The 115343-nt window shown below is 36.9% G+C and carries 130 protein-coding genes, 1 pseudogene and 1 other annotated feature (1 of these 132 running past the window's edge); of the genes and pseudogenes, 107 read left to right on the top strand and 24 right to left on the bottom strand.

What is annotated here, in order from left to right:
* From recD2 to P9E47_RS07975, 31 genes are all read left to right on the top strand, one after another.
* On the top strand, positions 1–429 hold the end of the coding sequence (recD2, locus tag P9E47_RS08125; protein WP_003331751.1) for an SF1B family DNA helicase RecD2. Its footprint begins 1917 nt before the window's first position; only the last 429 of its 2346 coding nucleotides appear in the window; its start codon lies beyond the left edge, outside the window; it ends in the stop codon at positions 427–429.
* Between the two features lie 78 nt (positions 430–507).
* The gene (locus P9E47_RS08120) at positions 508–1002 is read left to right on the top strand and encodes a PRC-barrel domain-containing protein (protein ID WP_003331750.1); all 495 of its coding nucleotides are present in this window, start codon (positions 508–510) and stop codon (positions 1000–1002) included.
* A 47-nt stretch (positions 1003–1049) separates the two neighbouring features.
* Positions 1050–1241: a hypothetical protein gene (locus tag P9E47_RS08115; RefSeq protein ID WP_003331749.1), complete on the top strand. Its 192-nt coding sequence runs from the start codon at positions 1050–1052 to the stop codon at positions 1239–1241.
* Positions 1242–1267: 26 nt separating this feature from the next.
* Positions 1268–1405, top strand: coding sequence for a YrzQ family protein (locus P9E47_RS08110; RefSeq protein WP_003331748.1), 138 nt, complete (start codon positions 1268–1270; stop codon positions 1403–1405).
* 193 nt (positions 1406–1598) lie between these two features.
* Complete coding sequence (locus tag P9E47_RS08105; RefSeq protein WP_003331747.1) at positions 1599–2681, top strand: AI-2E family transporter; 1083 nt, start codon at positions 1599–1601, stop codon at positions 2679–2681.
* Positions 2682–2746: 65 nt separating this feature from the next.
* Positions 2747–2977, top strand: a binding site (T-box leader).
* A 71-nt stretch (positions 2978–3048) separates the two neighbouring features.
* A complete protein-coding gene (gene alaS, locus P9E47_RS08100) occupies positions 3049–5685 on the top strand; it encodes an alanine--tRNA ligase (RefSeq protein WP_326163087.1) in 2637 nt (878 codons plus the stop codon).
* An 89-nt stretch (positions 5686–5774) separates the two neighbouring features.
* Positions 5775–6047 carry an IreB family regulatory phosphoprotein gene (locus P9E47_RS08095; RefSeq protein ID WP_003331745.1) on the top strand — a complete coding sequence of 91 codons (273 nt, stop codon included), beginning with the start codon at positions 5775–5777 and terminating at the stop codon, positions 6045–6047.
* Complete coding sequence (ruvX, locus tag P9E47_RS08090) at positions 6047–6463, top strand: Holliday junction resolvase RuvX (RefSeq protein WP_003331744.1); 417 nt, start codon at positions 6047–6049, stop codon at positions 6461–6463. Before P9E47_RS08095 ends, ruvX begins: the two co-directional genes overlap by 1 nt.
* Before the next feature lie 13 nt (positions 6464–6476).
* Positions 6477–6767 (top strand): DUF1292 domain-containing protein, encoded by a 291-nt coding sequence (locus P9E47_RS08085; protein WP_003331743.1) that lies wholly within the window; start codon positions 6477–6479, stop codon positions 6765–6767.
* Between the two features lie 335 nt (positions 6768–7102).
* Positions 7103–8242 carry an endolytic transglycosylase MltG gene (mltG, locus tag P9E47_RS08080; RefSeq protein ID WP_003329804.1) on the top strand — a complete coding sequence of 380 codons (1140 nt, stop codon included), beginning with the start codon at positions 7103–7105 and terminating at the stop codon, positions 8240–8242.
* Positions 8243–8470: 228 nt separating this feature from the next.
* Positions 8471–9112: an O-methyltransferase gene (locus tag P9E47_RS08075; protein ID WP_003329805.1), complete on the top strand. Its 642-nt coding sequence runs from the start codon at positions 8471–8473 to the stop codon at positions 9110–9112.
* A gap of 6 nt (positions 9113–9118) precedes the next feature.
* The gene (locus P9E47_RS08070; protein WP_003329806.1) at positions 9119–10048 is read left to right on the top strand and encodes a peptidase U32 family protein; all 930 of its coding nucleotides are present in this window, start codon (positions 9119–9121) and stop codon (positions 10046–10048) included.
* 41 nt (positions 10049–10089) lie between these two features.
* Entirely contained in the window at positions 10090–11370 is a 1281-nt protein-coding gene (locus P9E47_RS08065) for a peptidase U32 family protein (protein WP_003329807.1), read from the top strand.
* Positions 11370–12002 (top strand): uridine kinase, encoded by a 633-nt coding sequence (gene udk, locus P9E47_RS08060; RefSeq protein ID WP_003329808.1) that lies wholly within the window; start codon positions 11370–11372, stop codon positions 12000–12002. The genes P9E47_RS08065 and udk overlap by 1 nt, the downstream gene beginning before the upstream one ends.
* A gap of 116 nt (positions 12003–12118) precedes the next feature.
* Positions 12119–12607 carry a transcription elongation factor GreA gene (gene greA / locus P9E47_RS08055; protein ID WP_003329809.1) on the top strand — a complete coding sequence of 163 codons (489 nt, stop codon included), beginning with the start codon at positions 12119–12121 and terminating at the stop codon, positions 12605–12607.
* 57 nt (positions 12608–12664) lie between these two features.
* A complete protein-coding gene (locus P9E47_RS08050; protein WP_326163085.1) occupies positions 12665–14419 on the top strand; it encodes a peptidoglycan D,D-transpeptidase FtsI family protein in 1755 nt (584 codons plus the stop codon).
* A gap of 76 nt (positions 14420–14495) precedes the next feature.
* The gene (locus tag P9E47_RS08045) at positions 14496–15239 is read left to right on the top strand and encodes a YrrS family protein (protein WP_003329811.1); all 744 of its coding nucleotides are present in this window, start codon (positions 14496–14498) and stop codon (positions 15237–15239) included.
* Positions 15240–15267: 28 nt separating this feature from the next.
* A complete protein-coding gene (mtnN, locus tag P9E47_RS08040) occupies positions 15268–15972 on the top strand; it encodes a 5'-methylthioadenosine/S-adenosylhomocysteine nucleosidase (RefSeq protein ID WP_003329813.1) in 705 nt (234 codons plus the stop codon).
* A gap of 308 nt (positions 15973–16280) precedes the next feature.
* Positions 16281–16796 carry a cytochrome c3 family protein gene (locus P9E47_RS08035; RefSeq protein WP_003329814.1) on the top strand — a complete coding sequence of 172 codons (516 nt, stop codon included), beginning with the start codon at positions 16281–16283 and terminating at the stop codon, positions 16794–16796.
* A gap of 1 nt (position 16797) precedes the next feature.
* Positions 16798–18255, top strand: a complete 1458-nt coding sequence (locus tag P9E47_RS08030) for an ammonia-forming cytochrome c nitrite reductase subunit c552 (protein ID WP_326163083.1) — start codon at positions 16798–16800, stop codon at positions 18253–18255.
* A gap of 309 nt (positions 18256–18564) precedes the next feature.
* Entirely contained in the window at positions 18565–19551 is a 987-nt protein-coding gene (locus P9E47_RS08025) for a hypothetical protein (protein WP_326163081.1), read from the top strand.
* A 13-nt stretch (positions 19552–19564) separates the two neighbouring features.
* On the top strand, positions 19565–20005 hold the full coding sequence (locus P9E47_RS08020; RefSeq protein WP_326163080.1) for a cytochrome c maturation protein CcmE: 441 nt from the start codon (positions 19565–19567) through the stop codon (positions 20003–20005).
* Between the two features lie 31 nt (positions 20006–20036).
* Positions 20037–22022, top strand: a complete 1986-nt coding sequence (locus P9E47_RS08015) for a heme lyase CcmF/NrfE family subunit (RefSeq protein WP_326163077.1) — start codon at positions 20037–20039, stop codon at positions 22020–22022.
* 22 nt (positions 22023–22044) lie between these two features.
* The gene (locus P9E47_RS08010; protein WP_326163075.1) at positions 22045–22524 is read left to right on the top strand and encodes a cytochrome c-type biogenesis protein CcmH; all 480 of its coding nucleotides are present in this window, start codon (positions 22045–22047) and stop codon (positions 22522–22524) included.
* A gap of 13 nt (positions 22525–22537) precedes the next feature.
* Complete coding sequence (locus P9E47_RS08005; protein WP_003329820.1) at positions 22538–22921, top strand: hypothetical protein; 384 nt, start codon at positions 22538–22540, stop codon at positions 22919–22921.
* The gene (locus tag P9E47_RS08000) at positions 22921–23316 is read left to right on the top strand and encodes a hypothetical protein (protein ID WP_003329822.1); all 396 of its coding nucleotides are present in this window, start codon (positions 22921–22923) and stop codon (positions 23314–23316) included. The genes P9E47_RS08005 and P9E47_RS08000 overlap by 1 nt, the downstream gene beginning before the upstream one ends.
* A 17-nt stretch (positions 23317–23333) precedes the next feature.
* On the top strand, positions 23334–24029 hold the full coding sequence (ccmA, locus tag P9E47_RS07995) for a heme ABC exporter ATP-binding protein CcmA (RefSeq protein WP_003329823.1): 696 nt from the start codon (positions 23334–23336) through the stop codon (positions 24027–24029).
* A gap of 2 nt (positions 24030–24031) precedes the next feature.
* On the top strand, positions 24032–24715 hold the full coding sequence (locus P9E47_RS07990) for a heme exporter protein CcmB (RefSeq protein WP_003329824.1): 684 nt from the start codon (positions 24032–24034) through the stop codon (positions 24713–24715).
* A gap of 3 nt (positions 24716–24718) precedes the next feature.
* Positions 24719–25462, top strand: coding sequence for a cytochrome c biogenesis protein (locus P9E47_RS07985; protein ID WP_003329825.1), 744 nt, complete (start codon positions 24719–24721; stop codon positions 25460–25462).
* 44 nt (positions 25463–25506) lie between these two features.
* Complete coding sequence (locus P9E47_RS07980) at positions 25507–25818, top strand: CcmD family protein (protein WP_326163073.1); 312 nt, start codon at positions 25507–25509, stop codon at positions 25816–25818.
* 9 nt (positions 25819–25827) lie between these two features.
* Positions 25828–26355 carry a TlpA family protein disulfide reductase gene (locus P9E47_RS07975; protein ID WP_235786690.1) on the top strand — a complete coding sequence of 176 codons (528 nt, stop codon included), beginning with the start codon at positions 25828–25830 and terminating at the stop codon, positions 26353–26355.
* Between the two features lie 37 nt (positions 26356–26392).
* Here the strand turns inward: P9E47_RS07975 and P9E47_RS07970 are convergent, their stop codons facing one another.
* Positions 26393–27112 (bottom strand): thermonuclease family protein, encoded by a 720-nt coding sequence (locus P9E47_RS07970; protein ID WP_326163071.1) that lies wholly within the window; start codon positions 27110–27112, stop codon positions 26393–26395.
* Positions 27113–27255: 143 nt separating this feature from the next.
* On the opposite strand from P9E47_RS07970, the gene P9E47_RS07965 reads away from it, so the two are divergent.
* Positions 27256–27702 (top strand): Dps family protein, encoded by a 447-nt coding sequence (locus P9E47_RS07965; RefSeq protein ID WP_003329828.1) that lies wholly within the window; start codon positions 27256–27258, stop codon positions 27700–27702.
* A 53-nt stretch (positions 27703–27755) separates the two neighbouring features.
* Here P9E47_RS07965 and ppsA read toward each other — a convergent pair whose 3' ends face one another.
* Positions 27756–30353, bottom strand: a complete 2598-nt coding sequence (gene ppsA, locus P9E47_RS07960) for a phosphoenolpyruvate synthase (RefSeq protein ID WP_326163069.1) — start codon at positions 30351–30353, stop codon at positions 27756–27758.
* Between the two features lie 318 nt (positions 30354–30671).
* Here ppsA and P9E47_RS07955 point away from each other — a divergent pair, with 318 nt between their 5' ends.
* From P9E47_RS07955 to P9E47_RS07940, 4 genes are all read left to right on the top strand, one after another.
* Positions 30672–31073, top strand: coding sequence for an SRPBCC family protein (locus tag P9E47_RS07955; RefSeq protein WP_326163068.1), 402 nt, complete (start codon positions 30672–30674; stop codon positions 31071–31073).
* A gap of 2 nt (positions 31074–31075) precedes the next feature.
* A complete protein-coding gene (locus tag P9E47_RS07950) occupies positions 31076–31399 on the top strand; it encodes an ArsR/SmtB family transcription factor (protein WP_003329831.1) in 324 nt (107 codons plus the stop codon).
* A 165-nt stretch (positions 31400–31564) separates the two neighbouring features.
* Complete coding sequence (gene nagZ, locus P9E47_RS07945) at positions 31565–33280, top strand: beta-N-acetylhexosaminidase (protein ID WP_326163066.1); 1716 nt, start codon at positions 31565–31567, stop codon at positions 33278–33280.
* A 127-nt stretch (positions 33281–33407) separates the two neighbouring features.
* Positions 33408–34046: a DUF2306 domain-containing protein gene (locus P9E47_RS07940; protein WP_326163065.1), complete on the top strand. Its 639-nt coding sequence runs from the start codon at positions 33408–33410 to the stop codon at positions 34044–34046.
* 255 nt (positions 34047–34301) lie between these two features.
* Here P9E47_RS07940 and P9E47_RS07935 read toward each other — a convergent pair whose 3' ends face one another.
* From P9E47_RS07935 to P9E47_RS07925, 3 genes are all read right to left on the bottom strand, one after another.
* The gene (locus P9E47_RS07935) at positions 34302–34994 is read right to left on the bottom strand and encodes a response regulator transcription factor (RefSeq protein ID WP_003329833.1); all 693 of its coding nucleotides are present in this window, start codon (positions 34992–34994) and stop codon (positions 34302–34304) included.
* Entirely contained in the window at positions 34972–36432 is a 1461-nt protein-coding gene (locus P9E47_RS07930; protein WP_326163064.1) for a sensor histidine kinase, read from the bottom strand. Before P9E47_RS07930 ends, P9E47_RS07935 begins: the two co-directional genes overlap by 23 nt.
* A gap of 124 nt (positions 36433–36556) precedes the next feature.
* Entirely contained in the window at positions 36557–37426 is an 870-nt protein-coding gene (locus P9E47_RS07925) for a hypothetical protein (RefSeq protein ID WP_326163063.1), read from the bottom strand.
* A gap of 226 nt (positions 37427–37652) precedes the next feature.
* Between P9E47_RS07925 and P9E47_RS07920 the strand changes: the two genes are divergently transcribed.
* On the top strand, positions 37653–38102 hold the full coding sequence (locus P9E47_RS07920; protein ID WP_326163062.1) for a YdeI/OmpD-associated family protein: 450 nt from the start codon (positions 37653–37655) through the stop codon (positions 38100–38102).
* A 220-nt stretch (positions 38103–38322) separates the two neighbouring features.
* Here P9E47_RS07920 and P9E47_RS07915 read toward each other — a convergent pair whose 3' ends face one another.
* Positions 38323–39555 (bottom strand): RNA-guided endonuclease TnpB family protein, encoded by a 1233-nt coding sequence (locus P9E47_RS07915; RefSeq protein WP_003329838.1) that lies wholly within the window; start codon positions 39553–39555, stop codon positions 38323–38325.
* Positions 39556–39807: 252 nt separating this feature from the next.
* Here P9E47_RS07915 and P9E47_RS07910 point away from each other — a divergent pair.
* Together P9E47_RS07910 and P9E47_RS07905 are read left to right on the top strand one after the other, a co-directional pair.
* A pseudogene (locus tag P9E47_RS07910) lies at positions 39808–40056 on the top strand (GyrI-like domain-containing protein); the annotation flags it as partial.
* A 170-nt stretch (positions 40057–40226) separates the two neighbouring features.
* A complete protein-coding gene (locus P9E47_RS07905; RefSeq protein ID WP_003329840.1) occupies positions 40227–40421 on the top strand; it encodes a hypothetical protein in 195 nt (64 codons plus the stop codon).
* Here the strand turns inward: P9E47_RS07905 and P9E47_RS07900 are convergent.
* Both P9E47_RS07900 and P9E47_RS07895 read right to left on the bottom strand, forming a co-directional pair.
* Entirely contained in the window at positions 40411–40950 is a 540-nt protein-coding gene (locus tag P9E47_RS07900; protein WP_003329841.1) for a PadR family transcriptional regulator, read from the bottom strand. The genes P9E47_RS07905 and P9E47_RS07900 overlap by 11 nt on opposite strands.
* Entirely contained in the window at positions 40947–41789 is an 843-nt protein-coding gene (locus P9E47_RS07895; protein WP_326163060.1) for a sialate O-acetylesterase, read from the bottom strand. Before P9E47_RS07895 ends, P9E47_RS07900 begins: the two co-directional genes overlap by 4 nt.
* Before the next feature lie 452 nt (positions 41790–42241).
* Here P9E47_RS07895 and P9E47_RS07890 point away from each other — a divergent pair, with 452 nt between their 5' ends.
* The 5 genes from P9E47_RS07890 (at position 42242) to P9E47_RS07875 (ending at position 46658) form a co-directional block, all read left to right on the top strand.
* Positions 42242–42817: a copper amine oxidase N-terminal domain-containing protein gene (locus P9E47_RS07890; RefSeq protein ID WP_326163059.1), complete on the top strand. Its 576-nt coding sequence runs from the start codon at positions 42242–42244 to the stop codon at positions 42815–42817.
* A 226-nt stretch (positions 42818–43043) separates the two neighbouring features.
* The gene (locus P9E47_RS07885) at positions 43044–43493 is read left to right on the top strand and encodes a hypothetical protein (RefSeq protein ID WP_326163058.1); all 450 of its coding nucleotides are present in this window, start codon (positions 43044–43046) and stop codon (positions 43491–43493) included.
* Between the two features lie 64 nt (positions 43494–43557).
* On the top strand, positions 43558–43602 hold the full coding sequence (locus tag P9E47_RS22925) for an erythromycin resistance leader peptide (RefSeq protein ID WP_152551248.1): 45 nt from the start codon (positions 43558–43560) through the stop codon (positions 43600–43602).
* Between the two features lie 281 nt (positions 43603–43883).
* Complete coding sequence (locus P9E47_RS07880) at positions 43884–45347, top strand: Msr family ABC-F type ribosomal protection protein (RefSeq protein ID WP_326163056.1); 1464 nt, start codon at positions 43884–43886, stop codon at positions 45345–45347.
* 66 nt (positions 45348–45413) lie between these two features.
* Positions 45414–46658 carry an MFS transporter gene (locus P9E47_RS07875; protein ID WP_326163054.1) on the top strand — a complete coding sequence of 415 codons (1245 nt, stop codon included), beginning with the start codon at positions 45414–45416 and terminating at the stop codon, positions 46656–46658.
* A 182-nt stretch (positions 46659–46840) separates the two neighbouring features.
* Here P9E47_RS07875 and P9E47_RS07870 read toward each other — a convergent pair whose 3' ends face one another.
* Entirely contained in the window at positions 46841–47791 is a 951-nt protein-coding gene (locus P9E47_RS07870) for a helix-turn-helix transcriptional regulator (RefSeq protein ID WP_003329848.1), read from the bottom strand.
* Positions 47792–47904: 113 nt separating this feature from the next.
* Here P9E47_RS07870 and P9E47_RS07865 point away from each other — a divergent pair, with 113 nt between their 5' ends.
* Positions 47905–48408 carry a DinB family protein gene (locus P9E47_RS07865; protein ID WP_003329849.1) on the top strand — a complete coding sequence of 168 codons (504 nt, stop codon included), beginning with the start codon at positions 47905–47907 and terminating at the stop codon, positions 48406–48408.
* A gap of 106 nt (positions 48409–48514) precedes the next feature.
* Positions 48515–48937 carry a VOC family protein gene (locus P9E47_RS07860; protein WP_003329850.1) on the top strand — a complete coding sequence of 141 codons (423 nt, stop codon included), beginning with the start codon at positions 48515–48517 and terminating at the stop codon, positions 48935–48937.
* Between the two features lie 61 nt (positions 48938–48998).
* Here P9E47_RS07860 and P9E47_RS07855 read toward each other — a convergent pair whose 3' ends face one another.
* Positions 48999–49259 (bottom strand): hypothetical protein, encoded by a 261-nt coding sequence (locus P9E47_RS07855; protein WP_039956963.1) that lies wholly within the window; start codon positions 49257–49259, stop codon positions 48999–49001.
* A 446-nt stretch (positions 49260–49705) separates the two neighbouring features.
* Between P9E47_RS07855 and P9E47_RS07850 the strand changes: the two genes are divergently transcribed.
* Together P9E47_RS07850 and P9E47_RS07845 are read left to right on the top strand one after the other, a co-directional pair.
* On the top strand, positions 49706–49918 hold the full coding sequence (locus tag P9E47_RS07850) for a ribosome small subunit-dependent GTPase A (RefSeq protein ID WP_003329852.1): 213 nt from the start codon (positions 49706–49708) through the stop codon (positions 49916–49918).
* Between the two features lie 195 nt (positions 49919–50113).
* The gene (locus tag P9E47_RS07845; RefSeq protein WP_035195852.1) at positions 50114–50671 is read left to right on the top strand and encodes a DJ-1/PfpI family protein; all 558 of its coding nucleotides are present in this window, start codon (positions 50114–50116) and stop codon (positions 50669–50671) included.
* A gap of 230 nt (positions 50672–50901) precedes the next feature.
* Here P9E47_RS07845 and P9E47_RS07840 read toward each other — a convergent pair whose 3' ends face one another.
* Genes P9E47_RS07840 through P9E47_RS07830 form a run of 3 tightly spaced genes read right to left on the bottom strand, consistent with a single transcriptional unit; the run spans position 50902 to position 53491 of the window.
* On the bottom strand, positions 50902–52302 hold the full coding sequence (locus P9E47_RS07840; RefSeq protein ID WP_407697175.1) for an MATE family efflux transporter: 1401 nt from the start codon (positions 52300–52302) through the stop codon (positions 50902–50904).
* A 42-nt stretch (positions 52303–52344) separates the two neighbouring features.
* Entirely contained in the window at positions 52345–52707 is a 363-nt protein-coding gene (locus tag P9E47_RS07835; RefSeq protein ID WP_035196008.1) for a GIY-YIG nuclease family protein, read from the bottom strand.
* Between the two features lie 28 nt (positions 52708–52735).
* The gene (locus P9E47_RS07830; RefSeq protein WP_326163053.1) at positions 52736–53491 is read right to left on the bottom strand and encodes a DUF2087 domain-containing protein; all 756 of its coding nucleotides are present in this window, start codon (positions 53489–53491) and stop codon (positions 52736–52738) included.
* Positions 53492–53700: 209 nt separating this feature from the next.
* Here P9E47_RS07830 and P9E47_RS07825 point away from each other — a divergent pair, with 209 nt between their 5' ends.
* The gene (locus tag P9E47_RS07825) at positions 53701–53898 is read left to right on the top strand and encodes a hypothetical protein (protein ID WP_003329858.1); all 198 of its coding nucleotides are present in this window, start codon (positions 53701–53703) and stop codon (positions 53896–53898) included.
* Positions 53899–54091: 193 nt separating this feature from the next.
* Here P9E47_RS07825 and P9E47_RS07820 read toward each other — a convergent pair whose 3' ends face one another.
* Positions 54092–54592 (bottom strand): hypothetical protein, encoded by a 501-nt coding sequence (locus P9E47_RS07820; protein ID WP_326163051.1) that lies wholly within the window; start codon positions 54590–54592, stop codon positions 54092–54094.
* A gap of 369 nt (positions 54593–54961) precedes the next feature.
* Here P9E47_RS07820 and P9E47_RS07815 point away from each other — a divergent pair, with 369 nt between their 5' ends.
* From P9E47_RS07815 to P9E47_RS07800, 4 genes are all read left to right on the top strand, one after another.
* Positions 54962–55372, top strand: a complete 411-nt coding sequence (locus P9E47_RS07815; protein ID WP_326163049.1) for a VOC family protein — start codon at positions 54962–54964, stop codon at positions 55370–55372.
* 507 nt (positions 55373–55879) lie between these two features.
* On the top strand, positions 55880–56752 hold the full coding sequence (locus tag P9E47_RS07810; protein WP_326163048.1) for an AraC family transcriptional regulator: 873 nt from the start codon (positions 55880–55882) through the stop codon (positions 56750–56752).
* 387 nt (positions 56753–57139) lie between these two features.
* On the top strand, positions 57140–57433 hold the full coding sequence (locus tag P9E47_RS07805; protein ID WP_326163047.1) for a hypothetical protein: 294 nt from the start codon (positions 57140–57142) through the stop codon (positions 57431–57433).
* Positions 57430–57639 carry a CBO0543 family protein gene (locus P9E47_RS07800; protein WP_326163046.1) on the top strand — a complete coding sequence of 70 codons (210 nt, stop codon included), beginning with the start codon at positions 57430–57432 and terminating at the stop codon, positions 57637–57639. The genes P9E47_RS07805 and P9E47_RS07800 overlap by 4 nt, the downstream gene beginning before the upstream one ends.
* Positions 57640–57706: 67 nt before the next feature.
* On the opposite strand, the gene P9E47_RS07795 is transcribed toward P9E47_RS07800, so the two are convergent.
* The gene (locus P9E47_RS07795; protein ID WP_003332267.1) at positions 57707–57862 is read right to left on the bottom strand and encodes a DUF1540 domain-containing protein; all 156 of its coding nucleotides are present in this window, start codon (positions 57860–57862) and stop codon (positions 57707–57709) included.
* A gap of 227 nt (positions 57863–58089) precedes the next feature.
* Here P9E47_RS07795 and P9E47_RS07790 point away from each other — a divergent pair, with 227 nt between their 5' ends.
* Entirely contained in the window at positions 58090–58554 is a 465-nt protein-coding gene (locus tag P9E47_RS07790; protein WP_326163044.1) for a hypothetical protein, read from the top strand.
* Positions 58555–58616: 62 nt separating this feature from the next.
* Here the strand turns inward: P9E47_RS07790 and P9E47_RS07785 are convergent, their stop codons facing one another.
* Both P9E47_RS07785 and P9E47_RS07780 read right to left on the bottom strand, forming a co-directional pair.
* Positions 58617–59465, bottom strand: coding sequence for a family 1 encapsulin nanocompartment shell protein (locus P9E47_RS07785; RefSeq protein ID WP_003332270.1), 849 nt, complete (start codon positions 59463–59465; stop codon positions 58617–58619).
* Between the two features lie 20 nt (positions 59466–59485).
* Positions 59486–60079 carry an IMEF encapsulin system ferritin-like cargo protein gene (locus tag P9E47_RS07780; RefSeq protein ID WP_326163043.1) on the bottom strand — a complete coding sequence of 198 codons (594 nt, stop codon included), beginning with the start codon at positions 60077–60079 and terminating at the stop codon, positions 59486–59488.
* 202 nt (positions 60080–60281) lie between these two features.
* Here P9E47_RS07780 and P9E47_RS07775 point away from each other — a divergent pair, with 202 nt between their 5' ends.
* The gene (locus tag P9E47_RS07775; RefSeq protein WP_003332272.1) at positions 60282–60578 is read left to right on the top strand and encodes a DUF2325 domain-containing protein; all 297 of its coding nucleotides are present in this window, start codon (positions 60282–60284) and stop codon (positions 60576–60578) included.
* A gap of 43 nt (positions 60579–60621) precedes the next feature.
* Here the strand turns inward: P9E47_RS07775 and P9E47_RS07770 are convergent, their stop codons facing one another.
* Positions 60622–61581, bottom strand: a complete 960-nt coding sequence (locus P9E47_RS07770) for a metal ABC transporter solute-binding protein, Zn/Mn family (RefSeq protein ID WP_326163042.1) — start codon at positions 61579–61581, stop codon at positions 60622–60624.
* 179 nt (positions 61582–61760) lie between these two features.
* On the opposite strand from P9E47_RS07770, the gene P9E47_RS07765 reads away from it, so the two are divergent.
* The 3 genes from P9E47_RS07765 to napH all read left to right on the top strand — a co-directional run bounded on the left by P9E47_RS07765 (position 61761) and on the right by napH (position 64503).
* On the top strand, positions 61761–62528 hold the full coding sequence (locus tag P9E47_RS07765; protein WP_326163041.1) for a FixH family protein: 768 nt from the start codon (positions 61761–61763) through the stop codon (positions 62526–62528).
* Between the two features lie 80 nt (positions 62529–62608).
* The gene (gene sigK, locus P9E47_RS07760; protein WP_003332275.1) at positions 62609–63319 is read left to right on the top strand and encodes an RNA polymerase sporulation sigma factor SigK; all 711 of its coding nucleotides are present in this window, start codon (positions 62609–62611) and stop codon (positions 63317–63319) included.
* A 284-nt stretch (positions 63320–63603) separates the two neighbouring features.
* Positions 63604–64503 carry a quinol dehydrogenase ferredoxin subunit NapH gene (gene napH, locus P9E47_RS07755; protein WP_326163040.1) on the top strand — a complete coding sequence of 300 codons (900 nt, stop codon included), beginning with the start codon at positions 63604–63606 and terminating at the stop codon, positions 64501–64503.
* A 46-nt stretch (positions 64504–64549) separates the two neighbouring features.
* Here the strand turns inward: napH and pssA are convergent, their stop codons facing one another.
* The gene (pssA, locus tag P9E47_RS07750; RefSeq protein ID WP_003332278.1) at positions 64550–65089 is read right to left on the bottom strand and encodes a CDP-diacylglycerol--serine O-phosphatidyltransferase; all 540 of its coding nucleotides are present in this window, start codon (positions 65087–65089) and stop codon (positions 64550–64552) included.
* A gap of 105 nt (positions 65090–65194) precedes the next feature.
* On the opposite strand from pssA, the gene P9E47_RS07745 reads away from it, so the two are divergent.
* Genes P9E47_RS07745 through P9E47_RS07735 form a run of 3 tightly spaced genes read left to right on the top strand, consistent with a single transcriptional unit; the run spans position 65195 to position 67854 of the window.
* On the top strand, positions 65195–65998 hold the full coding sequence (locus P9E47_RS07745) for a phosphatidylserine decarboxylase (protein ID WP_039957609.1): 804 nt from the start codon (positions 65195–65197) through the stop codon (positions 65996–65998).
* A gap of 40 nt (positions 65999–66038) precedes the next feature.
* Positions 66039–66497: a hypothetical protein gene (locus P9E47_RS07740; protein WP_003332280.1), complete on the top strand. Its 459-nt coding sequence runs from the start codon at positions 66039–66041 to the stop codon at positions 66495–66497.
* A 19-nt stretch (positions 66498–66516) separates the two neighbouring features.
* Positions 66517–67854 carry an ArsB/NhaD family transporter gene (locus P9E47_RS07735; protein ID WP_003332281.1) on the top strand — a complete coding sequence of 446 codons (1338 nt, stop codon included), beginning with the start codon at positions 66517–66519 and terminating at the stop codon, positions 67852–67854.
* A 252-nt stretch (positions 67855–68106) separates the two neighbouring features.
* On the opposite strand, the gene P9E47_RS07730 is transcribed toward P9E47_RS07735, so the two are convergent.
* Positions 68107–68247 (bottom strand): sporulation histidine kinase inhibitor Sda, encoded by a 141-nt coding sequence (locus tag P9E47_RS07730; protein WP_003332282.1) that lies wholly within the window; start codon positions 68245–68247, stop codon positions 68107–68109.
* Between the two features lie 389 nt (positions 68248–68636).
* Between P9E47_RS07730 and P9E47_RS07725 the strand changes: the two genes are divergently transcribed.
* The 8 genes from P9E47_RS07725 (at position 68637) to P9E47_RS07690 (ending at position 73942) form a co-directional block, all read left to right on the top strand.
* Positions 68637–69203: a YqeG family HAD IIIA-type phosphatase gene (locus P9E47_RS07725; RefSeq protein ID WP_326163156.1), complete on the top strand. Its 567-nt coding sequence runs from the start codon at positions 68637–68639 to the stop codon at positions 69201–69203.
* Positions 69204–69205: 2 nt separating this feature from the next.
* Positions 69206–70315: a ribosome biogenesis GTPase YqeH gene (gene yqeH / locus P9E47_RS07720; protein ID WP_326163039.1), complete on the top strand. Its 1110-nt coding sequence runs from the start codon at positions 69206–69208 to the stop codon at positions 70313–70315.
* Between the two features lie 229 nt (positions 70316–70544).
* Positions 70545–71384, top strand: coding sequence for a shikimate dehydrogenase (gene aroE / locus P9E47_RS07715; protein ID WP_326163038.1), 840 nt, complete (start codon positions 70545–70547; stop codon positions 71382–71384).
* Positions 71385–71675 carry a ribosome assembly RNA-binding protein YhbY gene (yhbY, locus tag P9E47_RS07710; RefSeq protein WP_003332286.1) on the top strand — a complete coding sequence of 97 codons (291 nt, stop codon included), beginning with the start codon at positions 71385–71387 and terminating at the stop codon, positions 71673–71675.
* A 20-nt stretch (positions 71676–71695) separates the two neighbouring features.
* Positions 71696–72301, top strand: coding sequence for a nicotinate-nucleotide adenylyltransferase (locus P9E47_RS07705; RefSeq protein ID WP_039957602.1), 606 nt, complete (start codon positions 71696–71698; stop codon positions 72299–72301).
* Entirely contained in the window at positions 72252–72812 is a 561-nt protein-coding gene (yqeK, locus tag P9E47_RS07700) for a bis(5'-nucleosyl)-tetraphosphatase (symmetrical) YqeK (RefSeq protein WP_003332288.1), read from the top strand. Before P9E47_RS07705 ends, yqeK begins: the two co-directional genes overlap by 50 nt.
* Positions 72813–72844: 32 nt before the next feature.
* On the top strand, positions 72845–73198 hold the full coding sequence (gene rsfS / locus P9E47_RS07695; RefSeq protein WP_003332289.1) for a ribosome silencing factor: 354 nt from the start codon (positions 72845–72847) through the stop codon (positions 73196–73198).
* A gap of 3 nt (positions 73199–73201) precedes the next feature.
* Positions 73202–73942: a class I SAM-dependent DNA methyltransferase gene (locus tag P9E47_RS07690; protein ID WP_326163037.1), complete on the top strand. Its 741-nt coding sequence runs from the start codon at positions 73202–73204 to the stop codon at positions 73940–73942.
* 76 nt (positions 73943–74018) lie between these two features.
* On the opposite strand, the gene comER is transcribed toward P9E47_RS07690, so the two are convergent.
* Entirely contained in the window at positions 74019–74846 is an 828-nt protein-coding gene (gene comER / locus P9E47_RS07685; RefSeq protein ID WP_003332292.1) for a late competence protein ComER, read from the bottom strand.
* Between the two features lie 96 nt (positions 74847–74942).
* Here comER and P9E47_RS07680 point away from each other — a divergent pair, with 96 nt between their 5' ends.
* The 3 genes from P9E47_RS07680 to P9E47_RS07670 all read left to right on the top strand — a co-directional run bounded on the left by P9E47_RS07680 (position 74943) and on the right by P9E47_RS07670 (position 78454).
* Positions 74943–75548, top strand: a complete 606-nt coding sequence (locus P9E47_RS07680; RefSeq protein WP_326163036.1) for a helix-hairpin-helix domain-containing protein — start codon at positions 74943–74945, stop codon at positions 75546–75548.
* Between the two features lie 89 nt (positions 75549–75637).
* Positions 75638–76105, top strand: a complete 468-nt coding sequence (locus P9E47_RS07675; RefSeq protein WP_003332294.1) for a ComE operon protein 2 — start codon at positions 75638–75640, stop codon at positions 76103–76105.
* A 24-nt stretch (positions 76106–76129) separates the two neighbouring features.
* Positions 76130–78454 carry a DNA internalization-related competence protein ComEC/Rec2 gene (locus tag P9E47_RS07670; RefSeq protein ID WP_326163034.1) on the top strand — a complete coding sequence of 775 codons (2325 nt, stop codon included), beginning with the start codon at positions 76130–76132 and terminating at the stop codon, positions 78452–78454.
* Positions 78455–78553: 99 nt separating this feature from the next.
* Here the strand turns inward: P9E47_RS07670 and P9E47_RS07665 are convergent, their stop codons facing one another.
* Complete coding sequence (locus P9E47_RS07665) at positions 78554–78685, bottom strand: YqzM family protein (protein ID WP_003332296.1); 132 nt, start codon at positions 78683–78685, stop codon at positions 78554–78556.
* A gap of 318 nt (positions 78686–79003) precedes the next feature.
* Between P9E47_RS07665 and holA the strand changes: the two genes are divergently transcribed.
* Complete coding sequence (gene holA / locus P9E47_RS07660; RefSeq protein WP_003332297.1) at positions 79004–80026, top strand: DNA polymerase III subunit delta; 1023 nt, start codon at positions 79004–79006, stop codon at positions 80024–80026.
* 130 nt (positions 80027–80156) lie between these two features.
* Here the strand turns inward: holA and rpsT are convergent, their stop codons facing one another.
* The gene (gene rpsT, locus P9E47_RS07655; protein ID WP_003332298.1) at positions 80157–80423 is read right to left on the bottom strand and encodes a 30S ribosomal protein S20; all 267 of its coding nucleotides are present in this window, start codon (positions 80421–80423) and stop codon (positions 80157–80159) included.
* A 174-nt stretch (positions 80424–80597) separates the two neighbouring features.
* Between rpsT and gpr the strand changes: the two genes are divergently transcribed.
* The 13 genes from gpr to deoC all read left to right on the top strand — a co-directional run bounded on the left by gpr (position 80598) and on the right by deoC (position 95573).
* A complete protein-coding gene (gene gpr, locus P9E47_RS07650; protein WP_003332299.1) occupies positions 80598–81716 on the top strand; it encodes a GPR endopeptidase in 1119 nt (372 codons plus the stop codon).
* Between the two features lie 105 nt (positions 81717–81821).
* Positions 81822–82967: a stage II sporulation protein P gene (gene spoIIP / locus P9E47_RS07645; protein WP_039957610.1), complete on the top strand. Its 1146-nt coding sequence runs from the start codon at positions 81822–81824 to the stop codon at positions 82965–82967.
* 26 nt (positions 82968–82993) lie between these two features.
* Complete coding sequence (locus P9E47_RS07640) at positions 82994–83344, top strand: YqxA family protein (RefSeq protein WP_003332301.1); 351 nt, start codon at positions 82994–82996, stop codon at positions 83342–83344.
* A 242-nt stretch (positions 83345–83586) separates the two neighbouring features.
* Positions 83587–85425 carry a translation elongation factor 4 gene (gene lepA, locus P9E47_RS07635; protein WP_039957603.1) on the top strand — a complete coding sequence of 613 codons (1839 nt, stop codon included), beginning with the start codon at positions 83587–83589 and terminating at the stop codon, positions 85423–85425.
* Between the two features lie 55 nt (positions 85426–85480).
* A complete protein-coding gene (gene hemW / locus P9E47_RS07630; RefSeq protein WP_326163033.1) occupies positions 85481–86620 on the top strand; it encodes a radical SAM family heme chaperone HemW in 1140 nt (379 codons plus the stop codon).
* 80 nt (positions 86621–86700) lie between these two features.
* A complete protein-coding gene (hrcA, locus tag P9E47_RS07625; protein WP_003332304.1) occupies positions 86701–87735 on the top strand; it encodes a heat-inducible transcriptional repressor HrcA in 1035 nt (344 codons plus the stop codon).
* Between the two features lie 91 nt (positions 87736–87826).
* Positions 87827–88432 carry a nucleotide exchange factor GrpE gene (grpE, locus tag P9E47_RS07620; RefSeq protein ID WP_326163032.1) on the top strand — a complete coding sequence of 202 codons (606 nt, stop codon included), beginning with the start codon at positions 87827–87829 and terminating at the stop codon, positions 88430–88432.
* A 55-nt stretch (positions 88433–88487) separates the two neighbouring features.
* A complete protein-coding gene (gene dnaK / locus P9E47_RS07615; RefSeq protein ID WP_326163030.1) occupies positions 88488–90326 on the top strand; it encodes a molecular chaperone DnaK in 1839 nt (612 codons plus the stop codon).
* A 172-nt stretch (positions 90327–90498) separates the two neighbouring features.
* The gene (dnaJ, locus tag P9E47_RS07610) at positions 90499–91620 is read left to right on the top strand and encodes a molecular chaperone DnaJ (RefSeq protein WP_003332308.1); all 1122 of its coding nucleotides are present in this window, start codon (positions 90499–90501) and stop codon (positions 91618–91620) included.
* Positions 91621–91744: 124 nt separating this feature from the next.
* Entirely contained in the window at positions 91745–92692 is a 948-nt protein-coding gene (gene prmA, locus P9E47_RS07605) for a 50S ribosomal protein L11 methyltransferase (RefSeq protein WP_326163028.1), read from the top strand.
* Between the two features lie 14 nt (positions 92693–92706).
* A complete protein-coding gene (locus P9E47_RS07600) occupies positions 92707–93459 on the top strand; it encodes a 16S rRNA (uracil(1498)-N(3))-methyltransferase (protein ID WP_326163027.1) in 753 nt (250 codons plus the stop codon).
* 4 nt (positions 93460–93463) lie between these two features.
* Positions 93464–94819 carry a tRNA (N(6)-L-threonylcarbamoyladenosine(37)-C(2))-methylthiotransferase MtaB gene (gene mtaB / locus P9E47_RS07595; protein WP_326163025.1) on the top strand — a complete coding sequence of 452 codons (1356 nt, stop codon included), beginning with the start codon at positions 93464–93466 and terminating at the stop codon, positions 94817–94819.
* A gap of 82 nt (positions 94820–94901) precedes the next feature.
* Entirely contained in the window at positions 94902–95573 is a 672-nt protein-coding gene (gene deoC, locus P9E47_RS07590) for a deoxyribose-phosphate aldolase (RefSeq protein WP_326163154.1), read from the top strand.
* A gap of 289 nt (positions 95574–95862) precedes the next feature.
* Here the strand turns inward: deoC and P9E47_RS07585 are convergent, their stop codons facing one another.
* Entirely contained in the window at positions 95863–96795 is a 933-nt protein-coding gene (locus tag P9E47_RS07585) for a Na/Pi symporter (RefSeq protein WP_003332313.1), read from the bottom strand.
* 240 nt (positions 96796–97035) lie between these two features.
* Between P9E47_RS07585 and rpsU the strand changes: the two genes are divergently transcribed.
* From rpsU to cccA, 21 genes are all read left to right on the top strand, one after another.
* Entirely contained in the window at positions 97036–97209 is a 174-nt protein-coding gene (gene rpsU, locus P9E47_RS07580) for a 30S ribosomal protein S21 (protein WP_003332314.1), read from the top strand.
* A gap of 15 nt (positions 97210–97224) precedes the next feature.
* Positions 97225–97668 (top strand): GatB/YqeY domain-containing protein, encoded by a 444-nt coding sequence (locus tag P9E47_RS07575; RefSeq protein ID WP_003332315.1) that lies wholly within the window; start codon positions 97225–97227, stop codon positions 97666–97668.
* 321 nt (positions 97669–97989) lie between these two features.
* Positions 97990–99336, top strand: coding sequence for an NfeD family protein (locus P9E47_RS07570; RefSeq protein WP_003332316.1), 1347 nt, complete (start codon positions 97990–97992; stop codon positions 99334–99336).
* A gap of 3 nt (positions 99337–99339) precedes the next feature.
* Complete coding sequence (gene floA / locus P9E47_RS07565) at positions 99340–100332, top strand: flotillin-like protein FloA (protein ID WP_003332318.1); 993 nt, start codon at positions 99340–99342, stop codon at positions 100330–100332.
* Positions 100332–100886 carry a hypothetical protein gene (locus P9E47_RS07560; protein WP_003332319.1) on the top strand — a complete coding sequence of 185 codons (555 nt, stop codon included), beginning with the start codon at positions 100332–100334 and terminating at the stop codon, positions 100884–100886. The genes floA and P9E47_RS07560 overlap by 1 nt, the downstream gene beginning before the upstream one ends.
* Positions 100887–100963: 77 nt before the next feature.
* Entirely contained in the window at positions 100964–101254 is a 291-nt protein-coding gene (yqfC, locus tag P9E47_RS07555; protein ID WP_003332320.1) for a sporulation protein YqfC, read from the top strand.
* Positions 101255–101271: 17 nt separating this feature from the next.
* Complete coding sequence (yqfD, locus tag P9E47_RS07550; RefSeq protein ID WP_326163024.1) at positions 101272–102459, top strand: sporulation protein YqfD; 1188 nt, start codon at positions 101272–101274, stop codon at positions 102457–102459.
* Positions 102460–102462: 3 nt separating this feature from the next.
* Entirely contained in the window at positions 102463–103422 is a 960-nt protein-coding gene (locus P9E47_RS07545; protein ID WP_003332322.1) for a PhoH family protein, read from the top strand.
* Positions 103423–103556: 134 nt separating this feature from the next.
* Positions 103557–105662 carry an HD family phosphohydrolase gene (locus P9E47_RS07540; RefSeq protein WP_003332323.1) on the top strand — a complete coding sequence of 702 codons (2106 nt, stop codon included), beginning with the start codon at positions 103557–103559 and terminating at the stop codon, positions 105660–105662.
* On the top strand, positions 105659–106123 hold the full coding sequence (gene ybeY / locus P9E47_RS07535; RefSeq protein WP_003332324.1) for an rRNA maturation RNase YbeY: 465 nt from the start codon (positions 105659–105661) through the stop codon (positions 106121–106123). Before P9E47_RS07540 ends, ybeY begins: the two co-directional genes overlap by 4 nt.
* Entirely contained in the window at positions 106101–106493 is a 393-nt protein-coding gene (locus tag P9E47_RS07530; RefSeq protein WP_003332326.1) for a diacylglycerol kinase family protein, read from the top strand. The genes ybeY and P9E47_RS07530 overlap by 23 nt, the downstream gene beginning before the upstream one ends.
* A gap of 72 nt (positions 106494–106565) precedes the next feature.
* On the top strand, positions 106566–106976 hold the full coding sequence (locus P9E47_RS07525; protein WP_407697174.1) for a cytidine deaminase: 411 nt from the start codon (positions 106566–106568) through the stop codon (positions 106974–106976).
* The gene (era, locus tag P9E47_RS07520; protein ID WP_003332328.1) at positions 106969–107877 is read left to right on the top strand and encodes a GTPase Era; all 909 of its coding nucleotides are present in this window, start codon (positions 106969–106971) and stop codon (positions 107875–107877) included. The genes P9E47_RS07525 and era overlap by 8 nt, the downstream gene beginning before the upstream one ends.
* Before the next feature lie 321 nt (positions 107878–108198).
* A complete protein-coding gene (locus P9E47_RS22920) occupies positions 108199–108282 on the top strand; it encodes a hypothetical protein (RefSeq protein ID WP_407697176.1) in 84 nt (27 codons plus the stop codon).
* A gap of 60 nt (positions 108283–108342) precedes the next feature.
* Complete coding sequence (recO, locus tag P9E47_RS07510) at positions 108343–109089, top strand: DNA repair protein RecO (protein WP_326163023.1); 747 nt, start codon at positions 108343–108345, stop codon at positions 109087–109089.
* Positions 109090–109239: 150 nt separating this feature from the next.
* Positions 109240–109881 (top strand): helix-turn-helix transcriptional regulator, encoded by a 642-nt coding sequence (locus tag P9E47_RS07505; protein ID WP_081585723.1) that lies wholly within the window; start codon positions 109240–109242, stop codon positions 109879–109881.
* Between the two features lie 41 nt (positions 109882–109922).
* Complete coding sequence (locus tag P9E47_RS07500; protein ID WP_003332332.1) at positions 109923–110732, top strand: pyruvate, water dikinase regulatory protein; 810 nt, start codon at positions 109923–109925, stop codon at positions 110730–110732.
* Between the two features lie 409 nt (positions 110733–111141).
* Positions 111142–112956 (top strand): DNA primase, encoded by a 1815-nt coding sequence (dnaG, locus tag P9E47_RS07495; protein ID WP_326163022.1) that lies wholly within the window; start codon positions 111142–111144, stop codon positions 112954–112956.
* Between the two features lie 28 nt (positions 112957–112984).
* Positions 112985–114127, top strand: coding sequence for an RNA polymerase sigma factor RpoD (rpoD, locus tag P9E47_RS07490; protein ID WP_003332334.1), 1143 nt, complete (start codon positions 112985–112987; stop codon positions 114125–114127).
* 66 nt (positions 114128–114193) lie between these two features.
* Entirely contained in the window at positions 114194–114745 is a 552-nt protein-coding gene (locus P9E47_RS07485) for a hypothetical protein (protein WP_003332335.1), read from the top strand.
* Between the two features lie 164 nt (positions 114746–114909).
* Complete coding sequence (cccA, locus tag P9E47_RS07480; RefSeq protein ID WP_003332337.1) at positions 114910–115278, top strand: cytochrome c550; 369 nt, start codon at positions 114910–114912, stop codon at positions 115276–115278.
* Positions 115279–115343 lie beyond the last annotated feature (65 nt).

The raw sequence follows: 115343 nt of genomic DNA, 5'->3' as shown, positions 1-115343 counted from the left end.
GACATTGGTGAAATTGTGAGCATCATTTATGCCAAAGAAAATATAGAGAAGCAAGATCAAATCATTATCAGCTATGAAGGAACCGAAGTGTTGTATACAAGACAGGATCTGAATAATATTACCCATGCCTATTGCTGCTCTATCCATAAATCACAAGGTAGTGAATTTCCAATTGTCATTTTGCCGATAGTGAAAGGGTATTATCGGATGCTAAGGAGAAATTTAATTTATACAGCTGTTACTCGTAGTAAAGATTATTTGATTCTGTGCGGGGAAGAGGATGCATTAAGAAATGGCGTGTTGCGCCAAGATGAAGGTTTAAGACAAACGACATTGGCGGAGAAAATTATAGAGCGGTTTGAGGGAACTGATGTCCAAGAACACGGAAATGAAAACATGGAAACATTATCTCCGTATGATTTTATGTAAATTCCGTAATATAAGTATGAGTTGACTAAGGTGGTGCGGTCGACTCAAGTGTATGAATGTTCGAGGGGTGGGGTCCTTATGCGAACGTTCTCGTCGATTAAAGACTTACCAGTTTATGATATAAGTTCTGGGAAGGAACTTGGAAAAGTATTGGATCTTTGTTTCGATAAAATGGGCACTGTAAACGGGTTAATGATGGATACAAAGGGGCTATTGAAAAAAAACAAACTCATACCTCTTTCCCAGATTTTCTCTTTTGGAGCGGATGGGATCATGTTAGCTAATGAACCGGAAGAAGAGCGTATGACTCAAAAGTTGATGGGAATGCATTTTCTTGAAAACGGCCAAGACCGAATCATTGGTAAACCTTTAGTGACAAGCGAAGGTGAAAAGCTTGGATTGGTAGAAGATGTATATTTTAAAGAAGAATTGGGAACCATTGTAGGGTATGAAGTTACAGATGGATTTTTTGCCGATATGACGGAAGGTCGAAAGATTTTTAAATCAAGAAACCCTTTAACTATCGGTGAAAATGTCGTAATCGTTGATCTAAAAGAAAACGAAAATAGATAAGAAATAAAATCATACATGTTGTAAGGAAAGAGGAGTGACAGTACCCTATGATGAAGTGCCCTAATTGTGCCAGTAAAGATATTGGAAAGATCGGTGTGAACCAATATTATTGCTGGAACTGCTTTATTGAATTATCAGTAAACAAAGATCGTTTCTTTACCCATCAAGTGGAAGAAGACGGTACACTCAGTTCATTAGATGATCTTTTTTCGGAAGAGGATTTGCGATTAGAAATGTAAACTTTCTTCTAGGGGTGACGGTTCTTATGAATAAAACAATGACATCGCTACTAGCTTTAGGAATTGGTGCAGCTGCTTATAGTATGAGTAAAGGGAACAATAATATAATAAATGCCCGGACAATGAAGAGAATGCGAAAACGCATCTCCAAGGCTATTTATTAAAAAATAAATGATTTGTAAGGGCTGAGGCTAAATCCTCAGCCTTTTTAACTATATTTAGTAGAAGCACTACTGAATATAGTTAAAGCCTCCGGCAAGCCTTGCGATTTTTAAAGGTAGATTTTCGAGCAAGCTCGAAGAAATCTGGGCACAAATACGCCAAGGCGCATTTGATTAGAAATGGAGTTGGGTGTTTATGGGATTTTCCCGGAGTTATAAATGGTTAATACGGGCCGCTACATTATTAATCGTTTTTTTGTGCATTTTCGTATTTCTTAAGCTGACTCCAATTTGGGAACCCATTTACCGGATCATTTTAACCGTTTTTATGCCAGTTCTTATTTCGGGTTTTATCACCTATTTATTGCTTCCAATAGTGGAAGGACTTTATAACCGGGGAATTCCTAGAACAGTTGCAATTTTAGGCATTTATTTGTTATTTTTCGGAGGAATCGGTTTTGGCCTTTATAAGCTGTTCCCACAAATAATTAAACAATTAAAGGATTTAAGTGAAAATCTTCCATATTTAATGAATACATACCGTACATGGATTGAAGAAATCGATTTTCAAACGAAAAATTTTCCGGAAGAAATTCATACACGTATTGAACAAGGAATTAGCGGTGTTGAAACTGCAGTGAATCAATTCATTTCATCTATTATGACATTTTTGAAAGGATTGCTCAATTCTCTTGTACTTATTGCCCTTATACCGTTAATTGTATTTTATCTGTTAAAAGATATAAGCTTATTTAAAAAAGCAGCATGGTATATGACACCAAGGAAATGGAGAAGAGCAGGAATGGAGTTGTTAAAAGACATTGATGAATCGCTTGGTAATTACATAAGGGGACAGCTGTTTGTTTGTATCATTATTGGTGTTGTAGCCTCAGCGGCACTTTGGATTGCAGATATGAGTTACCCGCTATTATTGGGAAGCATTATTGGGGTGACGAATATTATTCCTTATTTCGGACCGATTATTGGGGCTGTACCAACGATCATTGTAGCCTCGACAATATCTATAAAAATGGTCATTATTGTAGCTATTATTATTGGTATTCTGCAATTCCTAGAAGGAAATATTCTATCTCCATTAATAGTTGGAAAAAGTCTTCGTATGCACCCCGTTGTGATCATTTTAGCTTTACTCGCAGGCGAAGAGATAGGCGGAGTTATCGGTTTGATATTGGCTGTCCCAGTTCTCGCTATTTTGCGGGTGATGGTCACTCATTTAAAACTTAACTTCGAAAAACAAACACAAGAAACTATCGATTAACGTTTGACAAATATTGCAGTATTTGTCTAAAATGGGTTAGTAATGTTTAACTTTATTTTGATTATAACCGAATGATGACGGAACGAAGTAGATTATAGCCCATTTAAAAGAGAAGAGTTTCCCTAGGCTGAAAGGAACTCTAAATGAAGGGTAATCGAACGCTACTCCTGAGTGCTTGGATTTAAAGCTAAGCCGTTTACCGCGTTAAGGTAGTGAAAGGTGATGAAAATTCTCCGAATGGAAGGGATTTTCGTAATCAGGGTGGTACCGCGAGGATAATAGCTCTCGTCCCTGCAGTTTACTGTAGGGATGGGAGCTTTTTTAACTTTATAAAAAATTAATTTTACATAATTAGGAGGATTTAATAATGAAAAAATTAACAGCTGCCCAAATTCGGCAAATGTACTTAGATTTTTTTAAGGAAAAAGGACATGCTGTGGAACCAAGCCGTTCCCTCATTCCGCATGAAGATCCATCATTATTATGGATTAACAGTGGGGTTGCCACATTAAAAAAATACTTTGATGGACGTGTTATTCCTGAGAATCCGCGTATTTGTAATGCCCAAAAGTCCATTCGTACCAATGACATTGAAAATGTAGGGAAAACTGCACGACATCATACATTCTTTGAAATGCTTGGAAATTTCTCAATCGGCGATTATTTTAAAAAAGAAGCGATTGAATTTGCATGGGAATTTTTAACGAGTGAGAAGTGGCTTGGACTTGAGCCTGAAAAACTATCAGTAACCATCCATCCCGAGGATAATGAAGCGTATGATTATTGGTTAAACGATATTGGAATCCCTGCTGAAAGAATCATTCGCATTGAAGGAAACTTCTGGGATATCGGGGAAGGTCCAAGTGGTCCAAATACGGAGATTTTCTATGACCGTGGCGAAGCATTTGGAAATGACCCTAATGACCCTGAGTTATATCCAGGTGGAGAAAATGAAAGATACCTCGAAATCTGGAACTTAGTTTTCTCTGAATTTAACCATAACCCAGACCATACTTATACGCCGCTTCCAAAGAAAAATATTGATACGGGAATGGGCTTAGAGCGTGTAGCTTCTGTCATGCAAGAGGTTCCAACCAACTTTGATACAGACCTTTTTATGCCAATTATTCAGGCAACCGAAGAAATTTCAGGTCAAAAATATAATGAAAGCACTGAAAAAGATGAGGCATTTAAAGTTATTGCAGATCATATTCGTACAGTAACTTTTGCGGTTGGTGATGGTGCCCTTCCTTCAAACGAAGGCCGTGGCTACGTATTACGTCGATTACTGCGCCGTGCTGTTCGTTATGCAAAGAAAATAAATATTAATCGTCCATTTATGTTTGAACTTGTACCAGTAGTTGGAGAAATTATGGTTGATTTTTATCCGGAGGTAAAGGAAAAAACTGAATTTATTCAAAAGGTTATTAAAAACGAAGAAGAGCGATTCCATGAAACATTACATGAGGGTCTAGCTATTCTTTCCGAGGTTATTAAAAAAGCCAAAAGCCAAGGAAGTACTGTTATTCCTGGCGAAGATGCCTTCCGTTTATATGATACATATGGCTTCCCGTATGAGTTGACAGAGGAGTATGCCGAGGAAGAGGGCATGACGATCGACAAAGATGGCTTTAATGTACAAATGGAGAAACAACGCGAGAGAGCTCGTAGTGCACGCCATGATGAAGGCTCCATGCAAGTACAAGGTGGTGTACTTGGAGATATTAAGATTGAAAGTAAATTTATCGGTTATGACCAAGCTGATGCAGAGTCTCTGATTGAAGTTGTTTTACAAAACAATGATTATGTAGAGCATGTACAAACTGGTGATGAGGCCCAAATAATTTTAAATGTGACTCCATTCTATGCTGAATCAGGTGGTCAGATTGCAGACCAAGGATACTTAGTTAACGACGGGCTTACACTACGTGTAAAAGACGTTCAAAAAGCACCAAACGGTCAGCATCTTCATTCCGTTGTTGTTGAAAAAGGCATTTTAACTAAAGGCGTGAAAGTAACAGCAAAAATTGATGAAGTAAAGCGTAATGCGATCATTAAAAACCATACGGCAACACACTTGCTGCACCAAGCGTTAAAGGATGTTCTTGGCAACCATGTTGCACAGGCTGGTTCATTAGTCTCACCGGATCGCTTGCGTTTTGACTTCTCTCATTTCGGACAAGTAAAGCCTGAGGAACTGGATAAAGTAGAAGCGATTGTAAACGATAAAATTTGGAATAGCCTTGATGTGGAAATCTCTCAAAAAGCCTTAAAAGAAGCAAAAGAAATGGGTGCAATGGCTCTATTTGGCGAAAAATACGGGGATATTGTTCGTGTTGTTAAAGTGGGCGATTATAGTTTAGAGCTTTGCGGAGGTTGTCACGTATCGAATTCAGCGCAAATCGGTTTATTTAAAATCGTTTCTGAATCCGGTATCGGTGCAGGAACTCGTCGTATCGAAGCCGTTACAGGACAAGGTGCATATCTATTAATGAATGACCAAATCAATATCTTAAAAGAAGCTGCTAATAAATTAAAAACGAATTTAAAAGATGTGCCTGCTAGAGTCGAGGCATTGCATGGTGAACTTCGTCAGCTCGAGCGTGAAAATGAATCATTGTCTGCGAAATTAAGCAATATTGAATCATCTAACCTTGTGAATGAAGTAAAAGAAATCAACGGAGTAAAACTGCTTGCGAAGAAGGTAAATGTTAAAGACATGAATAGCCTTCGTACAATGGTAGACGACTTAAAAGGAAAATTAGGTTCAGCGGTGATTATCCTTGGAGCAGTAAGTGATGATAAAGTGAATCTTACAGCCGGAGTAACAAAGGATTTAATAGAAAAGGGCTATCATGCCGGAAAATTAATTAAAGAGGTTGCGACACGTTGTGGTGGTGGTGGTGGTGGCCGTCCGGATATGGCCCAAGCCGGTGGAAAAAATCCAGAACAACTAGTAGATGCCTTAAATTATGCAGAAGAGTGGATGAAATCTATTTCGTAAATGCTTCAATATAGTGTACAATGGATATATGAACATGAAAAAGAGCGAGAGTCTAATCTCTCACTCACTTCTAGAACGGAGGTGTCATGATGAGCTCACTGGATAATACGATGAGATTTAATTTTCAAGAAGAGCCAATTGATACAAATGTGAAGGATGTACTTTTTACAGTATATGAAGCCTTACAGGAAAAAGGTTATAATCCGATTAACCAAATAGTAGGCTATTTACTTTCAGGCGACCCTGCCTATATCCCACGCCACAAGGATGCACGTAATATTATTCGCAAACTTGAAAGAGACGAATTAATTGAAGAATTAGTGAAATCCTATTTAGAGACTCATCGGGAAGGCACAAACTAATGAGAGTGATTGGCTTAGATGTAGGTACAAAAACGATCGGTGTTGCTGTCAGCGATGAACTAGGATGGACTGCACAAGGTATTGAAACAATTAAAATAGATGCAGATCAAAATGATTATGGGCTTGACCGGATTAAAACATTTATTAATGAGTATAATCCTGAAAAAATAGTTGTTGGTTTTCCGAAAAATATGAACGGAACAGTTGGTCCACGCGGGGAAGCTTGCCTGGAATTTGCTGAACTTTTGAAAAAGAAATTTCATATTGAGGTAGTTCTTTGGGATGAAAGACTATCAACTATGGCTGCTGAACGGATCTTACTAAGTGGTGACGTCAGTCGTAAAAAGCGAAAAAAAGTAATAGATAAAATGGCAGCTGTCATGATTTTGCAAGGATACCTTGATAGTAAACAATAAGGAGTGGAAACTAATGGCTAAAGAAGAAAAAGAACGAATTATTATTCCAGATGAAAACGGTGAAGAGCATCTATTTGAAGTTTTATTTACGTTTGATGTAGAAGAATCTGGTAAATCCTATATGGTAGTAGAACCTGTCGGCGCTAGCGACGAAGACGAAGAAGTTGAAGTATTTGCCTTCCGTTTCGAAGATGGTGAAGATGAAGAAGACCTTGCTTTATTCCCTATTGAAACTGATGAAGAGTGGGATATAGTTGAAGAGATGTTAAACACCTTCTCAGAACAAGAAGAGGACGAAGAATAATAATATAGTTTAAAAGGCGGACCTGTACTGGTTCGTCTTTTTTAGATCACCAAAACGATTAATCCTCACCAAACAGAGTTCGCAGCCCGTTTGATAATAGATAACAAAGATTAATCCTCACCAAACAGAGCTCACAGCCCGTTTGATAATAGATAACAAAGATTAATCCTCACCAAACAGAGTCCCACCACGGTTTGATAGCAGATAATTCCCTGATATTCATCTTAATAGTCGAGACATTTCAAATTTCTGCACAAATATGCGTTTTCACAAAAAATTACTCGAAATTTGTTGTATATATAGTATAATAATACGGATAGGGAGGAGGGGCATTTTTGGGTAGAACAAAAGAAAAAGATTCCAAAGTAAAACTTTCAGAACGAGAGCAGGAAGCACGCTTAGTTCGCAAAATAGTAGCTACTATTTTTACAATTGTTGCACTAATAATAATTGGAACAGCAATTTTTGGATACTTTTATATAAAATCAGCGTTAGAGCCGGTTGATGCAACCGACAAGTCAGAAACAAAAGTGACAATACCAATTGGTTCGTCCGTAAGAGGTATCGCGAATACCCTTGAAGAAAACGGCATTATTAAAAATAGTACAGTCTTTCGCTATTATGTGAAATTTAAAAATGAATCGGGATTTCAAGCAGGCGATTATAATTTAAGTCCATCGATGGAATTTGGTGATATTATTGCTCATTTAAAGACAGGTAAGGTTATGAAAGAACCTGTTTTTACAATTACAATTCCAGAAGGAAAGCAGCTTGAAGAAATTGCAACAATCATCTCGAAGAAGACAAATTATTCAGAGGCTGAGATCATCAAAAAACTTGATGACAAACAATATATTAAAAGCTTAATTAAAAAGTATCCAGCGATTTTATCAGATGATATTTTAAATGCTAAGATACGTCACCCATTAGAGGGCTATCTATTTCCGGCAACGTTTGAATATTATGAGGACGATCCGAAATTAGAAAATATCATAGAAGATATGCTTTCAAAAACAGAAGATATTGTATCCTCTTATTTAGGTCAAATAGAAGAAAAAGATCTTTCCGTTCATGAGTTTATGACGATGGCTTCTTTAATTGAAGAGGAAGCAACCGAAAAAGGGGACCGTGAAAAGATTTCTGCTGTTTTCTATAATCGTATTAACAAGAATATGCCTCTACAAACAGACCCAACTGTCTTGTACTCTATGGGCAAGCACCAAGTTGGAATCACCTACGATGACTTAGAAGTAGACTCACCGTATAATACGTATAAAAATTCTGGTTTGCCACCAGGGCCAATTGCAAGCCCGGGTGAAATATCGATGGCAGCTGCAGTAAATCCTGCGGGTGGTAAATATTTGTATTTTTATTCACGTCCTAACGGTGAAACGATCTTCACAACAACATTAAATGAACATAATAATATTAAGAATAAGTATAAGCATGAGTGGGATGAATTTAAAAAATCATAAGATTGGGGAATGTGAATTGGGCGTGTAAGCTGTTCAATTAGCATTCCCCCCTCTTGTTGTGATAAAATATCCTGAGGCATTTAACTTTATTCAGCAGAATAAAGTTAAAGCCTCCGGCGGATGCCTCAGATTTTCAAAGGTAGTTTTTCGAGCATGCCAGCTCGAAAATATCCGCGGGGCGCAAATACGCCAAGGCGCATTTGATTTTGTAGTAGGAGGTCTTCATACTTGTTCGTCCCTAGTGATGTAACTGAATATATAGAGAGCCTGGTTCCTAATCGAGAACCTGCCATAGTAGAAATAGAAAAATATGCCGGGGAGCATGGTGTTCCAATTATGGAACTTGTTGGAATTGAAGCGATGCTTCAGTTTTTAAGACTTGTACAACCGAAGTCCATTCTCGAGGTTGGAACGGCCATTGGTTATTCGGCAATCCGGATGGCAAAAGTATTGCCTAATGTACGTATTGTAACGATTGAGCGCGATAAAAACCGTTATGATAAAGCGATCGAAAATATCGAAAAAATGCAATTACAAGAGCGAATAACCGTGATCTTCGGGGATGCACTTGAAACAGGTGAACAGATTGGCCAAAATGGTCCGTTTGATAGTATTTTTATAGATGCTGCAAAGGGGCAATATACTCGTTTCTTTGAATTATATAGCCCAATGCTTAGTCAAAATGGTGTTGTTTTTTCCGATAATATTTTATTCAGAGGTTTAGTTGCAAAAAATAATATTGAGGATCGACGACATAAAAGTTTAGTTGAAAAGATAAAAGGATATAACAAATGGTTAATGAATCATCCTGAATTCGATACAACAATATTGACTGTTGGTGATGGTATTGCCATTAGCCGTAAGAGGTGAAGAAAAATGAAAAAACCGGAAATTTTAGTAACACCGACAAGTGTAGAGGATATTGAACTACTAGCTGAAGCTGGAGCGGATGCTGTCATGATCGGCGAAGAGCGCTATGGTTTACGCTTAGCAGGGGAATTTAATAGAGAGGATTTGCAAGCTGCGATAGAGTTGGCTCATAAAAACAATTTAAAAGCTTATGTTGCAGTTAATGCTATTTTCCATAATGAGAAAATTGAAGAATTGAAGGATTACATTAAGTTTGTAAGTGATTCAAAGGCCGATGCAATTGTATTTGGCGATCCGGCTGTGTTGATGATAGTACGAGAAGTTGCACCGGAAATGAAACTGCATTGGAGTACAGAAACGCTCGCAACAAACTATTACACATGTAATTATTGGGGCCGTAAAGGAGCACAACGCTCTGTTTTAGCACGTGAACTTAACATGGATGCTATTGTTGAAATAAAAGAAAATGCAGAAGTTGAAATTGAAATCCAGGTGCATGGGATGACATCGATGTTTCAATCAAAACGGTCATTAATTGGCAACTATTATGAGTTCCAAGGAAAGAGTATGAAGATAGAAAACCGCTCCGGGCAGGATCAAATGTACCTTCACGATAAAGAACGTGATAATAAATATCCAATCTTTGAAGACGAGAATGGAACACATATCATGAGTCCGAATGATATCTGTATAATCGATGAACTTGAGGAATTGATAGACGCGGGCATTGATAGTTTTAAAATTGAAGGCTTACTAAAATCATCAGAGTATATTGTTGAAGTTACGAAAAAATATCGCAAGGCCATTGATTTATGTGTCGAGACCCGAGATCAATATGAGAAAATAAAAGATCAATTGGTAGCTGATATAGAAGCAATCCAGCCGCCCAATCGTCCATTAGATACAGGCTTCTTCTATAAGGAAACTGTTTACTAGGATGAACCGTGTTACGTTTTTAAAAGAAAGGAATGTTCAGAGTGGCAATTACAGCTGATAAAATATCAAAAATCATCGACGGCAAGCGTGTTATCGTTAAAAAGCCTGAGCTCCTTGCTCCAGCCGGCAACCTAGAAAAGTTAAAAATTGCCGTTCATTATGGTGCAGATGCTGTTTTTATTGGCGGACAAGAATATGGCTTACGCTCAAACGCTGATAATTTTTCCCATGAAGAAATGGCCGAAGGGGTTCAATTTGCAAATAAATACGGAGCAAAAATATATGTTACAACGAATATTATTGCCCACAACGAAAATATTCCCGGATTGGAAGAGTATTTAAAGGGGGTTGAGAGTGCTGGTGTTGCCGGTATCATCGTTGCTGACCCACTTATTATCGAAACAAGTAAGCGGGTAGCACCGAAGCTCGAGACCCATTTAAGTACACAGCAATCCTTATCTAACTGGAAAGCAGCCCAGTTTTGGAAAGAAGAAGGTCTTGAACGGGTTGTATTGGCTCGTGAAACTAGTGCTGAAGAAGTTAGAGAAATTAAGGAGAAAGTCGATATTGAGGTTGAAACATTTATTCACGGGGCTATGTGTATCGCTTATTCCGGCCGATGTACGTTAAGTAATCATATGACTGCCCGAGACTCCAATCGAGGCGGCTGCTGTCAATCATGCCGTTGGGACTATGATTTGTATAAACTGGAAACGAATGAGGGGAATTTAGTGGATGTGCCACAATTTGTGGACACAGATCCGGCTTTTGCAATGAGTGCAAAGGATTTAAATTTAGTCTCATCGATTCCTATGTTAATTGAACTTGGTGTTGATAGTCTGAAAATAGAAGGAAGAATGAAGTCGATTCACTATATTGCAACGGTTGTCAGTGTTTATCGTAAAGTAATTGATGCCTATTGTGCTGACCCGGATCATTTTACGATTAAACAAGAGTGGCTGGAAGAACTTGATAAATGTGCAAACCGTGAGACAGCACCTGCGTTTTTTGAAGGGGTGCCCGGGTATAAAGAGCAATTGTTTGGAAATCATAGCAAAAAGACAACCTATGATTTTGTTGGAATGGTATTAGACTATAATCCTGACACACAAATGGTGACTTTACAGCAACGGAATCACTTTAAACCAGGAAATGAAGTAGAATTTTTTGGTCCGGAACTTGAGAATTTTAAAATGGTTATTGATAAGATTTGGGATGAGGAAGGAAATGAGCTTGATGCCGCACGACATCCTTTACAAATCGTGACTTTTAAAGTGGACCAGCCGGTGTTCCGTTACAACATGATGCGAAAGGAGATCTAATGAAAAAGCCAATCGTCATTGGTATAGCTGGCGGCTCTGGTTCTGGAAAAACATCCGTAACGAGAGCTATTTATGAAAAATTTTCAAATGAAAACATATTAGTGCTTGAACAGGACTATTATTATAAAGACCAAAGGTATATCCCATTTGAAGAAAGATTGACAACGAATTATGATCATCCACTTGCATTTGATAATGATCTGTTCATTACACATGTTAAACAGCTTCTCAATTATGAACAAATTGAGAAGCCTGTTTACGATTACAGTCTTCATACTAGGTCAAGTGAGACGATTCTGGTCCTACCGAAAAACGTGATTATATTGGAAGGGATACTCATCCTAGAAGATAAACGATTACGTGATCTTATGGATATTAAGGTTTTTGTTGATACAGATGCTGATATTCGGATCATTCGCAGAATACTCCGCGATATAAAAGAACGTGGTCGGACGATTGATTCCGTTATTGAGCAGTATGTAAGCGTTGTCAGGCCGATGCATTTGCAATTCATTGAACCGACCAAAAGATATGCCAATTTAATCATACCAGAAGGTGGCCAGAATGATGTTGCCATCGATTTATTGGTAACAAAAATCCAAACAATTGTTGATGAAATGGAAAATTTGTAATAGGATATTAAAAGTATACCTTTACTGTTGTATAAAGTTATGGGGGCTTTATAGAATTACTATACTTTTATCGAAGTACATAATGATTAATAAAGGAATTAAAGGAGCGAAGGGATATGGCAGAAGAAAAAAGCTATTATATGACTGAAGAAGGAAAAGAGAAATTAATTAAGGAATTGGAATATTTAAAGTCAGAAAAAAGAAAAGAAGTTGTTGAGCGCATTAAAATTGCCAGAGGCTTTGGAGATTTATCAGAGAACTCCGAGTATGATGCTGCAAAGGATGAACAAGCATTTGTAGAATCACGAATTGCAACATTAGAAAAAATGATTCGTAATGCTGTCATCATTGAGTCAGATGGGGAAAATTCAACAACTGTAACATTAGGCAAAAAAGTAATTTTTGCAGAAATTATGTCTGATGGCAGTGAAGATGAAGCGGAGGAATATACCATTGTTGGTAGTGCAGAAGCAGATCCGTTTGAAGGAAAAATTTCAAACGATTCTCCAATGGCTGTGAGCCTTTTAGGACGCCATGTAGGTGATGAAGTCGTAGTTCAAACACCTGGCGGCGAAATAAAAGTTCGAATTAAAGATGTAAAATAATCTATTCAATGTTTAATAATTTACACCTCGTCAAAAATGATGATGAGGTGTTTTTTTATGAAAATAAAAAGAAGAGCAATATCTATCATTACCATAATAATGATTATTTTTATGGGCTTGATTGGAAGGCTGGCGCAAATACAGCTTATTCAAACTGAATCTTTTTCAAAACACCATGTTAACTTAATTGAAGCAAGTATTAAGCAAAGGACGCAATCGATTGTATTAGATGATGGAAGAGGCCGATTTACAGATCGAAATGGCGAGGCGATTACAAATGACTATTACCCAAGCCTCGTCCTATTTCCGTTTTTAAAAGATATGGACTGGCCATCCGCGAAAATAGCAAAAATAAGCGGAATTCCTGAACAGTATTTATTGGCTGAGGTTAATCAAGCCAAAGCTCCATTTGCCTATGGAGGAAAGCATCCAATTAAATTAACGGAAGAACAGCAGAAGCAGATTAATGACTTGAAAATTCCAGGGGTGTTTGCATTATACCAACAGGTTTATACGAATCAAATCGTAGCGCGGCACTTAATCGGCTTGGTCCGCCAAAATAAAGAACTGATCGAAAAAAGGTATAAAGAAAAATTAGAGATTGGCCTTGTTTCAGCAGATACAGAGATTGGTATAACTGGACTTGAGCGGGCTTTCGATGAATTCCTCCTTCCAGAAGGTGAATCGAAGCTGCTGTACCATGTCGATCAGTTAGGGGGCCCTTTATTCGGGCTTGAGGTTAAATATACAGCACCGGCTAACCCATATTACCCAACATCAATAAAAACGACTTTAAACAAACCACTTCAAGTTATTGCAGAACAAGCGATTGACAATATGGGAATGAAAAAGGGCGGGTTAGTATTATTAGATGTTGAAACAAGTGATGTTTTAGCTATTGTCAGCAGACCCCAGATGAACGAAGAAAATCCATTTGCAGATGCGGGTGGAGTGAACGAAATGATACAGCCGCAAATACCTGGTTCTGTATTTAAAATCGTAACAGCTGCTGCCGTCTTAGAAAATGATGCGAAGATTCGGGGAAGAAGGTTTAATTGTAATTTGAATTTGTACGGTGAAGCCCGTACCGATCGCGAACTAGGATCCTTGAATTTCGAGGAAAGCTTTGCCCAAAGCTGTAATTATACATTTGCCAAGTTAGCTGAAGAGATCACTGTTCAGAACCCTACGTATATGGAGGATTATGCTGAAAAACTTGGTCTTATTAGCCGGGTTGGTTGGCATGGGGATGTTTTCCATTTTAATCACTTCATGCAATTTCCAGAAGAGCGTGTAGGCCGAGTATGGGGGGATGAAAAAGACAAAAATGTAAAGAAGGCTATCAATCAAACAGCGATCGGGCAAAAGGAGGTTCGGGCAAGTCCTTTGGCAGTTGCCAATATGATGGCTACCATCGCCAGAGGAGGGCAAAAAAAACAAGTAAGAGCAGTATCTGAAGTTCAATATAAAAATGGAACTACATTATTTGCATTTCCGAAACAAACTCTTCAGGGGGAGGGGCTTTCCTCCTACACATCCGAGCAGCTCCAAAACCTGCTTAAAAGTGTTGTACAATCCGGCACAGGGGAGCGTTTTAAAACCTTGCCATACACTGTCGCTGGTAAATCCGGAACAGCTGAAACGGGACGGAATGGGTTAGTTAACAAATGGTTTGCAGCCTATTTTCCGGTTGAACAGCCCAAATATGCATTAGTAGTTGTCGATTTGGATGTAAAAGAATCAGAAGCGAAAACAAATGACATAGTCGAAATAGTCATTAAAAAACTATATGAATGGGATACAAAAAAGTGAAATTACTTTTAGGTGATACAAAATAATGGTAGAATACGAGGTGATATACATTTGACTTAAAAGTGGGGGACAGAGTATGAAATACGATTTCAAGGATTTATATGAAGGCCCGCGTTTTCAAAACAGGGCAAAAAAACGAAAGATTAAATTAATCATTACAAGTATTGCTGCTATTTTAGGTATTGTACTAATCATCGGTATCATTAATATTTTTTCAGGGGATTCTGAACAGGCGAATGTAGCCCTTGAAGAGCCAAATGAAACAGAACAAGCTGTAGATGACACGATCGACGAAGTTGCTGATGACGCCGAAACAGATGATGATACTCTAACTGCAGACAATAATGAGGCAGCCCATAATGAAAATATAACAGAAAAAGTTTCTCCTAATAAACAGGTAACTAGTAAAGATGAAAAACATGATGCTGCTTCAGACTCTACTAAATCAGAGGATCGGGAATCAACGGTAGTCGGTTCTATTAAGAAGGACTGGGAACCAGTTGGAACAGAGCAGGAAGGCGAACATGTTACGGATTTTACAAAAGGATCACAGGATTGGGAGGAAATGACCCAAGCTGTCAGCTCTGCAACAGGTCTATCAAATGATAATATGATCGTATGGTGGATGGGGAACGGTGGTGCTTCTAATAAAGCGATTTCTACAGTAAGTACAAAAGACAAAGGAACCTATTATCGTGTTCAGCTTGAATGGGTGAATGGCTCAGGCTGGAAACCTGTTAAGGTGGAAGAAGTAGAGGGGAACGATCATCAACCCGGAACAGAATCAGCAACGAGCACTGAAACAACTAAAAACAGATAATTAGACGTAGAAAAGAGGCAAAGCTTAGATGAAGATTGGTATTATTGGAGCAATGGATGAAGAAGTAGCTATTTTAAAAGAGAAGATACAAAATAGGGAAGACTTGACGATTGGGAAAAGTGAATTTTCAATCGGAAAAATTAATAATATCAATGTCGTTTTGTTAAAATCAGGAATTGGAAAAGTAAATGCGGCCGTTGGTACAACATTATTACTTGATCATTTCAAACCTGATTATGTATTAAATACAGGCTCGGCAGGAGGATATCATACTGAATTGAATGTTGGTGACATCGTAATTTCAACAGATGTTAGACATCATGATGTAGATGTAACCGTCTTTGGATATGAGTATGGGCAAGTTCCGCAAATGCCCCCTGGCTTCACTCCAGATGTACGTTTAATTGAAAAAGCGGAAAAAGCAGCAGCTGGGATTACTGATATCAAGGTAGCTAAAGGATTGATTGTAACTGGAGATTCTTTCATGGACGATCCCGTAAGAGTTGATTTTGTTCGCGGGAAGTTTACGGATGTATATGCGGTTGAAATGGAGGCCGCGGCCATAGCCCAAGTCTGTCATTTATTTAATGTGCCATTTGTGATCATCCGGGCACTATCTGACATTGCTGGGAAGGACTCCGATGTATCATTTGATAAATTTCTTGAAAAAGCAGCACTGCATTCTGCAACATTAATTTTAAATATTGTTAGTGAATTTGAACAGGAAAGGTAACAAATTGTAAAAGAGTGTGAGGACCTCCCTTTGAGGGATCAATCTTCGCACTCTTTTTAATTTGCAGAAAAGCTAATGTTCACATAAAATTCATTACTATACCATAAGAGATTATTACTCTCATAATAGTAGAAAATTATTATTATGGGATATTTTAAGATACATTTTGATTGTCAAAACTTTGCCTTATTTTATTCAAATTATTGATACAATTGGTTTCTTTTACTAATCAAAAGTAATGCTATTGTTATTTTGAAGTAATGTTTATTATTTCACAATTATTAATTGAGGAAAGGAGTGAAAAGCATATGCTAGAAAAAATCAAGGCAATTGATAAGAAATTATGGGTATTCATCGGGTTGTTTATCGGTATCGTTTTTGCTGCAGCAAGTGCACAGGCTCTGCATTATACCGATTCTGCTGATTTTTGTGCAACCTGTCACCCAATGGAGACGGCATATAGTAGTTTTAACGATTCTGTTCATGCGGACCTAACCTGCAATCAATGTCATGCACCAACAGACAGTATCGTAAGCAAGTATATGTTTAAAGCGAAAGCTGGTGCCCATGATTTTTACATGAATACATTTAATGTCGATGAAATTCCTGATGTTATTCATGCGAAACAGGCTACAACAGATGTCGTTCAAGAAAACTGTATTAGCTGTCACGAAAATACGATTAAGACAGTCAAACATGATGCAAAAGAAAATTGTATAGACTGTCACAGACAAGTGCCTCACGGTAAGAAAAACAAGTATAAAAATGATGAGTTTTTTAAACCGGGTGAATACGATATAAGCGGAAGAGAGGATGGAGTATAACATGAATAGCTTGAAGCGCGCTCTACTCTTAGCTGTGGTTGCAATTTTTGCACTGGCAATTATGGCTGCATGCGGAGCAAAAGATACCAAGAATGGTAGTGCTTCAGAGCCGATTGATACAGGTTTGCCGGCCGATACAATCAGCAATGAAGCATTTAAAGATTTATTCCCACTTCAATATGAAAGTTTTAATGCAACGAAGGATATGTCAGACACAAAATATGGCGGTTCAGTACCGACTTCTAAATTTGATCAAAGTAAAGAGCCTTTATTACCAATTTTATTTAATGGTTACGGATTTGCACTAGAGTATAATGAAGACCGCGGTCACGTTTATGCTAATGAAGATATCGAAAAAATTGCTCGTATTAACGACAAATCATTTGGTTCTTGTTTAACTTGTAAATCAACAGCGGTACCACAATTATTAAAAGAAGAAAACATGGGTGACAAGTATTGGGGAGCTAATTTCCGTGCTGAAGTGTTACCTGCAGCAAAAGAAATGGGTCACTCTCCAATTGGATGTTCTGACTGTCATGACCCTCAAACAATGGAATTAAGAGTAACGCGTCCAAGTTTTGCTAAAGCAATGGAATCACAAGGAATTGATATTTCAAATCCAACAAAAAATCAAATGCGTACATATGTATGTGCACAATGTCATGTAGAATATTACTTTGAGCCAGAAAAGAAAGAAGTAGTATTCCCATGGGCAAATGGTTTCAAGCCGGAAGAAATGTATGAATACTATGAAACAGTTGCCAAAGACCAAGGTTTTAAATCTGATTGGCAGCATAATATTTCAGGCGCACCAATGTTAAAAGCACAGCATCCTGAGTTTGAAACTGTGTCAACAGGTACACATGGTAAAAACGGTGTTTCTTGTGCAGATTGTCACATGCCTTATGAGCGTTCAGACGGTAAGAAGAAAGTTTCTTCTCATAACTGGACTTCACCACTTAAAAATATAGAAGCATCATGCCGTACTTGTCATGCTGACAAGACAGCCGAAGAACTAAAGAACAATGTAGAGTCAATCCAAGATACACATAAAGACGCACTAGATAAAGCAGAAGAAATTTCTGTTTCATCACATTATTATGTAAATAAGATGATTACTGCAAAAGCACCTGCAGCAAAAATTGCAGAAGCTCAAGAATTAGTACGTAAAGCTCAATGGTTCTGGGATATTATCGCTGCAGAAAATTCAACTGGTTTCCATAACCCGCAAGGTGCAATGGATTCACTAAAAATGTCATCTGAATATTCAAGTGAAGCTATTATTCTAGCAACTGAAGAGCTAGTTAAGCTTGGTGTTAATGTTGACGAGCTTAAAGCTGAAATCGAAAAAGCAACAAAAGCAGTATTAGCTGAAACTGATAACTTTAAGAAGAAAGATCATGCAACAAATACTTTCTTCCCAGCTCAACAGCCACCTGCTACACCAGCTAAAAAATAAGTAATATTTGTTCAGAGGCATCGTGCATCATTCATGGATGTACGATGCTTTCTTATTGAGAACTATTTTTTGTTAATAGAACTTTTTGATAATTTTAGTATATAAAAAAACAACCTAAAATACAACGTAAAAGAATGTTTGTCCATGAAATTTATCACGGACTGATGTAACGATTTTATGAATTATTATATGTATGAATTTTGACAATAGTTCTGTGCTTATGTTATTAACCTAAGTTTTCTAATACAATCATTGTAGATTTATTAGAATAATAACTTCATTTATTTTCGAAAAGAAGGGGTGCCTTTTATGAAGCACTTTTTACATAAAGGATTATTAATTGTTATAGCTTTTACTTTTAGTTTCATCTGGTTCATGAGCCCAGATGAACCGAAAGCGGAAATGAATCAATTCAAATTTGAAGAACTGACAATCGTGCTTATGCCAGAATACAATCTGCATCCGGATGAGGACATAACCGATCCCAATCTATTAATCGGTTTTCATGGAAAAATAATGAATCAATCTAAAGATGAAATAAAAAGTGTAACAGTGCGGGTTCCGGCAAAAGAAAAGAATTTTGTCGTAAGTCTAGCGGCTGTTCAAACTTCAGATACAGAGGAAACGGTTAAAGAAATAAAGTACAAGCTAAATGAGGATGAAGAATCTATCACTCTCCAATTCCCGGAAGCTGTTCAGCCTGGAGCCACTTTGAAATTTATGCTTGAGTACTTCTATACACCAATAAAGGTTACAAATGAACAAAAAGAGTTTTCCTACTCTTACTCGGCAATTGCGGATGCGGACTTAATGAATCTTATGCTGTTCGAACCACTTGGAACAGAAAGCTTAACGGCAACGCCAGCCAGTCAAAAACAAGCTACCGATACGATGGGCGTTAAGATGCATTTATATGAATATAAAAATGTCAAAACAGGGGATGAGAAGCAATACAGTTTTTCATATGTGAAAGTCGATGATGTGACAACTGTTGAAAAGGTTGAACAAATCACATCAGAGCATAGTGAATTAACAGAAGCACTCAATGAGGAACAAATCCAAGCTAAAAGCGAAACGACTGCTAAAGGAGTATTCAATGCAGAATTAATAGTTGGAATAGCATTAATCCTCATTATCGCCATTTTATTTGTAGTCATGTTTATGAAAAAAAGAAAGCAAAGGAATACGAAAGTAAATAATCCTTCCATTGCCGATAAAAAAGAACTAAGGAAACTGCTTGCTGAAGGGAAAATCGGTGAAAAAGAATATATGGAAAAGCTATCTAAGACTAAATAAGGAGTGAAAAGTATTGAAAAAGAATACGAAAATGTTAATGGGTTTTAGTGCAATTTTTATCGGTATAGTAATCCTGCTTATCGCCGCTACACCTGGTTCGAGCGGGACGGAGCTGACCCTTGAAGAGTTTATTAAGGAGCCGCTGAAATATGAAGACCGCTATGTGATGACCCAAGGGAATTTAATCGAAGATACGATTACATGGGATGCAGACAAAATTGATTTGCGTTTTGATATTAAAGACGATAAAGGAAATGTATTACACGTTCAGCATACCGGTGTGAAACCGGACAATTTCACAGAGGGGGTTATTGTCATCATCGAAGGCTTTGTAAATAAAGATGGCTCATTCACTGCTGAAAAAGTACAAACAAAATGTCCTTCAAAATATGAAGGAGAAGATGCAGGTAACTATGACCCAGAAACACATCAAAAGCTGACTGAAACAAAGTAAGAATATAGTCAGACAGAAGGAGCAGTAATAAATGTACATCATAGGAACGGTAACGATCTATTTAGGACTTGTTATTTCGATCTACGCCTTAATCGCTTTTATTATTGGTATTCGTAAGCAAAATCAATCCTGGATCAACAGCGGGAAAAATAGTGTATTGATGATGTTCTTTATCTCTAGCATTTTAATGACACTATTATTCTTAGCACTAGGAACAGACCAGTACCAGTTTAAATATGTTTCAACCTATACGAGCTCAGACCTTGCCCTAATCTATAAGCTTTGTGCCTTATGGGCGGGAAATGCCGGATCGCTTTTACTATGGACGTTCTTCTTAACGATGTATAACGCGATGGTCATTTTCTCTAAGAAGATGAAAGCAAATCCGATGGTTCCCTATATTTCATCCATTCTACTAGGAAATACAATATTCTTTTACTTTTTACTGGCAACGACAGCAAAACCTTTTGAATTAAATGAAGTCATTCCCAGAGAGGGTAACGGATTAAATCCAATGCTTCAGGACCCAGGGATGATTCTTCATCCGGTAACCCTGTATTTAGGGTATGTTGGTATGGCTGTTCCATTTGCGTTTGCGATTGCGGCCCTTATGTTAAAGAATGTTGATTCATTTTGGATTCGGATGACTAGACGTTGGACGCTTTTAGCTTGGCTATTTTTAACGCTAGGCAACGTCATTGGCGGCTGGTGGGCTTACTTGGAATTAGGCTGGGGCGGCTATTGGGCTTGGGACCCGGTTGAAAATGCTTCTTTTATGCCATGGTTAACAGTAACGGCGTTTTTACATTCAGTGATGATCCAAGAACGTAAGCAAATGCTAAAGGTATGGAATTTAAGCTTAATTATTTTATCCTACTCATTAACATTATTTGGAACATTCCTCGTAAGAAGTGGAGTGTTAACGTCAGTCCATGCATTTGGGGATTCCAATCTTGGAACGTATTTCTTAATCTTTATGGCATTTGCCGTTATATTTGCTATGTATGTGATGATGAGCCGCTATCAGCTATTAAAAAAGGACAGCGGACAATTTGAATCCTTCTTATCGAAGGAAAGCAGCTTCTTAATTAATAACTTAATCTTGGTTGGTGCTACCTTTGCCGTCTTTTGGGGAACGATATTCCCACTTGTGTCCGAAGCAGTAAAAGGAACGAAAGTAACCGTAGGAATCCCCTTTTTTAATACGGTTATGTCACCGATATTGTTAGGGTTAATGTTTGTAATGGCTGTTTGTCCATTGATTGCATGGCAAAAGTCAACCGTGAAAAACTTACAAAAGAATTTCGTGGTTCCTGCCTTATTAAGTATAATCGCTGCCGTTATCTTATTCGTCTTCGGTATTCGTGGAGCCTATCCGTTGGTTTCATTTGGTATCGTGTCCTTTATGTTACTGACACATCTTCTAGAAATCTATCGTGGTGTCAGGGCAAGAAGATCTGTTACGAAGGAAGCCTACCCGGTTGCATTGGTTCGCTTAATGACGAAGAATAGACGTCGATATGGCGGATATACCGTTCATTTCGGAATCGCTTTAATGGCGATTGGGATTATCGGTTCACAAAACTTTGATGTTGAAACAATGAAAACAGTGGCAATCGGTGAAACGATTCAGCTTGAAAACTTTAAAGTCACTTATGAAGAATTGGGACAAAAGCGGGAAGGTATGAATGATGTTGTGTATGCAGTCCTTTCAGTTGAAAAGGATGGTAAAAAGCTTGGGAAAGTGATCCCGGAGAAGATTTTCTTCGGAAATAACAATCAGCCCCCTTCAACTCGGGTTGGACTATTGTCAAGTTGGGAAGAAGACCTTTACACAGTTCTAAGCACCTGGGAGGCTGACAAGCGTGCCACCTTTGTAGTTCGTATCAATCCATTAGTGAAATGGATTTGGACTGGTGGAATTGTTGTTATTATTGGTACTCTGTTTGCAATTTGGGGCGGAAAATATAATCAAATTACACCAAGATACACTGGGGCAGAGCGCAAGGTCTCATAGATTGTTGGAAGGGGGCATCCTTATGAGGAAATTAATACTTGTACTATTACTACCTATCCTTTTCATTTCAAATCATTCCCTAGCTGCAGACGACTTTGATTACAGCCGCAAAGACTTTCAGGCGGTGGTTCAAATGCTCGACATGGAAGGCCACGGGAATGATGATTTAGCAACGTGTAATGTAAAACAGCTTTATTACAAAGAAGTTGCCGAAATGATGCAAAAGGGTAAGAACAAAGATGAAATATTAGCTTATTACGTAGACCAGATGGGTGAAGAAGCGTTGAAGGCTCCTTTAAAAAGCGGTTTTAGCTTAACCGCTTGGATTACACCTTTTCTCATATTAATAGCAGCAGCCTTGTTAGTTTATGTTCTAATCCAAAAATGGGTTAAAAAACGAAATTCATTGCCAACTGAAAAAATAAAACCATCGACGTTAGATGAGACAGAAAATGAGATTTTACTATCAGTGATTGAAGAAGAACGGAAAAAGTACTTTTAGGAAGTGAACGAAGATGGATCTAATTTCAATTATCGCCAGTATCATGCTGGTAATTGGGTGTTTATATTTTATATGGATGCCTTTTACGGCTAAGAAGGCATCGTCCGTATATAAAGCAACAGTATTTGTAGATGACAAAATAAAAAAAGAAGAGTTATATGCAACACTTAATGAAATTGAAATGGATTATAAGATGAACAAGCTTTCTTTTGATGACTATCAAAATATGAAGAAGGCTTATGAGCTTGAGGTAGCGACGATTATCAAAAATGAAAATGAACTTGGAAGAAAGAGTATTAAGCATAAGGAAAGCACAGCTGATACTATCAAAAAAATTGAAGCTGAAATTGATGCAGAATTAGCTTCGCTTCGTCAAGAAAGGAGGATGAAATCGTAATGTTCTTACTACTCGCTCAATCAACCATTACGAATACAGCTCCTTCCTTCCATAATCCAGGACTTATAAGAATGTGGTATGAATCCCCGTTAAGAGACTTCAACCCGCATGTTTTGATGGTTATTTTTGCAGTGTTATTAATAGCTTGGATTTATTATTATTTCGCTTTCGTAGTAAAAAAAGCGAGATTAGAAGAACAAATGTTAATAGATAGTGAAGAGGGCAGATTCCAGCAGTTACTAACAAAAAGAACGGCTCTCTTAAACAAAATGGTAGAGTTAGAAGAAACGTTTGAGGCAGGAAAAATTGATGAATTAGAATTTGAAAAGAAAATTAATGCTTGTAAACAGCATTTAATAGAAGTAAAGCTTGATCTGAAACAATTTACGGACTAACTGGGGAGGGCTGAACATTGATTGTAATTAAAGAATTAAATAAAACTATCGGCGAAAAGACAATTCTGCGTAATGTCAGCCTCCAGGTTGACAAAGGGGATACCGTCGGCATCTTGGGCCCTAATGGCGCTGGGAAGAGCACGATTCTGAAAATTATCGGCGGGTTAATGAAACCCTCTTCAGGTACTGTTAAAATTGAAGGTCAAAAAATCAAGGATAACCCGCTTGAAACAAAAAAAAGAATAGGGTTTTTAGCACATAATAGTTACTTATATGACCATTTTTCACCGCTTGAGAATTTAAAATTCTTTGGGAAATTATATAATGTTGAAAACTGTGAAGTAAAGGCAAAAGATTTGATTCGTGAAGTTGGGCTGACTTATTTCATGCATGAACCTATCCGTTCCTTTTCTCGTGGTATGATTCAACGTCTGGCAATAGCGAGGGCGATCATTCATGATCCGGAAATATTAATATTAGATGAACCCCATACCGGTCTCGATCAGCATGCTGTTACACTATTAAATAATGTAATTTTAAAAATGAAAGAAAAGGGTTCGACGATACTAATGGTTACCCATGATTTTGCGCAAACCGTAGAAACATGTGATCGGATTGTTATTATGAAGCATGGAGTTATTCTCGATGATTTTAAAGTAACAAATCCTGATGTTGATATGATTTATGAAAAATATGTAGAGCAGGTGGGCTAAAGATGGGCAAAATTTTAAAAACAGCATTAGTCATCACCTCAAAAGATTTATATTCTGAGTGGAAAACAAAACAAATCATCAGTACGATGTTAATTTTTTCAGCACTTGTCATTGTTACGTTTAGTTTTGCCTTTGATCCGGCTAATAATACGGTCAAAGTGGTCATACCGGGAATGATTTGGGTAATTACGATTTTTTCCGGGATTCTCGGACTTAATCGCTCCTTTTTAGGAGAACAGGCCAATGATAGTCTAAATGGTTTAATCGTCGCACCTGTTGATCCTTCAAGTGTTTATCTTGGTAAGTTCTTATCTAATTTTCTTTTAGTAATTTTAGTTCAAATCGTAGCGGTTCCACTTTTATTTATTTTATTTGATTTTAAAATTTTAGGGCATATTGGCTTGTTAATCATTGTTTTATTACTAGGAACGTTTGGGTTCATTAGTGTGGGTACTTTTTTAGCTGCGTTATCAGCGAACTCGAAGAGCAGTGAAATGCTGTTGCCAATCATCCTGTTCCCGGTCGTAAGCCCTGTATTAATTGGAGCTGTACAAGCTACAAAAATTATTCTTATTAACTTTGAAAATATCGCTAGTGCTTTTTCGTGGATGAAATTGATGGCAGCCTATGACCTCGTGTTCTTTGTCATTTGCTTTATCCTGTTTGAATATGTGTTGGAGGTGTAAGGAATGAATGCTCAAGAGTTAAAAATAGAGTTACCGAAGCAATCAAAATTGCATCAAATTTTAGTCTATGCGTTGATCCCATTAATGGCAATTGCCCTTTATCTAGTATTTGTGTGGTCACCTGTTGAAAAAACAATGGGTGTTGTTCAAAAAATCTTTTACTTCCATGTCGGATCAGCATGGACGGCGTTTTTAGCCTTTGGCGTTGTATTTGTTTGCAGTATTTTATTTTTAATAAAACGGAAAAGAATTTATGATATCGTTGCCGGTATTTCCGCGGAAATTGGCGTTGTGTTCACAGCGATAGTCCTGACATCGGGACCAATTTGGGGCCGCAGCGCTTGGAATACATGGTGGACTTGGGAACCGCGTTTAACAACAACGTTAATTCTTTTCTTTATCTATATTGCGTATATTCTTATTCGTCATATGGATGGAGCCTGGGAGAAAAAGGCCAGACTTGCTTCCGTATTTGGAATTATTGGTTTTATCGATGTACCCATTGTATTTATGGCGATTCGTTGGTGGAATTCTAAACTTCATCCAATCGTTTTCGGAGACGGACCAACACAGCAAGGTGGTGGAATTGAACCTCCAATGTTATTTACTCTTGTTTTCACATTAGGGGTCATTACGTTGCTGTATGTCGTATTGCTGCAAAAAGGTGTATATATTGAGAAAACAAAGCTGGCAGTTGAGAAATATAAAAAACATGTTCAAGAAAAACTGATGGACAAAGTCTCTTAACTTTATTCAGCAGAAGTCTCCCACTTCCATAAGTGGCGAGATGAATGCAAATTAGTATTTTAATTCAGCGTGGGTACAAACCCCAGCTGAATAAAGTTAAAGCCTCCGGCGGATGCCACAGATTTTCAGAGGTAGATTTTCGAGCAAGCTCGAAAAAATCTGGGCGGCAAATACGCCAAGGCGCATTTGATTATTATAGTGGAGGTAATGAAAAAATGAACTATTTATTCATGGCATACACAATTATTTGGGCACTGATTGCGATTTATATCGTAGTTTTAGGAAAACGGCAAAGCAAGATTGTGAAAGAACTAGAGTTTATTGAAGAGTTAAAAAAAGTCAATGAAGCTAAGTAGAGAACAGGGGTGCTTACTTTGAATAAAAAAAGAGTCATCCAAATATCTGTACTAGTCTTTGTTGCAGCTGTCTTTTTCTTTTTGGCAAAAGGAATGAATGCAGTAGATATTGTTGAAGTTGGGGATCAAGCTTATAATTTTGAACTGGAAGATCTTGATGGTACTATTCATAAACTTTCAGACTACGAAGGGAAGTTTGTCGTTGTGAACTTCTTTGCAACCTGGTGTGATCCGTGTATTGAAGAGGCTCCAGAACTAGAGAAATACCAACAGAGCTATGCAAGTGAAGCCCCCCTTCTTATTATTGACAGGGGTGAACCTAAAAAACGTGTCCAGGATTTTAAGGTAAAAGCGAATTCCACTTCAACTTTTTTATTAGATCGAGATGACAAAATTTCAAAAACGTTCAATGTTGTAGGGCAGCCTGAAACATTAATAATCGACCCTAATGGAATAATTCGTGAAAAAATTATCGGCCCAACGACAGCTGAGGATCTAAAAGCAATCATAGCAACGCTTAAAATGAATGGCTTTTAGGAGTAAATAGAAAGGTAGATGAGGATTCTCATCTACCTTATCTTACTGGTGCCCGAAATCCCGCAGCTATTGCTTCTTCTTCCGTACAGAACCATATTTCAGGTTTTGTTTGATTATATGAACGGGAGCTAGGTGTATGGTAGATTTTCTCACCCTTTGAATTAATATTTCCTTTGATTACGCAATCTCCATTCTTAGTAGGGGTACTTGACTCTTTTTTAATAGAAGCCTTCTCTTCTATAAACCCTTCCTCAGTTGCGTAATTCTCAATACTCCAGATTCCTATCCCTTGTTTTTGCGCTTTTTTCTGAATTTCATAGAATTGATCAACATATTTCGTATTAGGAGCATACACATAGGCTACACGTGCCAGACCTTTTTCCAACAGCATCTCATTAAACATTTTCCCGTCAATCCAAATATAGGCCAATAAACGTCCGTATTTGTCCCGCCCAGAAACATCCAATTCAACCGTGACTTCTTTTCCTTCTAATGTATCTTTAGTAAATTTGGAGGCCTCCGGACCAAAAGGCTGCACAGGCTTACTAGGGTGCTTCGTCTCGGGTGTATCCACTAAAAGCAGCCGTATTCGTTCTTCCTTATTATTTATCATCACATCCAGGGTATCGCCATCTACGACATTGGTTACGATCGTCTTTTCTCCGACACCACTAGTTGCTGAGCAACCAACAAGTAATGAAGTTAGTAAAATACATAGATTAATTACAAAGAATTTCTTACATCTAAAAACTTTCATATGAATCCCCCAATTTTATAACTATTATCATTTTAGTAAAGTTTGCTAGAAATGTCACATAAATAATGATTCCAATATGGTAATGTGTAATTGTAGCATCATTGGGAAAACATAACAGTGAAAATGGAAAAGGAGAGATTTTGATGGGACAACTTACAGAAGTTTTAAACAAGCAAATTGCAAACTGGACTGTACTTTATGTAAAGCTTCATAATTATCATTGGTATGTAAAAGGGGGACACTTCTTCACATTACATACTAAATTTGAAGAGTTTTATAATGAAGCGAGCCTACATATTGACGAACTAGCAGAACGCTTATTAACAATTGGCGGACAGCCTGTAGCAACGATGAAAGGCTGCTTAGAAATGTCATCAATCGAAGAGGCTACTGGGAATGAGTCAGCTGAACAAATGGTCCAAGTATTGGTGGATGACTTTACAAAGGTTGTTGGTGAGTTAAAAGAAGGTATGGCACTAGCTGAAGAACAAAATGATGAGATTACGGGTGATATGCTGCTCGCTATTCACGGCACTCTTGAAAAGCATGTCTGGATGCTTAAAGCATTCTTAGGTAAAAGTGTAGAATAAGGTAGATGAAGCTATTTGTAAACAGATACAAATAGCTTCATTAATTTTGAAAGTTACAATATTTCGATATACCCCTCTGTTCCATTGACAAGGATTCGTTGCCCATCTTTTATCAGTTTGGTGGCATTTTCAACCCCGACAACTGCTGGTAAACCATATTCACGTGCGATAACTGCTCCATGGGTCATTAGGCCGCCAACTTCGGTGACAAGGCTTTTTATTGATACAAACAATGGTGTCCAGCTAGGGTCGGTAAAGGTGGTGATCAATATATCTCCATCTTCTAGATTAGCATCTTCCATATTTAAGATGACACGTGCCCTCCCCTCGATAACCCCGGAAGAAACAGGAAGACCTACTATCGCTTCGGCAGGAAGATTTTCACGTTTGTACTCACCTGAAATGATTTCACCATCAGATGTAATTACACGTGGTGGGGTTAGTTTTTCATAAAATTTGTACTCGTCTTTTCGATTGCCGATGATTTGGTAATCCAGTTTATTTGTGCATACGACTTCGCGAAATTCTTCAAAAGTGAGATAGTATATATCTTCTTTTTCATGAATGACTCCCGCTTGAACTAGTAGTTCGGCTTCTTTCAATAAAGCCCGCTTATAAATGAAGTAGCGATTAACCATGCCGTATTTTGGATATTCCCGATAACCGCTGAAATTCCGGATTAGATCAATCATTCGTTTTGTTTCTTTGGCTTTTTGTTCACCATCGGGTAATGGTTTCAATCGATCTAATAACTCTTGTTCCTTTTTCAAAGCAACACGCTGCCCTTGCTCAAATTTCCGATTACTTTCATTAGGCTTAAAGTTATTGATGTTACTGAGAATCATGGGGATAATCGTAGTTGGTTTTTCACTCCATCTAGTTCTAGTAATATCGATTTCTCCAGCACATCGCATTCCGTATTTGTTAAGATAAGCTGATATTGCGTCTTTCGTTACCTGACCGCCATCATACTTAAGAAGTTCGTCGAAAAAGTTTTCATCTTTTGCGTGCTGTAAATAATCAATGACTCCCGGATAAGGACGAATCACATCTGCAACATCCAACAGGTCTAGACCCATTTCAGATGTTATATTGTTTGATACGGATTGAGAAAGTGTATCTGCTACGTTTTTTTCACCTAACCACTCATACATTTTTTTATTGATCCATGTTGAAGCATCCATAGCATCCATAATCACGCCCATACTTGGATCAAATAAAAACTTCTTTAATTCCTTAAGATCTTCTAGAATAAAATCAAATAAATCCGGTCCTGATTGCGTTTGGATGTTTTGTTTTAACTCTTCTATCGATGTTTGACTACTCTTAATATGATTAGAAACAATTTTTAGATTGGTTTCAATTTGAGCTTGTGAACGCGGGAATGGCGTACCTTTATTGTTATTACTGGGACTTAGTTCAACTGTTTTTATAAAATCTCCCCGCTTTATTATGGTCTGAAGTGCGTCTTTTATGAGCGGATCGGATTGTCCCAAAGCATTTAATATCATCTCTCTACTTTCGGGTGAAGACAATTGATTGGTTACATCAACAAACAATCGACCTCCAGCTTTACGCATCGGTGCAAAAGTTGTTAATAAGAAAAATGACAATCCAAGTGGCTTTATCGGGTCAGTCATCATTTGTTGGTGACCGACAGATACATAGACGTGATTTTCTTCATCATGCACTTCAGGGATAGGAAATAAAGTAGTGATTGGCCGACTCTGGACAATATAAAATGTTTCATCAACTAAACACCATTCGATATCTTGTGGGCAGCCAAAATAAGCTTCGATTTGCCTTCCGATGCGTGCAAGTTGTAAAATTTGTTGGTCGGTAAGTGTTTGAACTTCTTGCTGATTAGGATTAACCTCCTGTGCCTCTGTTCCACCTTCTTTTCGTCCGTAAATAGCCAATTTTTTAGTTGCTATCATCTTATCGACGATTTTATCTTCCTGTACTGTAAAACAATCGGGAGATACCAGACCAGAGACCAGTGCTTCTCCAAGACCAAAACTGGCATCAATTGATAGTAACTTTCGGTTAGAGGTAATCGGATCAACTGTAAATAAAATCCCAGAAGCCTGTGGGAACACCATCTTTTGAATGATAACAGATAAATACACTTGACTGTGGTCAAATCCATTTTGCATACGGTAAATCACGGCACGGTCCGTAAATAAGGAAGCCCAACATTTTTTGATATGATGCAGGATTGGTTCTTTGCCGATGACATTTAAATAGGTGTCTTGTTGACCGGCAAAAGAGGCATGTGGTAAATCTTCAGCAGTCGCACTGGAACGGACTGCATAAGCATGTTCATCGCCAAATAGGGATAAATAGTGGGTCACTGTTTCCACAACATCGGGAGGAATTTCAACTTCCATAATAATTTGTCGAATCTTCTTGCTGATTTCTCCAATTTGATCTCGATTCTCCACTTTTAGCAGTGTTAGTTGATCCACCAATGCTTGAAACGAATCGTTATGTTCAATGACCTTTTGATAACCTACTGTCGTAACACAAAATCCTTCCGGTACTTGTATTCCTTCAATTTTTGATAACTCTCCTAAATTTAATCCTTTTCCACCAACGAGCAAAAGCTGTGTTTTTTCTATTTCCTGAAAACTGAGAACCAACGTGCTCATTCAATATCCCTCCAAGAAATCTTATTAAAGTTCTATTGCATTTTAGCAGTAGTAAATGGGAATATATAGTCTATAATGCCCATTTCATATATGTTATAATTAAACTAGAGGTAGTGATTGAACGATTGAAGAGACAGTAAGGAAGCATACAGCCCTTGCTGTCTTTTTATTTTGATATGAATTAATTCATTCACCCTGGATTATAAACACAACTTAACGGAATAACTAAATTAGAAAATACATTTTATATAACACCTTTAAGTGTTGTAATTACTCATGACACTTAAAGGTGTTAAAAGGTATAGGAGGTATAAATTTATGCATAAACAAGAAAAACTACCTGAAATTCGTAAAACGATTGTAGTGGATGCACCAATTGAAAAAGTGTGGAAAGCTGTTTCAACATCGGAAGGTATTGCAGCATGGTGGATGGCAAATACTTTTGAGCCTGTTTTGGGAAAGGACTTTATCCTTCATGCAGGTCCATACGGTGACTCCCCTTGTAAGGTTACTGAACTGGATCCTCCAAACTGTGTCGGCTTCGATTGGGATAAAGGATGGCACCTTACTTTTGAATTAAAGTCATTAGAGGATGGAAAAACAGAGTTTACCCTAATTCATTCCGGCTGGAGTGTAGAAAATTCAAAAACTCGTGAAATTATGAATGAAGGTTGGGAAAAGATTGTAAAAGAGCAGCTTCCAAAGTATATTGGAGCATAGGTATGGTCGACCAATCTAAGCAAGATATTTTTCAGGCAATTTCCGACCCAACACGTCGTAGTCTGTTAAAATTACTTGCTGAAAAGGAAATGTCGATAACTGAAATTGTAGGATTCTATACGATAAGCCGTACGGCTGTGAATAAGCATCTGCATATTCTTTTAAATGCTGGTCTTGTCAGAAGTCAAAAGGTAGGGCGTGAAACCCGATATACGCTTAATCCAGAACCATTGGTTGAACTAAAAAATTGGCTCACCTTCTTTGAACAATATTGGGATAAAAAGCTGTTGGCTCTTAAAGAATATATAGAGGAAAATAATCATTAGTAATAGAAGGACCGAGTCTGTGTGATTTAACGCTTTCGGTTCTTTTATTTTATATTCAAATTTTATGTTTCAGACAAGATTAATAGTAATGGGACCTCGAATGTTAAAAGGTTCTGCTTCTTTTTGTAGTTATACAAATATATCAAAGGAATGGAGAAGAGGGAATTGCCAAAAAAAAGGTCTTCTCGGGTGAAACCGTTAGTTTTAATAATCCTATTTCTATTTTTAGCAACTTTTGCTGCGATATATGCTGTCGGATTATATAACAGGGGCAAGGAGCCTATTGTAGAAGAGACAGATTCAAATAATAATAATCAGTTTTCCAGTGTTGATGCATTAGTAAGGGAGACCTTTTCCTTATCAAAAGAAGGAAAAGTTGCCCGTATTTCCTTTATTTCTGGTAGGACTGATTGGAATGAAGTGAATAAAGAATGGGGAAAATCAAATCACATATCGGAAGCGACTAAAGGCAGATATGAAGAATATGAGAATCACCGAGCAGTCATAGGTTATGCGGGTAATATAGTGAATGATATCAGGTCTTATGATTACGAACTGCAAACAATCTCCTTAAATGAGATTAAAAAGGCTGGTGGTGAACCTGATGAAGTACGGTTTTATAAAGATGCGACCCATGACCAAATAATACTTGTCTATCATATAACAAATGCAATCGAATTATCATGGATTTTACCAAAATCAACCGAAAGGGAGCCGAACCCTAAGGTGGACCATATTTCTGTCTATACTAAAGTTAAAAATAAGCTAGACCAACAACAAAAGGCCAAATCCATTTCAGAAATAATTTCTGGAATGACCCTGGATGAGAAAATAGGACAGATGATCCTTGCAGGAATTTCTGGAACCACAGTGGATGCAAATACACAAAATTTAATAACTCAGTATAAGGTTGGGGGAATTATTTTTTACAAAAATAATTTAGTAAACTCTGAGCAGGCCATTCAACTTGTAAATCAAATTAAATCTGTGAATGCTCCCAATCTTCCGCTTCTATTAAGTGTTGACGAAGAGGGTGGTCGGATCACTAGGTTGCCGAGCGGACTTGTTAACCTACCGCCAAATCAACAGATTGGAGTAGTAAATAGCCGGCAGTTTTCATATAAAGTTGGAGCGATATTGGGGGAGGAGTTAAAATCATTTGGTTTGAATATGGATTTTGCTCCAGTTCTCGATATCAACAGTAACCCGAATAACCCTGTTATTGGAGATAGGTCATTTGGAGACAACGCTAAATTGGTAAGCAAACTTGGTATTCAAACGATGAAAGGCATTCAGTCCGAGAATATTATTGCAACGATTAAACATTTTCCCGGTCATGGCGACACATCGGTCGATTCCCATCTGGAGCTCCCTATTGTTAATAAAAGTCTTAAGGAACTAAAAGAATTCGAATTAATTCCGTTTAAGCATGCGATTGATGATGGGGCAGATGTTGTCATGGTCGCTCATATCTTGTTACCCCAACTGGATCCAAAAAATCCTGCGTCCATGTCAAAAACGGTCATCACAGACGTTCTTAGAAACCAGTTGGGTTTCAAAGGTGTGATCATTACAGATGATATGACTATGAGGGCCGTTACAGATCATTTTGATATTGGGCGTGCTGTAGTAGAATCCATTAAGTCCGGCAGTGATATTATTTTAGTGGGTCATCATTATAACAATGTAGTTGAAACAATTTCTTCTTTGAGATCCGCTGTTCAGAAAGGGGAAATTCCTGAACAAAGAATAAATGAAAGTGTTGCCCGAATTATTGCATTAAAAAGGAAATATGAGATTAATAATTCCAAAGTTGGAAGTGCTAACATAGAAGGTATTAACCAATCCATTACAACACTCCTAAATGAGTATGTAAAATAATCATTTAGGAGTGTTTTTTCCATTTTTCTTCAAACGTTTATTAGATTTCGTTTAGAGTCAATTTAGATACACCTTTTAAAATTACTTTAGAAGAGATTAACAAATAAAAAATTGGAGAGTGAAATTATTGAATCCTAAAAATAGCTGGTGGATTTTAGTCATTGTTTCTTTGGGAGTCATTATCCCGTTTGTAGTACCCTATTTTACATTGGACCCCGCAAATAGCCGTGTTTCTTTTTCATCAGCGGCCATACAATTTCCCTTATTAGTTGCTCATATTGTAACGGCATGTGTTGCCCTAATAGTAGGCTTCATTCAATTTCTACATCCGATTCGAATGAAGTCACCTAGAGTCCATCGATATCTTGGTAGAGTGTATGTAAGCAGTGTTATTATAAGCGGGATTCTTGCTTTAGTTTATACTTTTTACGTTGAAAACTTTTCAAAGGCAACTTCCTTCCTCGTGTTATCACTTTTATGGCTTTTTACATGCTGGATGGGGTATCGGACTGCTACAAGAAAAAAAATTGACGAGCATCGCAAGTGGATGATTCGTAGTTTTGGGATCACATTAGTAGCAGTAAGTGGGCGTCTTTTGGTACCGGTATTGCTTCTGATTTATTCTATTTTAAACGGATTCACGCTCCCAGAAGGCAGGGAGGCAATGGTGGAAAATGTGTTAAATGTAAATATATGGGTTGGTTTAATTGCAAATTTCATCATAATTGAGTGGAAGATACTTAAGCAAGATAGTAAAGATAGTTGAAATATAAGATACTTTTGGGTTATTGACAATTGTTTGTTGTTAAGAAATTGTGAATTCTTTATTTCGACTTTATGATCTGTAAAATATAGCTTTTCAGATTTGTAATTTCATAAAGAAAGAGGTTGTAACGATCCTATAGCAGAGACTATTGGGGCAAAAAAATCAGCAGATAAAACTTGAGGGAATATAGGATTGACACGTGATTTTGTGTGAAATAAGGGAGTAAAGGCAGTTCAGTCTTTACTCTCTTTAATCTTAAACATTGAACCGGTACCCGACACCCCAAATGGTTTCAATGTATTGCGGTTTCGACGGGTCTGGTTCTATTTTTTCACGCAGTTTACCAATAAATACGGTTACTGTCGCATTGTCACCCATGGAATCCAAACCCCAGATTTTTTCGAATAACTCGTCTTTGGAGAACACTCTATTTGGATGTATCACCAAAAACAAGAGCAAGTCGTACTCTTTAGAAGTAAATGTAATTTCCTTTTCATTCACGAACACCTTTCTAGATAACTTATCGATATGAATGCCCCGGATGCGGATTTCGTCTTTCTGGCTCATTTCGTTATGGGACATCAATCGGTCGTAACGGGAAAGATGGGCTTTGACTCGGGCAACCAACTCACCTACACTGAAAGGTTTAGTCATATAATCATCTGCACCAAGTCCAAGACCACGGATTTTATCGATTTCTTCCTTTTTGGCTGATATCATTAAGATTGGTATGTTTTTTGCCTGTCTAACCTGTTTACAGATTTCAAATCCGTCCGTATTCGGGAGCATGAGGTCGAGAATAAGTAAATCAAAATCCTCTCCAAGTGCCTTTCTAAGACCAATATCACCGCTTGTGGCAATTTCCACAATAAAGCCGCTCGCTTCTAAATAATCCTTTTCCACTTCTGCAATGACCTGGTCATCCTCAATGATTAGAATTCGTTTCAATCGTGTTCACCCTCATTAATGTAAAATAAATACTGGTCCCTTCTCCTAATTGACTTTCCGCCCAAACTGTTCCACCTTGTCCTTCAATAATTTGTTTGACAATTGCGAGTCCGAGGCCAGATCCTCCTGTTTCTGTGTTTCTTGATGGGTCGGCACGGTAAAAGCGGTCAAAAATATGAATTAGAGACTCGTTATCAATGCCTGGACCGTTATCCTTAATGTGTACCATCGCTTTTTCGTTGTTTTGTAACAATTCCAACCGAATGTCTTTATATGGTTTATCATTATATTTTAGGCTGTTGCCGATAATATTCAACAGCACCCTGCTTAGCTTTTCACGGTCAGCCATTACAAGAATCGGACTATGATTGGCGGCAGAAAATGTAAGACGTGTATTTCCCATCCGTGGGTCAATGCGCAGTTCATCAACATAATTTCGTAAGTATGCATGAATGTCCAACGGTTCCAAATGGAACGGCAGGCGCTTTAAATCCAGCTTAGAATACAGCATCAATTCATCAATCAAAACGTCCATATCTTCTGTTTTTTTTGCAATCATATTCATATATTTTTCCTGTTTTTCCTTAGAATCCGCAATGCCTTCTTGAATACCCTGAACACACGCCTTTATTCCAGTAATTGGCGTCTTCAGGTCATGTGAAATGTTGGAGATGAGTTCTTTGCGATTTTCTTCATATTGTAGCTGCAGATGAATGGACTTCTTCAGCCGAATTCGCATTTCCTCAAACGCTGCTCCCAACTCACCAATTTCGTCTTTTCGTTTCAACTTTACCTCATGATCCAAGTTTCCTCCTTTAAATTGGTTCGCGGCATTTTTTAACATGTACAAAGGTTTGATAAAGCTCCGGGAAACTAAAAAGGTAAGGATTCCATTTGTCAGCCCAATCACCAATAACAGCGATAAAAAGAGCAATGGAAAAAACTTTCTTGCCTCGTTGAAAAAGGGTGTTAGATCGGAAACCAAATAAACCGTTCCAACGGTACCATCACTGAATTGGGTATGATATTTTTCCACTGAAAAACGGTCCCGTCCCCAGCGATTTTGGGTTTGGTTCGTTTGTATCTTCGAAATGGGCTGGTTAAGTTTTAGGCTCTCCACAAAAGGTGAAGAAAAAGTAACCTGATTATTATTTTTCATGACAACTAGGCCCGTCTGCAAACGATTCAATTGTTCGTCGGTTTTTTTCAAAAAATCATGATCAGTAAATCGGTCGGGGGCTGTTTGTGCCATGAATTTCACGCCGGCAATCAGATCACGGCGTTGGTTGGACGCCTCCCAAAAGAATGGCATTCCTTTTCCAGCCCCGACATCTTTATAAAGGGATGAAACCAGTGTTGTGGCAATTAAGGCAAACAAGACGATGGGTATAAAGGTCATTGCGATATAGGAAAGCAGTAGTCTTGTTTTGATGGACATAATCAAATCCCCTTAGAACCGTTTTTTTCTCAAACAACATTGATTCTGCTGAATAAGTCATTATACAATTTTGTGTGCATATGACAAAACGACCAAGTTAGTCGTTGCTTGGCCGCCTTTTATCTTAGTGACGCCAGCGGCGTGTTATGTCATCTTTTTTGATTTCTTCGATTTTCTTGTCTGTTAAGTCAACCGTTTCCGGAACTGTTTTATTAAAGTCGGTGTAATCTATATCAATGTTAATTGTGAGATCGTGTTTTTTACCGGAGTCATCTGTTCCGATAATCTTTATTTTAGCCGACTGCTCTTCCAGAACATTATTTGGGCTGATTTCAGCCTTCAAATCAATTTTATCAACCTTAATTTTATCTGTTAGTTTGGGCATGTTTGCCATCCAGTCTAGTGTATTTTCGCTCTCGGGGTGATTGCCCAACTTGGATACAGCCAATGTTCCGACGGCATTTACCACTGCAGGAACCTGGTCTCCGGCAAGATACAGTTCAACGTGCTTGCCGCCATTTGCTTTATTTTCAACGGTCGCAAGCTCTTTAATATTTCCGAACAATGTTCCGAATATTTGCCCAACCGCTTTTGGCGGACCTTGCTGATCTCCGTTATGTTGCCATTTAGAGGTGTTTAACTCTTTGACCTTATAAACATCCTCTTCACTGTTTTTAAATACAACCTTTCCTTCTTGACGAAACACATTGATTGATCGTGTTTCAGTATTGTCACCAATAAACGCAGCTACACTCCCGGCTTTTTGATCTTTATTTACTTTTAAGTCAGCAGTTCCTATGATAATCTTCTTTCCATTATCTGTGATCGTCAAATCAACATTTGCTGTCATGCTTGATTCAGCCTTCGTATTTTTTAACGCAGTTTTATAAGTGTCGTATCCAGATGTATTCTCCATTGCGGAAATACCGCCGGCCAAAAACAGAACCGCTCCGATTCCTAACCCTGCTCCTGCAGTCAACCATTTCTTTTTCATAGCTACCTCCAACATTTATTTTTTTGAAAAGCTAGTTTTGCCTAAGCTTTCTGTTATCCATCATATCTTCCATGTCTAAAGCGCCTCTAAACCAATTCTAAAAAAAAGTATAAAAACTCATAAAAGTGTGGGACGAAGGGTCGGGAACTCTGACCCAATTTTAAAAGAGTGTTTTAAAGATAAAATGGTAACAATAAAAACTCATAATAAGAGGGAGGATTTTTTTATGAGGTTTCGAGCAATTATTCAACTAAGCAAAAAAAACGCAACAGGTATTCCAGTACCGGAGGATGTAGTAGCTGGCCTCGGAGCAAGCAAGAAACCGGCAGTACGCGTTACTATAGGAGAATACACCTACCATAGCACTGTAGGGTCAATGGGTGGGAAGTTCATGATCCCGCTCAGTGCAGAGCATCGTAAAGGAGTCGGTGTCACAGCAGGTGACGAAGTGGATGTGGACATTGAACTAGACACCGAGCCTCGTGAGCTTACCGTGCCTTCCGATTTCTTAGAAGCACTTGAGCACGAAAGTGAAGCAAAACACTTTTTTGAAGGGTTATCCTATAGCAATAAACGAAGATTTGTCCTTTCAATTGAGGGAGCCAAGACATCCGAGACTCGCCAGCGTCGGATTGACAAAGCAGTAGTTACATTAAAAGAAGGTCGAACTCAGTAATGAACCTCTCACGACTAAAGTCGCGAGTTTCTAACAACCCTACGGGTTGAAAGGACCCGACATTCTAAAACTAGCCTTAAGATTCCTGCTTCACAGAGAACTGCATCCCATAACGAACGTCTTACACTCTCTCCAACAATAAACTGCTTAATTTATTGCCCAATGCTTTTAACACTGGCAGGCACACCCCGCAGTTCCTACGGGAAGAAAAAAGGAATATCTATGAAGCAACAGGTGTTCGTAATATACGAATACCTTCTTCTTTTATGTTATTGGCCGCATTACGGTCGCGATCATGTTCTGCCCCGCAACTTGGACAAACCCATATACGGTCAGAAAGAGATAATAGCGTGTGTTTCTCTTTACACCCATTACATTGTTTCGAAGAAGCAAAAAAGCGGTTAATTAACACGACTTTTTTATTGTCCCAAATTGCTTTGTAAGAAACGAATGTTACAAAAGTAGACCAACTTACATCAGCGATACTACGAGCTAATTTTTTGTTTTTAATAAGACCTTTTACATTTAAATCTTCTAACACGATAACTTGGTTTTCGTTTACGAGTTTTCGAGATTGTTTATGCAAAAAGTCTTTACGTAAATTGCTGATTTTTAAGTGTAACTTGGCTACGTTATGTTGCAGTTTTTTATAATTAGAAGAACCTTTCTTTTTATTTTTTAATTGACGTTGCAAGGTAGCCAACTTTTTTAAGTATTGTTTCAAATAGCGTGGATTTTCAATTTTATTACCATTTGAATCGATTAAAAAATGGGTTAAACCTAAATCGCAACCCATGATATTTTCTGCTGAAACCAAAGACCAATCGATATCGTTTTCTATAGGGACGACTTCTTCAATTTTTAAAGAAATATGCGTTTGACCACTACTATGCACGGTAACTGTTGCCCCTTTGATTTTACCGTTAAACCCTTGTTCCTTAAATAATCGACGTTGTTTCTTTGACAATTTAACGTTTACCCAACCTAATTTAGGTAGTTTAATCTGCTCTTTTTCAAAGTCTAACGCAATATTACCATTCGTTTCTTTTGTTGAATAACTTTGTTTAGATTTGTGTTTTGATCTGAATTTTGGATACCTATTTTGACCTTTGAAAAATCGGTCAAAAGCATCGTCTACTTGTTCTAATGCACATTCCAATGCGAATTTATCCACTTTTTTCAACCAATTAAACATAGGGTGGTCTTTTAAAGCATTGAACGATTGTTTAAATTCACCACTTCTCAAAGTTTCTTTGGTTTCATGATACACTTCCTGTCGTTCACCTAAGAAAAAGTTAAACGTAAAACGTGCACAACCAATCGTTTGAATAATTTGTTCATGTTGTTTCGGTGTGGAAAAGGCACGGAACTTTAATCCATAATTACGGATTTTCTTGTTTTCTTTTGCCAATTCTTCATTTCGTTGTTTTATTGTTTTTCGTTTTCCAGCCATTCCACTCACCACCGATCTCAATTTGATATCTTAATTTTACCAAATATTTACCATAAACACAAACGTTCGTTCTTTATTTTAATATAAAAAACTGAAAAAAAAAGCGCCCTAACTCACGACTGAATTCACAAGTGTGCGGGCGCTAGTTATCAAATAATGTAAATAACTTTAATCGAATGGTCGACTAATACAGGGATACTATAAACATTTACACCTGAACTACCAGACCTTTATTATGATCCGAAACTTTGGGGACAAGTCGGTCAGGATGGAACGATTGATAAATTGCTGGCATTGAATTCCGGTGAAATCACCGGTTTAATTGGTATGGCGGTGGATTATAGTAACGAAAGAAATGAACTGAAATACTGGATTGCCGTAGAAGGTAAAGGGAATTTACCGGATAATTTCTCCACATTCGATGTACCGGCGGCAAAATGGGTCGTATTTGAAGTTGTGGGTCCGTATGCCCAATCTGAAATCTGGGTTCCTGTTAAATAAACATGGTATATTATTAGTATAAAGACCCCATAAAATGTTAATTTATCAGATGCCAATTGAAGTAATGGGGCATTAATTTAACAACTGATCATCATCCGCAATCGGGCGCCATCCTTTAACAGGAAAGCGCTCATTTTTCATTATAGGGCCAGATTGCGGAAGACTATATTGTGAAAATGCTATTAAGTATAGTGCTAGTTTTAAATGTTACCCTACCACTTTCATTTTCTGATGTTATTGCAGGAGTAGTTAGCCAAAACATAACTACAATAAGTGGGTGTACTACAAAAGATTCCATTAAAAATCCCGAAGCAATTTTACTAATCAATATTGATACGGGATTTTTATTTTTATTTACACAGTAGTTTCTTTTATGTCTGCTTTCAATTCTTTAAACCATTTTAAGTTCACTAAATGGTGAGAACGAGAATTTTCGTTCATGCGATGAAAATAATCAACTTTACCAGGTAATTCTTTAGTGTTAGCTAGGTATTCATCGAGATGAGCAATTCTAGCTTTAGTTTGATCGATTTGTGATTGGATTAATTCCAATAACTTATTTTTATCGAATTCGTCTGCAAAGAGTAATGTGCCATAGAATTGTAAGTTTACATACTCGGATTTAGTCCCATATTTGGCCATTAATTTATCGAATTCTTCCATTCCCAAAGACGTGATTTTAAAAGTGTGAATTTCACGATCATTGTTTGGACGGGTTTGATACGTTTGTTCAATCAAGCCTTTTTCTTCAAGTTGTTGCAAATTGTAATAAAACGATCCTTTAGTGAAATTCACGATATATTTATAATGTCGTTTTTCCATTAAACTTAATAGTTCGTATCCATGAGCGCCAGGGTTTTGAATAAGTAAGCCAAGGATAAGTAAAGGAATCAAGGCTGCATCACCTTTGCCATTTGTACTTCAAATTCAGCGTATGTGATTTTACCAAGAGCCAAATTCATACTGTGAATATAAATTAGTTCAGTTTTCGAATAGTTATTGTTTATTTTTAGTGATTGAACTTCATCCGCAAGAGACCCTAAGATATGACCCTTTTTTGAAAATGCTTCGAAGTAGCGATAACCGAATTTTCGTTGGGAAATGGCGTTAAAATGAATACCATCCGGATTGGCAGTTAAACCTTCTGCTGATACAAAATAACAATTTTGCTGCTCATGAGCGAATTGACGTAATTGTTCATTGATTTCTTGGAATTCTGTTGAGTACTTTCCGAAACCGGATTTTCCAAGAAAATCCCCAAGCTCACCAATGATTAATGGGACATTTTGAAGGTTTAATTCTTTTCGTAAAGTCTCAATGATAAAAGATAATTTTTCATAATACGTTTCATGTAGAGAATTATTGCTATCACTTTCACCTTGATGCCAAAGTATGCCACAAATTTCACTAGTTTCAAGAGCAAACCTTGCTTCAGACAAAGCATGTTGAAAAAGAGTACCCTGCGGATGCCAATCGTTCAAGGAACTGCCACCTTCCGCACAAGGAATCAAACCAATTTCTTCATCTGGCTGGGCTTTCGACCATGCCTCTGCAAAAGATGCTGCTAGACTTACACCAGCAACTGGGCGGTCATAATTAATTGGCTCTGTCATCATTTGCCACTGACCGTTGCGAAGCATTTTTATTTTTTCATTATAGATAGGTTCTACCTCATGCAGGAATCCACGACCTGCCATATTTGATTGCCCTAGCATTAAAAAAGATTTTATCATTTAATTTTCATTCCTTTACACAATAGTCTAATTAGACTTCAATATTATAGAGTCTAATTAGACTATCGTCAACTCGATGTATCTGGTAAATTTTTAATAACGAACTAATATAGAACTGTCATCGTTCTAATAACTACTGAAAGAAAATATTGAGTAGGAATAACAAGGTTGAACTTCTCTTATAAAATAAAGATAATTACTTTATTGATTATAATAAGTATGAGGAAGAAGGCTATTAAAAATAGGGATTTATGAATTAAAATACATCAAAGTACAGGTGCAATAATTCAATTATCATATTCCACAATCGGGCGATTCTTGAAAAAGAATTGTGCCTTCTTTAGCTATAGGGCCATTTAATTGAGTAACCTAATAGGAAAATACCTATTGATATATATTATGAAATAAAGGAAAATTATCCATATTAAATTTATAACAAGGAGGAATTTTACTTGAAGCTTATAAGCATAATTATTATGACAGTAGCGTTATTAATAACTTGCTTATTCCCCCATCAAAACGTTTATGCAGCAACATCAATTAACGTCAAAATCAATGGACAAACTCTCTACTTTGATCAACCACCAATAAATGAGAATGGAAGAGTACTAGTTCCAATGCGAACAATCTTTGAGGTGATGGGTGCAGATGTTCAGTGGGTAACACAAACAGCAACTGTTAAAGCTACAAAAGGAGACTTAATGATCAATTTACCACTAAACCACAAACAAGCAACCATAAACGGAGTAAAGAAGGGTTTAGATGTACCAGCAAAATCAGTAAATGGACGTACTCTCGTTCCTTTACGGTTTGTTAGTGAAGCTCTTGGTTGTCAAGTTGTATGGAAATCAGCAAAGTCTTTGGTATCCATAAGTTATGATGGCGAGATAGTCATTCCATCTCCTGCCGCTACTCCAATAAATGGGGATGAGGAGGAAAGATTATCAGTACCTATTGGTAATGCTTTTGATGGAATAGAGGTACCACTTTTAAAATCAGAAGTATTTGATGATTTCCTTGATAAATAGTCAAGTATAAGAACTAACGGAGTACTTTCGTAAAAAATTTAGGGGTTATTTGCAGTTCTATTACATATTCTACTATTCAACAATCGGCGCAATTCTTGAATTAGAATTGTGCCTTTTCAGTTAAAGGGCAGATTATTGAAGAACAATTAAAATTGGTGCAATATATCATCATTCTTTCAAGTAAAATATACCTAATATAATTGGTTCTTTCAGGAGGTTGAATTAAGTGAACAGTTCCCCAAATAAAATGAAGCTTATCATTCCAAAAGGATGTGACAATGCTCCAAGGAAACAAATAGTTATTGATTTTACAGTAGCTATATTAAAACAGCAAAATGAAATCATTAAGGAATATGCTGATGAATCTATTATATGGTATCAATTAAAAGATAATAAAAAAATAGAAGGTCAATGTTCATTAATTACTATTTTGCAGGATGAAAATAAAAACATCATTGACTGCCTTGAAATTTACCAAGTGATAACTCACGGGAAATTCGCTTCAATAAATGGTGTGATTTCATTAGCAAATGGTACAAAAATTGATTTCTGCGATGTATATATGTTTAGCAATACTGCAAGGTCTGGAAAGGTAAAGGAAATAAAATCATATAGACTGGGACGGAGGGTCGGGAACTCTGACCCATTGTCCGGCAATCGGGAGGGCAACCTTTGACTTTTACCAAAAGACAGTATAAAATTAAAATTGAATTTTATAGGTTAAGGAGGATTATTAAAAAATGACACACTCAATGAGACTACGTTTCCCAACTTTGAACAAGTAATTGAATACGTTCAAAGGCTCTGTTTTGTGTTTACAGAGTAAACGGGATAAGTCTGTCCTTTTTTAATAATCTTCATTTCATATATGGAAAGATTAGAAAGGTGGATTGTTCTGCCTTTCTTTATTTTTGTCTAATAAATCTTTCTTTGCTTACCCCAAAGGTAGGTTTATTCGCTGACGGTTTCTAGATGTCCATAAAATAAGGACGGGTCTCTTTCCCTTTACTCTCAAATCACAGGCAGATGCTTGTGATTTTTTATTTTGAAAGGGGACGGAAGAGCAATGGAAAATGTATGCATTGAATTGGAAAATATTGAACTTTCATTTTTAGATAGAGTGGTATTAAACATTCCACGACTCGCTGTACACCAGTTCGACCGAATCGGTATTGTCGGGAAAAATGGTGCTGGTAAGAGTACCTTATTAAAACTGATGGATGGTCAAATTAAGCCAGAAAAAGGGCGAGTGAAACGTTTTATAGATTTTGCCTATTTTGATCAACAAGCTATTCCTGAGATAAAGGAAGTAAATTACGAGCTAAAAGGGAAACTGTCTATTCCAGAAACGGAGATTGAAAAGTTTAGCGGTGGGGAACAGACAAGGCTAAAGTTAGCTCAAATATTCTCAAACTATCATGAAGGATTATTAATTGATGAGCCAACCACCCATCTTGATGCGGAGGGTATACAATTTTTTATCGAGGAATTGAACTACTATTATGGTGCCTTAGTCATAGTAAGTCACAACCGGTATGTATTGGATAAACTTGTAACAAAGATATGGGAAGTGGATGATGGAACTGTAACGGAATATACAGGGAACTATTCTGATTATGTAGCACAAAAAGAGCTTCAGAAAAGACAGCAACAGGAGCAGCATGATCAGTATGTTAAAGAGAAATCAAGACTTATGAAGGCCGCAGAAGAAAAAATGAAGAAAGCCGAAAAAATTACGCAGGCAAATGGACGTATGTCCAAAAAAGAAACAAAAGCAAAAGCCAATAGAATGTTTATGACGAAATCAAAGGATACAAGTCAAAAGTCAGTCCAACGAGCAGCAAAAGCGATGGAACAGAGAGTAGAAAAGCTTGAAGAGGTGGAAGCCCCAAAAGAGGAGCAAATCATTCATTTTCACCAGCCGTCTGCTCTTCAATTACACAATAAATTTCCGATTATGGCGGATTGTGTAACGATAAAAGCTGGGAATAAGGTACTTCTCAAAGAAGCAAGATTCCAGTTTCCATTGGGTAAGACAATCGCCATTACTGGAAAGAATGGTTCAGGTAAAACGACGTTACTTCATCATATACTACAGCGGGGTGAAGGGATAACGATTTCTCCAAAAGTAGTGATCGGGGCGTATGAACAGATGGCTTATCAATTTACTAAAGATGAAACGGTACTAGACTTTATGAAGGATAGAAGCGACTTTAGCGAAAGTAAGATTCGATCAGTTCTTCATTCGATGGGTTTTACAGGAAATGACTTAAACAAGAACGTTCGGAATTTAAGTGGCGGAGAGGCCATTCGTCTTGTATTGTGTCAGCTGTTTTTAGGGAGATATAATGTGTTGATCTTGGATGAACCGACAAACTTTTTAGATGTTTTCTGTATAGAAGCATTGGAACGATTTTTAAAAGGGTATGATGGAACCATTCTCCTTGTCTCACATGATAAAACTTTTATTAATAGAGTAGCTGATTGTATATACGTAATAGAAGAGCAAAAAATAGTGCATGAAGCATAACGTGGGACGCGGGGGCGGGAACTCTGGCCCTGTGTTAAAAAAATTATAGAAATGAGTTGTTAGTCAATGAACACAGTAATTAACAATCAAAAGAAGAATTGGTTAAAGAATATTATTCTCTTTTTAAGCAGCCAGACGATTTCCCTTTTCGGATCTTCCTTGGTTCAATATGCGATGATGTGGTATATAACACTTACAACGGAATCTGGAGTGATGATGACGTTGTATATTATTTGCGGTTTCATTCCGACTTTTCTTTTATCTCCAGTTGCAGGGGTTTGGGCAGATCGCTACAATCGGAAAACGCTGATTATTTTAGCGGATGGACTTATCGCAATGGCAACTTTAATCCTTGCTATTCTCTTTTTATTGGGATTTGATGCAATTTGGTTACTTTTTGTAATGGCGGCCGTTCGTGCTTTTGGTACAGGCATCCAAATGCCGGCTGTTGGGGCTATTTTACCGCAAATTGTACCAAAGGATAAATTGACAAAGGTGAATGGAGCGAACGGAAGTATTCAAGCTGTTATCATGTTTGTAGCTCCAATGGTTAGTGCAGCCCTACTTACAATGACTTCGATTGAAATCATATTTTTTATTGATGTCATTACGGCAGCGATGGCAATCGTCACCCTACTTACCTTTGTAAAAATCTCTATACATGAGAAAGCCGCGGAAAAACAAACAACAAGTTACCTTAATGATTTTAAACAAGGATTACAATATATAAATAACCATGGTTTTCTAAAGCAATTTTTCCTGTTTTTTGCAGTCTTCTTTGTTTTGATGGCTCCTGCGGCATTTTTGACACCACTGCAGGTTACACGTAGTTTTGGTGGTGATGTGTGGCGACTAACAGCTATCGAAATTGCCTTTTCAATTGGTATGATGGCTGGTGGAGGTATCATCGCTTCTTGGGGTGGCTTCCAAAATAAAATTAAAACATTGGGATTCGCAAGTGTTATTATGGGAGTCTGTACAATTGCACTGGGGATTGTTCCGGTTTTTTGGATTTATTTAGTCTTCATGGCTTTGTTCGGTGTTGCTATGCCAATTTTCAATACTCCAGCCAACGTCCTATTACAGGAAAAGGTAGAGGAAGATTATTTGGGTAGGGTTTTTGGGGTGATGGGAATGATCTCAACCTCGATGATGCCGCTTGGAATGCTTATATTTGGTCCAATTGCAGATTATATCAAAATCGAATGGCTACTATTGGGAACGGGCGTATTCATTATCATACTAGCAATTTTTCTAGGCCGGAATAAGGTTTTACTTGAAGCGGGAAAACACGTATTGGAAGAATCCTAAATTGTTGAAAACGAGGGGCAGATGTCCCTCGTTCTTTACGTGGCTCCCAAAAATAAAATCAACGTTTATTCTTTTGTTGTATCCCCTATCTTTACAGGGTTGAAGTTGTTCCTTCCAATAGTTCCGACAAGGATTCTTTTAATTTGATGGCCACTCACTTTTATTCATAATTTGAATTTTAATCAGCTGTACTGGTTTAGGATTTTATTTAACTTTTCTTTCATGCAATCAATTAATTCAGTTGGACCTTTAATGATAGCCTCTTCACCATAGCTAATAAAATGATTAGAAAAAAAGTTAATATCATCTTTTGAGATATCGCCTTTCAAAAATCCAAATCCATCATCTCTTTTAGTCAATTCAACATTTAGCCATTTTGTTGGTTTATACATTTCTACACCCTTTTTAGTTAGTTCGACATTTAATTGGTATGTATCTTTATTTTTATTAATTAGGCTAAAACGGTTTTTCAAATGAAACTTTGACAAATCAAAATCAATAGGACGATTATTCTCATCAAGCTCTACGGATGTTATACGATCACATCTGAAGACACGATAATCCTTCCTATAAAAACAATAAGATGGACAATACCACTTTCCTTCAGTTGCATAGATCCCAATTGGTTGAATACTTCTCTTGGTGATTTTACCGTTTTTTTCATAGTTTATTATGATTACCTCTTGTTCTATTGATGCTTCTAATAATTGTTTTAAAAAAGGGATTTCTTCCTGTTGGAGAGCTGATACAAAATCAACTCGGTCTTTCATTCTGTCAATTGCATCTCTTGTATCACCTGAAAGATTTAGATAGAATTTCTTTTTTATGGATTCAAACTCTATATCAAATGGTAGGGAAATGTAGTGTCTTAAGGCATGCATTGCAAAAAATATAGCGATGGCTTCATCTTCACTAAATGCAATTGGAGGGAGAATTCTTTCATTTAGGACTTGATAACCACCATGAGGCCCTGCCTCAGAATACAATGGTACACCCATCTCACTTAATTCTTGTAAATCTCTCAAAATGGTTCTTTTTGAAACCTCAAATTCTTGTGCTAATTCCCTAACAGTAAATCTTTTTCTTCGATTAACCATCATTATCATTTCGTTTAATCTTTTTGCTTTAGACATTTCTACCTCCAAAAAATAACAGTGACATCTGTTGTCACCATCATAATATATAATAGCAATTAGATAAAGAATAAGAAAATGTGATTCAGACTAGATTATGGGAGGAATTCGATATGTATGCAACAATTTCAGACTTTATTAATGAATGGAATAAGGAAGCTTTATTAACTCAAAACGTACTAGATGGATTGACAGATGATTCATTAAATCAAAAGGTTTATCCGGAAGGACGTACTTTGGGAAGGATTGCGTGGCATTTAACAACATGTATTCCTGAATATTTAGCTAATTTCGGATTGAAAATTGATATGGTTGAAAATGCCGAAAGTGTTCCGGCTACCGCAAAAGAGATTGCAGAAACATATAGAAATGTAAGTGCCAAAGCAGCTAAAGTTATCGAGGAACAATGGACAGATGAAACACTTTCACAAATCCAAGATGCCTTTGGCAGACAAGAAACAAATGCTTCTATTATAATGGGGTTAATCAAGCACACCGTTCACCATCGCGGGCAGGTTACAGTCCTTATGCGTCAAGCAGGAATTAAACCATTTGGGGTTTACGGGCCGCCAAAAGAGGATTGGATTTATTTAGGTGTGGAAAATCCGCCGCTTTAATAATTTTGTACTAAACATCCTTGAACAGTTCATATGTTCAAGGGAATTCTTGTCATTTACGTAATAACAATTTCATTTAAGGAAAATTAGGGGGGCATCAATATTTATGCGACCAAGCATCACAGTAATCACATTAGGTGTAGATGATTTGGAAAAAGCATTGGAATTCTATCGTGATGGTTTGGGATTTCCAACAGAAGGTATTGTAGGTAAAGAATTTGAGCATGGAGCAGTTGCCTTTTTTGACCTACAAGCAGGTTTGAAACTAGCTATTTGGAAACGAGAAGATATTGCCTATGAGGCAAAGGTTACACAGACTTCAGCAAGCCCTACTGAATTTACAATTGGTCACAATGTAAACAATAAAGAAGAAGTGGACAAGGTAATGGAACAGGCCAAAAAAGCAGGCGCAACAATAACGGATCCAGCACATGACACTTTTTGGGGAGGATATTCCGGTCACTTCCAGGATCCGGATGGCCATTTGTGGGAAATAGCCTGGAACCCCGCTTGGGAGATAAAGGACTAGATATTACGTAGTCAAAAAGTATAAAAAATCCATCAATTCAAAAATCTAAGCTAAATCACGTTCATTCTACTTCCTTCAAAATTCGTTCAATCGATATGAGTCGTTCCTTTATTTCTGTCATTTCGGTTGCTAGCTTCTCATTTAGCAGTGTGGTTGCTTTCTGGGCTTCAATTGCATCAGCAGCTTGTTTTCGAAAGACTTCCTCATTTTGGCTTTTTGTCGCTGTTTTTGCAATTGGTACTATAAACAGTACGGCAAGTGCAAGAATTAAAATAATAAATCCCATTCCCGCTAATCCAAAAATAGTTTCACCATTCATCATTTTTTACCTTCTTTCTTTTTAATTGTTAATGCCTTTACAGCTTTATGAACGATTTCTTGTGTAATATGGGTATCAAATGGATTATGATATAGTGAAACTTATAAGGAATGGAAAGGAGATGTTATTTTTATGTTTAGCAACCAAAGTATTGAGATTGTAACAAATGGGGAGGTATGTGCAAAATAATTCCATGCATAAAACCTCCCAAAGATTATGATCTAAACTTTAGGAGGAAATGAAGTTGAATAATATTGATATGATCGATTTGGGACTTACTGAAGAATTTATACAGGAGTCTAAAATATATAACAATCTCTTTATTGGTTGAGTTTCATCACAATCTAAAAATCTATGTAAGGTTATTACGGAAAATGGTGAGATTGCGGCTGAGATATCAGGGAAATTTCACCATAGTGTAAAAGAACTCTACAAGACATGAACTGATCATGCTGCCGAATTTAGGTGTTGTTATAGACACTCCGGGCATGAGGGAGCTTGGGATTATTAGTGCGGATTTAACGAAATCCTTTGCAGATATTGAAGAACTTGCTTATAGTTGTAAATTTAACGACTGTACTCACAAAGATGAGCCAAGCTGTTCGGTGCAAAAAGCAATTAAAGATGGTACTTTATCAGTTGAAAGGCTGGAAAGCTATTGAAAACTAAATAGGGAAACTAAGTATAACGGCCTAAATTCTAAAATGATTGAAAAAGAAAAGATAAATGACATGTTTAGTAGTATGGGTGGCATGAAAAATGCTAGGAAATTCATCAAAGAACAAAACAGAAAAAAAAGAAGATGAAATCCTAGAAATATTTGAAAGGATGATTAGGGAAACGGAAGGAGACTAAAATTGAAAGTAGCATTCATTATTTTTGAGGATTTAACTGCATTAGATTTTATAGGAGTATATGACGCTGTTACAAGATTAAAAACAATGAATTTTATTCCAGAGTTGGAATGGGAAATTTGTTCGTTTACTGAACGGGTTGTTGATGGTACTGGACTAATTTTTACTCCAACTAAAGTAAATGAATCTCTTGAAACATACGACATGGTTATAGTTCCAGGTGGATTTGGTACAAGAAGATTAGTTGATGATAGTGCATTTATTGAATGGTTAAAAACTTCAAAACCTTGTAAAATAAAGGCTTCTGTATGCACAGGTTCTTTGTTATATGGTTCAGCTGGTTTCTTACAAGGGAAATCAGCTACAACCCACCCAAGTGCCTTTGAAAATCTAAAAAAATATTGTACAGTGGTGAATGATCGAATTGTAGATGAAGGGGATGTCATCACAGCAAGAGGTGTAAGTTCATCCATTGATTTAGGTCTTTATCTTTGTGAAAAACTAGCAGGTCATGATGCAAAAGAAAAAATTCGTATCCAAATGGATTATCAAATCAACTAAAATTTAAACGGCTTTGGAGACGAATCTGTTTTAGAGGTTTTGGTAGGCTTTTATGAAGAATTCAATCAAAAGCATATAGAACCGACTATCAATATTCCAAAGGATAATCTAAAAGCTATAAAAAATGGCGTATCTGTGGTTATTTTATATCCACGGATACGCCATTTATTTAATGACTAAAACACATTCGGCTATGTGGTTTGATCCCTTGTATGAAAGGGTACTTCCCTTTAGATTAGCCGCTCAATCTGTTTTCTTTTCCATGACCAGCGATAATACGCATATTGTAAACCAAGACTGACGAAAAAAGCGGCAGGATAGCCGACCCAGATTCCTTTTATCCCAAGGCTGCTGAAATTGGAAAGGAAGTAAGCCACAGGTACTTCTACACACCAAATTGAAAGGATGCTAAACACGGTTGGCCACAAGACCGTTCCACTTGCCCGCATGACCGCACCAATGATCATTCCATGCCCAAAAATCAAATAGCTCCATAGTGTAATCATAAGCAAGCTGTGGGCTATATTCAGGGTATGCTTGCTTGTAAGGAACCAAGATAAAATATCCTGCGAGAATACATAAACGAGGATAATTAATACACCACCAACTAAATAGTTGAGTAATAAGCCGACCCTGATTACTTGACCAAGCCGTTCTTGTTGGTTACGGCCAATAGCCTGGGCTGCAAAAATAGAAACGGCAATTCCAATGCTCATTGCAGGCATGGATACGTAACTTACTACTTGGTTTACAGCACCGTAAGCAGCGGTTGCATCGGATCCAAAACGATTCACAAGGCTTAAGACTGCAATTTCCGCAAGGGATACAAGTATCATATTGACGCTGGACGGAATCCCCAACCGCAACAATAATATCAACAGTTCCAAGTTAATGCGAAGATGCCTCCAAACCGATGCATCGAATTGTAAGGGATGGTTTATTTTTTTTAGGTAAAAGAGCATGATGACGAAAGTCAGGATTGTCGATATCACGGAAGCATATGCTGACCCGTAAACCCCTAATTCCGGCAGACCCAACCATCCAAAGATGAGAAAAGGTAGCAAGACTACATTTAGCGTTGTACTAATAAGGAGCAAATAAAAGGGAGTTTTGGAGTCTCCCGTTCCGCGCATAAATGTAGTATAGGCAATATATAGGAAAAGGACCGGCATCGACCAAAATAAGATCCGTGCATAATGAACGGTCATGCCAATAATATTTTCCGGTGTTCCGATCAGGCGAAGGATATCAAACGTGAAAATTCCACCTATCACCGCCATGACCACACTCAGGATAAAGGTCGTCGTTAAAGTGGTTCCCACGATTTGCTTTAATCGCTCCTCATTATGTGAACCATAGGCTTGCCCAATCAGAATGGAACTCCCCGAGCCGATTCCAATGGTGAATGAAATAAGTAGAAAAAACAATGGAAAAAAGGCAGAAATGGCTGCTAAGGCTTCGACGCCTAGCCACCGACCGACAATGATGCTGCCTGCCAATTGGCCAATCGATTGCAGGGCATTACTAAGAATCAAGGGGATAAGAAACAAAAACATGGAACGCCACAGTGGTTGGTTCCCCATTCCTTGAAAGTTACCATTCCCTTTTTGTATCTCTTGGGTTGATGTCATATTTTGTTCACCTGTATCTTAAGATTTTTTGCATACCCATTTTCAGACTTTTTTCTTCTTGTTGTATCCACTTTCTTCATACGGTTGAAGTTGTTCCAACCATTTATCCTCAAGTTCCACCAAGGCTTCTTTTTCATTAAAATAAGGATCGTCTTTCTTTTTAAGTGTTTCTAATATGTCGATGCTGAATATATCCGCACCATAATAACTCCAGTCTTCTTGCAGCTCTTTGTTCGTAGGTGAGGCAGTGCCTGCCTCTAAACTGAATTTTAGCCCGTTTAATGTTTTAAAATTTCTAGTACTTCCGATAAAAACTTTTCCATTTTGATTATTTTTAATTTGATAAACACCGCCTTCGATCGGCATTTCCTTATAAATCTGTTTTAATTCTTTTTTTCGATCCATTCCCATTGTTAACACTCACTTTCATGCATTATTTTTTTAACCAGTATTGACTTCCATCTGACTTTCTTTCTATAAAGCCATATTCGATTAAATATCTTCGAATCAATGCATAATCTTCATGTATATCTTCTAAAATCTGATTAATTTCTTTTTCTGTATAGATTCTATCTTTTTCGAATTTTCCTTTGATTTCTCGAATGATAATTAATCTTTGTTTTTCTTTCGGAGGGAATTGCGTTAATCGCCCATTAATTCCTTCAGGTAAAAACTTTTTAATGATTTCTCTTTGTTCCGCTTCCGTAACAGCATAGCGATCATCGATCATTTTCGCTGTTTTATGTGGTGGGACAAATGCCGGTGCATACTGATCTTTTTCTTTTAATAGCTCCATTAATGTTAAAAAGATCTTTGCTTGGCGTTCCCTCTCTTTTAACGCAAAACGATGATGCCTGATCGTAGAGGTACTGCCAATGCCCATCTCAGCCTGAACCTCCTTATCGCCTTTACCTTGATAAAAGAGACGAAGCAGTTGATTCTGATGATCGGTAAGCCCTGTTAGTTTCTTATCAAGATTGATTAAATAATCAAATACGGATTGATGGGTACTTTCGATATGAATACGCATATACCTTTCCGCTTCATAGAAAATTCCGTCATAGGGATAAATAATCCCATTTTCTATTTTCTCACCACATAAAAGGCAAATATATGAATCTGACTCTTGAATATACCCCTGTTTAAGTTCCTCTAACGAGGTGTTCCAAAACCGCTCCGAAATATCCACTTTTCAAACACATCCAATCAAAGTTTATTGTAATTCAAACAAAAGTTAAATTTGTTTGTTTAACAAAAAATATAATAATATAAAGTTTACTTACTGTCAAATAAAAAAACAAACGGTTTTTGATATTGTTTGTTTTTTTATAAACGATATATAAAATTGTTTAATCTAATGGCGGTGATATATAATTATGGGACACGGGGTCGAGAACTATGTCCCATTGTGGTACAGGCGAAACTGTAAGGTATAATCAAGTTAAGGGGGTTGGCTGGAATACAACCCATAGATTATCAACATATATGATGGAAATTTTTTCAGAACCTGCTAACCGTCCATGGAGAAATGATTTCGTTAGGGAAGACCCCGACGGATATGTAGGAGGTAGTTATTCAGGAAAAATAAAAGGGTAAAATGGATTGAAAAAGTATTGGAAAGTAAGTGTTCACACGAAAGGAGAAAAAATAGTATGATGACCGTACTGAATTGAATTAAGAGATAATCAAAAGATAATCAGGCGCAATTCTATAGCGAGAATTGCGCCTTCTTTGTGTAAAGTTCCGTTATCGCTAAAGTATGCAATCTTAAACTTTTCCAAGGCCTTTTTTATTCGACAGGTGTCATGCACTTTGACATAGTTGCTTTTATTTTCTCTACAAGGTATTGAAATCCGTATAATAGCAAAGAATCAATAAATAATAGAAGAGACAATTGAAGCTTTTTCATACGAACCAATGATGCTATTCCCCATTTTGTCAGCCACTTATCCACTAATACAAATACGAAAATTGTGTCAACAATTAAATTTAGTGTTAAATACCGATAAAATTTTCCATAAGTAAATTTAAGAATCCACATGGAACCAATCATAAACGGCCCCCATACAAAAGGGAATGAGCCTGATAATTTAGGATGGAATTTTTCATACCACCACCACCAAGTTCTTTTTTTTGCAACAGAATTTTCCCATCTTGTGAGTAAAGCAATAAATATACCTGTTGGGAAAAATCGTTTGACTGCATTTTTCCCCATTAAGGGAAGTGTGAGCCATAAAAATACCATCATCAAAAGTAATATTAGTTTGTTGTATTTCATTAATTTCACCATTTTCACCCCTCCAATATATCCCATAAAGATAATATCCCCTAGAAAGAAAAATCTATGATAGGCAAAAATACAAATGTCCGAAGTTATTGATATATCTAACCTGGATGTTAGAATCATAATGTTGTCAGGGTTTGTATTGGAGAGAAAATTATTTCTACTAAAACCTTTAATCCATTCGAAGATTATTTGTTTAAATAATCAGAGTAATTAGCGATATTTAATGAAAAACTTAATGATAGGCTTTCTTGCCACTCAGGAGGTAAGAAAAAGTGGCATTCACTTCCAAAAATATCTTTATCAATTGGATAAACTTAATAGCTTGAACCATGAAAATATACGCAAAACCCAATGGAAAGGGGCCGGTGAATAATGGAATTAAAATTAACTCCATACTTTATGATGGATGGAAATGCAAAGGATGCTATTCAATTTTATGAAAAAGCATTAGATGCCAAGGTTGTTACCATCCAAACTTATGGGGAGGTGCTTCCAACTTGCCCTTCAGCTATAAAGGGGCATGTAGCGCATGCAATGTTAAAAGTTGGTGAATCTGTACTATTGTTTTCCGATACTCCGGGTCCGGTGATTGAAAAGGGGAATCAATTAATGATTAGCATTTCTACCAAAACAAAAGAAAGATCAAAACAAATATTTGAGACCTTGCAGCAAGGTGGAAAAGTCAATCAACCACTAGAGGAAACTCCATTCAGCCCGGTTTTCGGAAATGTAACAGATAAATTTGGAATCACTTTTCAAGTTGTAACTGAAAGAGAATATTAATTGACTAATACTAGGGTAGGCTGCATTTATGGATACGGATGCAGATATTTAACTGTTGAACGATCAATCAGTTTTTTTGATCAAAAATCAATATGAATTAGGGCTGAATCCAATAATGGTCCAGCCCTTTCTCCAATATCTTCTTGATGTAACTTCTAAAACCAGTAGTCTAAGCTATTTATTTACAGCTTAATACTATGGAAGATGAACTAAGCAATAACTAATCTTTACATAACTATGTTATTACCTACGATATTTTTGCAAAATTTAGGAGGATAAATCCACTACTTTCACCATAAACCTCACCACATAATCATTTAAATTGTAAAACCAAATCAACGAACTCACCATATTTCTTTAGCAGGATTAAATTACTTGTGAATTATTTTTCTTAAATGAAACGGTGGTAGTTTAGTAAAATAAGTAATAACCCGACAAAATGGTGCATGGAATGTCGGACTGACACATTCAGCTTCAGTTATTCTGTTGATGAAAGGAGGTCATTTAATGGATTTGCTAAAGAGCATGAATGATGCAATGGGGCATATTGAGGATAACCTCACTAACGAAATAGACTTCAAAGTGGTGGCAAGAATCGCTCATTGTTCCGAATATCATTTTACAAGAATGTTTTCTTTTCTTGCAGGAATAACATTATCAGAATACATTCGCCGTAGACGATTAAGCTTGGCGGCATTCGAGCTTACAAATAGTAATTTAAAGATAATTGATATTGCGGTTAAATATGGATATAATTCACCAGACTCTTTTACTAAAGCTTTTCATAATTTTCATGGTGTAACACCATCAGAAGCAAGGAATAACGGCCAGCAATTAAAAGCCTTTCCACCAATGACCTTCCAATTATCAATTAAGGGAGGAAATGAAATGAATTACCGAATTGAACAAAAAGAGGGATTTAATATAGTTGGCATTATGAAAAGAGTTCCAATTATTTTTGAAGGGGAAAACCCGGAAATTACAGCGATGTGGAAATCCTTGACGATGGAAAAAATAGAACAATTAAAAAAGCTTTCCAATGTTGAACCAGTAGGGATTATTCAAGCATCAACAAACTTTTCTGAAGGACGTATGGAAGAAAAAGGAGAGCTTGATCAGTATATAGGAGTGGCAACAACACAAGGATGCCATGAAAACTTTTCAAAACTTGAAGTTCCTGCCTTAACTTGGGCGATATTTGAATCAAACGGACCTTTTCCTACTACACTACAGGAAACTTGGGGAAGGATTTATTCTGAGTGGTTTCCATCTTCCAATTATCAAGTAGCAAAAGGACCAGAAATCTTGTCGATTAAAACCCAAGATTTAACTTCATCATCTGTGACAAGTGAAATTTGGATTCCGGTTTTTAAAAGGTAGTAAAATAAAACGAGACGCAGGGTCTGTGTCCCGTTTTCATTGCTATCCTCGCAATTTTGCTGGGATGAAATAAGGTTGTACTGGAAGTGGGAAAACCCGTGATGGAAGAATCATAAATTGATGATGAGAAAAGTTTGTACAACAGCACTGGTGAATATTATTCATCAGTGCTGTTGTAATTTTTGGATGAATTTTTTCTCTCCTTCTGTCTTGTTTTAGATTCCACAATTTAAAAAGATTTATACAAAATGATTTGTGTGAAGTAAGTAACAATTGAAGCAAGATTATGATTATCTACCCAGCGTTTCAAGTCGCTATTGAATATGATTTAAGAAAATAGAAAATGCTAATAAGTAGTAATAGTCACCTAATCTGGAGGGGATATTCTTGAAAATGCGGATGGAGCAACGGCTCCTAGTGGCTATGTGGCTATTCGGCTTGATTGGCCTGATTTTTTTTATTCCACGTAAAGATCGGCGTAAGGGATTCTTGGCATTCATGGTGTTTCAAGCAATCATCTGGCTTTGCGATATATCTTCCTTTACATATGGTTTGTTAAGTGCTCCTATACGAGTGCTCCTAAAAGCGACAGATCTCTCCATTACAATCAATTATGTTTTTAAATTAGTATACGTAGTGGCAACAGTAATTCTTTTTTTCATACCCAAAAATAAAATTTGACTTGCTGTAGTGGCCTTTTTGTTCAATCAGGTTATTTTATTGGATTTAGTACAGTATTGACTACTATTGAGGTCATGCTCGAAAAATATACAGATCTAATTAAGTACATACACTGGGCTTGGTATATTTCTTGGATTACAATCTGTATTTCATTATTTATAGTGTGTTTATTTTGTGTCTGGTTTTTAGCAAAGGGGAATTCTTAAGCATAAATGTGCAAATCATGTCCGAAAAAATGTGGAAACCCCGGGTTGTGATTCCCGGGGTTCTACGTTAACCTTGTGGTTCAAATGTTTGACAATCAGTTTCTTTTTGAGAAGATGCTTCTTTCCCATGGTGGCTTACTACATAAATGGATTCGGCTGCACACTTGTTTCCATTTGCCCAGTACGTACAGTTACTTACTTCACATAACACGTCTTGTGCCATTCAAAAACATCTCCTTTAGAAATAAATTTGGTCGTACAAAAATATCATAACCAAATAAAAAAGTAGATATTCGAAAGGGCACACCTTACCATTATTTTATAGTATGAATGATTTTCATTCTCAATATACATATAATCGAAAAAAAATTCTATTTGACCTGATAATGATTCTCATATACAATCAAGTTAAGTGATATTGAGACTTATTCTCAACAAGGAGGATACTTCATGACATACAAAATAAATGGTTTTATTGATATCCATTCCATTCTTACAAACGAAAGAAAACTTGGTGGTGTCATCGAAGCTAGCGTGATTAGATTACGTACTGGTGAAGAATATAATAATCCTGTTATCACAAACATAGACTTTTTTGGTGGGATCTTCTATTCATTAGGTTTTATTGCTGATAATGGAGATCATATGATTGTAAATGTTAGTGATATAAGCAAAATTACGGAGCCGACTCATAAAAAAATTCACGAGATGAATAATAAAGTGTATAAAGCGGAAAAGTTAAGTGAAAAAAACAGCTACCTTAAGAAATTATGTGATTTAAATAAAGGTGTCTATATCAAAACGTTTATAAATGAAGTGAAACTCCTTGCTGAGGATATTGGGGTAGAAAACATTAATAAGGAAATTGATATTGATTTTTTACAAAAGAATAAGAAGATCGTTAAAATTGCTTAAAATAGCAAAGAATAGAGGTAAATAGACCGTGATTTAATCTAATTACCTCTTTTTTAATTCTTTTATGATTTTGGATCCTCAAGGGTACAAATAGCACTGGGGCGTTTTATTCTTGGAACGATGGTTTCATAAATTCGGAAAATATGGTTCATTTGTTCTTCATCCATATAGGCAACATCAAAATCTTCGGAAATGGCTAAATCAACATTCTGTTTTCCGGTTGCAATCAGGATACCGGCGTCACCTTTTATAACAGGAGATTGGAATACCCCGTCGGTAACGATCTCACGAATATGTTCAATCTCCAGCACGTTAGTCCCTTGGTGAACACGATGCATTAAAGCATATAATTGCGGCGCAACGATTAACGCATAAGGACCGGTATGCCCCATTTGCAGAAGCTTATTTCTCGCATCTACAATATCTTGAAAGGCATGGCCTGACTTCATCCAATCGCCACGGATGTGAGTAATTCTGCCTTTTACATTCATTAACCCGCTAATGTTAAATTCCTTTGAACCGTTAATAATTAAGTCATCCTCTAATAACGCAAGCTGTGTTGCCGCATTGGCTGCTGTGGAAAAATCAACGTTAATGTTAAGCGTTTTAGCATGGGCGATATCTCTCCAAAACAACTTAAAATCTTTATATAAAAGTGGAATCGTTAAATTTTCGCGTTTTACAGGGTCTGAAACCTCTAATGAATCACCATGTAGACTAATGGAGCCAAGGTCATTTTCTTCATATACATCATTCATAATGGACTGTATTCCGCTTCCAAGCGGGCCATAAATATCCAAAATACGTCTTCCGATTAATGTTCTTCTAGCATGATTTATTACTGTTTCCTGTAGGTCATTCCATTCACCATCTGAAAGTGGTGCATCTGGATAACGTGAACTATAACTCATTTTTTCTTTATCTCCTTTTATTAATTATATTTTAAGCTTCCAACTGTAAGCTTTTTTTTCCCAGGAATGATTGGTTTTTCGTTCATGATTGTATGTTCGTTGGAGAATTTCCCTAGCTTCAAATGATCTCCAACATGTTCTTTTTCATCGGTCGGAACGGATCCGGCACGATTGGCAGCCCCACCATATGCTTCGTTTAAAGTATTTAATAGTACTTTAATTCTTTTATAATCTGCTTCTGTCATTTTCCGCATTGACCTTAATGTTTCACCATGCTCTCCTGTCGAGTCGTCATAGAGAGCTAAATCTAAATGCTCCTCAAAATTATGTAATCCAAATTTTTCAAGACTAATATCCTGCAATAAATGAATAAATTCCAGATTATCAATCGATTGATCTTCCTTGTTATTAACGTAGTGGTTAACCCTTGGAAGTAAATCTTTTAGACGGTCTAGACGTTGTTCCTCCTCCTCATAAATATGGTGCCAGTATAAATGCTGGTATTCATCGTTTGCTCCTTCTATTTTTGGCTGTAGCATATTCATAAATGTTGTGACAGCCTCTTCTGTTCGAATAAATAGTTCTTCTAGTTCTTTAATAGCTTCATTGGTCATTCTTTCAACCCCTTAAAGTAGTACTATTATAAGGTTGACAGCAAAAGTCATAAATATACTCAATTGGAGTGAATTCCTAGATAAAATTAGGATTAATTAAGAAAATAAATCTAATTGAAAATTATTCTCAATATTATTGACAAAGAGAATCATTCTCAATTAATATATAGTTAATAATAACGGCAAAATGGAGGTAGAAGATATGGCAAATTTAATGATTGTTGGTGCGGATCACTTAGGCAATATTACAGAGAAATTATTGAATTGCGGGGTAACAAATATAATACATATGGACGGTCGAAAAGATAATATGACAAAACGTAATATTCCAAGTTACGTAGATGTCATTTTTGTGATGACAGATTATATTAACCATAATCTCGCAAAAGTGATCAAGCAAAAAGCAAAAAGTCAGGAGGTTCCAACATACTTTGTTAAACGTTCGTGGTGTTCCATTTTTCAAGCGATACAGCAATGTGAAGTGTTGACAAAGAAATAGTGTCCATTCAGAAAGTATTTCTGCGTGGACACTATCATTAATATTATTCTAATGTTTTTTTCAGAGTTTCAATATTTTTTTCCATAAGGGAAAAGTAGTCTTCATTGTTTTTAATATCTTCTTCGGTTAAGACTGAAAGGTTATGAATACGTAAAACATCTGCATCGATTTCATTTTTAATAATCTCCGCAACCTTTGGAGTAACGTTTTGTTCAAAAATAATATATTTTATTTTACTTGCTTTCGCGTTATCAATAATCTCTTGTAACTGGTGCTGGGAAGGTTCATTTGTAGAAGAAAGTCCAGTAATAGAAATTTGTTTAATACCATACCTTTTCTCCCAATAACCATATCCGGCATGAGAAACTAAAATTTTCGGTGATTCTTTTCCTTTTATTAGTTTTTCAAAGCTTCCGTTTAATTGTTCTAATTGCATTTTTAAAGTATTGAAATTAGCATTAAAATCTTCTGTTGCTTCTGGTTTTAATTCTATTAAGCTATCTTTAATGTTTTCCGCTAATTTTATCGCTAATATTGGGTCAATCCAGACATGTGGATCGACGTCCCCATGGTTATGAATATCCGCATGTCCAGCAGTATGTTCTTCTTCATCGGCGGCAATCATTGTAATACCATTTGATGCTTCGACCATTTTTACATTTTCATCTTTGAGCGCTTCAGCAATTTTTTTTGCATAAGGTTCCATAATCTCGCTAGAAAAAATAAACTCGTCACCGTCTGCAATCTCAATCATTGTTTTTGTTGTTGGTTCGTACGTATGGGCATTTATTCCTGGAGGAATAATAGTTGTTACGTCCACATGCGAGCCTCCAATTTTCTTTGTGAAATCTTCTAATGGAAACAACGTTGTATAAACTTTAAGAGTATCATCAGTAGTTGGATCATTTTCAGCCTGGTCTATTTCATTTGGCTTTTGACTGCATCCTGTTATAAATACGCTAACTAATATAAACAAAATAAAAAGTCCGATTGTTTTTTTCACATTTTTACCCCCTTTTATACCCTTTGTAATTATATCGTAATTATTACGATTTGCAAGTCATAATCATTACGATTTAAAATTTTATTAGATTTCATACTTTTATCACAAAATGTTCATATAATATAAGTTGTGAATTTACACATAGTAAATACAGTGGCAAACTAGGAGGAACATAGAGAATGAGATATTTTGCGATAATTTTTGCAATAATGTTAATTATTTCTGGATGTGGAACTAATGAAGAAAAACAGGAATCAAATTCAGGTATTGAAGAGTTTGTACCTATTGCAGTCGATATTGTGATTCATCCAAGTCCAATTGAGGTCAATAAAGAAGTAACCTTTGAAGCTACCGTAACCCAAGGTAATGAAAAAGTTGATGATGCTTCAGATGTAGAATTTGAAGTATGGAAAGATGACGAAGAAAACCATGAAAAAATAAAAGGTGAGAACCAAGGGGATGGAATTTATTCAATAAAAAAATCATTTGCTAATATAGGGACGTATCATGTGATTGCACATGTCCAAGCAAGAGATCTGCATACAATGCCACAAAGGGATTTTGATGTTGTTGATTTAACTGCTACGCAAATTGAAACGGATACAGAAATAGAGCATCAGCATGCGGCAGAAGGCGATCATCATCATGGGTCAGATCTGTTAATACATTTTATGAGTGATGAGAAAATGAAGGTTGATGAAGAGAGTAAATTGCAGACCCATCTAACTTATAAAGGTGCACCATTACAAGGGGCTAAAGTAAGATTTGAAGTTTGGCCGGATGGTCAAGAAAAACATGAATTCATTGATGCGGTTGAAGCCAAGAATGGAGAGTATTCAGCTGTAAAAACATTTACGGAAAAGGGATTGTATAATGTAAAGGTTCATGTTGAAAAGAAAGATACTGATATACATGACCATAAGGAGGAAAAAGTAACAATTCAATAAATGGACAGACACAGATATTACTTTCATGGCATAGGATTGGTAATAGGCAAATACCTACTATGTTAAATGGAGGTGATTTTGTGTCTTTATTAATTACAGCTATGGGTTATCTTCTAAAAGAGCTATTTTTTCTTGTCTCTTATGTAAAAAACAACGCTTTTCCACAGCCGTTATCTGAACAGGACGAAAAAAAATATCTTCTTCTAATGGAGCAAGGAGATCCTGATGCCAGAAATCGACTGATTGAGCATAACTTAAGACTTGTAGCCCATATTGTAAAAAAGTTTGAAAATACTGGGGAGGACTCTGAAGATTTAATTTCTATAGGTACCATTGGTTTAATTAAAGCAATTGAAAGCTATTCCTTCGGAAAGGGAACAAAGCTTGCGACCTATGCTGCCAGGTGTATAGAAAATGAAATCCTTATGCATCTCCGGGCCTTAAAAAAGACGAAAAGAGATGTTTCCTTACATGATCCTATCGGTCAGGATAAAGAAGGGAATGAAATAAGTTTAATCGATATTTTAAAATCCGAAAATGAGGATGTTGTAGATACAATTCAACTTTTAATGGAGTTGGAAAAAATAAATGAGTATATTCACATATTAGATGAAAGAGAAAAGGAAGTCATCGTAGGTCGATTCGGTTTAGATTTGCAAAAGGAAAAAACGCAGCGGGAAATCGCAAAGGAGCTTGGGATCTCAAGGAGTTATGTCTCCAGGATAGAGAAACGGGCTTTGATGAAGCTATTTCATGAATTTTATCGGAATGAACGGAAAAAACGAGGATAATGAACTAAAGGGGGCTGCAGCCCCCTTTTCTTGTCTAGCTTCAGCACCCAGCGACTAGTAAACTTCGCCCGCCTCCCTACGATAAGTCAACATCGATTCGCTCTGCTCATCGTGTTTCCTATATCTCAGTCACCGTGCTCTAGTTTATACGTCGCTAAACGGGTGCTTCCGCTTTTCGGATTTTGACAAAATTTCGAACAGTTGGATCTCGTGATTAATTTCACAAGTACTCCAATACCCCTAGATGTAAGATATTAGTAAATCATTGTTTGGGGGATTAAGACATGGATTTTGAACTAGAGGATTTGGAACCGATAAAACAAAAAAAGCGGAAACGGATACGAAAATGGTCGATTGCAAGACATTGTGTTCAGATTTTTATATTACTGTTCTTTTTATCTCCATTAGTATTAGTGGAAGTTGAAGGAGAAAACTTTTTTTATGGATCCTTATCATCTTCCCAAATTTTTGGGATACCCCTGTCGGATCCTTTTAGTGCCCTTCAGGTTACTTTAGCATCAAGGCAAATCATCTGGAGCTATCTTGGAGGGGCACTGATCATCTTTTTAGGGTATTTGTTAATCAGGGGACGAGTATTTTGCAGTTGGGTTTGCCCGGTTAACACCTTGTTGGAGGTTACCGATAAAATCAGAAAATATGTCGATTTACCTGACAAGCCCTTAGATAGAAAAACAAAAATGTATATCGCCATCGTGACGCTTGTTCTATCTTTTGTAATGGGAGTGCCGATATTTGAAATTATTTCACCCATTGGGAATACAATGAGAAGTCTTATTTTTTCAATGGGAATGGGTTTATGGTTTTTACTAGCTATCGTTTTATTTGATTTAGTTGTTTCAAGACGGGGCTGGTGCCGTTATTTATGTCCGCTCGGCGGGTTATACCAATCAATTGGGAAATTCGGATTATTCAGGGTAAAGTTCGATCATAATCGTTGCATGGGGTGTGATATGTGTAGGTCGGTTTGTTTATCTGATCCTGATATTTTAGAGCCATCTATTAACCGCTTGGAAATGTATGTATCGGATGCCGATTGTACACTATGTGGAAAATGCGTGGACAACTGTCCTGTAGAAGCACTGTCAATCACAATTAAAAAACAAGATCTCGTTAAATTAGATGCGCATCGTGAAGAAAAGAAAAAATGGTATAAAGGTGCATGAAATTGTAATGGCAGTCTCAAAAATTGTTGAGACTGCCTAATGTATTTTAGATCTTTTTTAATTTAAAAGTTCCAATCATCATCAAAGCCAGACCAATTATGACGTACATAAATAGATAGGAAGGCAAAACCGATACTAAAAGGGTGGAAAATGTTAATATAATTCCGGCTACTGTAATTGGCAAGCCTGTAAAATATCCGTTATTTTCAGTAATGTTGAATTTGGATAAACGGATCGCTCCACAAATGATATAGATAATGGCAAATAATATACCCGGTGCACCATATTCAAAAAGAACCAATTGGTAGGTCAGTAAAGCCGGCGCAACTCCAAATGAGACAATGTCACACATTGAATCAAGCTGTTTGCCGAACTCTGATTCAATACTTAGTTTCCGGGCAACCAATCCATCAAAGCGGTCGGAAAGTGCTGCAATAAAAATGAGTAATAAGCTGAGTTGATATTCACCCCGTAAAACCGCCAGCAATGCGCAAACTCCAAAGCTTAAGTTCATGATCGTCAAAATATTTGCTACTTGTGACTTGATTTTTTTAATTGTATGATCAATATATTGTGATAAAAACATAGAAATGTCCCCCCACTTTTAACGATTTTAACTATTTTATGATTCAAAAATTACATATAGTAGGGAAATCGAAAAATGGGTTCTGAAAAGGAGGAAATTTTAATTATGCTTAAGTATTTTTACCGTTTTCTTATTGATTTGACTAATAATTTATACATTTCAAGTATAGTTCGCGCCTATACGACTTCAAAAATAAGTAAAAGATTAATCCCATCTTTTATTAAGGTTTTTAAAATAAATGAGAGTGAGATCGAGAAAAATATTAACGATTATAAAAGTTTACATGATTTTTTTATTCGTACTCTGAAAAAGGATGCCCGTCAAATTGATGAAGATTCTACAACTGTGATCAGCCCTGTCGATGGCTTTGTAGAGGATTTGGGTACGATCACGGAAGAAAAGAATATTCTCGTTAAAGGTCAGCTCTTTTCTATTAGAAAAATGTTGGGGAATGATCAAGCATTTGAAAAGTACATCGACGGTGTTTTCATGATCATTTATTTAAGCCCTAAGGATTACCATAGAATACATAGTCCGGTGTCTGGGCAAGTTATTTCGCAATGGGACCTTGGTGGAAAATCATATCCGGTAAATAAATGGGGATTAAAGTATGGAAAGTCACCTTTATCAGAAAATTATCGAAAAATTTCAGAGATTGAATGTAATGGAGTTCATGTCGTTCTTGCGAAGGTCGGAGCACTGTTTATTAATAGTGTTACACTAACACATGAAAATGAGTTTTTGGAAAAAGGTGAAGAAATTGGCTATTTTTCATTTGGGTCAACTGTAATCCTACTATTTGAAAAAGATAGTTTTAAAGCGAATGGTAATATAAAAAATAAATCAATAAAAATGGGTCAAAAAATTGGTGTTTTAGTTCAAAATTTGTTGAATAATATGATAGAATAATTTTTGACTGAATTTTTTTACAAATAGAGGAGGCACTGGGATGAAAAATGTGCTAATAAATAAAATAGTCGAAATAGTCGTTACTGAAAATCAGTTACGAAGCTTTTGGAAGAAGCTTGGGAATGACCTTGAATTTGAAACATTAAGCAACGAACAGCTTATGAAACTAGCTATGAGGGAGATTCAAGAGGCATCTTTAACCGAACTAGATTCACATTTAATTGATAGGGGCTGGAGAACAAGGGATGAAATTGAGGGGAAAATGATTGCCGAGGATAATTCAAATCCACGCTTTCATGTGGAATTAATTGACACAGACCAAGAGGGAACTCCTTCCAAAATATTAATTGATCGTATGCTAGAGCTTCAATGTAACGAGTGTGGATTTAACTTTTTTATTCAGGATACCGATATGGATGCTAATACTCTAAACTGTCCAAAAGATGGAGGGAAATTAACGATAACAGGAAATAATGCTAAAAAGATAAATAAAAATTAACTCGAAGGGGAATGGAGAAGTGGAACATTCAGTAGCACAAGAGATTTCAAACTTTCAAATTTACTTAGCAGTTATCATTTTCTTAGCTACATATGCATTCATTATTACAGAAAAAATAAATAGAGCAGTTGTTGCATTACTTGGTGCCATTTTAATGATTGGATTTGGTATTGTTGATTTAGAATCAGCCTTTACGCACCATGTTGACTGGGGAACAATTACTTTATTAATAGGGATGATGATTTTAGTTGGAATTACGAGCACCACTGGTGTCTTTCAATATGCTGCCTTAAAATCAGCAAAATTTGCAAAAGGTGATCCAATTAAAATATTAGTAGTATTGTCACTTTTAACCGCATTTGCATCTGCATTTTTAGATAATGTTACAACCGTTCTATTAATTGTACCTGTTACGTTTTCAATTACAAGACTATTAGGAGTAAATCCTGTTCCATATTTAATTTCTGAAGTTTTATTTTCTAATATTGGAGGAACAGCAACATTAATAGGTGATCCGCCCAATATTATGATTGGTAATGCTGTTAAGCATTTAACGTTTAATCAGTTTCTATTTAATTTAACACCAGTTGTTGTTGTCATTACTCTAGTAACAATGGTTTTGATTTATTTTATGTTCCGCAAGCAATTAACAGTCGATGAATCGCAAAAACAGAAGCTTATGGCATTGGATGAAAACGAATATATTAAAGATATGGTATTAATGAAAAAATCATTAATCGTTCTCGGTCTTACCATCTTAGGTTTTGTTCTGCATTCTGTTATACATCTTGAGGCGCCAGTAGTAGCGTTAGCAGGGGCAACTCTATTAATGTTAATCGGTGTTAAAGAGCATGATCTTGAGCAAGTATTCCATAGCGTAGAATGGGTTACAATCTTTTTCTTTGCCGGTTTATTTACACTAGTTGGCGGGCTCGTTGATGTAGGGATCATTAAAAGTTTAGCAGAAAAAGCATTGGATCTTACGGGTGGCCATATTCCGACTGCCGCGATATTAATTTTATGGGTATCAGGTATTGCTTCTGCGTTTATTGATAATATTCCATTTGTTGCAACGATGATACCGTTAATTCAAGATATGGCGCTTGGTATGAACTTACCTGTAGATGCACCAGAAATAGATGCATTATGGTGGTCCTTATCACTCGGTGCATGTTTAGGAGGAAATGGTACACTTATAGGTGCTTCTGCAAACGTTATCGTTGCCGGAATTGCTGCTCGTGAAGGAAATGGCTTTACCTATATGCAATTCTTAAAAATTGGTGGTCCATTAACTTTAATTGCATTAGCTATTTCACATGTTTATATTTATTTCAGATATTTAACCGCTTTCTTGTAAGAAAAGCGTAAGCACCCGTTTAGCGACGAAAAAACTGGAGCACGTCGACTGAGATAAAGGAAACACGACGAGTCTTTGACGAGTCGATGTTGACTTATCGTAGGGAGGCGTGTGAAGTTTTACGAGTCGCTGGGTGCTGGAGCTAGACAATAGAAAAGCGTAAGCACCCGTTTAACTGGAGCACGCAAAAAAACATCCTGTTCCATTTTGGGACAGGATGTTTCATTTCTATTCAAGGTGCATCTGCAACTTTTATGATGTTTTTTTTATCTTAGTGTGCAATGAACGGCGTTCAATTTCTTTTTTAATTAGTTGAATAAAATCTGGACTTAAGTTAAGTTCGATGGCCTTGTAGAATGACTCTAATAATAATTCATCAGATAATGTTCTCATTTTTGTTAGCCAGGAGTGCTGGCCATTCACCTCCTACAAGTTTTAAAAATATTTTCTCTTTTTTTATTTCTCTTTGTCATTTTTTCTTTTTTTTTACATATATTTAATATTTTCTCCCTATGTCTATACATTAACATGTTTTATATTTTAGAACAATCGTTCTTATATCCACAGATAAAAGTGGATAACTTGTGGGTATTATGTTTATAATGTAAATAATTCCAGTTAATTCAACCTTTAATAATGTGCATAAAGTTATCCACAATCGAGGATTTTATTGAAATTTGTCGAAAAGTTTTTTTGAATAACAATATTCGACAAAAAAACAATGTATTTCTGTAAATAATGTTTTGAAACGTTGTCGGACTTTGGCTATTATTAGTAAGGGTATAGGGAAGTTAAAGTTAAAGTTAAAGTTTAATTGTTTAGAGGTGTTTGTCTTGCTAGATTTGTTTTTACCAAATGAGCATGTAAAAAGTATTTTTGAGATTGACCCGGCAAAATTGAAGGAAAGAGGTATTAAAGGAATTATTACTGATTTGGATAATACCCTTGTTGAATGGGATCGTCCGGAAGCAACGCCAAAGTTAGTAGAATGGTTCCAAAAGATGAAAGACCATGGCATTATCATTACGGTTGTTTCCAATAATAATAAAGAACGAGTGAAGCAGTTTTCAGGACCATTAGGTATTCAGTATATATATGAAGCAAGAAAACCGATGGGAAGAGCTTTTCGAAAAGCTGTTCATGATATGAATCTAAAAAAAGATGAGGTCGTTGTAATTGGAGACCAACTGTTAACAGACGTATTAGGAGGTAACCGTTCCGGGCTCCATACGATATTAGTTGTACCAGTAGCCCAATCCGATGGTTTCTTTACTAAATTTAACCGTCGAATTGAACGATCTATTTTAAACAGGATGAGAAGAAAAGGTATGGTATATTGGGAGGAATAATTTTGGAAAATCAAATTTTACATTGTCAAGGCTGCGGTGTAAAGATTCAAACAGAAAATAAAACAGAAATAGGTTATGCACCCCCCTCTGCTTTAGATCGCGAGGTTTTAATCTGTCAACGATGCTTCCGGCTGAAGCATTATAATGAAATCCAAGATGTATCTTTGACGGATGATGACTTCTTAAAAATTTTAAATGGCATTGGCGATTCTGATGCGTTAGTTGTTAAAATTGTAGATATCTTTGATTTTAACGGAAGCTGGTTGCCAGGATTACATCGTTTTGTTGGTAAGAATAAAGTATTATTAGTAGGAAATAAAGTTGATTTATTACCTAAGTCAGTTAAAAATTCTAAGCTTATTCATTGGATGAAGTATTCTGCTAGCCAACTCGGCTTAAAACCGAAAGATGTTTACTTAATAAGTGCAGCAAAAGGTGAAGGTGTACAAGAACTAGCTGCAGCCATTGATTTCCACCGTGAAGGAAAAAATGTCTATGTTGTTGGCTGTACAAATGTTGGTAAGTCAACCTTTATTAATAAAATCATTAAAGAATTCAGCGGAGTAACCGATGATGTAATTACGACATCACAGTTCCCTGGAACAACACTCGATTTAATAGATATCCCACTTGATGATGGAACGTCGTTATTTGATACGCCTGGCATAATTAATCATCACCAGATGGCACATTTTGTGAATGAAAAAGGATTAAAGATGATTTCCCCTAGAAAGGAAATTAAACCAAGAGTATTTCAATTAAATGAAGGTCAAACTTTATATTTTGGTGGATTAGCAAGGTTTGATTATATTTCAGGGGGAAGAAAATCGTTTACTTGTTATGTATCAAATGAATTAAATATTCACCGAACGAAGCTTGAGAAAGCCGATAAACTATACGAAGACCATGTAGGTGAGCTATTATTCCCGCCTTTTGAAGAGGAAGTAAAAGAATTTCCTCCATTAGTGAAACAGGAATTCATGATCCGTGAAGCTAAAACTGATATCGTTTTTCACGGCTTGGGCTGGGTTACGTGCAACGAGCCAGGGGCAAAAATAGTGGCACATGTTCCAAAAGGTGTGGGGGTAACGATTAGACAATCGTTGATTTAAGTTTATTCAGAAGAAGTGACTACTCCCTAAAGTGGTGGGATTAATGAAATGTAGTACTCCATTCAGTGGGTGTGCAAACCCTTTCCGAATAAAGTTAAAGCCTCCGGCGGATGCCACGGATTTTCAGAGGTAGTTTTTCGAGCAAGCTCGAAAAAATCCGGGCGCAAATACGCCAAGGCGTATTTGATCTTTATAATTCAGCATTTGATAGTAGAAACGGGGGAGAGAAATGGGGAAGTTATTTGGATTATTAGGGCATCCGGTAGGGCATTCGATGTCACCGATTATGCATAATGACCAATTTTCTTTTTTAGGATTGGACTGTTATTACCATGCATTTGATGTTCATCCTAATGAATTAGAAAATGCCGTGAACGGAATTAAGGCATTAGGGTTATCTGGATTTAATGTGACGATTCCACATAAGGTTGAAATAATGAAATATTTAGATGAAATCGACGAAGAAGCGTTGCAAATTGGAGCTGTCAATACAGTTGTGAATCGGGATGGTAAACTATACGGCTATAATACGGATGGTAAAGGGTTTGCTGTTTCACTTCAAACTATTGCAGGTGCAGATTTTCTTAACAAAAAAATGTTGATCGTTGGCGCTGGGGGTGCAGCTAGAGGCGTTTTTGTGACATTGGCCCGGATGGGGGCTAATGCAATTGATATAGCCAATAGAACGGTCGAAAAAGCAGAAGAGCTAATCTCCAATAACCCTTATCGGGTTCAGTCTAATGCAAGGTCTATAAAGGAAGCTGAAAAAAATTTAGCGGAATATCAAATTATTATAAATACCACTTCTGTTGGAATGAGTCCCCAAATAGAAGAGCTTCCACTGCAACTGACAAATATGCAGCCTGGAACAATTCTAAGTGATATTATTTATAATCCTTTAGAAACAAAATGGTTAAAAGAAGGAAAAATAGCAGGAGCCGTTACACAAAATGGTATAGGGATGTTCGTAGGACAGGGTGCATTGGCTTTTGAAATGTGGACAAAGGAAAAACCGGATTATAACCGAATGGAACAAATTGTAATGAAGCAATTGGGAGGAAACGAATAAATGTTAACAGGAAAACAAAAACGTTTTTTACGATCTAAAGCACATCACTTAAATCCAATTTTCCAGGTTGGAAAGGGTGGCGTGAATGAAAACATGATTAAACAAATTGGGGAAGCACTTGAGGCCCGTGAATTAATTAAAGTAAGTGTTTTACAAAACTGTGAATTTGACCGTGATGAGGTTGCCGAAAGTTTAGCAAAAGGCGCAAAGGCAGAGCTCGTCCAAATTATTGGAAATACAATTGTTCTTTACAAGGAATCGATTGAACATAAGCAAATAAGTCTTCCTTAAAACAATGAAGGGATTGGTTTGTGATGAAGGTTGGGATATTAGGTGGTACTTTTGACCCCCCGCACAATGGACATTTAATTATTGCCCAGGAAGTATTATCTTCATTGCAGTTAAATGAGGTTTGGTTTATGCCAACTAATACTCCACCCCATAAAGCAGATGCTAAATCAAGAGGTGAGGATCGCCTCGAGATGGTAAAATTGGCTATTGCCGATAATGAATGCTTTAAACTGCAGCCAATCGAATTTGAACGTTCAGGTCCATCCTATACATATGATACAATTGCCATTCTAAAGGAAAAGTACCCAAATGCGGAATTCTATTTCATCATTGGAGCTGATATGGTGGAATATTTACCAAAATGGTATCGGATTGATGAGCTCGTTCATGATGTTCATTTTGTAGGTGTGAAACGTCCGAAATTTAAAATTGTTTCAAGATACAATGTAATTGAAGTGGAAGTACCCCAGTTTGATATGTCTTCTTCTGAACTTCGGCGTCGTTTTAAAAATAATCAAAATACAAAATACTTTTTACCAGATGCTGTTAGAGAATATATAGAGGAGAAAAATCTTTATGGATCGAGCGAAAGCATTAGCCCTTGTAAAAGAACAGCTGACAGATAAACGGTATGAGCATACGGTAGGTGTGATGGAGACAGCCGTTCAGTTAGCCGAAAAATATGGAGTGGACAGTAGGAAGGCTGAGCTTGCTGCCATCTTTCACGATTATGCAAAGTTTCGTTCGAAAGAGGAAATGAGAAAAATCATAATCGATGAAAATATGCCTAAACAACTATTAGAATACCATTCAGAGCTGTGGCATGCACCGGTTGGCGCTTATCTTGTACGTACAGAAGCTGGAATTCTCGATGAGGATATATTGCAGGCAATTCGGTTTCATACAACCGGAAACAAGGATATGAATATGTTGGATAAAATAGTTTTCTTGGCAGATTATATTGAACCGGGAAGAAAGTTTCCTGGTGTAGACGACGTTCGCAAAGTTGCTTTTGAAAATTTAAATGAGGCCGTTGTTATGGCGCTAAGAAATACAATCAAGTTTTTGTTGGATAAAAAGCAACCCATTTATCCGGATACATTAGAAACTTATAATACACTTATAAGATGTCAATAATCATAAACATCTTAAGGAGGAATTGGAATTAAATGAGTGAAAAGGATATTGTGTTAATTACAGCCAAGGCTGCAGATGATAAAAGGGCAGAGGAAATAACCGTATTGGATATGCGGGGCGTTTCTCTTGTTGCGGATTATTTTATTATTTGTCATGGAAATTCTGAGAAGCAGGTTCAGGCAATTGCACGGGAAGTTAAAGATAAAGCATTGGAAAATGATATTAGCATTAAAAGATTAGAAGGCTTTGATGAAGCACGTTGGGTGCTTTGTGACCTAGGTGACGTTATTGTACATATTTTCCATCGAGATGAAAGAATTTATTATAATCTAGAACGCCTGTGGGGAGATGCTCCAAGAGTCAATATTCAGGAAAGATTGGTTTAAAATATGTCGTACCAGCATTTTGCGCTTCTTTACGATGAACTAATGATGGATGCCCCCTATGAAGATTGGCTGCAATTCATAATGAAAAATATTACGAAGTATGGGAATGGGGGCAAACGTCTATTAGACCTTGGCTGTGGCACTGGTACGTTGTCGATACCGCTCGCAATTCAAGGGTATAATGTCACCGGAATTGATTTATCTGAAGAAATGTTAGCAATAGCCCATGCAAAATCAATGGAAGCGAGTGTTCAAATAGCCTTTTTTCAGCAGGATATGAAGGAGTTGGAAGGGTTTGAACCTTTTGATGTAATTGGTGTATTTTGCGATTCTCTAAATTATTTAAAAACAGAACAAGATGTTGAACTAACTTTTAGAAAAATTTATGACCAACTGCTTCCAGGTGGACTTTTCTTATTTGATGTTCATTCAATCTATAAAATGGACAATATTTTTATAGGCGAAACCTATAGCAGTAATGAAGAAGAGATATCGTACATTTGGAATTGCTTTGCCGGGGAACAACCGCATTCAGTGGAGCATGAATTGACCTTTTTCGTAAAGGATAATGATATTTATCATAGATATGATGAAGTCCATTATCAGCGAACATTTCCGATTAATTATTATCAACAATGGCTGGAAAAAGCAGGTTTTGAATTATTGGAGATTTCAGCGGATTTTTCTGAGGAGAAACCAGCAGAAAATTCGCAGAGAATCTTTTTCACTTTAAAAAAGAAATAAAAACCGAGGGATGCTTCCTTCGGTTTTTTTCTAATTTATTTCTTTATTTAGCAGGATTTTGTAGATTTATAGCGAATTAGTCCTTTATGCAAAATTGTTCATTAACCTTTTCTTTTTCATGCTTAAATTTGGCATGTGTTTGTTGGAATAAATGATTAAACATGGCTCCAATTTCATCTTCGAGGACTTTAATCCCTTCGCCGGTAATCCCACCTTTTACACATACTTTTTCTTGCAATGTTTCCAGTGTGTATACTTCCTGCTCAATTAATTGACCTAATCCGATAATCATTTTACTGGCTAATAATGTGGCTTGTTCCCTTGTGATCTCAGTCTCCACTACAGCTGCATTGATGAAATTACGGAGTAAATAGGTAAAAAAGGCAGGTCCACAGCTCGTAATATCCGAAGCAACTCTTGTTATATTTTCCTCGATGGTGACCGGTGTCGAAATTTTCGTCATGATTTGTTCAATGAATGCTTGATGGTGTGCTGGACAATGTTTTCCAGAGGAAAGTAAAGAAGTTCCGCACAAAACTCGGTTATTAATACTCGGTATTACCCTGATAGCCGCACATGGTACAATCGACTCTAATTGTTCAACGCTTATTGGACTTGTTATCGATACAATACATTGCTCTTTCTTTAATAACGGTGCCAATCCTTTAAGCAATGGATAAATATCCAATGGTTTAATACATAAAAAGATATATTCAGAGCTTTTAACAATATCCTCGGGAGAATCAACAACATGAATATTTGGAAATTCGCTTTTTAATTGTTCAGCTTTTGTTTTTGTTCGATTCATAATATATAAATTCTCTTCGTTTACGGCGGAGGATTTAAGAAATGCTTCAATAAGGATTTTGCCCATGTTTCCAGTCCCGATAACTCCTATGTTCACAATTTTCCCCCCTCTTTGCAAACAATACTCTACTAATGCTTATGATTCAGGAAGATTAAATATGATTGATTTCTAAATTACGAATGGGGCGATAAAATGGCTCAAATTATTATTGATAAAAAAAGAATTACTATTATTGCGGTTATCATATTTGTGTTTATTCTATTTCTTTTCATTAAGCTTTATGATCGTAATGACAAAACAGAGGAAATCACAACAATGGCTGAATTGGAAAAAGAAGAGGTCGCACCCATTCCGGAAAAGTTGAAGCCTTCGATTGTGTATATTGACATTAAAGGAGCTGTGGTGAAACCGGGGGTGTATAAGCTTGAAGATGGGAAAAGGGTACTGGATGCAATCCAAATGGCAGGAGGGTTTCAGACTGACGCTGATCAAATAAAAATTAACTTGGCAGCCCGTGTAACGGACGAAATGGTACTCTATATCCCTGTGATCGGTGAGGTTATAGATAATAATATTGGATTACCTGCAAATGAAGTTGATGACGGTAAGATTAATATTAATACAGCCACCCCAAGTGAATTGGAAAGCTTACCTGGAATTGGGGCAGCTAAGGCAGCGAGTATTATCACCTTTCGGGAACAGAATGGTCCATTTAAGGAAATTGAAGATATTGTTAATGTATCGGGAATCGGTGCTAAATCGTTTGAGAAACTAAAGGATCAGATTAAGGTTCGTTAAAATATTAATACAGAAATACATTGACGAGCCACTTTTTTCGTGGCTACAATAAAATAGCACATTGTTTTATTTGGAAGGGAGATTTACTAGTGAATCGTATTTCTTGGAATCAGTATTTTATGGCGCAAAGCCATTTATTAGCATTACGAAGTACATGCACACGGTTACGTGTTGGAGCAACGATTGTTAGAGACAAGCGAATTATTGCTGGAGGATATAATGGCTCTGTTACGGGACAAACTCATTGTATTGATGATGGCTGTTATGTGATTGATAACCATTGCATTCGGACTATTCACGCAGAGGTAAACGCAATCTTGCAATGTGCTAAGTTTGGTGTTCAGACTGATGGTGCGGAAATTTATGTAACTCATTTTCCGTGTGTTCACTGTACGAAAGCGATTATTCAAAGCGGAATTAAAGCTCTATACTATGCTGAAGATTATAAAAATCACCCGTATGCAATTGAAATACTTGAAAAGGCCAATGTTAAAGTCCAAAAGGTCGAACTGGAAGATATAACAACGTATTTTCAAGATTTTGGAGGAAAGAAATAAAGTGAAAGAGCGAGGTGGTCTTACTTGAGAGGGAAATGGATATTCGTAGCTTTTGCTGCAGCCCTTGGGATTATGGCTGCCTACTTTCGCTTTCATTTATTCACAATCATAAGCAGTCTCGTTTATTTGATTTGGCTGATCTATAAACATAACTGGCAGTTAAAATTATTTTTGATTTGCGCCTTTACCACTTGTTTATTTGCCGTTTGGTTTCAATGGGTTGACGAACATAATGGATCAACATTAAGAGGAACTGAAAAAAAACTTTCAGGTACGATTAAGTCCATTCCAAAAGTGGACGGAGACAGGTTAACACTAATCCTTCAGCTTCCCTCAAAAGAAAAGCTCCAATTATCTTATCGAATTAAAACAGAGCAAGAAAAAAATCAACTTCAACAACAATTACAAGTTGGCATGGATTGCAAGCTGTGGGGTACATTGTCAACACCGGAAGAGGCTAGGAATTTTATGGCCTTTGATTATCGAAAGTATTTATACAATAAACAGATCCATTGGATATTTACACCCGATTCATTAAAGTCCGCGCAATGCCAGCCATCCTCCTCATTGAAATATTCCCTGCAAAAATGGAGGTCCGCCGAGCTTTTATACATAAAGAATCATTTTCCAGGAAATACAGTTGGTTTTGTACAAGCTTTAATTTTTGGAGAAAGAAATGAAATACATCAAGCTGTAGAGGATAACTTTCAACAATTTGGACTTATCCATCTGTTGGCAATTTCCGGTTCCCATGTCGTTCTGATTGTAGCAGTTGCTTTTTATACTTTAGTTCGAATTGGAGTTACGAGGGAGCGGACATTTTTACTGCTTTTTATTGCGTTGCCTTTTTATATGGTTATCGCCGGTGGTACTCCGTCAGTTGCTAGGGCTTGTTTAGCAGCAATGGTTGTGATGATCGCCATTCAATTTAGGACGAAATTTTTGCCATTGGATGTACTTAGTATTGTTTTTCTCATCATGGTTAGTATTGACCCCTACTATATAACTGATATCGGCTTCCAACTTTCATTTTTAGTTAGTTTGTTTTTAATTTTATCCTCTGCTACGATCATTTCTGCTTATAATAGCTACTGGAAACAGCTTGTTGCCGTAACAATGATTGCACAAATTTGCGCCCTGCCTTTAATCCTAAATTATAACTTTGAAATTTCCGTATTAAGCTTGCCGTTGAATTTTATTTATGTCCCGTTAATGTCCGTCATCATACTTCCACTTTCGATTATTTCTTTTATTGCAAGTCATCTATATGAACCGCTTGCTTCAATTCCGATTATGGTTCTGTCCTCTATTCTCGATTATTCAGATTTATTACTTGAACAGACAGAGAAGGTTTCGGCTTTTACGTTAATCTTTGGTAAGCCATCGAGAGGGCTCTTCCTCATTTATTATGTTGCGATTATTTATTTTTGTATTACTTGGGAAAATAAGAACCAAAAGGCAAGTCTTCAAAAAGGTGTAGCTTTTCTGCTTTTAGTTTCCAGCTATCATTGGGTTTCGCCTTTTTTACTAAATGAGGGAAAAGTAACGATGATTGATGTTGGACAAGGGGATAGTATTTTAATCGAACTTCCTTATCGTAAAGCAGTCTACCTTATTGATACTGGCGGTGTAATTTCCTTTTCAAAGGAGGACTGGCAAAAAAGGAAAAACCCATTTGAGGTCGGTGAAGATATTATAACCCCTTTGTTAAAAGCTAAAGGGATTCGAACAATAGATAAATTAATATTAACACATGGTGATCTTGACCATATCGGTGGAACCGAAGCTGTTATTCAAAATTTTAAGGTAAAAGAAATCCTCGTAAGTACAGTGGATTTTGCAAATAGCAAAAACGAAGAGGAAAGGGCATTGCATACTTTAATTGAAAAGAAAAAAATTACATTGAAAGCGGTGAAAAAAGGAGATTCATGGAGAATAGGTCGTTTTGTATTTTATGTTGTTGGTCCAAGTGGAAAAGAAGACAATAAAAATGATCGATCCATTGTGCTCTACACTGCTTTAGGGGGGAAGCGCTGGCTATTTACCGGAGATTTGGAAGAAAAAGGTGAGCGGAATTTATTAGAACAGTATCCAAATATCAAAGCTGATGTTTTAAAAATTGGACATCATGGCAGCTTGACGTCTACCTCAAAATTTTTTGCTCGGCAAGTAAATCCAAATGTTGCCCTCATTTCTGTCGGGAAAAATAATCGTTTCGGACATCCACATCCGAAAGTCATTGAATTATTAGAAAAACAACATATTATGATTTTCAGAACGGATGAAAATGGTGCAATTTGTTATAAATTTAATGGGAATAAAGGAACCTTTAAATGGCTGCTGCCATAGTATAGATTAATAGTAAAAATCCAGCGGACAAAGAAAAAGGACTGCCATATAATTGCAGTCCCCTTCCTTCAAAAAAGAATGTATGTACTTGTTACCTTGTTATCCTACAAGCTTAATAACAGTACCGATAGTAAATATTAGTGCGAAAAATACAAAGGAAAAGATGAAACCCATACCAGAATCAATAGCATCATTTCTTTTGCTTTGGACATCTTTTTCAAATACGTTCACTAGAATCCCTCCCATTTGACAATTTTAGTATAAGCTAATATATGAAAAAAATCTACTCCATTAAGGAAAAGTCATAATTTGTTTTTCCTAAAGTGACAAGAGTTGTCACCTATAGGTTATCACATTTTGGTGCATTATAAGTTTACGGTTACAATCGTTGGATGTTAAGTTATCCCGGGGCTTACTGTTCAACGTTTATTATAAAGAGAGGGGTTGAATATTTCAACTCCTCTCAAGTATTTTTACCTCAATTTTCTTGTCAAATCGACATCTTCCGTCTAGCATATAAGTATGTGAAGATCTTCGAGGTGAACTTTAATGAATGCATTACAAGAAATACATAAAAAAATAAAACAAAATAAAATGGCACCTATATATGTTCTTTATGGGCAAGAAGAATTTTTAATCGAGGAAGCTGTCAACTTAATTATAAACTCAGCGTTGTCATTCGAAGAAAGGGAATTCAATTTATCTGTATTCGATATGAATGAGGTTCCAATCGATGTAGCGGTTGAAGATGCTGAAACATTGCCGTTTATGGGAGAAAAACGAGTAGTTCTTATTAAGGACCCAGTTTTTTTCACTGGCAACAAAGATAAAACGAAGGTAGAGCATGACCTTAAAAGGCTTGAGCAATATTTGGACTCCCCATCGCCTGACGCTATTGTCATTTTCACCGGCAATTATGACAAACTAGATGAGCGAAAAAAAATTGTTAAGCTGCTAAAGAAGAATGGCGAAGTCATACAGACCTCTTTAATGGATGATAAAGCAATTAGTACATGGATAAAAAATAAAGTAACTGAAGCAGATAAAGAAATAGATGAGGAAGCTATTCATTTACTCCTTCAGTTAGTGGGACCTAAATTAATGCTGCTCGCAAATGAAGTAGAAAAATTGGTCCTTTATATTGGTGAAGATACTAGAATTGATTCTTCTGTCATCCGTAATCTAGTTCCAAGAACGTTAGAACAAAATGTCTTTGCTCTGATAGATATGATTGTAAAAAGGAGAACCCGGGATGCATTATTGTTTTTCTATGATTTACTAGAACAAAAAGAAGAACCTATTAAAATCCTATCACTATTAGCAGGACAGTTTCGCCTAATATATCAAGTAAAAGAGCTATATAAAAGAGGCTATGGCCAAAATCAAACAGGGACTTATTTAAAGGTGCATCCATACCGAGTAAAACTCGCTGGAGATCAGGCTGCTAAATTTAGCGAAGGTGAGCTGCAAAAAATAATGAATGATCTGGCGGAAATGGATTATAAAATGAAAACGGGAAAAATGGATAAAAAGCTGTTAATAGAGCTGTTTATTCTCCAATTGAATAAATAATAAAAAAAGAAGCGTTTATGACGCTTCTTTTTTCACTGATTTTAATTAAAACTTTTAGATATCAGTATAAGAAAAGACATCGAAATTTGCCATTATGGGCAAATTTCGTGTTTTTCTAAAATCGGCACGATTATGCATTTAATTCGTTTAATTTTTTAGCTAAACGAGATTTTTGACGAGCCGCAGTATTTTTATGGATAAGACCTTTGCGAGCAGCTTTATCAAGCTTTTTAGTAGCTGTAATAAGTGCGCTCTTTGCAGTTTCTACATCGTTATTAACAACAAGCGTTTCAACTTTTTTAACCGCTGTACGCATGTCAGATTTAACAGAGATGTTCTGAGCACGACGTCCTTCGTTAACTTTTACACGTTTAATAGCAGATTTAATATTTGGCATTCCTTTCACCTCCTGATAAGCCGATAACGGCTTCACATAGAACAAACAATATTTTATCAAAATGAATGGGGTAATGCAATACTTTCTGAGCTTAAAAGTATTTGATGCATGTTTATTTTTAATTGGGAAAAGCTAAATTTTAACAGTACCTAATAGAATGAGGGGGAACTAGCGATGGAGCAACAATCTCTTGATTTATCAAAATATAATGTTCGAACAGATTTGGCTATTGAAGCACATGAAATGGTTGTAGACGAGAAAAAAAAGCAGGATGCCAATTTATCTTCTATAGAAGGAGTCATCGTTAAAGAACGAAAGGTAGGAAATGTAAAAATCTCGAAAGTAGAAATAACTGAATTAGGAGCAACAACGGTAGGGAAAAAGCCGGGAAACTATTTGACATTAGAGGTTCAGGGAATTAGACAGCAGGATACGGAGCTCCAGGATGAAGTACAACAAGTTTTCGCTAGGGAATTTAGTGAATTTATGAAACAAATTGGTATTAAAGATAAGGACAGCTGTCTTGTGGTTGGATTGGGCAACTGGAACGTTACGCCTGATGCCCTTGGACCAATTTGTGTTGAAAATCTGCTTGTAACGAGACATTTATTTGCATTACAGCCTGAAACTGTAGAGGAGGGCTTCCGTTCTGTGAGCGCGATAGCTCCAGGTGTAATGGGGATTACTGGAATTGAAACTAGTGATATTATTTATGGCGTAATCGAAAAGACAAAGCCGGATTTTGTGATCGCAATTGATGCATTGGCAGCAAGATCTCTTGAACGTGTGAATGCAACGATTCAAATTTCTGATACAGGAATTCACCCTGGTTCTGGTGTTGGAAATAAACGTAAAGAATTAAGTAAAGAATCATTGGGGATACCTGTAATTGCGATTGGAATTCCAACCGTTGTAGACGCTGTATCGATTACTAGCGATACGATTGATTTTATTTTAAAGCATTTTGGACGGGAGCTTAAGGAAGGCGATAAGCCTAGTAGAAGACTGGCACCGGCTAGCTTAACATTTGGTGAGAAAAAAGTACTCACCGATGAAGATTTGCCTGGGGATGAGGAAAAACGCTCATTTCTTGGCTTAGTCGGTACACTTCCTGATGAGGAAAAACGGAAATTAATCCATGAGGTACTCGCACCGCTTGGTCATAATTTAATGGTAACGCCAAAGGAAGTTGATGTCTTTATCGAGGATATGGCGAATGTCGTTGCAGCTGGTTTGAATGCGGCCCTTCACTATGAAGTTGATCAAGATAATATTGGTTCTTACACCCATTAAACATATCTAAACTACTAAATTGTAGGTTCTATCTCTCAAAGCTTGGGCATAAATGTTAGTAGAGAAGCTTTGGGAGGGTGAGAGAGTTTGCGCTTGCGTAATTTAATGATTTCGTTTAATGGGAACACAATTATCAAACCAATTATAATGGTTACGATATCGATGATGGTTATGTTTGTTATTGCTGGCATGCTTACGGCTCTTAAGCCTGAGTTAAGAATATCATCGTCATCTATTAATGAATGGAGTAAACAATTAGATACAACGGCCTATATTCATTTGCTAGGCTTTGAAAATCAATATTTTAAACAGGCATTTGAAGAAACAGAACGAACGCCCATTAGCCTTAGCACTCTTTTCTTTGAATTAGCTACGAGTATCAACCCTAATGATCCGCGGAGTTTGCTTGGTAGAGAACTGCCAGGATTTTCACTATTTGATGGGGAGATTATCGTAGCCGGGCAAGGCACAAATTATACGAATATGCCAATTGAATCGTCACCGCCAATGGAGGTGCTTTTACAGGAACGGGAAGCCTCCATCGAAAGCTTGGAAAAATTGGATGAGTCAAAAAATATAAATCCTCCAACAATGACGACAAATGGCAAAAAAGTTGTTTATATTTATACAACTCATTCAAGGGAATCATACTTACCACACTTGCCTGAAGGCACAAAAGTATCTGAAGCCTACTCGCATGAAGCGAATGTAATGACTGTGGCTGAAAAACTTAGCAAAGAATTAGAAAATAGAGGAATTGGTACTCAATTTGAAGGAACTGATATTACGAAGCTTTTATCTGATAAAGGATTGAACTATTCTAAGTCCTATGAGGTCTCAAGACCAGTGGTTAAAGATGCGATGGCCAATAATCGTGATTTAAGATACTTTATCGATATTCATCGTGATTCACAGCCACATAAAATAACGACGACAAAAATTAATGGGAAAGATTATGCGAGAACGATTTTTATCATTGGTGGAGAACATGCAAAGTACGAACAAAATCTAAAAATGGCAACGGATTTGCATAACTTATTAGAGAAGGAATATCCAGGTTTAAGTCGAGGTGTAACGAAAAAGCAAGGCGAAGGAACGAATGGGAAATTCAATCAAGACTTGTCTGAAAATGCTATTTTAATTGAAATGGGTGGTCCAGAAAACTCCTTGGAAGAAGTATACCGCACAGTGGAAGCAATTGCCGAAATATTTAGCGAATATTATTGGCAAGCCGAAGAAGTTAATGGCTAAATGTTAATGAACAGAAGGGATCTACGATGAAAAAGTTTATATTGAAATTTTTTCTTTTAGTAATTACATTATTTTTCGGTGTTCTTCTCGGGATGCAGCAAGCGAATGAAGGGCTTTTACAGATGAAGGGCTTCGATGATAAAACGTTTGGTGGGGCCTTTCATTTAAAGAAAACTGAGGCTGGTGAAGTTGAAGCAGCTGTGCTCGGTCAAGAAATTACAGCACATGATATCGAAGAAAAACAAAAAAAATTAGAAGAAATGAAGGCATTTCACTTCCTCTCTAATTTAGGCAGTAGGCTCGGTGATATGTTATCAATCATATTTCAACAACTTACCAATCTAGTCGTTAGTTCCTTGGATAAAGCTTTATCATAAGTAAGGCAATCAGAAAGGCATGAGGAAAGAAGTCCTCGTGCCTTTCGCATTTCTAATTGAATACTTTTTAAGATATTGTTATAATCATCTTCAGTTTAACTTTATTCTAGAGAATAAAGTTAAGCCTCCGGCGGATGCCTCAGATTTTCAAAGGTAGTTTTTTGAGCAAACTCGAAAAAATCTGGGCACAAATACGCCAAGGCGCATTTGATATATTGGCTCACATTAGTAGGAGTGGTTATTTGATGAATAAAGAAACTAGACATGAGCGTCAAAAACGGATTCGTAACTTTTCTATTATTGCTCATATCGATCATGGGAAATCAACATTAGCAGACCGGATACTAGAAAAGACTAGTACAGTTTCACAACGTGAGATGAAAGAGCAGATTCTCGACGCTATGGATTTAGAACGGGAACGCGGTATTACAATTAAGTTAAATGCCGTTCAATTATTATATAAAGCGAAAGATGGCAACGAATATATTCTTCACCTAATAGATACCCCTGGACATGTTGACTTTACTTATGAGGTATCAAGAAGTTTAGCTGCATGTGAAGGTGCTATTCTAGTCGTTGATGCAGCGCAGGGAATTGAAGCGCAAACATTAGCAAATGTTTATTTAGCGCTGGATAACGACCTTGAGATTTTACCGGTAATTAATAAAATTGATTTACCAAGTGCTGACCCAGAGCGGGTTCGCCAGGAAATTGAAGATGTAATTGGACTCGATGCCTCTGACGCTGTTCTTGCTTCAGCGAAAGCCGGAATTGGAATAGAGGATATTTTAGAGCAAATTGTTGAAAAAGTTCCGGCTCCAGCGGGCGACCCGGATGCGCCGCTCACGGCATTGATTTTCGATTCTCTATATGATTCCTACCGCGGGGTTATTACATATATCCGCGTTGTTGATGGAACTGTAAAAGTCGGCGATAAAATCAGAATGATAGCGACAGGTAAAGAGTTTGAGGTAAATGAAGTTGGTGTATTCACTCCAAAGGCCGTACCAAGAGATGAATTAACGGTCGGTGATGTTGGCTTTTTGACTGCCTCTATTAAGAATGTTAGTGATACGAGAGTCGGAGATACCATTACTAGTGCAAGAAATCCGGCACCTGAGGCTTTACCGGGATATCGTAAACTAAATCCGATGGTATTCTGTGGTCTATACCCAATCGATTCTAAAGATTATAATGACTTACGTGAAGCCCTTGAGAAATTAGAATTAAACGATTCCTCCCTTCAATTTGAAGCAGAAACATCTCAGGCGCTCGGATTTGGCTTCCGATGCGGCTTCTTAGGGTTACTTCATATGGAGATTATCCAAGAGCGGATCGAACGGGAATTTAATATTGATTTAATTACAACAGCACCAAGCGTTATTTATAAAGTAGAGTTAACGGATGGCGAAGAAATTACTGTTGAAAATCCGTCAAAAATGCCGGATCCCCAAAGTATTGCCGGAATTTTTGAACCTTATGTAAAAGCAAAAATAATGGTTCCGAATGATTATGTTGGGTCTGTTATGGAATTATGTCAAAGTAAGCGCGGTAATTTTATTGATATGCAGTATCTTGATGAAAATCGCGTGAATATTACTTATGAGTTGCCACTTTCAGAAATTGTCTATGATTTCTTTGATATTTTAAAATCTAGTACAAAAGGATACGCCTCCTTTGACTATGAATTAATAGGATATAAACAGTCCAAACTAGTGAAAATGGATATTCTATTAAACGGTGAGCAAGTCGATGCTTTATCATTTATCGTCCATCGCGACTTTGCTTATGATCGCGGCAAGGTCATTGTTGAAAAGCTGAAAGAGCTTATTCCAAGACAGCAATTTGAAGTGCCTGTGCAGGCTGCAGTTGGTACGAAAATTGTGGCCAGATCAACAATCAAGTCAATAGGTAAAAACGTTCTAGCAAAATGCTACGGTGGAGATATTTCACGGAAACGTAAACTACTTGAAAAGCAAAAAGAAGGCAAAAAGCGCATGAAACAAGTAGGATCAGTGGAAGTACCACAGGAAGCGTTCATGGCGGTACTACGTATGGATGATAATAATAGTAAGAAATAGACGGGGTGGCTTTGATAGCCATCCTTTTTTCGAATTAAATGAAAAGAGTGATTGGATGGTTAATTCAGTATATCTTCATATCCCCTTTTGTGAGCACATTTGTCATTATTGTGATTTCAATAAATTTTATATTAAGAATCAGCCGGTGGAAGACTATTTAAAGGCAATGGAAAAAGAAATGGAGCTATCCATTGCAAGATTTGAGACCGAGGAGGTACAAACTATTTTTGTAGGCGGTGGTACACCTACTTCCTTAACAGTCAAACAGCTTGATCGTTTTCTTAATGGAATCCATAACCATTTTGGGAAATATATCAATCCAAAAATAGAATTTACATTTGAAACTAATCCCAGTCATCTATCAAAGGATAAGTTACTCCTATTAGCTGAAGCAGGTGTGAATCGTTTAAGCTTTGGTGTGCAGGTTTTTGATGATGAATTATTAGAAAAAATTGGACGGACTCATCGGGCTGTCGATGTTTTTCAAACGATTGCTTTAGCAAAAGAAATCGGTTTTCAAAATATTAATGCCGATTTAATATACAGCTTACCGGGTCAAACCGTTGAAGGCTTTAAAGATACGCTAAAACAAGCATTATCGCTTGGCGTCCAACATTTTTCCGGTTATTCCCTACAAATAGAGCCAAAAACAGTTTTTTATAATTTGAAGAGAAAAGGAAAGCTGCATTTACCGACTGAGGACGAAGAAGTTGAAATGTACACCGTTTTGATGGATGAAATGGCTTCGCATGGCTATAACCAGTATGAAATTAGTAATTTTTCAAAGCACGGTTTTGAGAGCAGACATAATTTAACTTATTGGAACAACGATGAATATTTTGGAATTGGAGCGGGGGCCCATAGCTATGTACAAGGAGTTAGAAGGGCAAATGCTGCACCGCTCAATCAATATATTTCATTAATAAAAGAAACTGGTTTTCCTTATATAGAAGAAAATGTGCTAACGGAGAGGGAAAGAATGGAGGAAGAGGTATTTCTCGGGTTAAGAAAAACTTCAGGAGTTTCAAAAGAGATATTCTATCAAAAGTTTGGAAAGGATTTGAATAGTGTATTTGGCAATGAAATTATGACCGAAGTTGAGAAAGGATTGCTAGATGAAAGCCCGAAATCAATCAAACTTACTAGAAAAGGTTTGTTTTTAGGGAATGAAGTATTCCAATCCTTTTTATGTTGACAATATACACTCGGTTTTGGTAACTTATTATATAGAATTAGCACTCGGCGTACATGAGTGCTAACAGAGGTGATTAAACTATGCTAACAGAACGCCAGTTGTTGATCTTGCAAGTGATCATTGATGATTTTATTCGCTCTGCACAAGCTGTTGGCTCTAGAACGATAGCCAAAAAAGAGGATATTTCATTTAGTCCAGCAACGATTCGTAATGACATGGCCGACTTGGAGGAAATGGGTTTTATCGAAAAGCCTCATACTTCTTCAGGGCGCATTCCTTCTGAAAAGGGATATCGTTTTTATGTCGATCACCTGTTATCGCCATCATCGATAAATGAGGAGGAAATAGGGACTATTCGCTCCCTTTTTGATAGTAGAATTTATGAAATTGAAATGGTTGCGAAAAAGTCGGCAAAGCTTCTTTCTGAGTTTACAAACTATACTACCATTGTATTAGGCCCAGAACTTATGGAAACTCGATTAAAGCAAATTCAAATGATTCCACTTAATCGTGATAGTGTCGTCGCCATTATCGTAACTGATACAGGACATGTGGAGCACCGCACCTTGTCACTTCCAGATGGTTTAGACTCCTCAGAATTAGAAAAGCTTGTTAATATTCTTAATGAGCAATTGAAGGGGTGTCCGATAGCCGAATTGCAAGAATGCGTTCAAAAGGAACTTGTTGGGATTATTAAGAAGAATCTTTATGATCATAACCGCGTATTCGAATTATTAACGAATTTGTTCGGTCATACAAAGGCTGAAAAAGTCTTTTATGGCGGGAAAACGAATATGTTCTCCCAGCCTGAGTTTAATGATATCGGGAAGATTCGTTCCCTGTTATCAGTTATCGAACAAGAAAGTGTTATTTATAATTTGTTTAAATCAACGAGTACAGGAATCACAGTAAAAATTGGTCAAGAAAATCAGATGCAGGAAATGCAGGATTGCAGCGTTATAACAGCTACTTATTCAATAGGGAATGAACCAATGGGGACAATTGCAATATTGGGACCAACAAGAATGGAGTACGCAAGAGTAATAACGTTGTTAAACATCTTTTCTCAAGATTTATCAAAGGCATTAACTTCCTTGTATCAAAACGAAAAGTAATGGTCATATTGGTAAAGGGAAGATTGATAGAAAAGCTTCTATAGGCTTTTCTACTTACATAAAAAAAGCTAGTTTGCGGGAGGTGAAACGAATGGTTAATAAAAACTATTCGCAAGAAGAGGCAAATGACGAAAAGGTAGCAAAAGCTGCTCTAAATAATGATTCTGTCACTAAATCAACTGAACAAAATATGGATAATCAGGCGGAATCTATCCAAGAAGAGGAAGTAAACGAGGTGTCTCCAGAACAATTGGAAATCCAAAGATTACAGCAGGAGCTAGATGATAGACAAAGTCGTCTTTTACGGCTGCAAGCGGATCTTGAAAACTTCCGCCGCAGGGTTCGTTTGGACCAGGAAGCAGCAGCAAAATACCGCGCCCAAAGCCTGATTGAAAATATTCTTCCGGCTCTTGATAATTTCGATCGAGCATTGAATATCGAAGCGAAGGAAGAGGAGACATTACAATTGCTCAAAGGTGTAGAAATGGTATACCGTCAATTGCTTGACGCTTTGAAAACAGAAGGATTAGATATCATTGATGCTGTTGGCAAGGAATTTGACCCAAATTTCCATCAGGCTGTAATGCAAGTGGAAGATAGTAATTATGAGTCAAATATTGTTGTAGATGAACTGCAAAAGGGATATATTTTGAAGGATCGTGTTATCCGTCCTACAATGGTCAAAGTTAATCAATAATCAATTGTAGAATATATAGAAGAGTAAATTTCGAAGATTTGAGGAGGACATTTTTATGAGCAAAATTATTGGTATCGATTTAGGAACAACAAACTCTTGTGTCGCTGTAATGGAAGGTGGAGAGCCTAAAGTAATTCCTAATCCAGAAGGAAACCGTACGACTCCATCTGTTGTTGCCTTTAAGAATAGTGAACGTCAAGTTGGTGAGGTGGCAAAACGCCAATCTATTACTAATCCGAATACAATTTTATCAATTAAGCGTCATATGGGCACAAATTACAAAACTGAAGAAATTGAAGGCAAAGCCTATACACCACAAGAAATTTCTGCGATTATTCTTCAAAATTTAAAATCAACTGCAGAACAATATTTAGGCGAGCCTGTTACAAGAGCCGTTATTACGGTTCCTGCTTACTTTAATGACGCAGAACGTCAAGCGACTAAAGATGCTGGTAAGATCGCAGGTCTTGAAGTTGAGCGTATTATTAACGAGCCGACTGCTGCTGCTTTAGCTTACGGTCTTGATAAAGAAGATGAAAACCATACTATTTTAGTTTATGACCTTGGCGGCGGTACTTTTGACGTATCCATCCTTGAGCTTGGTGACGGTATCTTTGAAGTAAAATCAACAGCAGGGGATAACCGTCTTGGTGGAGACGATTTCGACCAAGTAGTTATTGATTATTTAGTAGCGGAATTTAAGAAAGAAAATGGCATTGACCTTTCAAAAGATAAAATGGCAATGCAACGTTTAAAGGATGCTGCTGAAAAAGCGAAAAAAGATTTATCAGGAGTGACTTCTACTCAAATTTCATTACCATTTATTACTGCAGGTGAAGCTGGACCTCTACATTTAGAAATGAATTTAACTCGTGCTAAATTCGAAGAACTATCTGCACACCTTGTTGACAGAACTATGGGGCCAGTACGACAAGCCATTTCAGATGCGGGTGTTTCGAAGAGTGAAATTGATAAAGTCCTTTTAGTAGGTGGTTCTACACGTATTCCAGCAGTGGTAGAAGCAATCAAAAAAGAAGTTGGTAAAGAACCAAGTAAGGGTGTAAACCCTGATGAAGTAGTTGCACTTGGTGCTGCTATCCAAGGTGGGGTATTAACTGGTGATGTGAAGGATATCGTATTACTTGACGTAACTCCACTTTCATTAGGTATTGAAACTATGGGTGGTGTATTTACGAAGCTGATTGATCGTAATACAACGATTCCAACTAGTAAGTCACAAATTTTCTCTACAGCAGCCGACAGCCAAACAGCCGTGGATATCCATGTTCTTCAAGGGGAACGTCCGATGGCGTCTGATAATAAAACATTAGGCCGTTTCCAATTAACAGATATTCCACCAGCACCACGTGGAATTCCACAAATCGAAGTTTCCTTCGATATTGATGCGAATGGAATTGTTAATGTTCGTGCGACAGATAAAGGTACTGGTAAAGCACAATCTATCACAATTCAATCATCAACAAGTTTATCTGATGATGAAATTGATAGAATGGTTAAAGAAGCTGAAGCAAATGCTGAGGCTGATAAAAAGCGCAAAGAAGAAGCTGAACTTCGCAATGAAGCAGACCAGCTAGTATTTGCCACTGATAAAACATTAAAAGATCTTGGTGACAAGGTTGATGAGGCTGACAAGAAGAAGGCCGAAGAAGCAAGAGATGCATTAAAACAGGCAATCGAAAAGAATGATCTAGACGAAATGCGTGCGAAAAAAGATACATTACAAGAAGTTGTCCAACAGCTTTCAGTAAAACTTTATGAACAAGCAGCACAAGAAGCACAGGCTAACCAAGCAGGTGCAGAGGCTGGCGCAAAAGACGATAATGTCGTAGATGCAGAATTTACTGAAGTAAATGAGGAAGAAGCTAAGAAATAAACGAATACGCCAAGTATGTCTAAGCGTAAGATTGAACGGTCAAAGTCAGGGCTACCTTGGCTTTGACCTTTTTATTGTCAAAGTTTGTAAAGTTGCATAGTGTAGTTTAAAAATGTTATCATAATCGTTATGCAGATAAGAATAGAACGGGATTTTTGGGAGTGGATATGATATGAGTAAACGAGACTATTATGAAGTCCTCGGAGTGGCGAAGGATGCCTCTAAAGATGAGATAAAAAAGGCATATCGTAAGCTTGCAAGACAATATCACCCAGATGTGAACAAAGAACCGGACGCTACTGAAAAGTTTAAAGAAATTGCAGAAGCATATGAGGTTTTAAGTGATGATCAGAAACGGGCAAGTTATGACCGATTTGGTCATGCGGATCCGAACCAAGGTGGCTTTGGCGGTTTCGAAGGCGCCGACTTTGGAGGATTTGGTGATATTTTTGATATGTTTTTTGGTGGGGGAGGATCAAGAAGACGTGACCCGAATGCCCCAAGGCAAGGTGCTGACCTTCAATATACAATGACATTAGATTTTAAGGAAGCGGCCTTTGGAAAAGAAACAGATTTAGAGATTCCAAAGGAAGAAGAATGTGACACCTGTCATGGCAGTGGTGCGAAACCAGGCACTAAACCTGAAACGTGCTCACATTGTAATGGTTCAGGTCAATTGAATGTGGAACAAAATACACCATTTGGTCGTATTGTCAATCGCCGTGTCTGCCATTATTGTAATGGTACTGGAAAAATGATTAAAGACAAGTGTTCTACATGTGGAGGTTCAGGAAAGGTTAAGAAACGTAAAAAAATTCACGTAAAAATTCCTGCCGGCGTTGATGAGGGCCAACAAATGCGTGTTTCCGGTCAAGGGGAACCAGGTATTAATGGAGGGCCTTCAGGGGATTTATATGTTGTCTTCCATGTGAAGCCACATGAGTTTTTTGAACGTGATGGTGATGATATTTATTGTGAAATGCCAATTACTTTTGTTCAAGCAGCGCTTGGCGATGAAATTGAAGTTCCAACCCTTCATGGCAAGGTGAAATTAAAAGTTCCTGCGGGTACACAAACGGGCACCAACTTCCGACTAAGAGGCAAAGGGGTTCCGAATGTAAGGGGCTATGGTCAAGGTGATCAACATATTAAAATTCGTGTTGTTACACCGACAAAGCTAAGTAATCGTCAAAAAGAGTTGTTCCGCGAATTAGCAGAACTTACTGGTGATGAAGCTCCAGCCGAACATGAGGATAGCTTTTTTGCTAAAGTAAAAAGAGCATTTAAAGGATAACAATTGAGGCTATTTCAAATTGTGTTAAACATCACATCAAACATGGAAAATCTGTAGTATCCTGTATGGATGTTAGACACCTTTGAAATAGCCTTTAAACAAATAAGAAGCGAGTGTTTAAAAGATGAAATGGTCTGAAATGAGTATACATACAACACAAGAGGCTGTAGAACCAATTTCTAATATTCTTCATGAAGCAGGTGCCGGCGGGGTTGCGATTGAAGATCCAGCCGACCTAAACAAAGTGAGAGAACAGCAATTTGGTGAAATCTATGCTCTCAATCCAAACGATTATCCCGAACAAGGTGTAATTGTTAAAGCTTATCTACCTGTAACAAGCAACTTTGGAGAAACAGTAGAATCTATTAAAGAAGCTATTAAAAACCTTACCCAATATGGAATTGATCTTGGCTATAATACAGTTGAGATTAATGAAGTAAATGAAGAAGACTGGTCAACAGCATGGAAAAAATATTATCATCCGGTAAAAATCTCTGAGAAGGTAACGATTGTCCCAACCTGGGAGGAATATGAACCGGAACAGTCGGATGAAATCATCGTTGAGCTTGACCCTGGGATGGCATTTGGAACCGGAACCCATCCGACTACGGTCATGTGCATTCAAGCGCTTGAAAAGGTCATTCAAAAAGGAGAACATGTTATTGATGTGGGTACCGGGTCAGGTGTACTAAGCATTGTTGCTGCTAAATTGGGAGCAAGAAAGGTAGATGCCTACGACCTTGATGAAGTTGCCGTCAACAGTGCCAAGATGAATGTTGAACTTAATCAAACCGATGATATTGTAGAAGTGAGGCAGAACAATCTATTGGGAAATATCAGCGGAAAAGCAGATGTGATTGTTGCTAATATTTTGGCGGAAATTATTTTGCTATTTATTGATGATGCAGCTAAAAGGTTGAAAAAAGATGGACTGTTCATCACATCCGGGATCATTAAAAGCAAGCAGGATGATATCGTGGGTAACCTAGAAAAGGCCGGGTTTACTATTGAAGAGATTTTGCAAATTGAAGATTGGGTAGCAATTATTTCAAAAAATAATAATGACCAGTAAGAAGGTGAGAGCCTGTGCAAAGATATTTTGTGAAAAATGATCAAATAACAGAGAATAAAATAGAGATTAGCGGTGAAGATGCCCATCACATATCACGAGTCATGAGGATGAAGCCTGGAGAAAACATTATTTGTTGCTCGGAAGATGGACAAGTAGCCCGCTGTGAAATCCAAGAAATTACTGATGACTTATGTTTCGCCTCTATAGTAGAATGGATAGATGAGAATAAGGAACTGCCTGTATTTGTAACAATTGCACAGGGCTTACCAAAAGGTGATAAATTGGAACTAGTCGTACAAAAAGGAACAGAAATGGGTGCCCATTGTTTTCTGCCTTTTTTTGCATCGCGCTCTATTGTGAAGTGGGATGAAAAAAAGGGGAGAAAAAAGGTTGAACGGCTTGAGAAAATAGCAAAAGAAGCGGCGGAGCAATCCCATCGTACTAAAGTTCCGGAAATAAATGAGCCAGTAAACTTTAAAACTCTTTTAAATGAAAGCAAAAATTACACATATAAAATTGTAGCTTATGAGGAAGACGCAAAGCTTGGTGAAAAGAGCAATCTTTTTTCTGTTTTGTCTAAATTAGCGAGTGGTGATTCCTTATTAGCGGTCATTGGACCGGAAGGTGGTCTAACGGAAGAAGAAGTTTCTGAGTTACGGAACAATGGGTTTATATCTTGTAGTCTTGGTCAAAGAATATTAAGAACAGAAACAGCCCCTCTATATCTACTAGCAGCTGTTTCCTACCATACTGAATTATTGGGGTGATCATATGCCAACAGTGGCTTTCCATACATTAGGATGTAAAGTAAATCATTATGAAACAGAAGGGATCTGGCAGCTATTTCAAGAAGCTGGCTATGAACGTGCAGATTTCGAGAAAATAGCAGATGTTTATATTATTAATACATGTACTGTAACAAATACAGGTGATAAGAAAAGTCGTCAAATTATTAGACGAGCAATCCGCAAAAATCCTGATGCTGTTGTAGCTGTAACAGGATGTTATGCACAAACAGCACCAGCTGAAATTTTAGATATTCCAGGTGTGGATATCGTAATCGGTACACAAGACCGTGTAAAGTTGCTTGAATATGTACGTCAATATGAAAAGAATCGTGAGCCAATCAACGGTGTAGGCAATATCATGAAAGCAAGAGTTTTCGAGGAACTAGATGTTCCAGCGTTTACAGATAGAACTCGGGCATCATTAAAGATTCAAGAAGGGTGCAACAATTTCTGTACTTTCTGTATCATTCCGTGGGCTCGTGGGCTTTTGCGTTCTCGAATGCCAGAAGATGTTGTTAAACAAGCACAGCAATTAGTGGATGCTGGCTATAAAGAAATTGTCTTAACAGGCATCCATACAGGTGGATATGGTGAGGACTTGAAGGATTATAATTTTGCAATGCTTCTTCGCGAATTGGACCAAAAGGTTGTCGGCTTAAAACGTATTCGTATTTCATCTATTGAAGCTAGCCAAATTACGGATGAAGTGATTGACGTTCTTGATAAATCAGAAAAGATTGTCCGCCATTTACACATTCCATTGCAATCTGGATCTGATTCCGTGTTAAAACGGATGCGTCGTAAATATACAACAGAATTCTATGTAGATCGTCTTAATCGTTTGAAAGAAGCACTTCCAGGATTAGCTGTTACTTCAGACGTGATTGTTGGATTCCCTGGCGAAACAGAAGAAGAATTCATGGAAACCTATAATTTAATCCGTGATAATAAATTCTCTGAATTGCATGTATTCCCATATTCTAAACGCACAGGTACTCCTGCCGCACGTATGGAGGACCAAGTGGATGAAGAGATTAAAAATGATAGAGTTCACCGACTAATATCATTATCAGACCAATTAGCAAAAGAATATGCATCTAGCTACGAAGGCGATATCTTAGAGGTAATTCCAGAAGAGCAATTTACAGAAGGACCGGACCGCACCGACCTTTACGTTGGCTATACTGACAACTATTTAAAAGTAGTATTCCCTGGTAAAGAGGATATGATTGGTCAAATCGTAAAAGTAAAAATTACGCAGGTCGGCTACCCGTACAGCGAAGGTGAATTTGTGAGTGTCGTTTCGGACGAGATTGAAGAAAAAGTGAAAATAGGGTAATAATAGAATTAAGAGATGATAACAGCAAGGTAGAATTTTTATCTTGCTGTTTTTAATTGCTGATATGAAAGGATTGGGTTTAATGACTGTTAATATTGCAAAAATGATCGACCATACTGCATTAAAAGCAGATATAACAAAGGAACAAATCGTAAAGCTGTGTGATGAGGCGAAGGAATATGGCTTTTTCTCAGTTTGCGTAAATCCAGCATGGGTCAAAACAGCAACTGAACGACTTAAAGGTTCGGAAGTAAAGGTGTGTACTGTCATCGGGTTTCCATTAGGGGCTTCTACCTCAGAAACAAAAGCATTTGAAACAAAGGATGCAATTGAAAAAGGTGCTACTGAAGTTGATATGGTTATTAATATCGGTGCCCTAAAAGATCAAAATGACGAATTAGTTGAACAAGATATTCGTGCCGTTGTTGAAGCCGCTAGTGGGAAAGCACTAGTTAAGGTAATTATTGAGACAAGTCTCCTTTCACAGGAAGAAAAGGTTCGAGCTTGCAAGCTTGCTGTTAAAGCAGGTGCTGATTATGTTAAGACCTCTACTGGGTTTTCAACAGGCGGTGCAACGGTTGAGGATATTAAGCTTATGCGTGAAACCGCAGGCCCTAACATCGGAGTAAAGGCTTCTGGCGGTGTCCGTGACCGTGAAGGAGCACTTCAAATGATAGAAGCCGGTGCGACAAGAATTGGAGCCAGTGCAGGAATAGTGATCGTAAAAGGCGAGCAATCTGATGCAAACTATTAATTAATGGAAGAACAAAAAATATCTACCATCAAACAGCCTGATGCTTACGTTTGATGGTAGATACCTTGCGTTTATCCTCACGAAACGTCTTTGGTTCCGTGTTTGATGGTAGATACCTTGCATTTATCCTCACGAAACCGTTTTGACCCCACGTTTGATGATAGAAAACTCATGTTTATCCTTACAAAACGACTCCAGCCCAGCGTTTGATAGTAGAAAAATTAATTTTATCCTCACCAAATGGTTTCGGGCTCATAATTAATGGTAGATAACAGGAGGCCGCACTCACCTACGCCTGCTTCCCATGCATCCTCAAAATAAACTTCGCCAACAATCCTGCCAGCGGCAAAGCAATAATCGAAGACAGAACATTGAATATCACACTAACATGGGCAAGCTGTACATCTGGCAGACTAGTTACCATTGCAGCAGCGGCACCCAGGAATTTTATAAAAGGGTAAAATAAAATAACCCCAAAGACGTTTAACCAAATATGTGCATAAGCCGCTAACTTTGACTCAACATTCGCCCCTATACTTGCAATAAAGGCTGTCACACACGTCCCAATGTTAGCGCCGAGAACAATGGCAATTCCTGAAGATAGCGTTACTAAATTTTCGCTCATAAAGCCCATGATGATGCCTGTTGTAGCTGAACTGGATTGAATAACGGCGGTCAATAATGTACCTAATCCAACACCTATTAAATTATTTTCGTTTGATAACTCAATTGATGAGTGAATAACGGGAATCGTTGAAAGAGGCTTTGCTAGTGTTTCAAACCCATTCATCGCTACGAAAAGGCAGCCAAGTCCAAATAATATTGCGCCAATATTAAAAGAAAGCAGTTTTCTGGTAAATAATAAAAGCGCCCCTATCAATAATAAAGGCATGATTGCGTGGTATATTAGATCAATAGTGATAAATTCAGTTGTGATTGTTGTCCCGATATTTGTCCCAAGAATAATGCCGATGGATTGCTTAAATGTTAACAATCCAGCCGCAATAAAGCCGATCGTAATAACCATTACGGCAGAACTGCTTTGCAAAACGGCTGTAATGAGCGTCCCAATAATCATGCCTTTTAATGGTGTGCTCGTCATATTCACCAATACTTGCTTTAGCCTTTTGTGAGAAAGATTATAAAGGCCAATTCTCATAACAGTCATTCCATATAAAAAAATTGCAATAAAAATTGCAAATTGAGTAATAATATTAATCATACCAAGTCACCATCCTCATCACCCATTGTATGGACAGGATGCATGGGACATGACTTTTACTTTTCGACAAAGGTCAAAATTTGCAGACGTAAAACTGTTATAAACATTTGAAATAAATATTAATAGTTGAAAAAGGCACATCCTTATTATATAATGGCAAAAGACATGTCTTTTAAAAAAGTAATAGATTCTTTAAAACATGTCAGGTGTTATTGGTTTTTCGGAGGGAGGGAAATAGTTATGTCAACGACTCGCGTTCGTAAAAATGAATCACTTGAGGATGCTCTTCGTCGATTCAAAAGATCCGTTTCTAAAAATGGAACACTTTCTGAAGCTAGGAAGCGTGAATTTTATGAGAAACCTAGTGTAAGACGTAAGAAAAAATCAGAGGCTGCAAGAAAGCGTAAGTTTTAAGAGAGGGTGTTATTTATGAGTCTTCTTGAGCGTCTTACTGACGATATGAAGCAAGCGATGAGAGATAAAGATAAAGAAAAATTATCTGTTATCCGTATGGTAAAAGCTGCTCTTCAGAACGAAGCAATAAAGCTTGGTCATGACTTATCTGATGAAGAAGAGCTTACTGTTTTAAACCGCGAATTAAAACAGCGTAAAGACTCCCTCCTTGAGTTCGAAAATGCTGGTCGCAGCGACTTAGCTGATAAACTTAAAGCTGAAATTGAAATATTAATGATTTATATGCCTGAACAGCTAACAGAAGAAGAAGTGGAGGAAATCGTCAAACAAACAATTTCTGAAATAAAAGCTTCAACCAAAGCTGAAATGGGCAAGGTTATGGGTGCGATCATGCCAAAAGTAAAAGGCAAAGCTGATGGTACATTAGTAAATCGCCTCGTCCTTAAACATTTGTCATAATACTTTCAAATAAGGGGCTGTATCAAAATTTTATCTGACAACCACAGATGAAATACCATCATTATGGTATGTGGTCGTTGATAAGTTTTGGAACAGTCCCTTTTAATTTTATATCTTTTTATATCTTTGAATTGAAACCTTTTTAGGAACTAATCCGTAATACATACATGAGGACAATTTATAACTTTATTTAGTACTGAATAAAGTTAAAGCTTCCGGCGGATGCCTCAGATTTTTAGAGGTAGTTTTTCGAGCAAGCTCGAAAAAATCTGGGCACAAATACGTCAGGGCGCATTTGATTTTTAGAGGGGAGGTTTATATTTGCGGTCAAAAACCTTTATACAGAAAGCTATAATCATTACTTTTGCTCTATTTACTCTATTCATTCTTCTACCACAAGTATTTCCTGTACAGGCTAAATCTGAAAAGATTGTATATTTTGTACCTGTTGAAAAAACAGTGGAACAGGGACTAGGTGCCTTTCTTAATCGTTCCATCGAAGAGGCGGAGAAAATCGGGGCGAGTCATATTGTGTTTGAATTGAACACTCCTGGTGGTGTAGTCGATGCGGCCTTAGATATTGCGAAGTCTTTGCGAGAGACAGAAATACCAACCACAGCATTCATAAATAAAAGTGCTTTATCTGCAGGTGCTTATCTAGCGCTGAATGCCAATCAAATTGTAATGGTACCTCATTCAACGATGGGGGCAGCAGGAATAATTGATCAACAAGGTAATACTGCCGGTAAAAAAGCTGAGTCTATGTGGTTAGCGGAAATGAAGGCTTCCGCGGAATTAAATAATCGTGATCCGATATATGCACTAGCAATGGCTGATGAAAATGTTGAAATACCTAAATTCGGGGTAAAAAAAGGCGAGTTCTTAACACTAACGGCAGAACAGGCGATAGAGGTTGGCTACGCTGAGAAAATTGTAAGTACAAGAGCAGAGTTGCTCGATTACTTAGGTTTGTCTGGGGCAACCATTCAACAAATGGAAGAAAGCTTTGCAGAAAAGTTAGCTCGTTTTATAACGAACCCGATCGTTGTCCCAATTTTACTTTCTATTGGAAGCCTTGGTTTGGTCATTGAGTTATATAGTCCAGGCTTTGGGGTACCAGGAATAATGGGTTTATCTTCATTGTTGTTATTCTTTTATGGCCATATGATAGCGGGGTTAGCAGGTATGGAATCGATTATATTGGTAATCATTGGTATTATACTTATTGTACTTGAGTTTTTTGTTCCAGGAGGAATTATGGGACTCTTAGGTGTACTTTCTATCATAACAAGTTTATTACTTGCTGCGGAGAATATTAGCCATATGATTTTTTCAATATTAATTGCCATTCTTGTAACTATAATTGCTTCTGTCATTTTATTTAGGCGTTTTGGGTATGAGAAAGGGATCTTTAGGCGAATTATTCTTTTTGATTCAACAAGCAGTGAGCAAGGGTATGTATCTAACCAAAATCGTTTAGATTTGATTGGACTAGAGGGAACCACTGTAACACCGCTTCGTCCGTCTGGTACGGCTGTTTTCAATGATGAACGAGTCGATGTTGTAACAGAAGGTAGTTTTATTAGCAGTAATATAAAAGTGAAAATAATAAAAGTAGAAGGCTCTAGAATTGTTGTTCGAGAAATTAAAAAGGAAGTGGAGGAATAGGATATGATAACACAAGGTACCATTTTTTTATTGTTAATCATTGCACTAATTATTATCGCACTATCAGTATTATTTACCTTTGTTCCTGTTATGCTTTGGATTTCCGCGTTAGCTTCAGGGGTAAGAGTCAGCATCTTTACATTAATTGGAATGAGGTTACGTCGAGTTATTCCAAGCCGTGTGATTAATCCATTGATTAAAGCGGTAAAAGCAGGTCTGAATTTAAGTACAAATCAATTAGAAAGTCACTATCTTGCTGGTGGTAATGTTGACCGGGTTGTTAATGCATTGATTGCAGCCCACCGCGCGAATATTGAACTTACTTTTGAACGTGGGGCTGCCATCGATCTTGCTGGCCGTGATGTATTAGAAGCTGTGCAAATGAGTGTTAATCCTAAGGTTATTGAAACACCATTTATCTCAGGGGTTGCCATGGATGGAATTGAGGTTAAAGCCAAAGCGAGAATTACAGTTCGCGCCAACATTGATCGTTTAGTCGGTGGTGCTGGTGAAGAAACGGTTATTGCTCGTGTTGGCGAAGGTATAGTATCAACAATCGGTAGTCAAACCGATCATAAAAAAGTATTAGAAAATCCTGATATGATTTCACAAACCGTTCTGACAAAAGGACTTGATGCCGGAACAGCGTTCGAAATCTTGTCTATTGATATTGCAGATATTGATATCGGTAAAAATATTGGTGCTGGTTTACAAACAGACCAGGCTGAAGCGGATAAAAAGATTGCTCAAGCCAAGGCTGAAGAGCGCCGTGCAATGGCTGTAGCTCAAGAACAAGAGATGAGGGCGAAAGTCGAAGAAATGAAAGCGAAGGTTGTTGAAGCAGAAGCCCAAGTACCACTTGCTATGGCTGAGGCACTACGATCAGGTAATATTGGTGTTATGGATTATATGAACTTTAGAAATATTGATGCTGATACAGATATGAGAAATTCAATCGGCAAAATTTCTAAAGATGATGAAGAAGGAATGAAATAATGGAGGCGCTTTTTGATCTTATATTCGGAAATCTCGCTTTCATTATCGTGATAATTGGCGGGGTCATCAGCTTTTTGAAACGAGCTAATGAAAACCAAAATAACAACCGCCGAAATCAAAATCGAAATCAAAACAGAAAACAAACTCCGACTCCAATTCAAACCCGAGATGAAAAACGGTATCAACCGGCAAAGGATAAAAGGGTTAAACCTTTTATCCCACAGCTTGATGATTTATTGGGCGAAAGTACAAAACACATAGAGGATCAAAATCAAAAGCAACAACCAACAGTGTATCAAGCTGAAATAAAAAAGCCGGAATTCGAAACCGCTATAATATCCGCCGAAGAAGTGATGCCTGATATCGAAAAAGTAAAGACACGCTTCGAATATGTAAATAAAAATACCGCTGCCCCGAAAGAAATTAGACAGCAAGCGATCAATATGAAAGAAATGAACAGAAAGAAAGTCATTGAAGGTGTGATTTGGGGAGAAATTCTTGGACCACCAAGGGCAAGAAAAAAACATTCATATTCCTATTTAAAAAGAGGTTAAGCATTGTGCTTAACCTCTTTTTTGGTGCTAAAAATCACTGTTTGTTCATAAACATGAAAGGAGAGGGGGGTCTCTTAATGAAAAAGTTTAGACAACAAATTAAAAGATGGATAACACAAAATATGGAACTACCCGCCGATGTAATGATGGATCTCCCAAGGATTACGATGATCGGACAAATTCATATATATATAGAAAATCATCGGGGATTACTTCAGTTTTCGGATACAGAACTGCGCTTGTTGCTAAAGCAAGGTCAGCTATTGATTAAAGGGGAACAATTTGTACTTAGAACAATGCTTCCTGAAGAGATCTTACTCGAAGGTAAAATAGCTCAAGTATTATATTTGGACGAACCCGGAAAATAAGGAAGGAGATCTATGTAATGAAAAATCAATGGACCAGCTATTTTTCAGGCTATGTCAAAATTAAAGTGACCGGCAGACTAATAGAACCTTTTTTAAATAATTGTGTCAGAGCGGATGTATATATTTGGAATTTAAAAAGGCAAGGTACTACATCGGTTACGGGCTATTTGAGATTAGAGGATATACATAAACTCAGAAGGATTATCCGAAAGAGCGGCTGTAGGCTGGAGTTCATCGGTCGCTTAGGTTGGCCTTTTTTAGTAAAGAAAATGATGTCTAATAGCGGGTTTATTATTGGTATTGCCATTGCTTTTATAATTACATTGCTTTTGTCCAATATGATTTGGAATATTGAAATAACAGGGGCAAACCCAAAGATTGAGCATGATATGAGAAAAGAACTTTCATCAATGGGTATAAAACGGGGAAAACTTCATTTTTCCCTTCCAAGTAACGAAGATATCCAGGGTGAACTGATGGAAAGAATGTCTTCGATTACATGGGTAGGAGTTAAATTAAGCGGCACGGCCTATCATTTTGAGGTAGTTGAGAAAAAAGTCGCTGAAGAGCCTGAATTACTTAGCCCAAGGCATCTAGTAGCGAATAAAAAGGCTGTAATTTATGATTATTTTGTCGAACAAGGACAACCTATTATAAAGATCAATGATTTTGTGAAACCCGGTAAAATTCTCGTTTCAGGGATTATTGGCAAGGAAGGGAATACTCAGATTATTCCTGCTAAGGGTAAGGTTTTTGGCGAAATTTGGTACAAGTCTCATATTACTGTGCCTTTAGAAACGGTCTTTAATGTATTTACCGGAGAAAGTATGACAAAGTATTCCCTTGAGGTTTTTAAATTGAATATCCCATTATGGGGATTTAAAAAGATTGAATATAAAACTTATAAGACAGAGAATTTAGATAAACAAGTTCAATTTTTAAGATGGGATTTACCCATCGTATATCGAAAACAAATCATTCGCGAAGAAGAAGAACATATTAGAAAATATGATAAACAATCCGCCATTTTAATTGGGAAAAAGACAGCAAGAAATGATTTAAAGGCAAAACTTGGAGAAGAAGCAGTTATAAAAGGAGAAAATGTTTTGCACCAGACATTAGACAATGGTAAAGTTAAATTAATGATACACTACCAGGTTATAGAAAATATCGCCTCACCACAACCTATAATTCAAGGAGACTAAATAATGCAAGAAAATTTTAAAACGATCAACATACAACTACAGACTTTAAATGAAGCTCTATCTTTATTTGGGACTGAGGATCGGAATTTAAAAATAATGGAAGAAAAGCTTCAGCTTTTTATTGTCACAAGAGGAGAATCAGTAAGCGTATCGGGTGACGCTGAAGCACTTCAGCTTGCAGAAATAGTTCTTATGGCCCTGCTTAAGGTGATTAGGAAAGGAGCGAGCATTTCCGAACGTGATGTAGTGTACGCTATTGATTTGGGTAAAAAAGGAATGCTCGATCAATTTGAAGAATTATACGAGCAAGAAATTACGAAAAATGTGAAGGGTAAATCTATTCGTGTAAAAACATTAGGACAAAGAAAATATATATCTGCGATTAAAGCGAATGACTTAGTTTTTGGAATCGGCCCTGCTGGAACGGGCAAGACATATCTTGCAGTTGTTATGGCTGTTGCAGCACTTAAGAGTGGACTGGTGAAACGGATCATTCTTACAAGACCTGCAGTAGAAGCAGGGGAAAGTCTCGGCTTTTTACCAGGCGATCTTAAAGAAAAGGTAGATCCATATCTGCGCCCTTTATACGATGCTTTGCATGATGTATTAGGCGCAGACCAAGTTGCAAGATTAATTGAAAGAGGCACAATTGAAATTGCGCCGCTCGCTTATATGCGCGGCCGCACACTAGACGATTCCTTTGTCATTTTAGATGAAGCGCAAAATACAACTAAAGAACAAATGAAAATGTTTCTAACTAGACTAGGTTTTGGTTCAAAAATGGTAATTACCGGTGATATTACTCAAGTAGATCTTCCAAATGGAGTTAAATCAGGACTAAGCGTCGTAAGGGATATATTGAAGGATATATCAGGAATTGAATTTGTTTATTTAGAACAATCAGATGTTGTACGGCACCCATTAGTACAGAAAATTATAAATGCATACGAAAACCTAAGATAAGACCCAGAGAGGGCTGTCTCAACGGTGTCTGGCATCCACTCGGCGGATGCCAAAGAACTACATCGTAAGTATGTGGGGTCTGACACCGTTGAGACAGCCCTTTTTTCCATTTGTTTTAGGAGTTGAGGAGAAAGATGAAAAATTTAAAACTTTGGTTTGAAAAAATGCAAAAGAATAGGTTTTTTTCAGCTTTTCTTTTTACCATACTTGCAATTGTTTTATATGGGGCAATGTATTCGAATATTCAACCCGAAAAATTAGATCTCCGTCTTTTTTCTGTTGCTAAAAAGGATATTATTTCACCGATAACCGTGGAGGATATCGAGGCAACTGAGGAAAAAAAGCAAGAGGCAGCCTTGAAGGTGGAAGATCAGTATATTTTAAAAACGGATTACGCTGAAAACCGTGTCGAAATTATTTCGTCCATTTTTGATGCTGTTACCGTTGTTAAAAAAGAAGAATTAGAGAGCGAAATACTTGAAAGTAAATTAACGACACTAAACGAATTGATACCATCAGAGCTTAAAGGGCAGCTTTCAAATACTAATTTGGAAACATTATTAGCGGCTTCACCCTCGCAGCTGGACAGTGCAAAAAATACAGCCATCACATTAATAAAGCAAATTATGACACAGCCGATTAAGGTCGGGGAAGAGGATTTGCAAAAGGAAATCGTTTCAGAGGAAATAAAAAAAGTAAATTTACCTGAAAATTTAAAAACGGTCATGATTATAATTGCTCAATATGCAATCATCCCTAATTACGTTTATGATGTAAAGGGGACTGAAGGTAAAAGACAGGAAGCGATGGATGCAGTAAGCCCTGTAAAGATTAGGGCTGGTCAAGTCCTTGTTAAAGAAGGACAAGTTATCGACCGGGAAATGTATAAACAGCTCGAACTTGTTGGTCTTTTAGATGAAAAAGTAAATCCAAATCTTTTTATTGGACTAGCCATATTTACTTTAACCTTAACAAGTATTATTGCTGTATATCTTCATGGTATTAACCCTAAACAACGAATTATCTATATTTTAATCTTTTTATTAACTATTTTATTAATGAAGGTTATAAGTTTATTCCAACTTGTTTCTGAAATAGGCTATATTTTCCCTGTAGCGATGGCACCGATGCTAATAAAGGTACTTCTTAATGAAAAGCTGGCAGCTATCTCAAGTATCATTTTCGCAATCTGCAGCAGTCTTATTTTTAATGTTGAGATGCTTGGAAAATTTAATTTTTCAATTGGCATTTATTTTTTAATTAGTGGAATTGCAGGTATAATCTTTATTAACGAAAGGCATTACCGTACGAAAATATTAAAAGCCGGATTATATGTTTCTGTTGTTAATATCGTTGTAATAGCAGCCTTGTTTATGATTAGAAATGGTCATTATACAGGGATTGAGATTGGAACCTACTTTTTATTGGCGTTTTTATCCGGTTTTATCTCAGCGGTCTTGACGTTAGGCTTGTTGCCTGTTTTTGAGGCGTGGTTTGGAATACTATCTACAGTCCAATTAATTGAATTATCCAGTCCGAATCATCCGTTGCTACGTAAAATATTACTTGAGACTCCAGGGACCTACCATCACAGTGTCATGGTTGCTAATTTATCCGAAGCAGCATGTGAAGCAATTGGGGCGAATGGGCTTTTGGCAAGAGTGGGGGCTTATTATCATGATATTGGTAAAACAAAGCGACCACATTTCTATATTGAAAACCAGATGAACATGGAAAACCCACACAATAACATTTCGCCGCAACTAAGTACGACGATCATTACGGCACACCCATATGATGGGGCAGATTTGCTCCGGGAACACAATATCCCGAAGGAAATCATTGATATTTGTGAGCAGCATCATGGTACCACATTATTAAAATACTTTTATTTTAAAGCGAAGGAACAATCGGAAAATGTCATCGAGTCAGACTTCCGATATCCAGGACCAAAGGCTCAAACAAAGGAATCGGTCATTGTTGGTATTGCTGATAGTGTCGAAGCTGCTGTTCGGTCAATGCCAAATCCAACTATGCAAAAAGTAGAGAATTTAGTTCGAAAGATATTATCTGATCGAATCCAGGATGGTCAGTTCGATGAATGTGATATCACTTTAAAGGAGCTTGATATCGCTACAAAATCAATGTGTGAAACATTAAAAGGAATATTCCATTCAAGAATTGAGTATCCAGAAAATCCTGATAAGAAACAAGTAAAAAAGGTAGAGGTGTTAGAATGATTATTGATTTTATTGATGACCATAATTATGTCCTAGAGGAGCAGCAAAAAGAAATTGAGAAATTACTGCAATTTGCAGCAGAAAAAGAAGGGATTAACTCCGATGCTGAACTATCTGTTACCTTTGTTAATAATGAAGAAATACAGGAGATTAATCGTACTTACCGGATGAAGGATCAACCAACGGATGTAATTTCTTTTGCGATGGAGGAAATGGGGGAAGGCGAGATTGCCATTACGGGAGAAAATTTGCCTACTATACTAGGTGATATCATTATCTCGATTCCAAGAACGATTGAACAAGCAAACGAATATAATCATAGCTTTATGAGAGAATTAGGGTTTTTAAGTATCCATGGTTTTCTTCACTTATTGGGTTACGACCATATGGAAAAAGAAGATGAACAAATAATGTTTGCTAAACAAAAGGAACTATTAGATGAATATGGGCTCCATCGGTAAAGAACGTAAAAGATTGGCGGCCAGTTTTAAATATGCTACCCAAGGATTATTACATGTTATAAAAAAAGAGCGAAATATGCAGATCCACCTATCGGTTGCCTGTATTGTTGTTTTTTTAGCATATTTTTTCTCGGTTTCTAAAATTGAATGGATCTTGCTCCTTCTGTGTATTGGAATCGTTATTAGTCTGGAATCAGTCAATACAGCAATCGAAAGAACAGTTGATTTATGCACGAAGGACATGAAGCCTTTAGCTAAACAAGCTAAGGACACCGCTGCAGCAGCTGTTTTTGTTTTCGCAATTATATCTGTTATCATAGGATTAATTATTTTTACAATACCATTTTTAAAGTTTTTGAATCTTTTGTAAATTATTCTTTTGTTATTGCTGAAATTTAATAAAAGTTAGTGTAAAATAAAAGTACTTCGAAAGGAAATGAAAATGAAACAAGATATATCAAAAATCGCACTCATAGAAAAAGCAAAAGAAGCAAGAGAGATGGCCTATGTTCCTTATTCAAAATTTAAAGTTGGAGCGGCCCTTTTAACCGAAGAAGATGATGTAATTAAAGGTTGTAACATAGAAAATGCTTCCTACGGATTAACCAATTGCGCAGAACGCACTGCTCTATTTAAAGCTTATTCAGAAGGAATTAAAAAATTTAAGGCACTTGCAGTTGTAGCTGATACGGAACGTCCTGTACCGCCTTGTGGTGCATGCCGTCAAGTAATGGCTGAATTTTGCCCGCCTAATATGCCAGTATATTTAACAAATTTGAAAGGCGATATTTTTGAAACTACTGTTCAGGAATTATTGCCGGGTGCTTTTACTGCGGAGGATATGCATGAGTAATGAAAATTATAAATCAGGATTTGTATCCATTATTGGAAGACCAAATGTAGGAAAATCAACATTTTTAAATAAAGTAATCGGTCAAAAAATAGCAATCATGAGCGATAAGCCGCAAACCACAAGAAATAAAATTCAGGGTGTCTATACAACTGACCATAGTCAAATTATATTTATTGATACACCTGGTATTCATAAACCTAAACATAAGCTTGGCGATTTTATGATGAAAGTTGCCCAGAATACGCTAAATGAAGTTGATTTGATCTTATTTATGATCAATGCGGTGGAAGGTTTTGGAAAAGGCGATCAATTTATTATTGAGCGTTTAAAACAGACCAACCAACCCGTTTTTCTGGTAATTAATAAAATAGATCAGGTCCATCCTGATGAATTAATAACGCTGATCGATCAATACAAAGAAATGTATCCTTTTAAGGAAATTATCCCGATATCAGCCCTTGAAGGAAATAACGTAACGACATTGTTAGAACAAATCGAAAAGTACATGCCGAATGGACCGCAGTATTATCCTGCTGACCAAGTGACAGACCATCCTGAGAGGTTCATCATAACCGAGCTTATACGTGAAAAAGTGCTTCATTTAACACGCGAGGAAATTCCACATTCGATTGCCGTTGTAATGGATTCATTGGAACGTCGCGGGGATGGGAATACGGTATATATTGCGGCAACAATAATTGTTGAGCGGGACTCGCAGAAAGGTATCGTGATCGGCAAGCAAGGGAAGATGTTGAAAGAGGTCGGCCGATTGGCAAGGATTGATATAGAAGCGTTATTAGGTTCCAAAGTCTTTTTAGAATTATGGGTTAAAGTCCAAAAAGATTGGCGGAACAGATTAAATCAACTAAGAGACTTCGGTTTTAGAGAAGATGAATATTGATCGAAAAGCGGAAGCACTCGCTGGGTGCTAGAGCTAGACATTAAATTTACAGAATTTCACTTACATTAAATGTAATCGTTAGGTCAGGCTAATATTAGGGAGTTGTAAAAAAAGCTAGTTTTTATACTGATAAGTTTATGTTTTTGTTGGTTATCAGTATAAGAAGGGACATCGAGGGCCTTTAGGTCATACCTTTAGGTACTCCGCCATCGTGGGCGGCAAGTCGTGTCTTTCTAAAAAATTGAAAAGGTGGGGTTTCTTGTGATAGATTTTACCTGGAAAATCTTTAGTCAAACTGGTAATTTGGAAACGTATCTTCTTATGAAAGAGATTGAACGGGAATATCAAGAAACTACTGATATTAATTTTAACGAGCTAATTCAAACTGATTCTCCTTTATCTTGACCCATGCACCGCTTCTTGAAAGCGAATTTATGAATCAATAAATAGTGGATGGTGTCAAAATTGCTGCGAAAAGTTGAAGGGATTGTCATCCGAACGATTGACTATGGCGAAACAAATAAGATTGTTAACCTGTTTACAAGAGAAATGGGTAAAATAGGTGTTATGGCACGTGGAGCCAAAAAGCCGCAAAGCAGGCTAACGTCCGTTTCACAAATGTTTATTTATGGACATTTTTTAGTGCAAACGGGCACCGGTTTAGGGACTTTACAGCAAGGAGAAATCATTAATTCCTTTAGGGGACTTAGAGAGGATCTGGAAAAGTCGGCCTATTCTGCTTATATCGTTGAACTCACCGATAAATTAACAGAAGAAAAAAAGACAAATCCATTTTTATTCGAACTCCTGTATCAAACTTTAAATTATATAAACGAAGGAATGGACTTGGAAATACTAACTTATATATATGAAATGAAAATGTTAAATATTGCAGGTATTTATCCAAAACTTGATGGATGTGTTCATTGTTCAAAAACGCAAGGAAAATTCGCCTTCTCGATTAGAGAAGGCGGTTTTATATGTCATCGTTGTTTCCATATTGATCCCAATCTGATTCAGATATCACCAGCAACGCTTAAGTTACTTCGTCTTTTTTATTACTTTGATTTGCATCGTCTTGGAAAAATTTCTGTTAAGGACACAACTAAAAAAGAACTAAAAACCGTGATTTCGTCGTTATATGATGAATATTCTGGATTGAATCTTAAATCTAAGCGTTTTCTCACCCAACTTGATCGTTTTAAACCTTGAAAAAGGATATTGTTACATACTATTTATTAAGTTTTTAATTTTAATGAAGCATATTATTACTCAATCACCCAAATTAAGCTATAATAAATATATCAATATTATAATTAAAATATTACCTTTTTCTTTTATATAGTGTTTTTATGATTTAAGGTGGTGAGTACGATAGAACTAAGTAATCGTCAGGAGAAAATTTTGCAAATTGTAAAAGATAACGGTCCAATAACAGGTGAACAAATAGCTGATCAATTAAATTTAACTAGAGCGACACTTAGGCCAGATTTAGCTATTTTGACAATGGCCGGTTATTTAGAAGCGCGTCCGCGTGTAGGCTATTTTTATACTGGAAAAACTGGTTCGCAATTATTGACAGAAAAGGTTAAAAAGTTACAAGTTTACCAATATCAATCCATGCCTGTTGTCGTTGATGAAGGTGTTTCCGTCTATGATGCTATATGTACAATGTTCCTTGAGGATGTTGGTACACTATTTGTAGTTGACAAGAACTCGATGTTAGTTGGTGTGCTTTCCAGAAAGGATTTATTACGTGCAAGTCTTGGAAAAACGAACCTTGAGGCTATTCCTGTGAATATAATAATGACAAGAATGCCGAATATAACTTTCTGTCAAAAAGATGATTTAATAATCGATGTAGCTGAAAAAATCATTGAAAAACAAATCGATGCAGTTCCGGTTGTTAAAATTTCAGGAAAAGGGTACGAAGTTATTGGAAGGTTGACAAAAACCAATATGACAAAGGTACTATTAGAGATAGCAAAAGATGAAATCATCTAATATACACAAACAATAAGTAGATGGAAAGGAATGGAGGAATTTTGGAAAATGCCAATGTTTATGTTGTATCTGATTCGGTTGGGGAAACGGCTGAGCTCGTTGTAAAAGCAGCTGCTAGTCAGTTTTATTCATTTGGAATAAATGTGAAACGAATCCCATATGTTGAAGATACTGGAACGTTAAGTGAAGTGATCTCTTTGGCAAAAGAAAATAATGCTATCATTGCTTTTACATTGGTAGTTCCTAGCATGCGGGATTTCTTAGTTGCTGAGGCAGGGAAAGTTGGTGTTCCTGCTGTCGATATTATCGGTCCAATGGTTAAACAGATGCAGGATAGCTATAATAAGAAGCCTCGAGAAGAGCCGGGACTCGTACGCCAATTGGATGAAGATTACTTTAAAAAGGTCGAAGCAATTGAATTTGCTGTAAAATATGACGACGGTAGGGATCCGCGCGGAATTTTAAGAGCGGATATCGTTCTTCTTGGGGTGTCAAGAACATCAAAGACACCGTTATCACAATATTTAGCATTGAAACGTTTAAGGGTTGCTAACATCCCTATTGTGCCTGAAGTTGAGCCGCCAGAGGAATTATTCCAAATTCCGGCCGAAAAGTGCTTTGCTTTAAAAATAACGCCGGAAAAGTTAAATAATATCCGCAAGGAAAGGTTAAAATCGCTTGGACTTAGTGACACAGCCAGCTATGCTAATTTAGATCGAATTAAAGAGGAACTATCGTACTTTGATAACCTTGTAAAAAAGATCGGTTGTGAAGTAATAGATGTTTCCAACAAGGCCGTAGAAGAAACAGCAAACTTAATATTAAATTTATACGCTAAAAAAATGTCTTAAATCTCAAAATGTCATGCATTCGTACAATATAGCAATCATAATTGCTTATGGAATAATGAATGCTTGATATTCTTGAGATATTTTTTTGATTTATATCTAGAAATTTAAATAACTTTATATTACAATAAAAATTTGTGATTAAATTAAAATTTTTGGTTTATACTTGACAATGAAAGAATAAACTATATTAGAAAGACTAAAGTATAATTCCCAAGCTTTTCGACAAAAATCAAAATTATAAAATAATTAATTTAAAGAAGGAATATATAGAGGGATGTAGAATTAAGAAAGATGGTGAAATACTAGAAAAGATTTTATAAAAAATTTCTAAGAAAAATGTCGAAATTTGAAGGGGATTTTAATAAGGAGATAGAATAAATATTAAAGGTAGAAAATATGGTGATGCTAGATGGGAAATCGTATTCCCGAAGAAACCATTGAAGAAATTAGAAATAAGGTAGACATTGTTGATGTAATTAGTGAATATATCCAATTAAAAAAGCAAGGTCGGAATTATTTCGGTCTATGTCCTTTTCACGGCGAAAAAACGCCTTCTTTTTCTGTTTCCGCAGATAAACAAATATATCATTGTTTTGGTTGTGGGGCAGGAGGTAATGTTTTTTCGTTTCTTATGAATATTGAAAACTGCTCCTTTATGGAGGCTGCAGCAACATTAGCTGAGAAAGTACATATTAATCTTCCTATTCAAAATGAGGTAAGTCCTTTCTCTGAAAAATCCCCTGATTACGCTGAGATGTTTCGGGCCCACGACCTATTACAAAAATTTTACCACCACTTGCTGGTAAATACAAAAGAGGGGACTGTAGCAACCAAATATTTGCAGCAAAGAGGCTTTACAGAGGAAGTTATTAATAGATTTAAAATTGGTTATGCACCTAATACTTGGGATGTTGCCTCAAGATTTTTGGAAAAAAGAGGCTTCAATCTCCATGAGATGGCAAAGGCAGGCCTTATAGTAAGAAAGGATAGTGATGGGACTTATTTTGACCGGTTTCGTGATCGGATAATGTTTCCAATATGGGATAACCAGGGCAGGACTATCGCATTTGGCGGCCGAATACTCTATGAAGGTGAGCCTAAATATTTAAACAGTCCTGAAACGAAAATATTTAATAAAAGTAAAACATTATACGGATTACATCTTGCACGTCCGGAAATCCGCAAAAAGCAGCAGGTGATCCTTTTTGAAGGATATGTTGATGTCATAGCTGCACATCGTGCGGGGGTAGAAAACGGAGTTGCTTCATTAGGCACCTCGTTAACAGATGAACAAGCGAATATCATACGGAGAAATGCCGAAAACGTGACGATTTGCTACGATTCAGATAGTGCAGGGATCAATGCAGCTTATCGTGCGGCGAGCGTTTTAACGAATGCCGGTTGTACTGTTAGAGTGTCAAAAATGCCTGAGGGTTTTGATCCAGATGACTATATTCGAACATATGGATACGAAAGTTTTCAAAATAATGTAATTGGAACAAGCCTAACACTAATGGCATTTAAAATAGAGTTTTTACGAAGAGGTAAAAATCTACAAGATGAAGGAGAACTTGTTGCTTATATTGAAGAGGTACTAAAAGAAATAAGTTTACTTCCTAAAGCGGTAGAAAGGGACCGATATTTAAGAGCTCTATCAGAAGAGTTTTCGATTTCATTGGATGCATTAAAAAGCGAACAATATCAAATATATAGAAAATTGAGAAAAAACAAGGATATTTCAGCTTTTAATCGAAATAATAATAACAACTACACAAAGAAAATAGTGGCGAAAAAAAAGCTTTTACCGGCCTATTATAATGCGGAACGTATTTTATTGGCCCATATGCTGAGAAGTGAAGATATTACTATAAAAGTAAAAGAACAAGTAGGCTGTTCTTTTAACATAGATGTTCACAATGCTATAGCTCTATTTGTTTATGGCTATTTTGAAGAAGGAAATGCTCCTGATGTTGGTGCCATTCTTCAAAGAATTGAGGACGAACAACTTAGGAGAATTGTATCTGAACTTGCTATGTTAAATATTAATATAAATATTTCCGATGAGGAACTATCAGATTACATTAAACAGGTGTTGAATTATCCAAAATGGTTAAAAATAAAAGATATCGAAACAGAGAAGTTAGAGGCATTAAAACAACAGGATATTATTACAGCAGCACAGCTTGCAAAGAAAATCATCGAGCTGAAGAAGAATTTGAAATAAGTTGGAATTACTGGAAGGAGGGGAACTGATGGCTGAAAAAGGGGCTCGTTCTAAAGATATAGAGACAGAAATCACACTTGACCAAGCGAAGGAGCAGGTCATTCAACAAGGGAAAAAAAGAGGAGTAATCACTTATGATGAAATAGCTGAGCGATTGTCAGCTTTTGAGCTTGATTCAGACCAGATGGACGAATTTTATGAATACCTAGGTGAAAAAGGTATTGATATAATCGGGCAGTCAGACGAGGATGAGGATGAGAATGACGAGGATGATCCAAGCTTTAATCAACTTGAGAAAGAAGAAGAGTTTGATTTAAATGACCTCTCCGTTCCGCCAGGAATAAAGATTAATGACCCTGTTCGGATGTACTTAAAAGAGATTGGCCGTGTAGACTTATTGTCAGCAGATGAAGAAATTCAACTGGCAGAACGTATTGAAAAAGGGGACGAGGAAGCAAAACGCCGCCTTGCTGAAGCAAACCTAAGATTAGTAGTAAGTATTGCGAAAAGATATGTCGGCCGAGGTATGTTATTCCTAGACCTAATTCAAGAAGGAAATATGGGTCTAATTAAAGCTGTTGAGAAATTCGATTACCGAAAAGGGTTTAAGTTTAGTACGTATGCAACATGGTGGATTCGCCAGGCTATTACACGTGCGATTGCCGACCAAGCAAGAACGATTCGTATCCCTGTTCATATGGTCGAGACGATCAATAAGCTTATTCGGGTCCAAAGGCAATTATTGCAGGATTTAGGTCGTGAACCATCACCTGAAGAAATTGGGGAGGAAATGGATCTGACACCTGAAAAGGTTCGAGAAATCCTTAAAATCGCACAAGAGCCTGTATCATTGGAAACACCGATTGGTGAAGAGGATGACTCGCATTTAGGTGATTTTATTGAGGATCAAGAAGCGACTTCTCCATCAGATGCAGCTGCCTATGAACTTCTAAAAGAACAGCTTGAGGACGTCCTAGACACGTTAACTGATCGTGAAGAAAATGTATTACGCCTTCGCTTTGGATTAGATGACGGAAGAACACGGACGCTTGAAGAGGTTGGTAAAGTATTTGGCGTTACCCGTGAACGAATTCGTCAAATTGAAGCAAAAGCCTTACGTAAGCTTCGTCATCCAAGCCGAAGTAAACGGCTTAAAGATTTTCTAGAATAATGCACTTATGATAGTTTACTTCATGTATAATGAAGTAAACTATTTTTTGTCTTGAGGTGGCCAAGCATGGATGATGCAAGAAAAAATATTGTTCTTAGAGAAATAAAGTACTGGAAAGAACACCGCTTACTACCGGAACAATATTGTGACTTTCTAATAACTTTATATACAGAAGGTTCAGAAACAGGACAAGAAGTAACTGAAAAAAAATCATTTTCATTAAAGGACTTCATATTTCAATTAATCAATATTTTAATTATATCATTACTCATTTTGACGTTTATTGTAATATATTTTACTGAACTATCTATTGATTTGCAAATAGGCCTAATTACTGTCTTTGTTGGTATGTGCTTTAGTGGTGCTGTTTTCTTTTATAAGAAGAACCATTCAGTTTTTTTTCATATTGCCCTAATTACTGGTATATTGATTCTATTTTTAGGTTCAGTAAACACCATTTCAACTATCTTTTTGGGCGCACAAATCGGGTTGATATTGATGATCTTACTTAATTGCTTATTTTGGGTGTTCCTTGGTTTCAGGCTAAAATTAAAATATTTAACAATATCAGGAATTGCCGGCGCCCTTCTTTTGATTACATATACTTTTATCTTGTAAAAATCAGAAATTTCAGCAAAATAACCTTATTTTAGTATAAAAATAGATTTTTTTTCGTGAAACTTAACAGAACCCCTTTCACTAAACAGTTATTTAAAGTAAAATATAAAGTGTTGTAATAGAATAGGTAAACAAAAGGACTACATACATAAGGAGGAAATGAAATGAAAAATCCATTAATGCCATTAGCATCCATTGCTATTCTTGGTATCATTTTAATGGTCGTTGTTTCTTATTGGGGATTAAACAATGCTGACAAAATGTTAGCAGCTCAAGAAGAAAAAGGACAAGCTACTGAACAAGCAGCACCAGCAGCAGACGATCCAGAAGGAATGGTAAAAGCAAGCTGTGCTTCATGTCATGGTCAAAACTTAGAAGGTGGAGTTGGACCTGCATTAGCTGACGTTGGAAGCAGACTTTCAGCTGAAGAGATTGCAAATATCATTAATAATGGAAAAAATGCTATGCCTGCAGGAATGGTAGACCCTGCAAAAGCTGAGGTAATTGCTGCATGGTTGGCAGAACAAAAATAGTTAGTAACTAATAGAATTCAAAAGCTTTCTACTAAAGGTAGAAAGCTTTTTGTGCGACGGGCAGT

The organism is Schinkia azotoformans, from assembly GCF_035811335.1.
Lineage (GTDB): Bacteria > Bacillota > Bacilli > Bacillales > Bacillaceae_J > Schinkia > Schinkia azotoformans.
The sequence above is the reverse complement of the archived record's forward strand: the minus strand, read 5'-3'. Positions and strand labels throughout refer to the sequence as shown.

Excerpts from the sequence above, each read along its gene's own strand:
- P9E47_RS08120 (WP_003331750.1), top strand. The coding sequence starts at position 508 with ATGCGAACGTTCTCGTCGATTAAAGACTTACCAGTTTATGATATAAGT.
- P9E47_RS08115 (WP_003331749.1), top strand. The coding sequence starts at position 1,050 with ATGATGAAGTGCCCTAATTGTGCCAGTAAAGATATTGGAAAGATCGGT.
- P9E47_RS08110 (WP_003331748.1), top strand. The coding sequence starts at position 1,268 with ATGAATAAAACAATGACATCGCTACTAGCTTTAGGAATTGGTGCAGCT.
- P9E47_RS08105 (WP_003331747.1), top strand. The coding sequence starts at position 1,599 with ATGGGATTTTCCCGGAGTTATAAATGGTTAATACGGGCCGCTACATTA.
- alaS (WP_326163087.1), top strand. The coding sequence starts at position 3,049 with ATGAAAAAATTAACAGCTGCCCAAATTCGGCAAATGTACTTAGATTTT.
- P9E47_RS08095 (WP_003331745.1), top strand. The coding sequence starts at position 5,775 with ATGAGCTCACTGGATAATACGATGAGATTTAATTTTCAAGAAGAGCCA.
- ruvX (WP_003331744.1), top strand. The coding sequence starts at position 6,047 with ATGAGAGTGATTGGCTTAGATGTAGGTACAAAAACGATCGGTGTTGCT.
- P9E47_RS08085 (WP_003331743.1), top strand. The coding sequence starts at position 6,477 with ATGGCTAAAGAAGAAAAAGAACGAATTATTATTCCAGATGAAAACGGT.
- P9E47_RS08070 (WP_003329806.1), top strand. The coding sequence starts at position 9,119 with ATGAAAAAACCGGAAATTTTAGTAACACCGACAAGTGTAGAGGATATT.
- udk (WP_003329808.1), top strand. The coding sequence starts at position 11,370 with ATGAAAAAGCCAATCGTCATTGGTATAGCTGGCGGCTCTGGTTCTGGA.
- greA (WP_003329809.1), top strand. The coding sequence starts at position 12,119 with ATGGCAGAAGAAAAAAGCTATTATATGACTGAAGAAGGAAAAGAGAAA.
- P9E47_RS08050 (WP_326163085.1), top strand. The coding sequence starts at position 12,665 with ATGAAAATAAAAAGAAGAGCAATATCTATCATTACCATAATAATGATT.
- P9E47_RS08045 (WP_003329811.1), top strand. The coding sequence starts at position 14,496 with ATGAAATACGATTTCAAGGATTTATATGAAGGCCCGCGTTTTCAAAAC.
- mtnN (WP_003329813.1), top strand. The coding sequence starts at position 15,268 with ATGAAGATTGGTATTATTGGAGCAATGGATGAAGAAGTAGCTATTTTA.
- P9E47_RS08035 (WP_003329814.1), top strand. The coding sequence starts at position 16,281 with ATGCTAGAAAAAATCAAGGCAATTGATAAGAAATTATGGGTATTCATC.
- P9E47_RS08030 (WP_326163083.1), top strand. The coding sequence starts at position 16,798 with ATGAATAGCTTGAAGCGCGCTCTACTCTTAGCTGTGGTTGCAATTTTT.
- P9E47_RS08025 (WP_326163081.1), top strand. The coding sequence starts at position 18,565 with ATGAAGCACTTTTTACATAAAGGATTATTAATTGTTATAGCTTTTACT.
- P9E47_RS08015 (WP_326163077.1), top strand. The coding sequence starts at position 20,037 with ATGTACATCATAGGAACGGTAACGATCTATTTAGGACTTGTTATTTCG.
- P9E47_RS08010 (WP_326163075.1), top strand. The coding sequence starts at position 22,045 with ATGAGGAAATTAATACTTGTACTATTACTACCTATCCTTTTCATTTCA.
- P9E47_RS08005 (WP_003329820.1), top strand. The coding sequence starts at position 22,538 with ATGGATCTAATTTCAATTATCGCCAGTATCATGCTGGTAATTGGGTGT.
- P9E47_RS08000 (WP_003329822.1), top strand. The coding sequence starts at position 22,921 with ATGTTCTTACTACTCGCTCAATCAACCATTACGAATACAGCTCCTTCC.
- P9E47_RS07990 (WP_003329824.1), top strand. The coding sequence starts at position 24,032 with ATGGGCAAAATTTTAAAAACAGCATTAGTCATCACCTCAAAAGATTTA.
- P9E47_RS07985 (WP_003329825.1), top strand. The coding sequence starts at position 24,719 with ATGAATGCTCAAGAGTTAAAAATAGAGTTACCGAAGCAATCAAAATTG.
- P9E47_RS07980 (WP_326163073.1), top strand. The coding sequence starts at position 25,507 with ATGCAAATTAGTATTTTAATTCAGCGTGGGTACAAACCCCAGCTGAAT.
- P9E47_RS07970 (WP_326163071.1), bottom strand. The coding sequence starts at position 27,112 with ATGAAAGTTTTTAGATGTAAGAAATTCTTTGTAATTAATCTATGTATT.
- P9E47_RS07965 (WP_003329828.1), top strand. The coding sequence starts at position 27,256 with ATGGGACAACTTACAGAAGTTTTAAACAAGCAAATTGCAAACTGGACT.
- ppsA (WP_326163069.1), bottom strand. The coding sequence starts at position 30,353 with ATGAGCACGTTGGTTCTCAGTTTTCAGGAAATAGAAAAAACACAGCTT.
- P9E47_RS07955 (WP_326163068.1), top strand. The coding sequence starts at position 30,672 with ATGCATAAACAAGAAAAACTACCTGAAATTCGTAAAACGATTGTAGTG.
- P9E47_RS07950 (WP_003329831.1), top strand. The coding sequence starts at position 31,076 with ATGGTCGACCAATCTAAGCAAGATATTTTTCAGGCAATTTCCGACCCA.
- P9E47_RS07930 (WP_326163064.1), bottom strand. The coding sequence starts at position 36,432 with ATGTCCATCAAAACAAGACTACTGCTTTCCTATATCGCAATGACCTTT.
- P9E47_RS07925 (WP_326163063.1), bottom strand. The coding sequence starts at position 37,426 with ATGAAAAAGAAATGGTTGACTGCAGGAGCAGGGTTAGGAATCGGAGCG.
- P9E47_RS07920 (WP_326163062.1), top strand. The coding sequence starts at position 37,653 with ATGAGGTTTCGAGCAATTATTCAACTAAGCAAAAAAAACGCAACAGGT.
- P9E47_RS07915 (WP_003329838.1), bottom strand. The coding sequence starts at position 39,555 with ATGGCTGGAAAACGAAAAACAATAAAACAACGAAATGAAGAATTGGCA.
- P9E47_RS07895 (WP_326163060.1), bottom strand. The coding sequence starts at position 41,789 with ATGATAAAATCTTTTTTAATGCTAGGGCAATCAAATATGGCAGGTCGT.
- P9E47_RS07880 (WP_326163056.1), top strand. The coding sequence starts at position 43,884 with ATGGAAAATGTATGCATTGAATTGGAAAATATTGAACTTTCATTTTTA.
- P9E47_RS07875 (WP_326163054.1), top strand. The coding sequence starts at position 45,414 with ATGAACACAGTAATTAACAATCAAAAGAAGAATTGGTTAAAGAATATT.
- P9E47_RS07870 (WP_003329848.1), bottom strand. The coding sequence starts at position 47,791 with ATGTCTAAAGCAAAAAGATTAAACGAAATGATAATGATGGTTAATCGA.
- P9E47_RS07865 (WP_003329849.1), top strand. The coding sequence starts at position 47,905 with ATGTATGCAACAATTTCAGACTTTATTAATGAATGGAATAAGGAAGCT.
- P9E47_RS07860 (WP_003329850.1), top strand. The coding sequence starts at position 48,515 with ATGCGACCAAGCATCACAGTAATCACATTAGGTGTAGATGATTTGGAA.
- P9E47_RS07855 (WP_039956963.1), bottom strand. The coding sequence starts at position 49,259 with ATGATGAATGGTGAAACTATTTTTGGATTAGCGGGAATGGGATTTATT.
- P9E47_RS07850 (WP_003329852.1), top strand. The coding sequence starts at position 49,706 with ATGCTGCCGAATTTAGGTGTTGTTATAGACACTCCGGGCATGAGGGAG.
- P9E47_RS07840 (WP_407697175.1), bottom strand. The coding sequence starts at position 52,302 with ATGACATCAACCCAAGAGATACAAAAAGGGAATGGTAACTTTCAAGGA.
- P9E47_RS07835 (WP_035196008.1), bottom strand. The coding sequence starts at position 52,707 with ATGGATCGAAAAAAAGAATTAAAACAGATTTATAAGGAAATGCCGATC.
- P9E47_RS07825 (WP_003329858.1), top strand. The coding sequence starts at position 53,701 with ATGTCCCATTGTGGTACAGGCGAAACTGTAAGGTATAATCAAGTTAAG.
- P9E47_RS07820 (WP_326163051.1), bottom strand. The coding sequence starts at position 54,592 with ATGGTGAAATTAATGAAATACAACAAACTAATATTACTTTTGATGATG.
- P9E47_RS07815 (WP_326163049.1), top strand. The coding sequence starts at position 54,962 with ATGGAATTAAAATTAACTCCATACTTTATGATGGATGGAAATGCAAAG.
- P9E47_RS07810 (WP_326163048.1), top strand. The coding sequence starts at position 55,880 with ATGGATTTGCTAAAGAGCATGAATGATGCAATGGGGCATATTGAGGAT.
- P9E47_RS07795 (WP_003332267.1), bottom strand. The coding sequence starts at position 57,862 with ATGGCACAAGACGTGTTATGTGAAGTAAGTAACTGTACGTACTGGGCA.
- P9E47_RS07790 (WP_326163044.1), top strand. The coding sequence starts at position 58,090 with ATGACATACAAAATAAATGGTTTTATTGATATCCATTCCATTCTTACA.
- P9E47_RS07785 (WP_003332270.1), bottom strand. The coding sequence starts at position 59,465 with ATGAGTTATAGTTCACGTTATCCAGATGCACCACTTTCAGATGGTGAA.
- P9E47_RS07780 (WP_326163043.1), bottom strand. The coding sequence starts at position 60,079 with ATGACCAATGAAGCTATTAAAGAACTAGAAGAACTATTTATTCGAACA.
- P9E47_RS07775 (WP_003332272.1), top strand. The coding sequence starts at position 60,282 with ATGGCAAATTTAATGATTGTTGGTGCGGATCACTTAGGCAATATTACA.
- P9E47_RS07765 (WP_326163041.1), top strand. The coding sequence starts at position 61,761 with ATGAGATATTTTGCGATAATTTTTGCAATAATGTTAATTATTTCTGGA.
- napH (WP_326163040.1), top strand. The coding sequence starts at position 63,604 with ATGGATTTTGAACTAGAGGATTTGGAACCGATAAAACAAAAAAAGCGG.
- pssA (WP_003332278.1), bottom strand. The coding sequence starts at position 65,089 with ATGTTTTTATCACAATATATTGATCATACAATTAAAAAAATCAAGTCA.
- P9E47_RS07745 (WP_039957609.1), top strand. The coding sequence starts at position 65,195 with ATGCTTAAGTATTTTTACCGTTTTCTTATTGATTTGACTAATAATTTA.
- P9E47_RS07740 (WP_003332280.1), top strand. The coding sequence starts at position 66,039 with ATGAAAAATGTGCTAATAAATAAAATAGTCGAAATAGTCGTTACTGAA.
- P9E47_RS07730 (WP_003332282.1), bottom strand. The coding sequence starts at position 68,247 with ATGAGAACATTATCTGATGAATTATTATTAGAGTCATTCTACAAGGCC.
- aroE (WP_326163038.1), top strand. The coding sequence starts at position 70,545 with ATGGGGAAGTTATTTGGATTATTAGGGCATCCGGTAGGGCATTCGATG.
- yhbY (WP_003332286.1), top strand. The coding sequence starts at position 71,385 with ATGTTAACAGGAAAACAAAAACGTTTTTTACGATCTAAAGCACATCAC.
- yqeK (WP_003332288.1), top strand. The coding sequence starts at position 72,252 with ATGGATCGAGCGAAAGCATTAGCCCTTGTAAAAGAACAGCTGACAGAT.
- rsfS (WP_003332289.1), top strand. The coding sequence starts at position 72,845 with ATGAGTGAAAAGGATATTGTGTTAATTACAGCCAAGGCTGCAGATGAT.
- P9E47_RS07690 (WP_326163037.1), top strand. The coding sequence starts at position 73,202 with ATGTCGTACCAGCATTTTGCGCTTCTTTACGATGAACTAATGATGGAT.
- P9E47_RS07680 (WP_326163036.1), top strand. The coding sequence starts at position 74,943 with ATGGCTCAAATTATTATTGATAAAAAAAGAATTACTATTATTGCGGTT.
- holA (WP_003332297.1), top strand. The coding sequence starts at position 79,004 with ATGAATGCATTACAAGAAATACATAAAAAAATAAAACAAAATAAAATG.
- rpsT (WP_003332298.1), bottom strand. The coding sequence starts at position 80,423 with ATGCCAAATATTAAATCTGCTATTAAACGTGTAAAAGTTAACGAAGGA.
- gpr (WP_003332299.1), top strand. The coding sequence starts at position 80,598 with ATGGAGCAACAATCTCTTGATTTATCAAAATATAATGTTCGAACAGAT.
- spoIIP (WP_039957610.1), top strand. The coding sequence starts at position 81,822 with ATGATTTCGTTTAATGGGAACACAATTATCAAACCAATTATAATGGTT.
- P9E47_RS07640 (WP_003332301.1), top strand. The coding sequence starts at position 82,994 with ATGAAAAAGTTTATATTGAAATTTTTTCTTTTAGTAATTACATTATTT.
- hemW (WP_326163033.1), top strand. The coding sequence starts at position 85,481 with ATGGTTAATTCAGTATATCTTCATATCCCCTTTTGTGAGCACATTTGT.
- hrcA (WP_003332304.1), top strand. The coding sequence starts at position 86,701 with ATGCTAACAGAACGCCAGTTGTTGATCTTGCAAGTGATCATTGATGAT.
- grpE (WP_326163032.1), top strand. The coding sequence starts at position 87,827 with ATGGTTAATAAAAACTATTCGCAAGAAGAGGCAAATGACGAAAAGGTA.
- dnaK (WP_326163030.1), top strand. The coding sequence starts at position 88,488 with ATGAGCAAAATTATTGGTATCGATTTAGGAACAACAAACTCTTGTGTC.
- dnaJ (WP_003332308.1), top strand. The coding sequence starts at position 90,499 with ATGAGTAAACGAGACTATTATGAAGTCCTCGGAGTGGCGAAGGATGCC.
- prmA (WP_326163028.1), top strand. The coding sequence starts at position 91,745 with ATGAAATGGTCTGAAATGAGTATACATACAACACAAGAGGCTGTAGAA.
- mtaB (WP_326163025.1), top strand. The coding sequence starts at position 93,464 with ATGCCAACAGTGGCTTTCCATACATTAGGATGTAAAGTAAATCATTAT.
- deoC (WP_326163154.1), top strand. The coding sequence starts at position 94,902 with ATGACTGTTAATATTGCAAAAATGATCGACCATACTGCATTAAAAGCA.
- P9E47_RS07585 (WP_003332313.1), bottom strand. The coding sequence starts at position 96,795 with ATGATTAATATTATTACTCAATTTGCAATTTTTATTGCAATTTTTTTA.
- rpsU (WP_003332314.1), top strand. The coding sequence starts at position 97,036 with ATGTCAACGACTCGCGTTCGTAAAAATGAATCACTTGAGGATGCTCTT.
- P9E47_RS07575 (WP_003332315.1), top strand. The coding sequence starts at position 97,225 with ATGAGTCTTCTTGAGCGTCTTACTGACGATATGAAGCAAGCGATGAGA.
- floA (WP_003332318.1), top strand. The coding sequence starts at position 99,340 with ATGATAACACAAGGTACCATTTTTTTATTGTTAATCATTGCACTAATT.
- P9E47_RS07560 (WP_003332319.1), top strand. The coding sequence starts at position 100,332 with ATGGAGGCGCTTTTTGATCTTATATTCGGAAATCTCGCTTTCATTATC.
- yqfC (WP_003332320.1), top strand. The coding sequence starts at position 100,964 with ATGAAAAAGTTTAGACAACAAATTAAAAGATGGATAACACAAAATATG.
- yqfD (WP_326163024.1), top strand. The coding sequence starts at position 101,272 with ATGAAAAATCAATGGACCAGCTATTTTTCAGGCTATGTCAAAATTAAA.
- P9E47_RS07545 (WP_003332322.1), top strand. The coding sequence starts at position 102,463 with ATGCAAGAAAATTTTAAAACGATCAACATACAACTACAGACTTTAAAT.
- P9E47_RS07540 (WP_003332323.1), top strand. The coding sequence starts at position 103,557 with ATGAAAAATTTAAAACTTTGGTTTGAAAAAATGCAAAAGAATAGGTTT.
- ybeY (WP_003332324.1), top strand. The coding sequence starts at position 105,659 with ATGATTATTGATTTTATTGATGACCATAATTATGTCCTAGAGGAGCAG.
- P9E47_RS07530 (WP_003332326.1), top strand. The coding sequence starts at position 106,101 with ATGAATATGGGCTCCATCGGTAAAGAACGTAAAAGATTGGCGGCCAGT.
- P9E47_RS07525 (WP_407697174.1), top strand. The coding sequence starts at position 106,566 with ATGAAACAAGATATATCAAAAATCGCACTCATAGAAAAAGCAAAAGAA.
- era (WP_003332328.1), top strand. The coding sequence starts at position 106,969 with ATGAGTAATGAAAATTATAAATCAGGATTTGTATCCATTATTGGAAGA.
- P9E47_RS22920 (WP_407697176.1), top strand. The coding sequence starts at position 108,199 with ATGAAAGAGATTGAACGGGAATATCAAGAAACTACTGATATTAATTTT.
- dnaG (WP_326163022.1), top strand. The coding sequence starts at position 111,142 with ATGGGAAATCGTATTCCCGAAGAAACCATTGAAGAAATTAGAAATAAG.
- rpoD (WP_003332334.1), top strand. The coding sequence starts at position 112,985 with ATGGCTGAAAAAGGGGCTCGTTCTAAAGATATAGAGACAGAAATCACA.
- P9E47_RS07485 (WP_003332335.1), top strand. The coding sequence starts at position 114,194 with ATGGATGATGCAAGAAAAAATATTGTTCTTAGAGAAATAAAGTACTGG.
- cccA (WP_003332337.1), top strand. The coding sequence starts at position 114,910 with ATGAAAAATCCATTAATGCCATTAGCATCCATTGCTATTCTTGGTATC.